We start from the raw sequence: 115,343 nt of genomic DNA on the forward strand, positions 1-115,343 counted from the left end.
GGCCTTCATGCGGCATCCGAACGGTGCGTGCGCGATCGTTGCCGATGCCGATGCCGATGCCGATGCCGATGCCGATGCCGATGCCGATGCCGATGCCGCGGCTGCGGTGGTCCCCTACTTTCGGCTGCGTCAGCGGAGGCGTCGGGAGCCGGGTGCCGTACGGATGCCGACGACGGTGAGGACGGTGACCACCAATACCGTCATCAGCCGCATGAGGTTCCAGGTATCCGGGTCGCCGGGCGGTTCGGCGGCGCGTACGTCCCTTCCGCGTGGGCGGTTCTGCGGGGACGGCGGCCGCTCGGCCAGCGGTGGCGGTGCCTGAAGTTGCGTCCGCGTGGCGCCGGCGGCTGGAGACGGCGCGATCCGCACTTCGGGCGCGGGCGGTTCGAGCTGGAGGGGGTTCATGGGGACCGGCGGAGCGGTGGGGACCAGCAGTAGGCAGGTCAGCAGTGCGCTTCCGGTGAGGGCGCTACCGACGGCGGCGCTGCCGAGGCTCGATCCGCTCGACCCCGGGCCGATGAGGCTGGACCCTGGGCCGATGAGGCTCGATCCCAGGGAGCCGAAGCCGCTACCGGTAGCCAGTCCGAGCACGAGCAACGCGCTCCCCGTCACGGCGCTTCCGGAACAAGCCGCCTGCACGCTGCCGGAATCGAGCTCCAGGGTCTCGGCCGGACTACCCGTCGTTCCGTTCGAGTGAGTCGCCGGATTCGCTGCGAGGGGAGTCGCATCCTCGAGTCCCGCATCCCCCGTGGCGAGAAGGCCCGCGTGCGCGCTGCCGGTGGCGAAATCGCCCGGACCGGCGCTGCCGGACGGTATTCGAACCGGGCCGAGACTGAGAGATCCGCCGGAAGACGCCCCTTCGGGAGCGGGATCGGAGGCACTGCCGGACGACGTGGCGCCGGGACCGAAGCTCGAACCACTGCCTACGACGTCGCCCACTGGCTCGGCGCCGGTCGTTGAACTCGAACTACCGGTTGCCAGGTCGCCGAGGGGCAGCCACGGCGGCACTTCGGCGGAGGCTTCCAGAGGCCGAGCCGCGAGCGTCGCTATGGTCAGCGGGAGAATCGCAGTAGCGAAACCCTTTGCAAAACCTCGTGTTCGGATAACTCCTCGATTGCTTGGCATATGCGGTCGCCTCGTCGTCGTCGAAAGTGGCCGGAAGGTCACGCCGTGTGCTGGTAGCGGGACAAAGCGAGCTCGAAGGCGTCCTTCGGCACCACGTTCCCGCCGGAGAACGGCTCATCGAGGTTGTAGATCGCCCGGATAACCACACCGACGATGGCGCCGAGCAACGCGGTCGTCACCACAGTGCGCTTGCTGACCTGGACGCCGGAAAGGATGACACTGAGAAGCAAGAGGACCGTACAGATCCACATGGCGAGGTAGAGGAAGCCCGGAACCCGGTAACCGGCGTCCAGCGCACGATCGGCTCGTGCCTGCGCGACCGTGTCGAGGCTGGAAAGAGCACTGGTACGGAGCGCATCGACCTCGGAGTCCGCCGAGTTCACCGCGGCCACCGCGTCGCGCAGAGTGTCGAGGGTGTCCTGGGTGGACTGACTGAGATGTCCATGGTCGGCCATGACGGCCCATTCCTCGCTGAGAACCTGGTCGGTGTAATCGCGCACCAAGCCTTGGACACGCGCGTGGTCGGGCTCGGGCATTCCGTGTGCGGCCCAATACGTGTCGATGAGCGCCTTGGCTTCCGCGATCGTGTGATTGCGTGCGTTGTCGTACTGCTGCCAGGCGATCACCACGATGAATGCCACCACCGCCATGAAGATCGTGTTGATCAGGTTGAGCACCAACGCGCCGACTGTGTCGTCGTCGGTCTGCCGCCACGTCTTCGGGTGTAGGCGGTCCCCGGCCAGGAATACGACCACCGCGACCAACGCGGTGAGAGCAGGCACGAGGAATTCGAAGACCATGCGGCGACTCCGTTTCTGTCTGGAATGGTTCTCGCGACCGCGGCGTCGGTGATGTACACAAAGGCTGGTGCACCACGGGGCCGGTGACGGACCGATCGAGCATCGTTCGGTGCGACGTCGCTATCGATCAGTGCGTCGAGCCGCAGTGCTGCTGCGGCCGGCAGGTTTTCGCAAGGTGGTCGTCGCGGATTTCGAGCGGCCTCAGTTCCGCCGACCAGGCGTGGCGAAATTCCGCGAGCCAGTATCCGGTAGCCCTCGCGCGTCGGCGGTCGGCCGCGACGACGAGACTTCCGCGCAGGCCGGTGCCGTTCGGACAAGCATTTCGATGGTCATGCGTGGTCCTCGCCCCCGAGACGGATACCGAGACGATCGATGATGGTGCTGTCGACAGTCTGCGTTTGTTCGGATCTGATCAGTGGTGCACAGCGAATCTATAGGCGACACGCGCCTGAAAGAACCAGGCGCCGTTGAACTGTCCTGGACGGTGGACCGTTCTGGACGACACCGATAGTAGACTGCGAATCCGTCTGGGTGTGGGGGAATTTCGGAGAAAGACCGCCGAAAGCGTAGGCGCGGGCCACGGAGGGGCCGGCTCAGTGCCCGCGATGCGGCTGTGCGCCGAACGATCGAAGTCCTGTGCTCCTGCCGGTCCGGGTGAGTTCCTGCGCGGCGCGTGGCGGGAGTTCGGCTATGTGCATCTGATGCCCAGCGCTGCGTCGGTGAGCTCGGAGGAAGTGCGGAAGATACGCAACGACAATGCCTTCCGTACCATGTTCGTAGCCGTTACCTCGCATGTTGCGTGAGGCTGGCGAAACAGTCGGCAGAACCTTTGCCACCGGGCCGCAGGTGCCTGATGGGGGTGACGGATCCGGCGGTCCGGGTCCGCGACCCGGTCGGCAGCTACCCGGTACGTTCGATTCTCTGCCATGTGAGCTTCTGGCAGACAGCGGTGGACATGCTGCTGTCTCCGGTCGATCATGTCGTGCTGGATGATGAGCAGCGGGCTGTCGAGCTTTCTTTTCAGGGGACGCCCGATGGTACGGCGTGGCTGCCGGATTCGACCGTTGCCGGGGCTTACCATGATCGGGCTGTGCGACGTGGCGGCGCCGCACGGCGAACGGGGAAGCGGCCCGCTCGGTGTGATCGTGACACCGGGCGGGCCGTTGCGTTCGGCCTGGTCTGCCAGTTCCTGCCGTGTTTGTCGCCGAGTGGCCCGGGTAGCCAACGACGAATGGCTTCGTCAGGAGGTGGAGGATGACTGCGAACAAGAGGGTCGGACAATTGCGTAGCGTCGTGCTGGACTGCCCCGAACCGCGCAAACTCGCCAGGTTCTACCAAGAGTTGCTCGGGGGAGACCTGCTCGAGGACGAGGACGACGACTGGGTGGTTCTGGTCGAGACCTCGGATAGGCGCATCGCCTTTCAGACCGCGCCGCAATACAAACCGCCGCGTTTTCCCGATCCCGAGGCGTCCCAGCAGATCCATTTCGACGTGTTGGTGGACGATATCGCGGAGGCCGAGCCTGCCGCGCTCGCTCTGGGCGCGACGCTCGTCCAAGCCGAAACCGGCGGAGCGTTCCGCGTGTACGCCGACCCCGTGGGGCACACTTTCTGCCTGGTCTGGCTCCCGGGCGCCGCAGCCGGCCTAGGGGGTGTCCTCAAAGTTGCTGCGGCGGATCTGCTTTGTGGCCGGTGGTGTTCTGTTTTGATGTCGCGTTGTGGTGCGCAGGCATGAGTTGACTGATGAGCAGTGGCAGGTCGTGGCGGGGTTGCTGCCGGTGTCGGGGGCCAGGGGCCGCCCCAGGGTGGATGACCGGCGGGTGGTCAACGGCATGTTGTACAAGGCCAAGACCGGGATCGCTTGGCGGGACCTGCCGCAGCGGTACGGGCCGTGGAAGACCGTCTACAACCGGTTCTGGCGGTGGTCGCGCAACGGGACCTTGGCGCTGCTGGTGGCGCGGGTTCGGGTGGTCGCCGAAGCGGTCGCCGAGCTGGATCGGGAGGTGTCGGTGGACTCGACGATCGTGCGCGCGCATCAGCACGCCGCCGGTGCCCGCCGCGGTCGGGTGGTCCATACCGGCGGAGACCGGGTTCTACCCCGAGGCAGGCGACGAGCCCGCTGACCACGCGATCGGCCGTTCCCGTGGTGGACCGACGACGAAGATCCACCTGGCCTGTGACGGGCTGGGGCGGCCGTTGTCGGTCGTGCTGACCGGCGGCAACATCAACGACTGCACCGTGTTCACTCGAGTGCTGGCCGGTATCCGTATGCCACGCCCCGGGCGGGGCCGGCCGTGGACACGGCCACGTCGGGTGCTGGCCGACAAGGGCTACTCTTCACGAGCGATCCGGGAGCATCTGCGCAGACGCGGGATCGCTGCGACGATTCCCGAACGTGCCGATCAGCAGGCCCACCGCCGTCGTCGCGGCCCGGCTGGTGGTCGCCCGCCGAGTTTCGACCCGGTCGCTTACCGGCGCCGCAACGTGGTCGGGCGTTGCTTCAACCGGCTCAAGCAATATCGGGCCATCGCCACCCGATACGACAAAACCGCAACCTCTTACCGCGGCATGCTCGACCTGGCCACCCTGCTCATATGGCTTTGAGGACACTTCCTAGGCGAGTCACCCGAGAAGTGATCGCGCAGTGCGGCGATTATCCTGCACAGGTGACGAGCCGGGCCGCCGCGGTGTCAGCGGATCTGCCGGATATCCGGGCAGTCATTCCGGCGGGGAAGGTCGCCGGATGTCGTCGGCCACAGAGCCCCCCGCAACGTCGGCCGAGACGCCTAGTTCTTCCTCGTAGCGGTGGTCTACCGGCACCCCGTCGCTGTCGGCGGTGATGTCTTTGAGCTTCTGGGTGTCCTCGGTCTCCGGCACCGCGCTCGGCTCGACGTCGGGTTCCTCTTCGGCGAGCCGGTCCCCGATCGGTCGAGGATGGGCTTGCTCCCACGGTGTGACGCCGTACTTCGTGACCCCGGTCCAGTGCTCCGGCGGGTCCATCCCGGCCTCGAGCGGGTCGGAACGCAGTCGGTCTTCGTCGAGATCCTCGGCACTGTTGAGGGCCGCCGGATCGGTTTCCACCGAGTCGGGCGCGCCCGTGTCCTGGGGCGGGTCGTAGGTATCGTTCGGTTCGGTCATCGCTGCCTCCTCTCCTGCATTCAGCGACTTCCCGCAACTGTCTGCAGCAAACCCCCGGAAATGAGCACACAGCGGAGACGAGTGGTCGCGATCACGCGCTGAGGCCCCGGACATCGGCGGTAGGGACGGCGGCGAGCGTCACCTCCGGGTGAAGACGCCGAGGTGTTCGGTGTCGTAGTACTCGAGGGTGAGCTTGTCGCCGGCGAAGGTCGCCTTGGAGACCGAGCCGGGGTTGGCGTTCTCGCCAGAAGGGCTGAAGACGAAAGTATCGCCGTCCCAGTGCTTCAAGGGGAAGGTCATGTTGTTCGGGCCCAAGCTGAGGGTCAGGGCATTGTCGGTGGCGCTGATCGTCGCCGGGCCGTAGTAGGTGTTGTCATAGGTGCCCGCGTACGACGCCGGGGGGCGGGCGGGTGTGGGGTCCGCGGGCGGCTGTTCTCCGGCCAGAGCCCCCGCAGGCGCGCTGAGCGGCTCGAACGCCGTGCGATAGAGGGCGCGCCAGTCCTGCTGGATCCGCCCGAACTGGACCAGGTCGGCGAACTCCGCGTTGAGGGTTTCGGGCACACCGATCGGCGCCGCGTTGGTCAGTGTCACGATCCCGACGTCGGCGGAGGGGATCAGTGTGAACGCGGTACCCGCGCCGAGACCGAACGCCCCCGAGTGACCCAGTACGACCCGGCCCGAGGCGGAATCGCTCACGTTGAAACCGAATCCGTAGAACCCGGCACGCGCGTCGGGCGTACTCGGCGGCGCCGACACGGCTTGTGGGGTGATGGCGGGCAGCAGATCCTCGGGCGGCACCACGACCGAGCCGCCCGCGGAGCCGTTCGCGAGCACCATCGTCATCCATTTGGCCATGTCGGCCACCGAGGAACTGACCCCTCCCGCTGGGGACTGCGCGTCCGGTTGGCGCTGCGGGTTCGCCACCTCGTACTTGCCGTCGACCAGAACGTGCCCCTCGGCACGGTTCGCGCGGGAGGCGAAGTCGGCGTAGCGGGAGCTGGTCGACTTCATCCCGAGCGGGCCGTAGATCGTCCCTTCCGACAGCGTCTCCCAGTCGTCTCCCGCCGCCGCGGCAACGGCGACGGCGGCCGCGGTCAGCCCGAAATTGGTGTATTCGTACGAGTCCCGGAAGGAGCCCAGCGGCAACAGCCGGAGCCGGTCGAGAATCTGCTGACGGTCGTAGCCGAGGTCCTCCAGCAGGTCGCCCGCGTGATCGGGCAGTCCGGAGCGATGCGCGTACAGGTCGCCGACCGTGACGTGCTCGGTGACGTAGGGATCGGCGAGCGCGAAAGACGGCAGCAGTCTGCGCACCGGAGTGTCCCATTCGACGCCCCCCGCGGCGATCCGGCGGGCGACGACCGTCGCTCCCACCGGCTTGGACAGCGACGCGAGCTGGAAGACCGTATCCTGGTCGACCTTCTCCTTGGTGACGATATTGCGGACGCCGAAGCCTTTGCTGTACACCAGTTTCCCGCCGTGGACGACGGCGATCGCCATGCCCGGAATGCCGGACGAGCTGAGTAGGCCTTCAGCAAGTCGATCCAACTCGCCAACGGCATCATCGATGCGTCCGTCCGGGATCGGCACACCGGCGACCTGATTGGGCATCGCCGCGGAACTGGACGGTGTACCGGCACCGGTCGTGTCCGCGTCGTCGCCGCCGCAAGCCGTGCAGGCGAGGAGGGCGGCGGTCGCCATCGCCGCGGGACCGAGCAGTGCGCGCCACAGTGTGCTCACAGGTCGCCTCCTGGCTGTCATAGCGACAAAAGACCAGATAAAGGCTAGTTGAGGTGCGATTGCTGCGCGGGTGGTTCAGCCGTTCTCGCCGGGCGATCGCCGACGTCGCCGGACGCGGCTTCCCCGCATCGGGCGAAGCCGTTGGGAGCGCGGCCGGCGAGGTGGTGAGGCGATCGCCAGCTGCGACGTCGCCGACCGGAATCCGAGATGCGCCCGGTCCTAACCGGCGGCGGGTGTCTTCCGGATCTCTACGATCGGAAGTACCAGCGCGGCGGGAGCATCTGCCGGAACCGCCGGCTTGACCGGCGCGACCGGAGCGATGCGCCGGTATCCCGTGCCGACCGGGGGCCGGGTGTCCACTTCGCCCTTGTTCGGCCAGTACGCCGCCGCGCGCTCGGCCTGCGCGGTGATCGTCAGCGAGGGATTGACGCCCAGGTTGGCCGAGACCGCCGCACCGTCGACGACGCTGAGCGTGGGGTAGCCGTACACGCGGTGGTAGGCGTCGATCACGCCCTGCTGAGCGTCGGCTCCGATCACCGCGCCGCCGAGGAAGTGGGCCGTGAGCGGGATATTGAAGATCTCGCCCCAGCTGCCGCCCGCGATGCCGCCGATCTTCGCCGCGACCCGCCTGGTCACGTCGTTGCCGACGGGAATCCACGTCGGATTGGGCTCGCCGTGGCCCTGTTTGCTGGTGAGCTTGCGGCCGAACAAGCCCCGCTTGGTGTAGGTGGTGATCGAATTGTCCAAGTGCTGCATGACCAGCGAGATGATTGTTCGCTCGCTCCAGTTCTTGGTGCTCAGGAAGCTGAGCAGGTCCATCGGATGCCGCAACACCATGCCCAGGAAGCGCAGCCAGCGCGGGATGCGGCCGCCGCCGTCGACCATGAGCGTCTGGAGCAGGCCCATGAAGTTGGAGCCTTTGCCGTAACGGACGGGCTCGATGTGCGTGTCCGGGGTGGGATGGATGGACGAGGTGATCGCGACGCCCTTGGTGAAGTCTTGGCCCGGCTTCACCTTCTTGGTGGCCGCGCCGACGATCGATTCCGAGTTGGTGCGCGTCAGCACGCCGAGTCGATCGGACAGATCGGGCAACACGCCTTTGTCACGCATGGCGAACAGCAACTGCTGGGTTCCGCGTGTGCCCGCGGCGAGCACGACGTGCGCGGCGGTGAACGTGCGCGGCTGCTTGCGTATCCAGGCGCCGGTGCGGGCGGTGGACACGTCCCAGGTGCCGTCGGGGTGTGGACGCAGCTCGGTGACAGTCGTCATGGGAATGACCTCGGCGCCGGCCTTCTCGGCCAGATAGAGGTAGTTCTTCACGAGGGTGTTCTTCGCGCCGTACTTGCAGCCCACCATGCAGTCGCCGCATTCGACGCAACCGGTGCGCTCGGGGCCGGCCCCGCCGAAGTACGGGTCGGGCACGGTCTTTCCCGGTTCGCCGAAGAACACGCCGACGGGGGTCTGCACGAAGGTGTCGCCGACGCCCATGTCGTCGGCCACGGCCTTGAAGACTTCGTCGGCGGGCGTCATGTGCGGATTGCGTACCACGCCGAGCATCTGCTGCGCTCGTTCGTAGTACGGGGTCAGTTCGTCGCGCCAGTCGGTGATGTCACGCCACTGCGCGTCCTGGAAGAACGGCTCCGGCGGCACGTAGAGAGTGTTCGCGTAGTTCAACGACCCGCCGCCGACACCGGCGCCGCCGAGGATCAGCACGTTGCGCAGCGGATGGATGCGCTGGATCCCGTAACAGCCGAGCGCGGGCGCCCAGAGAAACTTCTTCACGTCCCAGCTGGTCTTGGGCAGCTCGTCGTCGGCGAAGCGCCTGCCCGCCTCCAGCACGCCGACTTTGTACCCTTTCTCCACCAGCCGGAGCGCGGTGACGCTGCCGCCGAACCCCGAACCGACGATCAGCACGTCGTAATCCGTCGTCCGCTGGTCCATGTGGAACTCCTCGATCGTGTCGCCAGTGACTCGGATAACACTACTCTCGGGTAAGTAACGGTTCGCAAGTCGGCCGGAACCGGCCCCATCGGTCTGATAATCGGTTCGCCGACGGTCCCTCGTCCCGGTGTAGAGCGGTGCTCTCAACAGTTGACATCGCTCTCTGGAGCGCGCATGGTTTCTGCTATGCCGACCACACCCCGCGCCCGCGCCAGGGCCCAGACCATGGACGACATCATCCGGATCGGGCGAGAACACCTGGCGACAGACGGCGCCGCGGCACTGTCCCTGCGTGCGGTGGCGCGTGATCTCGGCGTGGTTTCCTCGGCCGTCTACCGCTACGTCCGCAGTCGCGACGAGCTGCTCACCATGCTCGTAGTGGACGGTTACAACGCACTCGGTGACGCGGTTGACAACGCGCTGGCCGAGGCAGGGGACGCGCCGATCGATAGGCTGCGGGTCCTCGGGCGCACGGTGCGGGGGTGGGCGCTGGCCGAACCCGCCCGCTATGGGTTGCTGTTCGGCACCCCGGTTCCCGGCTACGACGCGCCCGCGGCCGAGACCGTCGCACCGGGCACCCGGGTGATCGCCACGATGCTGACGCTGTTCGCTCACGCCTACGGAGCGGACGAACTCACGGCCCCTATCAGGGAACCGCGGATATCCGCTTCTCTCGCGGACAATTTCGGGCGGATCCGTGACGAATTCCGGCTCGAATTGCCGGACTGGCTGGTCGTCCGCGGCGTGACCTTCTGGGTCGGCCTGTTCGGTGCGGTGAGCGCGGACGTCTTCGACATGTACGGCCCCGACACCTTCACCGATCGCGACGAGCTGTTCGAACTGCAACTCGACGGACTGCTGGACATGCTGGGGCACCGCGGGTGATCGGCAACCGGGACAACGGGGGAGTCCGCGGCCGAGCACAACGGCGTGTGTTGGGATGGAACGCGTGACGATGCCAGGCGAACCGTCTGCGGTACCCGACCTGAGCGCCGCGACCGCGTGGGCGCGTCGGATGGGTATGCGCATTCCTCTGGTCAACGCGCCGATGGGCGGCGTGGCGGGCGGGCGGCTCGCCGCAGCGGTGACCGCGGCCGGCGGACTCGGCATGATCGGGATGGGCAGCGCCGGGTCGGTTCGCGCGCTGGAACTGGAGTTGCCGCACCTGGGCGGCGTCGAAGGCCCGTTCGGCATCGGGCTGGTCGATTGGGTCGTCGCCAGGGAACCACGACTGCTGGAGGTCGCGATCGAAGCACGTCCCGCGCTGATCTCGGTCAGCTTCGGCGAGAACCTGGATTGGGCCGCCCGGGTCGCGGCCGCGGGGATCGCCTCGGCCACCCAGGTCTACAGCGGGCAGGACGCGCGGCGTGCGCAAGACGCGGGCATCGGCGTCCTCGTGGCCCGTGGCGTGGAGGGCGGCGGGCACGGCGCCGTGAACGCGGCGCTGCTCCCGCTCCTCGACGAGGTGCTGGACGTGGCCTCGGTCCCGGTGCTCGCGGCCGGCGGCATCGGCGCACCGCGGGATCTCGCCGCCGTCCTTCGCGCCGGGGCGAGCGGCGCATGGCTCGGTACCTGCCTGGCGGCCTGCACGGAATCGCTGCTGTCGGATGCGGGCAGGCAGGCACTGCTCGACGCCCGCGGCACGGACACCGTGCTCACCCGCGCCTACGACGTGGGGATGGAACTGCCCTGGCCCGCGCGATTTCCCGCGCGGGTGCTGCGCACCGGATTCACCGATCGGTGGACCGGACGGGAAGAAGAACTCGCGACGGATCGGTCGGCCAAACACACGCTCGCCGCCGCGCTCGCCGTGGACGATCCGAAGACCGCGCCGATCGACGCGGGGGAGGGCGTCGGAATGATCACCTCCGTGGAACCGGCGGCGCGGGTGCTCGAACGGCTGTGGTCGGGTGTGACCGGTCCGGTCGGGAGCTGAGCGGTTCAGTCCTCACTGCTGGTCCGATCGCCGAGGTAGCGGATCAGAGCCGGATCGGCGGACACCACCCGCTCCACTTCCTCGCCGCCGGTGCACTGGTAGAGCGCGACGGTGACCGAACCGGATCGGCGGCCTGTCACCCGCCAGACCCCACCCGAATCGGTCCAGCGCCGCAGGGTCGCGACGGGATCGTCGGTCATCGTCCACCTCCACTCGGTGGTCTACCCGCCTTCGGCTTCCGTGTCACCGCGGCACGGTGACGGGGTCGGAGCAGCTGGCGGGCCCGTCGACGAACGAGCAATCCTTCGGCGTCCGCGTCGGTCGATAGTCCGGCGCGACGCCACCGGCTCGCGTGATAGCCGTGTACGCGGCCACCGCGTCCGTCGGCTTGCGCGTCAGTGCCGGATCGGTGAGAACGTCGACGGTGTAAAGGCCGAAACGTGGTGTGTAGGAACCCCACTCGTAGTTGTCGGTGAGACTCCAGTAGTTATAGCCCATCAAATTCATGCCGTCGGCTTTGGCGCGCTGGAGCCAGTAGACGGTGTCGCGGAGCGAGTCGGCGCGCCCGTAACCGTCCGCACGCGGTAGGCCGTTCTCGGTGGGCATGCCGTTCTCGACGATATAGAGCGGCTTTCCGGGGAACTGGCGCGAATAGTGCTGCAGCGCATAGTAGATGCCTTCTGGCTGCATCGGGTTCTTCCACAGCTCGGTGAAGTTCACGGTGGTGGTGAGAGTGTCGGGGGAGAGGCCGTAGTAGTAATCGATGCCGATGTAGTTGAGCTTGGCGCCGATCTTGTCCACCAGTGGCTTGTTCACCAAGTCCTCGGCGCCCGGGATGTAGGCGACGTTGCTGGTCACCATGGCGTCGGGCTGCACCCGGTGGATGTGGTCGTAGATGCTGTTGTGCGCCAGCGCGATTCGATCCTGCATCGCCGGCGCCGCGGTGGGCGGAAGTCCGCCGTGTCGCAGTTCGTTCACCAAGTAGAAGGTCGGCTCGTTGAAGGTTACCCACAAGGGCCGGTACGGGGCGTAGCGATCGACGACGGCGCGCGCGTTGGCCAGCCAGTCCTCGACGATGCCCGGGTTGTTCCAGCCGCCGCGGTCGACCGCCCAACCCGGGTAGACCCAGTGGTCGATCGTGAGCATGGGACGCATGCCCGCGGCGGTGATCGCCGCGACGAGATCGTCGTAGAACTTCAGTCCGTCGGGGTCCCACTTGCCCGGCTCGGGCTGGAGGCGAGCCCACTCGATGCCCACGCGGTACACCTTGACGCCCAGGCCCGCCGCCAAGGCGATGTCCGAGCGATAGCGCGTGTAGAAGTCGATCGAATCCCGGTAGGGGTCCGTCGTTTTCCCGGACGCGACGTAGCGAGACCAGTTGCTGTCCGGGGCGTGGCCCTCCGATTGGTATCCCGACGCGGCGACGCCCCAGAGAAAGTCCGGGCCCATCGGTGCGACCACAGGGGGTGGCGCGGGCCGGGCGGCCGCCGGAGCGGCTCCTGCGAGAAATACCGCGGTGACAGCCACGACGGCAGCCAAGGCGTGGCGGCGATGTGAACGCATCGAACTCCTGTTGCCGGAGTGGTGACCGGTACGCGTGGACCTCGGGCGCACTGGGCGGAGAGTGGATACCACGGGGGACAGGGTAACTGGTCACTTGTCCGTTTTCCTGAAGTCGGGGAGGGGTTATAGGGAGCGGGCGAGTAGGCGTGCCTGAAGCTGGTCGAGGAAAGTGCGATGTGGCCGTCTCGGGATAGCCGGTCGAGAAGCGCCTGAATTTATATGTCGAAACGTAGATATGCGCATCTAACAATGCCAATCCCACAAACAAACACCACGCTGTGAAACAATCGTTTCAACACCCAAAAAGCCTGGATCGGGCAACTACTTACCGAGCTTGCTGCTCGAGCGTGGATGTCTGTGCGCACCCCATACGATGCAACGAATCGACCGCCGCCGCTGCTATCGGCAGCGCCGGGCGGTCGTGCGGGAAGGACACAGTGGGAACAGACAGGCCCGTGCGCGCATTGGACAGCGGGGTCGCGCTCGAAGTGCTGAGCGATGGTCTGCGCCGAGCCGAGTGGCCACAGGCCGATGCGGTGTTACGGCAGGCCGGTCCGGCGGTGTGGCCGGAGTTGACCGACTTGGTCGTGGGCGGCGCGGACGACAGTGCGCAACGGGCGGGCGCTGTACTCGGATTTCCCCGTGTCACCGACGAAGTCCGGCTGCAAGTAGCGCACCTGCGAGACGAGGATCCGGACGCGCGCCGCCTCAGCGCGGAGGTACTCGGACATCGCGGCGGCGATGCTGCATTGCCTTACGCGCGCGTGCTGGCCACGATGTTCGACGATCCGTATCCGGGTGTGGTGGCCGCAGCCGTGGGCGCCTTCGCGGACATCGGCCGCGCGGCGGTCCCGATCCTGCGGGAAGTCCGGCGCTCGGCTCGCCGCTCGCGTCGTGCGGCACTGGCCGCCCTCGTTGAGATCGGCTGGGATACACTCGATCCCATTGATGCTCGGGTGGCGGCACGTCTGGTTGCCGCCAAGATTCGCGCCGAGATCGCTCAACCGTTCTATCCCAACGGGGAGTGGTACGCGCTGCGCACCGACGACCGCGCCGCGGTGCTGCGCGCATTCGGGCTGTCCGATCCGGTGCCCATCACGATGCGCGCCGGATTCGAACGCTGGCAGTTCCGCCCCACCCCCGGAAGCTGGCTCATCGATGACTTCAGCGGTCACCGCCGGTGCGCCCAGATGTTCGTCTCCCCGGTTCTCGATGGCTGGACCCTGGTCTTCGGCACGCCCAAGAGCATGATCAGAAAACACGACGAGACGTCCATCGAGGACGAGCACGTTGCCCAGCAACGCCGATGTGTGGAGCTGAGCCGGCAGTTCGGCACCGTCTACTGGTACGTCCAGGTCGAGAACGGAGGCTGTGGCGACTGGATGGGCTGGTGTTCGGCCGAGCAGGAGTCGCTGATCCGCTACTACCACCACGATTTTCACGAAGGTGAGGTCGAGGCCGGCGAGCCCTTGGCTGCCGAGGCAGGCTTGCACACCCCCGATGGCAGTGGGCTTCTGGGAAGGATTCAGCAACACCTGCCCCACGAACAGGCGATGTACCTGCTGCTCACCATGCCTGAATACGACCCGGACGCCGAGGGGGAGAATTCGAGTCAGGAAGCGCTGGCGGCGCTGGGCGAATGGCGCGAAGAAGTACGGGCCCACCTTGCGGACGTGGGTGTTGAACTACTGCCGGGTCGAAGCGCCGCCATCATCGCCGAGCGTACGACCGTCGGGCTCGGTCAACTCGGGCCCCACACCTCGGTCCAGGGCCACGGAGTCCTTGGGCTGACCGATTGTGGAAGGCAGTGGGGGCATCGTGGCGCATTCCCGCTATAACTGTGGCCGGACCGGATCGGACCGTTTCCTTCCTCCGGAAGTAGGTGGTATCGGGGAGGCGGCGGTGACAATCGAGATGGGCAGGCGCCCGCGTCAAGTCGAGGAAGAACCGGGCGGGCTGTCGAGGGGGCATCGGGATGGGAAGACGACGTGGTCGCCGCGGATCGGATGCGGCGGCGTTGATGTTCATGGCTGCCATCGCCGCGCTGGTGGTTGCACCCAAGATCGCGGACATCGCCGCACGGCAAGCCGCGGCGCTTGCTTCTGTCGGGGCCTGTGTTCTGGCCATTGCTGCCGTCGCCGCCGTGCTGACGGCGCGGCATCGCCGCCAGGTGCGTGCTCGCGATGACGCGCGGCTGCTGGTGGCGCTGCGGCAGAACTCGCTGAGTCCCTCCGAGTTCGAGGAAGCGCTGGCCGCGTTGTGCCGCCGCGACGGCTGCACCGATGTCCGGGTGGTCGGCGGATCCGGTGATCTAGGCGCCGACGTGATCGCGCGGGCACCGGACGGTCGCCGAATCGTCCTGCAGGCCAAGCGTTACCACAACGGCCGCAGCGTGGGCAGCCAAGACGTCCAGCGCTTCGGTGGGACCGCGCACACCATCCACGGCGCCGACGTGGCGGCCGTGGTGACCACCGCGCATGCGTTCACCCCGCAAGCACGCGCGTACGCGGCCAAGGCCAGGATCTTGCTCATGTCGGCAAAAGAGCTCGCAGCGTGGGAATCGCAGACCGGGCCGAGTCCCTGGAACTGAAACCGAGAAACCAGAGTGCCCGAGAAACGATTGATCTCTGGGACGTTTGCAACCCGCTCAGGTCGAACGCCGCTCAGGTCAGCGACACCAGCCGGTGCGTGTGCGGCCGCGGCATGGCAGAACGTCTGCGGACGGCCCTCGACGGCGCGACCGGTCAAGCGGGGGCGGTGGCACAATCGGGCCGAGCTTCAACGCATGGCGAGAGCTGGCCGCGAACATCATCGTCACCGACGCCGTTCGGATGTGCCGCCCCAGTGACCAAGTTCTGATTCGGGGGCGATCAGCAGGGGGCCTCCGGTGGACTCGACCCAGGTGTGAAGCATGGCGGCTCACACGTTGCTCGTTTGTCGGTCGGTTTCCTGTGCCCGTCATTGTCGACTACGTGAAACCTATACCGGCCCATCGTCATTGAGCGAGGGTAAGTCGTCCATCCAAAGCTCCACGGGGATGGACCTGTGGCAGGGCATGAGTGTCGGCCGCGTTCACCGATCGAAGCCGCGGAAGACACCGTCGTCGTCGACGCTGCCGGCGTAGTCCTCGAAGTCCACGTTGGAGAGGAGGAAGTTGGCCTCGACCTCGGCCATCGCGATCGGTGCGATCCGGAACACCGCGTCGCCGTCCTCTCGAACATCCTCGCCGCTGGTATCGACCACCAGCAGTGGGTGCTCGGGGTCGGTCATCGTGGTGGTGTCGGCGAGGAACACATAGGTCTGGCCATCGATCAGATCACCTAGATCGGCGGGCGTCAGCCCGTCGAAGGTCACGTCGTCGACGGGTGTCAGCTCTGTCATCGTGTCTTCGTCGTAGGACGCGATGACCGCCGCGAGGGTTTGGGCCCACGCCGCGTCGTCGGTGAAGTCCGTACGCACCAGAAGCGATTCGCCCTCGGGCAGAGATCGTGCCATAGGCCCGATTGTGCACCCCTACCGCGAGGGAGGGTCGGGCGACCCACGCCCCACAGGCCGTAACCGGGGCTATCGGGGGGCCGTGATCGTAGATCGGGATGTTCCATCTCTCGCGCGTCCAGTCGCTGGCGATACCGAGATCCAGATCAGGCATTGTTGGGGTGGCGCGTCGCGCTGGCTCGGCGTGCCTCTTGGGTGCGCGCTCATGCCGAGTTCGAGGCGTTCGCAGGAGTGTGTACCGATCTCGGCTGCACCGATGAATTCTCGGATGGCTTCCTCGTCAAATCTACTGGATAGGCCGAAAGACAGGAGCCCGACATGACCGACCTGCCGACGTGGCTGGATCGTTCGTGCGCAGCGGCGAGGCGGGCACCAGTATCTGAGGGCGCTTGTGCGCGGGACCGAAGGATTCCGGCCGCCCGCACATCTACGGCACCGCATTACCCGCGTCGGGTCCAGCGCCCGCCGCTACGACAACCGAGGAGCTCGAACTATGGACCAGCACGCCATCGATGAGGTACTGAGCCGCCCACTCAGCCAGGAACTACTGGCCCGTGACCTGGCCAGGCTGGCCTTCATCGGGCTGGACGGCACCCCGCGGTCGATCCCGATCGGGATTGTCTGGAACGGCACGGAAATCGTCATGTGCACCGCGACGAACGCGCGGAAACTCCCCGCGTTGCGCCGCAATCCCGCGGTCGCGCTGACGATCGACACCGAGTCGCACCCGCCGAAGGTCCTACTCATCCGCGGCCGTGCGGAGCTGGATGTCGTCGACGGCATCCCGGACGAGTACCTCCAGTGGAACGGCACTTATGAGATGACGCCCGAACAACGGACCGAGTGGGAGGAAGGCGTGAGGTCGCTCTACGACGGCATGGTCCGAATCGTGGTCAAGCCGACCTGGGCCAAGCTGATCGACTTCGAGACAACACTGCCCACCGCCATCGAGGAACTAATGCAGCGACAGAAAGAACGTGAGCGCGCCTGAACACGTACACGCGCCGCCGAAGTCGGCGGCGCGCCCCGAAAGGAGATCACCATGAGCGAGACCGACCAGCGTGGCCCCCGACCCGGGCGCGGGACAATCCAGCGGATGGACAACATCGCCATCGTCGTCGACGACCTCGCGGCTGCCACGGCGTTCTTCGTCGCACTCGGACTGGAGCTGGAAGGCGAGGCGACAGTCGAGGGCAGCGCGGTGGATCGCCTCGTCGGGCTCGAGAGAGTCCGATCGGACATCGCGATGATGCGCACCCCGGACGGCCACGGACGGCTCGAACTGACCAAGTACCAGACGCCGCCGGCCCGCGGCGGTGACCCGCGCGCTCCGGCGAACACGCTGGGCATGCATCGCATCATGTTCGCGGTCGAAGACATCGACGGCATCCTCGACCGCTTGCGGCCACACGGAGCCGAGCTCCTCGGCGAGCTGGTGCAGTACGAGAACAGCTACCGGCTCTGCTACCTCCGGGGCCCCGCGGGCATCCTCGTCGCGCTGGCCGAGCAGATCAAGTGACCGGCCGGTCAACGGTCCAGCGCCGCGACGGGGCCATCTCGCGCCCGCAACCTGTGGTTCGTGCTGAAACCTGGGATCGGTAGGTGGCGGGCGTGGCATCTACTTACCCCATGACATCTTCTCAACATCCTACGAACAAACCGCAGTCCGCCGGCTCGGACAAAAGGACCAGCGCGATCCTGTCGTACGCATTGGGGTGGATCACGGGAATCATCTTCCTATTCGTGGGAAAGAATGATCCCGACGTGAAATTCCATGCCGCGCAATCAATCGTTTTCTTCGGGGCGATCTCGGTGGTCAATATTGTTCTGAGCATCGTCGGCTCGCTCCTCGGAGTCGTGGGGATCATCTTCAGCCTCGCCGGGCTCGCAGTCGCGGTCTTCGCGGTCGTCGTCTGGATCATGGCCATGGTCCAGGCGAACAAAATCGGCGGTCTCCGTGCAGAGCTTCCCATCGTCGGAAGATTGACTGCCCCATATGCGGATCGGTTGGCCGACTCCGTCAAGTAGCGGCATTTTCGAAGTCCTCCGCTGGATTTCGTAATCGAGGATGGGTGTCGGCACTCCTGCCGACGGCCGGATACGGCAGTCCGAAGATCAACGGCCCGAGACTATCTCGGGCCGTTGACGTCCTCGCGGAACGTCCGATGATGCCACCGACTCCTCGGCGTCGTAACGCGCGGACTTGACCAAGGATCGCCGGCGTCGGTGAGCGCGGCGGCCATGGTCGGACCTCCCCAGGCAAGATCTGCTTCACGACGACCACCTCTCACCGACTGACCGCAGGCCGATGGTGCAGGGTTGTCGGTACGGGGTGGTAGTTCTGTTGTAGAGCGCCTGCCAGGTTGTGAGTTCGCTACGGAAAGGTGTCCTGACATGGTCTGGAATCCGTTGCCGCGGGTGGCCCGGCGGTTGGCCCAGCAGCGGTGGGTGATGCGCTCGGCGCCGGTCGTGCTGCGGGTGGATCGGTTGGTCCGGCGTGCCAGCGGCGGCCGCATGGGCGTCCTGGATCTGGCGGGTCTGCCCTCGATCCAGATCACCGTGGCGGGGCGGAAGACGGGGATTTCGCGCACCACGTCGTTGCTGTGCGTGCTGCACGATGCCGACTTCGTAGTCCTCGGTTCGAATTGGGGCAGTGCCGAACATCCGGCGTGGTCGGCGAATCTGCGTGCGGCGCAGACCGCTCAGGTTCGTTACAAGGGCGAGCAGTTCCCGGTCGTGGTACGTGAACTCACCGGCGTGGAGCGCGAACGCGTCTGGGAGCGGGCGGTCGCCTTGTGGCCCGGTTACGCCATGGAGCACGAACTGTCCGGCGGGCGGGTGTTCCGCATCTTCGAGCTGCGCCGCGTGTCTGCCTGAAGCGTTGTGAATCGTATGCGAGCGGCGGTCGGGCTCGTGTGCGGCAGCTTACGGTGGGACGGTGACCACGCATCTGACCCACTGGGGCGCATTCGAGGCCGACAGCGACGGCGAACGACTCATGAACGTCCGGCCGTGGCGTGGTGATCCGGAGCCGACGCCGCTGATCGGCAATATCGCTTCGGCACAACACCACCCGACCCGTATCGATCGGCCGTACATCCGCAGGGGTTGGCTGGAGAGCGGTCCCGCTCCCGGCCCGCGCGGTTCGGAGGGTTTCGTCCCGGTGTCGTGGGAGCGGGCGTTGGACCTGCTGGCAGGCGAACTCGGGCGGGTGTACCGGCAGCACGGACCGGAAGCGGTGTACGGCGGTTCGTACGGCTGGGCCAGCGCGGGGCGTTTCCATCACGCGCAGAGTCAGTTGCATCGGTTTCTCAACTGTCTCGGCGGCTACGTCCGGCACGTGAACAGCTACAGCCTCGGCACGTCGACGGTGTTCCTGCCGTATGTCCTCGGCGACATCGGGTGGGTGACGCAACAGGCGACGGCGAAAGCCGTGCTGGCCGAGCATTCGGAGCTGGTGGTGGCTTTCGGTGGGTTGTCGCCGAAGAATGCGGCTGTGTCACCGGGTGGCGTGTCGCGGCACAACGCGCGCGGGTGGATCGCGGCGGCGCGGGCGCGGGGCTGCCGCTTCGTGTCGATCAGCCCGCTGCGCGACGACACTGCGCCCGAGGGTGCGGCCGAGTGGATCGCCCCGCTGCCCGGGACCGACGTGGCGATGATGCTGGCGCTTGCCCAGGTGCTGGACGAGGAAGGATTGGCCGATCAGGAGTTTCTGCGCCGGTATGCGGTCGGCTACGAGCGCTTCGCGGAATACCTGCGTGGCGCGGCGGACGGAGTCGTCAAAGATCCGGCGTGGGCGGCGTCGATCACTGGTGTGCCTGCCGAGCGTGTACGGACGCTGGCGCGCGAGATGGCGACCGCGCGCACGCTCGTGACGGTGAGTTGGTCGCTTCAGCGGGCGCGGCACGGTGAGCAGCCGCTGTGGGCGGGGGTCGTGCTGGCGGCGATGCTGGGGCAGATCGGGCTTCCTGGTGGCGGGTTCGGACACGGTTACGGGTCGGTGGCCGGTGTCGGCGAGCCGGCGCGTATGCCGGTGCCGCGATTTCCGCAGGGGCGCAACGGCATCGATATCTTCATCCCGGTCGCGCGGATCGCGGACATGCTGCTCAACCCGGGTGAACCCTATCGCTACAACGGTCAGGACCTGGTGTATCCGGACGTGCGGTTGGTGTACTGGTGCGGTGGTAATCCGTTCCATCACCACCAGGATCTGGCTCGGTTGCGGGCGGCGTTCACGCGCCCGGACACGGTCGTGGTGCACGATGCGTTCTGGACGGCCACCGCGCGGCACGCCGATATCGTGCTGCCGTCGACCATGTCCATCGAGCGCGACGATTACGGTGCGGGCGAGGGCGGCAGCTCCTTCTTTCCGATGAGGGCGCTCACCCGCCCGCGCGCCGAGGCTCGGGACGATTATTCGATCTTCGCCGAGGCGGCCGATCGGCTCGGAGTCGGCACGGAATTCACCGAGGGGCGCTCCGTCGGCCAATGGCTGCGGCATCTGTACGAACAGTGGCGAGCGGGGCAGTCACGGCTGGGCCACGAGCTGCCGGACTTCGACACGTTCTGGACCGGCGAGTGCCTCGAGCTTCCGGTGCCCGACCCGCGGCAGGTACTGGCTGCGGACTTTCGCGCCGACCCGGACCGGTTTCCGCTCACCACACCGAGCGGGAAGATCGAGATCTTCTCCGCGACCATCGATGGCTTCGGGTACGCCGATTGCCCGGGGCATCCGGTGTGGTTGGAACCCGAGGAGTGGCTGGGCGGTCCGGCGGCGAGGCGATATCCGTTGCAGTTGGTGGCGAATCAACCGCGGACCAAGCTGCACAGCCAGCTCGACATGGGTGCGCACAGCCGGTCTGTGAAGATATCCGGGCGGGAACCGATTCGCATGCATCCCTCCGACGCCGCGGCTCGTGGCCTGCGCGCAGGTGAGGTCGTGCGGGTGTTCAACGAGCGAGGCAGTTGTCTGGCCGGATTGCTGGTCGACGACGGGGTGCGGGCTGGTGTGGCGCAGCTGTCCACCGGGGCTTGGTACGACCCGGATCCGGCCGATCCGACGTTCTGCCGCCACGGTAATCCCAACGTGCTCATCGCCGACCGCCCGTCCTCCACGCTGAGCCAGGGCTGCGCCGGGCAGCTCACGCTGGTGGAGATCGAACGCTATGCGGGTCCTCCAGCGGATGTGGAGGTGCTTCGCCCGCCCCGGATCGGAGTTGCGTCCGAGTCGTAGTCCACCGTTGGTGGTCGTGTCCGTGCGGTGCTCACACCGCCACACAGGTGGGCCTCGACGTTCACGGGACCTATCGCTCGGCGAACATCGTCTGGTTGTAGGTTGTGTTCGCTGATCGCTATTGCTGGTCCATATAAGCAGTGGTGATCGCGGAAGTCGAACAAAAGACACGAAAATATGGACAACGGATGGTTGTTCATGGAGGTGGCGGGTGGACCTGGATCTGGCGGCGCTGCGCGCGTTCGTCGCGGTGGTGGAGCAGGAGCAGTTCGGCCACGCCGCGGCCGTGCTCGGGATCAGTCAGCAGGCGGTGTCCAAGCGCATCGCGAAGCTCGAATCACAGCTCGGTGCGGAGCTTTTCGATCGCGGGCACGGCAGTAGCGTGCCGACCGGCGCCGGTGCGCGATTGCTGCCGTACGCGCGGTCACTGCTGGCGGGCGCCGAGGAGGCGGTGCGGGCCGTTCGTGCGCAGGTGCGGCCGTTGCGGGTGGCGGTGCTGGGGAAACGCGCGGCCGCGACCGAGTTGATGGAGTTCTATCTGGCGCGCCATCCGCGCTGCGACACCGAGATCGTCATCTCGAACGCGATCACGACCTCGCGGGAGGCCTTGCGCAGCGGCCTGGTCGACGCAGCCCTGGCCCGCGCGTACGGCGGACCGGTGACGTTGCCCGGCGACATCGTCGCCGCGCCCGCGTATCTGGAGCCGTTGTATCTGCTGGTGGGTAAGGATCATCCGTTGGCGGGCCGGTCGACGATCGCGTTGCGGGAGATCGCCGGGCATCCGGTGTGGGTGCCGGGGGCGGCCACACCGTCGGAGTGGGCGGATTTCTATCGAGATCTCAGTGCGTTCAGCGGGGTTCCGGTCGACACCAGTGGACCGATGCTGAACTTGGCGCAGCTCGTCGACCGCATCGCGGACTCGTCGTCGCTGACGACCTTCAGCGGAGACGGTGGCCAGACGCCGTGGCATCCCAACCTGCGGCGTCTGATGGTCGTCGATCCCACTCCGGCGTATCCGCTGGCGCTGCTGTGGTCGGCGGGCAACCGGCATCCGGGGCTGCGTCCGTTGATCGAGCACGTCGCGCAGAACTACAACCGGGATATCGCGGCCGCCTGCTGGGTGCCCGAAGCCGATCGGGCGCTGTTCGCCGTGCCGGGCGCCGCGCCCGGCACGGAGTGTCCGCCCCTGCCTCTACCATTCCCCGGGTGACCGGATACGACCCGCTCGACGCCTTCGAGCATCTCGACACCTCGACGTTGCCGCCGCGGCAGCAGCGGATTCTCGCCACAATCCGGGAGTGGGTGCTGCGGCACGGGTATCCGCCGAATACGCGTGAGATCGGTGACGCGGTGGGTCTGCGCTCCACGTCGTCGGTGTCCAAGCATCTGAAGAGCTTGGAGGAGCGGGGTTTTCTGCGGCGCAGCCGGACGGTGTCGCGGCCGATCGATGTGCGGATGTTCCTGCAGGCGGGCGCGCGGCGGGAGACGGCGCAGGATTCGGTGGCGGTGCCGGTGGTCGGCGATATCGCCGCGGGCGCTCCGATTCCGGCCGAGGAGCATGCCGACGAGACGATGACGTTGCCGCGCGAGCTCGTCGGGCGCGGCACGGTGTTCGGCCTGCGGGTGCGTGGTGATTCGATGATCGACGCGGCCATCTGCGACGGTGATCTGGTGGTGGTCCGCCGGCAGCACGAGGCGCATTCCGGGGAGATCGTGGCGGCGATGATCGAGGACGAGGCGACGGTGAAGGTGTACCGGCGGCGCAACGGTCACGTGTACCTGGAGCCGCGCAACCCCGCCTATGAGGTGATCGATGGCGACGAGGCGGTCGTGCTCGGCAAGGTCGTGTCGGTGATGCGGCGGGTCTGACCTCGCCGAACTGTGACGGCGCGATGCCCGGCCCGCGGTGACCGCCGTACCCTGAACGGCATGCTGACATCTTCCGGCGCCGGGCTCGAGCAGCTGGTGCGCTTGCTCGACGGGCGCCGGGTCGTCGCGCTGACCGGTGCCGGGGTCTCGACCGACAGCGGTATCCCCGACTATCGCGGTCCGTCCTCGCCGCCGCGCAACCCGATGACCTACCAGCAGTTCGTCGGCGATCCGGTCTTCAGGCAGCGGTACTGGGCGCGCAACCACGTGGGCTGGCGGCGCATGGACGCCTCGTGCCCCAATTCCGGGCATCGCGCGCTGGCGTGGCTGGAGCGGATGGGCGTGGTCACCGGGCTGATCACCCAGAATGTGGACGTTGTTGTTCCGGCTGGCGTGTGAGTATCTGATCTCGGCGCGGTTGATCCGGCCGGGTCCGGTGACGGTGGTGGAGCGGGTCGCCCACGCCCGCAAGCAGGCTCAGTCCGAGACCTACGACCGGTTGGCGCATGAGTTCACGCCGGAACGGTGTGCCGAGCTGGATGCGTTGCTTGCCACCGACGTGTCGATCGGAATGTCACGGTTGCGGTGGCTGTCGACCGGACCGGTGGAAGCATCGGCGGAAGCGGTGAAGGCCGAAGTCGACAAGCTCGGGTTCTTGCGCGGTCTGGGCGCGGACAGCCTGGACATGTCGGAACAGATGCCGGTGGTGTCAGGCGTTGGCAAAGGCATCGAGTCCAGCACGAAGCTCAACAAGCACAGAAGGGTGATCGAACGGTCGATCGCCTGGCTGTTCGGCTACCACCGCCTGAGCATCCGATACGAGCGCTACGCCAACCACTTCTGCGCCTTCCTCACCCTCGCCGCCGCACTGACCTGCTACAAGAGGCTGGTGCAGGTGAGAGCGACAAAGTGATGTCTAGGGTGTACCCGTGACTGTCACCTGGGACTCTTCGACGCCTGGCCTGCTCGTTCTGCCGTCAGGCCGGATGATACGCGGCCGAGCACTTCGTCGGCCGATGCCGGACGGTCCCGTGCCTGAATTCGGGTTGTACCTGCTCGGAAAACAGCCTCCGGCCGTGGCGTGGTCCAGCAGATGGATTCGGTGGCCCGACTTCTGGTTGCCTTCAGATCGCACCGACGCCCACGGTGCACTGCAGGAGGCGTGGAAGCGAACCGCCGCCGAGCGAGTCGAGGTGGCCTGCAACGGCGGCCACGGCCGAACCGGCACGGCACTCGCATGCATCGCAGTGCTCGACGGCATCCCCGCAAACGAGGCAGTCGCCTACATCCGCACGCACTATTCACCGCGCGCTGTCGAAACACCTTGGCAACGCCGCTTCGTTCAGCGCTTCACGACTTCAGCCGACCACTGACAAACAAGCCTCCACAAACCCGGCCAACTAAATGTCACGACGTGAGACACTCTGAGTCAGTACTGCTCTCCGGTACCGACACCACTGAGTCCGATCCTGTCGACACCTCGCCGGACATCGGGGAGGCCGAGTGTGTGGAGTGGACCCCGCGGTGGCGGCGCAGATCCTGCGGTCCTCGACACCCAGCGGGTACCGGCTGGTGCAGGCCCTGATCGCCGAAGGCGGCAGGATCTCAGAACTGACCGGCGACAGCCTGCTGCGCGTGGCCACACAGTCACTCAACGTCGCGGCCCGGCGGGAAGGCGTCACCCGCGGCCTGCCCGAAGCGGCGGCTGATCCAGGCAATCCGTTACCCGAATCCGCTCACCTCTCCAAGGTGGCCGCCTACTCACTTCCGACCGAGTCGATTCCGGCGTTCACCGCCGCGATCGAGCTCCTGGACGACCTGCACCACCGGCTCCACGAATGACCCGCCGTCATTCCCCGCGAAATGAACGGTGCATGGTGCGGAGGCTCGAGCTGACGCGCGACGACGGATCGACCGAACCGTTGCGCCCGAGGCACTCGATCCTTTCCAGCGCACTGTTGGCGGGTGCCGACCTGCAACGCATGGGCTAGCCAATGGTTCAGCTCCTGCATGAGTCACCGGGTCGGGAAGATGCGGCGGACCGTTGAACCGCACCTCGCCCGCGGAGGGCCGACCCCGCCCCGGATTACCGTGAACCGGTCAGCTCGATCGCGCAGCGGATCGCACTTACTTCGTCGTCATGTCAGGGTGGCCGGAGGTGCAACCTCCTCCGGCCACCCGACACCTGACGACAACCAACAACTGCCGAATGGCGTTTTCCGGTGAGGTGGGGAGGGCGGGTGATCGCCATGCGACGAAGTGGTCGGGACGCACGAGAAACGCTCCGTTTGGTCCGATGCCCGCGATATCAGTGAACGTGGCAATGTCGCCGTCGATGTGGCGAACTCGCAATGCTGGCAGACCATTCGGGTTTTCGTTCGAGGCGACGATGCCACCGGGAAGGGAAAACCTTGTGGCATCGTCGATTGCCGCAACCGCAGGGACGGGGGTCGAGCCGCCGACATCACGGTGGCCGGCATCTGTGGCGGGCTGCTGCGGCATCTGCACCGTCTCGTGCGGTTTTATTTATTGCTGAGCTCGAAGTGGCCGTGGTCCGCGTAAATGTGCCGCGGCATATCTGGTCCGGCCGCAGCGAGTTGCGCCATCTTCTCGCGGAACTCCGGATCTTGATTGTCACCTGCGCTTATGGACATGTCGACATCGGCCAGCCATCGAGGCACCGTCGCGAACCGGTCCACTACCTGGCTGTCGAGGTGCCAGACGAGGGTCACGGTGGTACCGGTCTCCTCGTACCAGCCCAGAAACTCGACGTTGTCTGCCAGTCGACGGTACGTAGGTTTCTGGATGGCGTGACGCCCCTTGTGAGGACCCTCGGTCAGCGTGTAGTCGATAAAACCGGCACCAGTGATCCAGGGATCGAATTCCCAACCGTTGGGCAAGTACAGGTGCAAGCGTTGTCCGACGATAGATTTCAGCATTCGACAGTCCGGGTCGGCCGTGAAGCCAATCCCGATCCCCCTTTCAAGTGAGTTCCTGCGAACGATATTCGATGATCATCATCGCATAGGGCCGGAGACCTTGGTTGTAGATTGAGCGAAGCTTCGGTGTCGGCTGCATTGTGGCACAAAAGATTCCAGGGCATGGCTGCGGTGTTGGCGACTCGCGATTCGCACACGCGGAAGAGGACCTACGGCGGCTTCGATGCTCACTGAGGTGATCTCACCAAGGTAGGCGACAGATTCCGACTCGTCCGGATCACGACAGAAACATCGGGGCCGGCTCCGGCCGCGGTGGCCAACCGGGAGCCAGAATCCGACCACCACTCGCGGCCACCGCCACCGCACCCGGCGTCACCGCGCCAAGTTCGGCGAACCGCTCGGCGACCACGACCACGGCCCACTCAACCGCAGCCAGCGCATCCGCCCACGCCGATCCGGCTGCCTTCGGCACCCTCACATCAACCTCCCGCCGCCACGGCGAACCGGACGAATTCCGCCCGCACTACCTCCAGACGACCAGACACTGGCCGCACAACGCCGAGCACGCGGCACCCCTGCGGCAACCGGGCGCTGACCTGCTGGAAACAGGTGTTGATGCTGTTGGCATGGTTCCGCAAACACGAAGATATCGCGGTGCTCGGCGCGGCATTCGGCATCAGCCGTGCCACCTCCGACCGCTACCACCACCACGACGGCATCACCGCCCTCGCGGCCCAAGCCCCCGACCTGCACGAAGCCCTGTACCGTGCTCACGAGGAAGGTCTCACGCACCTGATCCTTGGACGGGAAGGTCTTCGGCGCCGACCGCTGCGGCGAGAAGACCACCACAGTCAAAGGCGAGCAGATCGACGTGTGGTACTCCGGCAAAGCCCACAGTCCCGGTGGCAACGTCCAAGCCGTCTCGGCGCCAACCGGATTGCCGCTGTGGGTTCCCCGACGTCGGACCCGCCTCGGTGCACGACCTGGTTGCCGCCGCCCGCGACCACGTCCCCCGCGTTGTACTGGGCAGCGGCACATCCTGGACCTGCCGACCCTGGCCGAGCGCGGCTACGAAGGTGCCGGGATCGGCATACACACCCCGATCAAGCAACCCGCCGATGGCCGAGCCCTCGCCCCCAGGGAAACCGCACCTACAACGCGCTGCTCCGTGGGCTGCGCTCCCTGGGCGAGCGCGGCTTCGCCGTGCTCGTCGGCCCGCTGGCGCGCCCTGCGTCTCATTTCACGTGCAGCCCCGAAAGAATCGGCACCGTCGTCGAAGCCGCACTCGTTCTCACCCATTTCGAATACCGGCGCGTCAGCCGAAAGTTGATGAGATCACTTCACTGGGGGACAGGCATCGCTGGCAGTTGCTCGAAAACGACCGGAAGTGCCTCCAGTGCCCGGTGGAAGGGTCCCGGCCGCCAGACCAATTCATCTACGGGCACGGCTGGCGTCATGTCAGGCACCGCGGTGCACAACTGATCGACAGCATGCTGCGCGATCTCGTAGGCCAAGGTTTTTGCTGGGCAGCCGTGTGGTCCGCCGCCAAACGCCACATGTGCCCGGTTGCCGATGTGACTGCCGCCGGGGTCGGCGGCCACGCGGATCGCAGGGTCGTTGTTGCAGGCAGCGAGGCTGACGACGATCGGCTGGTGTGCCTCCAAAAAGATTCCGTCGACCATGACCGGTCGACTCGGATATCTGAAGCAGAAGTTCGCCATCGGCGGGTCGATGAACAAGACCTCGTCGAGGGCGGTCATAGTCGACAAACTCCGACCGTAGTCACCGCCGAACGCCCCGTACCGAGTGTCGGTGAGCATCCGCAACAGTGTGTTAGTGATCAGATTGCGTTCCAGTTCGAAACCGGCACCATAAAAACTCATCAGCTGAGCGAATACCTCAATGTTGTCGAGCGCGCTGGGGTGGGTCACCAGTCGCGAGGTTGCGTCCTTGTCAGGGTCGGGGTTTGCGCGCTTGAGCGCAATCAACTCCATCAGTGCGTCTTTGATCATCGTCATGCCCTGCTGAGCTGTGAGCGTGCTGCGCTGATCGAAACGTGCCGCCATACCGGTTGCGACCCGTTCCCCGATCTCCGCCGGACAACCGCATATCCGGTTGATGACGTCCAAGACCAAATGGAATGCGTAGTCAGCCATCAGATCGGCTGAACCGCGGCCACAGAACTTGTTGATCAGCGGGATAGCGATGTCCTCGACCAGCGCGCTTATGTTGTACAGGTCGACTCCGTCGATGCTCGCTACGGAGGCACCTCGATAGCGGTCGTGTGCGGCACCGCTGTTGTACCGCGCCGCGGGGAACCAGGCCATCATCGCCAGGACGGGTGTGTCCTGCGGAACGGTGGGCTGCCATTGTCGCGGATCTGACGGGAAGTGGTCGGGATCGTTGAGAATTTTCACCGCGGTCGTGTGGCTTATCACCAGCGTGGCCGGTACTTTCGGCGCCAGGTCGACCGGAACTAGCGAAGTATAACGGCGCCGCATCTCAGCATAGGCACGGTGCGGGTCGGCGGCGAAGTCGGGGTCGTACATCCGAAACCGCTCGGGTGCTTGGTGGAGGGGGGCGGTCGGGTGGGCCGGGGACGACTGCGAGGTCAAAACGTGGCTCCAAGTGGATTGAGTTAGGACGTGGATCGCGATGACGGATACAGACTCGAATTACGTTCACCGATTGGAAGTAACAGGCTCCTGTTCGGTGCCGGCATCGGCGACGACTTTTCTCTTCTGCGTTCATGCACGGGTCGATAGGCCGACGGGTAGCATTGAATCGCGCGTTTCATCGTGGACGCAGACCATCGCGGTGAGCGGTGGTGTCCATGAAATCGCCTCAGCGACATACTGATTCATGCGCGCGTGCCTCTCGTCAGGTCGGTCCAGAACTATAGTCCCCGCGATGAAGTTCGCAATCCCTGGTGCCTGCGGGCCGGCCGAGCCGACATAGCCCCGGGAGGGCGCACGCGGTCGCGAGGCGCGTCGAGCCTCGCCGCGATCCCGAGAGCGGGCTCGCGCGTAGGTCGTCGCTTCGCATGAGCAGGTCCGGGAACGAAGTTGTCCAGCAGCCACCCGGCTCCGCGCCCGAATCCATCGATGCAATCTTTGCTCGGCGTTGAGCTCGCTTTCGTCGGTTCCCTCGTACAGCGCCGGATCTTGCAGAGCTGGCAGACACGCCTTCACCGCCGTGAGGCGGCGAGAAAGCTCATCCGGATCCAGAGCCTCTGGGCGACGGGTGCGCGGGAGTAGCGACAGTAGACTGCGGCGGTACCTGTCCCTGTTGGACGGAGGATGTTGCCGTGAGCTGGAAGCCGATTCCGTGGATGTGGCCGGGTTCATGACAGGTTTTTCTCCGGGGGCGCGGATGGGGGTTTGTGAGCGAGAGGGTGTGGCTCCCTGGTCAGGACTGACAGGGCGTAGGCCACCACTTCGATGGTCGCGCGGGTATAGATCAAGGTGACATTGTCGGAGTGGTTGCTGGCGTGTCCGGCATATGCCTTCGCGACGGCGTGGCCGAAATTGCGCTCTACCCATGTCAAGGTGGTGTGGCGCAGCCAGTGGCAGGTGATTCCTTGCTGCTTGACCCACGGCAGCTGCTTGCCGATCTGACTCCAAATGGTGGTGAAGCGCATTGTGCTGATCGGATCGCCGTTTCGGTAGCGCAGGAGTCTTTCGTGGGCGTTAACGGGAATCGGCCTGCCGTTTTGCGCTAGGAGATTGGTGGGATCTCGAGGCTGTACGCGTGAATCGTGATGGTCCACAAGTGCGCGCATGAGTGTCGGCGACACGGGTTGCCACCGCTCGGTATTGCCTTTTTCACGCAGTAGGATCAGGCATTGGTGCTCGTCCAGATCCTGCTTCCTAAGTGCCAGGATGCCGGCCCGCCGACATGCGGTTTCTGTGCACAATCGAAGGATGAGGGTAGTGAGTTCCGGGTAATCGCCATACTCGGCTGCAACCCGGTTGATTTCAGCGAGACGGCCGGTCGGTATCGCTCCACGGCGAGATGGGCGCCGTCTAGGCTGGACCAGTCTGGCCGCGGGATTGCCGGTGGGCCGGATCAAATTGTCATCGACCGCGTGACGGTAGAGGCAGCGCAATGCGTTCGTAGTTGTCTGGGCGACGCCGATTCCACCACGGTCGCTGCGCCTGAGATCGCGTTGCTTCTGGGGTGTCGCAATGAGTTGTTTGAGTTCAGTGGTAGTCGAGTCGGCGACTCGGCCACATCTCGACGATTCGATTCCAATAGCTACTGTATAAATCGCGGGTTCTATTCGGAGGTATGGCCGCATATACGATCGGCACATACTCGGCGAAGGTTGGCATTGGCCGCTTCGACTGGGCGGCGATGAGGTCCTCTAGGGTCACTCCCAGCTTTTCGAGAAGCAGCTGCGCGGTCTGCACTTCGACGTTCGATGCCGACATTGTCATTGGACCACCTCTGAGGAAGTTGTTGCCTGTGCTTGCCGTTCACGCGCAACCATGGCGTCGACAGCGTCGGAGGTGAACATCAGAAGGACGCCTTCGGACGGATCTGCGGCGAGGAGGATCTAAGACGATGTCTCATGTGGCGTATTTCGTCAGCTTCTTGAAGCAGGTCAGCGCCGCGGCAAGGGTGAGGAACGCAGGGAAGTGTGTGGCTTTGCGGTCGTAGCGGATGTTGAGCCGGTGGTAGCCGGTGAGCCAGGAGATGGTGCGTTCGATGACCCAGCGGTGGCGGCCGAGGCGCTGGGAGGATTCGATGCCTTTGCGCGCGATGCGGACGGCGATACCCCGATCACGCACCCATTGCCGCAGCTCGGCGGTGTCGTACGCCTTGTCGGCATGCAGTTCGGCCGGTTTGCGCCGACGCGGACCGCGCCGCGACCGAACCGCGGGGACCGCCTTGACCAGCGGCCGCAATGCCTCGGCATCGTTGGTGTTGGCCGCCGAAACCGCCACCGACAGTGGTATTCCCGCCCGATCGGACAGTAGGTGGATTTTCGAGCCGGACTTGCCGCGGTCAACCGGGCTCGGGCCGGTCAGAGATCCCCCCTTTTCGCCCGGACGCTTGCTGCGTCGATCACCGCACGCGACCAGTCGATCAAGCCCTCGCTGCCGAGCTCATCGAGTATCGCGCGATGTAGCCGCCGCCAGAGACCGGCCTCGGTCCACACCGTGAACCGGCGGTGCGCCGTTGGAACGGTGACCCCGAATGACGGCGGCAGCATCCGCCACGCACACCCGCTGGTCAGCACGAATACCACTGCCGTGAACACCGCCCGCTCGTCGGTCGGAGCAGTACCCCCACCCTGCGGTCGTGACTCGAACTTCGGCAGCAACGGCTCCACCATCGCCCAAAGCTCGTCCGGAACGAGACGCTTCGACAACTTGTCCGACACGGCCGAACATCATGCACCACAACCGATCACAGTCCATCTCGACCCACCGATAACCAGTCACAGCGACATGAGACACGGTCTAAGGCAAATCAACTCAGTGGCAGTGAGACACGCCACGATCTATCGCACCAATGGGGGATGATCGGAGTCATGACCGACAGTGCCGCCCCCTCTGACCAAACAGCCTGATTGCCGAAGGAACTCGGCCCGATCGCATTGCGTCTCGCCCGAGTAGACCTACTGGCCCAGGAACTTGGGGAGTTGGCTGCGGCTTGGTCTCTCAACAGCCCGGTCGGCATAGAGCAGATCGCCCAGGAGTCCGGCGAACTGGCGGCTGTGGTGATCGGCGTTAGACCGATCCCGCCGTTGGCGTCGATGTTGTTCAGCGAGGCAATCCACCACTTGCGTGCCGCGATGGAGAATGTGCCGTTCTATCTCGTGGAGGAAGAACGTTGTTCGGCGATCCCCGAGAAGGACTCGCCGAGGATCAAGGTTCCGGTTCAAGACGATGCTACGAAGTTCTCTTCGTGGCAGGGCTCGGTGAAGAAGCACATCCCCGAGTTGGCGGCAGGAACCACACTCGGCGATCGCCTGATGAAGCTGCAGCCGTATATCGATACGGCGTCGCGCGTCCCGTCGATCAGTGAGCTACTGGGACGCATGATGGGCGTCAATGTCGACTACGAACACCCGATGTTGCTGCTGCAACGCTATTCAAACATCGATAAGCATCGCGTCATCCGCATGGCGGCAGCACGGACAATATTCAAGCGCGGAGACGCGCCGATGGTCAATGTCAGCCTTGAATTTCAGAACCTGGAGCCCGGGACAGTGCTGGCAACCACACGGCCGGGTGAGCCAGTGATGCTGGAGCTCAACTCGGCCGTCATGGTCGAATGTCCGGACAGCCCAACGATGGTCGGTCCGATGGTCGAATTGAGTTACCTGCACCGTCACGTGGCTGAAGTTGTTATCCCGACGCTTGTCACTGGGCGGTCTCTGCCGCAGTCGCTGCCGCCCGCGATCGATCTGGGTAACAGTGGCAAAACCGTGCACGAAAGGATTCAAGCGGGGGAGTGGTCCTATGCTCACAACCGCTGGTCCTCCGCGGCGTTCGCGAACTTCGACGAGTGGTCGAGCATTCCGCCCGAGATTCTTGAAACCGCTCAACCTAATACGGGTGCGGAGGAGTAGACGCCGCTCCGATTACAACTTTTGACGCGCCCGAGACAATCGATTCGCGACGGAAACCCGGCGCGACATCGTCGACGAAATCAGTGAACTCGTTGACGCGCAGCTCGACAACTCCAGCAACCGGTCCGGATATGAATTCAACGCCAACCGAGAACGCTGCCGACACTGCGGCGGCTCAAATCACGCGACGCATGCGCGACATGCGACGCTGCGGCGGTACGACGAAGAATACGGGTACGCCGACGACGGCTCGACGGTATTGTGTCCCGGATCCGCCTACGAAAGCGAACGGACACCGCCCACGGGTTGGGTTCGCGGCCATCCCGAGAGCGACCTCGGTAGACGAACAGATTCGGGTAGCGTTGACGTCGATACCGATGGATCCGCACACAAGACGATGAGGCTCCCGAAGCAGGCGCTCCAGGCGATCTCCGCGCAACGTCCGGTGCCGAGGTGTGGTGGGTGACGTATACCGTGCCGTGGGTGCGGGCCCTTGGTCGGTGTCGGCAACAGCCCGGTCGGTACCAGCGTCCCGGGTTCACGACTTGCGGCCGTTTTCACGGGGCCCGGGGCCTGTTTTCAGTCTGCTGCTGATCCGTATTTTTCTTGCATGGCTTGGCCGTGTTGTTTGGCCATGTGGTGGGCTTGGGTGGCGGTGATGTCGCGGTCGGCGAGCTTTTGGGCTATTTCACGTGCTGTCTGGGTGTGTTCGGCGCGCATCGGGGGGTTGTCGAGGGTCCAGGTGGGCGGGTATTGGTGGCCTTTGACGGGGTCGCGGAAGCCTGCGTCGCCAGCGGCGCGGTTGGCGAAGGCGTCCATGACGGTGCGGTCGGCGACCCGGCCGTCGATCATCGGCCGGTAGTTGGCGTATCCGTCGATGTGGCGGATGCCTTCCTCGGTGAATCGGATGCGCTCATTGTTTTCGATCATGGTGCGGCCGAGGATGCGGTCGGGGGAGTGGCGTGCCGAGGAGAGGTCTTCGGGGGCCAGGTCTAAGGTGCCTTCCAGGGAGTGCGGTTCGGCCAAGGTTTGCAGATCGACCCCGGCGATGGCTTGGACGAGGGGATCGGGGTCGTTTTTGCCGGCTTGGGCTTTGGTTTGTTCGTCGAAGGCGGTGCCCAGGATCATGTCGTGGATGCGGTCGGCGCGCCCGGGGTCGTAGTCCAGGGCCAGGGCGTGGGCGCGGGCCAGCTCGCCGGAGCGTAGTTCGTCGTAGCCGTCGGGGTTGTTCTTTTTGCGGCCGTCGCCGTAGTTGGCGTCGCTATAGGTGTCGGCCACCGCGGCGTCGAGTCGTTCGTGGGGTTGGGCGCCGATGTTGTCCAAGTGTTTTTGCAGCAGGCGCCCATCGTGGTCGAGGTCGAATCCATTGTGGTAGGTGGCCGGGGCTTGATATTCGAAACGTTCGAGCTCGCCGAAGAGCGTGTTGGCTCGTCCGATGTCGGGGTCGCCGTAGAGGGTGGAGGTGATGTGTTTACCGTTGGCGGCCAGCCGGACCGCGGTATCGGCATCGGGGTGGTTGAGGGCTTGCTCCGGCAGGAAGGACCGTACGGCGTCGATTTCGCGTTGCATCACGTGCGCTTCCAGCGGGGGCTGAGTCGGGTCGAGCAGCCGGGCCCGCATCAGCTTGAGGTCCTTGACATCCTTGCTGAGCCTGCGTTCGTCCTTGAGCGCGTAGACGTCGGGAAGGCTGGCGACCCAGATCCCTTCCGGTGTGCGCCACGCACGGCGGGCCAACTCGCCATGCGAGGGCTCGTATTTGCGCTGGTGCATGACCTCGAGGTCGCCGTTTCTCAACGCTGTAATTCCGTCGGAGAATCGGTGTTCCGACCAGCCGGGTTGGTCCCGCATATACCGGTACGCGGCCTCGGACACCTTCACGTCGAGGTGGTGCGAGAAGCGGACCGGAGTTCCGAAGGCGAGGTTCATCGCGGTGCTACCGGTGATGAGGGCCTCTCGTGACACGTTCTCCCCCAATGGGGCGAGCCGGGCCGCCAGCGACGGCTGCTTCGACACCACCCCCGGCACACCGTCGCCCACCTCGGGGGTGGGGCGATCAGTGACCTCCACACGCCCGAACCCGGACGCGGCTCGCTCGAGCGGAACTCGCCCTTCACGGTCCTTGTCGACCACTGTCTCGACAAACTTCTCTACACCCTTTGCGGCCCCCCGAGACGGCTGCTCAGCTGCCGAACCCATGCCCGGCGCAAGAGCCCTGAGCCTGTCACCCATCCTGCGAAGCCAGTCCGCCGACCCCCGTACCACCGCGCGACCCTACCACCCAAAAACAATGGAGTTTCGCCAACCAGCTTGTCCTGCAACATGTTTTATGTTATGGATCGCTGGCCGACAGTGTACCAACGAGCAGCCCACGCCTCCCACACCATCGATCTGTGAGGGGGCGCACTCCATCCGACGGGAAGTCCGATGCGCCGGTGCGCGACTTCGGCGCCCGCAGCACCCCGGCCGCTCCCCTCCGGGCCCGCCCCGATATTTGCCCGCCCGCCGGGCAGCCGCGCTCACGTCGGATGTTTCACGTCGATCGGCCGAGGCAACTGAACGTCGTGTTGGGGTACGCTCCAACACCACGTTCGAAGCGAGGCTAACAGCGTCAAGGCGAGGCCCTTCGCTGAATTTCCTGACGCAAGTCCGCCTGGCTTACAGAGGCCATCCGAGCGCCTGGGTGGTTCTACATGTCATCTACGACACCACTTATAGGTGGGTCTGAACGTCACTGGTGATCCGAAGATGTTGGTACAGACGAATTTCGGCGTCACCGGGCCGTGATGGTGGTAGGTTGCGCTGCAACGTTCTGTGTGCTTCAGCTGAAGGAGACGACCGTGCGACTCGCCCGTATCCTCGCTCTGTCCGCCGGTGCGCTGCTGCTCGGTTCCGGTCTCACGCTCGCCGCCGGGTCCTCGGCCGGCGCGGAGGGCGTTGGACTCGACGTCGCCGCCTTCAGCTGTCCCCAGCCCGACGGCCTCTTCCCGCACCCAGAGGACGTGACGAGGTACGTTGAGTGCTCGAACAACATCGCGACCGTTCAATCGTGTCCGTCCGGCCTGCATTGGAACCGGAATGGCCAGTACTGCGACTGGCCGTCCAGCGCGGGGGCGGTGGCTGACGAATACCAATCCGGCCAAGGCTCGGCCCGGCATCGGTCTTAACCCCGCCACCAGGCCGAAACCATGCGAGCACGCCCCGGCTTGTTCTGATGGCCAGGGAAGTCGAGGCTGAACATCTCGTTCCAGGTATTGCGCCCGGCTTCGCAGGGGGCGGTGCGGCGTGTCGCGCTCTCGTTCAGAAGCTGCGTGGCTCGACCGAGCTGAAGGACTGGGTGGCTCGGTTCCCGACGCTCGAGATCTCCGCTCAGTGGTGAGCAGAACGAACAGTGGGGTAAGCGTTTTGGAGATCAAGGATGCACCCCCGATAACGCGGCGATACGCAGGGCATCGGCCCACTTCACCGCATCCGGCGTGAAGTCCTCCCGGCACTTGCCCAGTCGCTCTGCGCGATTTCCAGCACCGCCGGGTCGGCGGTGCTGATTCCCGGAGTCCGACGCGCGCTCCGGTGATGTGGGCATCGCGGCGGATCGCGGTGAGGAGTTGGCTGCGCAGAGGTACGGGTAGCCCAGTGCTGTAGAGGGATCGCGCCCAGCTGGCGTTGGGTGGCGGGTTGGGTGCCGCTGCGGAGCGGGCGGTATCTGCTTCGCTGGTTGTCCCAGTGGCCGTGGACGTCGATCTGGCCGGGCAGGGTGTGGTAGGCCACCTTGTCGTCCCATGAGCTGGATGTGCGGCGGGTCCAGGTGTGGATCGGTCGCGGATGGTGGTGAGGTCTTCGTCGACCCAGTCGCGGATCATCAGGCGTCCGCTGGAGGGGACGGTGATGGCGTGGGAGCGTCCGTGTGGGTAGTGGGCCGGGTCGCGGTCGAGGTGCGCGGCGACTTGCAATACCGCAGCACGGATACTACTGAACCGAGCCCTCGCACGCGGCACAGCCCGAGCGGCGCCGGTTGAGCGACCCTGGGCCCACGCCCAGCAACCTGACCTTGCCCGTCCCTGCACGTACGGGTGTGAGGGCGATGATCACGGTGCCCGCCCCTTCTCGTCGTTCCGAACTACGCCGATTCGGCGGTCCGGTATGCGATCCTGGGCAGGATGCGAGCGCTCGATCGATTGCTGGAGAACGAAGTTCCGTACGCGAAGAGACTGGATCTCATCATGGAGGGTTCCTCATGCGTGTCGTTTCCGGGCTGGCAACAGCTCTAGGGGCAACAGTGACATGGCTGACGCTGGTGTCGTCACCGGCGATGGCCGAGTTCGCCGCAGCCGTCGACACAGAGACGCTGGTGTCCTTCGAATTCGGCTCGGGCGGAGCCCGCAGTGAATGCCACAGCGGAAAGTTCCTGTGCGAGCCAGAAGAATTCAAATGCGACAACGACAGATGCGTTCAGAAACAATGGCTGTGCGACGGCGACGACGACTGTGGCGACGGATCCGACGAAAGGAACTGTCAGTAGAACCCACGTGATTCGGTGTCCGCTAAGACCGTGTCTCATGTCGCTGTGACTGGTTATCGGTGGGTCGAGATGGACTGTGATCGGTTGTGGTGCATGATGTTCGGCCGTGTCGGACAAGTTGTCGAAGCGTCTCGTTCCGGACGAGCTTTGGGCGATGGTGGAGCCGTTGCTGCCGAAGTTCGAGCCACGACCGCAGGGTGGGGGTACTGCTCCGACCGACGAGCGGGCGGTGTTCACGGCAGTGGTATTCGTGCTGACCAGCGGGTGTGCGTGGCGGATGCTGCCGCCGTCATTCGGGGTCACCGTTCCAACGGCGCACCGCCGGTTCACGGTGTGGACCGAGGCCGGTCTCTGGCGGCGGCTACATCGCGCGATACTCGATGAGCTCGGCAGCGAGGGCTTGATCGACTGGTCGCGTGCGGTGATCGACGCAGCAAGCGTCCGGGCGAAAAGGGGGGATCTCTGACCGGCCCGAGCCCGGTTGACCGCGGCAAAGTCCGGCTCGAAAATCCACCTACTGTCCGATCGGGCGGGAATACCACTGTCGGTGGCGGTTTCGGCGGCCAACACCAACGATGCCGAGGCATTGCGGCCGCTGGTCAAGGCGGTCCCCGCGGTTCGGTCGCGGCGCGGTCCGCGTCGGCGCAAACCGGCCGAACTGCATGCCGACAAGGCGTACGACACCGCCGAGCTGCGGCAATGGGTGCGTGATCGGGGTATCGCCGTCCGCATCGCGCGCAAAGGCATCGAATCCTCCCAGCGCCTCGGCCGCCACCGCTGGGTCATCGAACGCACCATCTCCTGGCTCACCGGCTACCACCGGCTCAACATCCGCTACGACCGCAAAGCCACACACTTCCCTGCGTTCCTCACCCTTGCCGCGGCGCTGACCTGCTTCAAGAAGCTGACGAAATACGCCACATGAGACATCGTCTAAGAGGCGGGACTCGAGGTTCTCAGTTCCGCGGAAGTGTAGGCGCGGATGGTGCAATGGCCGCCGGGCCGCTTTCCTCGACGGAGTCCACGCAGCGCGTTGGCGGTGCGCAGGCCGGCATCGGCCGATCGTGACCGCGTCAGCTCCGCTGCTCGAGGCCCGATCCCGTTGGCTCGGCCGTGGCGAATGCCGGTGATTCTGGAGCGGAAGATGCCGGAGTTTCCGGAGTGGTCGCGGCAGCAGCCATGGGGCATGCGTCTGGAGTCGGGCCTGGCCCGGGGCGATGGCGGTGGGCCCCGGCCGCGCGTGCGTCGTCGTGGTCGACGTCTTGTCGTCACGACGTCGGTGTCGGTCGCGGTCGAAGCCGGGACATACGTGCTGCCCTACCCGTGGCGCGACGGCGAGGCCACGCAGTTCGCGGCGCGGCACGACGCGGCGCTGGCGGTAGGGCGGCGAGCGGTGTCCCAGCGGCAGCCGTGGTCGCTGTCTCCGGCGGCGTTGCGGCGCGCGCCGGTCGCGGCTCGGCTCGTCCTGCCCTCGCCGAATGGTTCGGCCATCTGCGCGGCCGTGACCGGTGTGCCGGTGGTCGCGGCCTGCCTGCGCAACGCGAGCGCCGTCGCCCGCTGGATCGTGGAACGAGGGTGGGGCACCGTGCAGCGGCCGGTGGCCGTGATCGCCGTCGGCGAGCATTGGCCCGGACGCGACGCATTGCGGCCCGCGGTCGAGGATTGGCTGGGCGCGGGAGCGGTCGCCGCGGCGCTGGCCCGCGGCGGAGCGGGGCCGCTGTCCGCGGAGGCTGCTGCGGCCGCGGCGGCACACGAGGGGGTCGCCGACGTCGCGGCGCTGATCCGCGACAGCGCTTCCGGCCGGGAGCTGGCCCGAGGCGGGTTCGCGCAGGATGTCGCGGTGGCCACCGAACTCGACGTCAGCCAGGTGGTGCCGGTGCGCGCCGAGGCAGCCTTCGCCGACGCCGTCCGATGACCGTGGGCGCGCGCCGCGGCCGGTCGGCGCTAGAGGTGCGGGCCGACCAGCGCGATCGCGGATTCGACCGCCACGTCGACGATGCCCGCGATGTCGTCGCCGTCTTCCACGGTGGTGGCGATCAGTTCCCGGAAGCCGCCGAAGAGGATCGTCGCCACCTGGCGGGATGGCGGCCGCAGTCCGGCGGCGGCGAATTCAGGTGTGTCGGCGAGCTTTTGGATCAATGCGACGAACGCGTCGCCGACCTCGCGCTGCAACTGGCGCGTGGCGTCACCGAGGGCCGGCACGACACGGATCCAACTGAGGGTGAGGGAAGGCTCTTCTCGCGCGGTGGCTATCCAGGCTTCGATGGCTTGGCGGATCTGGGTGCGCCATGGCATGCAGGGGTCGACCGCGGCATCGATCCGCTGGATCATCTCCTTGTGGTGCTCGGACAGCAGGGCGATGAAGCAGTCCTGTTTGCTGGTGAAGTGCTCGTAGAAGGTGCGGCGCGAGGTGCGGGCTTGGCGGACCACGTCGGCGACGGTCGAGTCCTGGTAACCGCGTTCGCGCACCGCCACGGCCATGGCGTCGAGCAGGCGGCGGCGAAACCCCGCGTCCGCGCCGTCGTCGGCGGAGGTGCGGGGTACCGGCTCGGCGCGTGTCACGAGATTCAGGTTAGTCAGTCCGTTCGGCTCGTCGCGTTCCGCCCGAGCCTCGCGGGCGGGGATCCGGCCCCGGCCAGAGCACGGTCGAGATGAGGTCGGCGAGCCTGCCCGTCGACGAGGGTGACCCCCGGCCGACTTCGGGGAACCGCTCGCTCATGCCGTCGCCTCGGCGGCGCGGTCGCGCGCTTGCTCGCGCTGTCGGGGACTGCGACGGTGCACCACTGCCCGGCCCTTCTTGGCCGGGACGAGCGCGACACCGCGGAAGTGCGCGCGCTCGTCGCGGGCGTCGGTGGGTTCGAGCGTGAAATCACGCAGCAGCGTGCGCAGCACGACGTTCATTTCCAACGTGGCGAACGCGGCGCCGATGCACCGGCGGCTGCCGCCGCCGAAGGGAATCCAGCTGAAGGTGCCCGGACGGACACCGACGAATCGGTCGGGATCGAAGGCGCGGGCATCGGGGAAGAGTTCCTCGTTGTCGTGCATCAACCGGATGTTGGCCACGATCTTCTGGCCCTTGGGCAGGGTCCACCGGCCCAGCCGCAGAGAATCGGCGCGGACCTGGCGGAACGTGGCATCGACGACCGGCCGCACTCGCTGCACCTCCAGCAGCGTCGCCTCGCGCAGCTGTGAACCTCCCGCATCGGCTTCGGTGAGCAGGCGGCGCAGGATGTCCGGGTGCCTGCGCAACCGTTCGATCGTCCACGCCAGCGTTGTCGCCGTCGTCTCGTGTCCGGCCGTGAGCAGGGTCAGCAATTCGTCGGCGATCTCAGCGTGCGACATGGCCGAGCCGTCGTCGTAGCGCGCTTGCAGCAGCATCGCCAGCACGTCGTCGCGCTCATCGATCCGGTCGGCTGCGGCGCGGTCGACGAGTCGGCCGACGATTTCGTCGTAGCGTCGGCGATAGGCCGCGAACCGGGCCCAGGGACCGAGCCTGCCCAGCGCCCGCTGGGGAACCGGGACGGCCGCGAGGGCCGAGGCCACCAGCACCAGTTTGGGTAGCAGTCGGCGCAGTTCGTCGAACTCCGCGCCCTCGGCGCCGAAGACCGCGCGCAGGATCACGTTGAGCGTGATCCGCATCATCGAGTCCATCGTCGCGAACTCGCGGCCCGACGGCCAGGCCGCCATCTCCCGGACCGCTTCCTCCTCGATGAGCGATTCGTACACCGCCAGCCTGCGGCCGTGGAAGGGCGGGGTGAGCAGTTTGCGCTGCTTGCGGTGTTCGGCGCCGGTCAGCGCGAACAACGAACCCGGCCCGAGGAACTGGCCGAGGTTGACGTCGAGGTTGTCGACGAGGTCGGTGCTCGCGGTGAACAGGGCTTTGATCTCGGCTGGATCGGCGAGCACGACGCATGGGCCGAATCTGGGCATCTGGATGGTAAAAGCCGATCCGTAACGGTCGTGCATCCGTCGCCAAGTCCGGGTTCGCCCGGTGAGTATCTGCAGGTTCTGCACGATCGGCGGGGACGAGGGCCCGTCGGGAATGCGCACAGCGGGCATGCGCCCACCTCCTCGTGTGGTACTTCGATGTACCACCAGTACGGTACGCTTGCGTACCGCGTGTGACAAGGCTTACACCTACCGGTCTCCGCACGCGAGGTCCCACAGCTCGGTGCTGTGGACGGCGATCAGCGACGCGATGCGGCCGAGCGCCTCTGACACGGGCAGCCGATCGAGTCGGTGCCCGTCACGCAGGCGCAGCGCCACATCGTCGGGGGCGGCCTCCTGTGCTCCGATGATCGCTTGATACGGCACGAGACGGTGGTCGCGGATGCGCGATCCGAGACTGCCACGATCCGGCGGGCAGACCACCACGCGCAGCCCGAGGTCACGGCAGCGCCGTTCGAACCGCTCGGCCGCCGCGTGCTGCACATCGCTCACCGGCAGCACGACCACCTGGGTGGGCGCCAGCCATGCGGGGAACCGGCCACCATGGTGTTCGACCAGGTGAGCCACGGCGCGCTCGATGCTGCCGATGATGCTGCGATGCACCATGACCGGCCGGTGCGCGGCGCCGTCGGCGCCGGTGTAGTGTAAATCGAACCGCTCGGGTTGATGGAAATCGACCTGAACGGTGGACAGGGTGGACTCCCGTCCCGCGCTGTCGCGGACCTGCACATCAATCTTCGGGCCGTAGAACGCGGCTTCGCCTTCCACCGCCTCGTAGCGCAGGCCGGAGTCGTCCAGGACGTCGGTGAGCACCGCCATCGAGCGCTCCCACAGTCGCGGCGCGGCAACGTATTTCCCACCGGGTCCGGGCAGGGACAACCGGTAGCGAGCCGCGTCGATGCCCAGCGCGGCATAGGCGGAACCGATCATCGCCAGCGCCGCGGCGACCTCGGCACAGACCTGATCGAGGGTGCAGAAGATATGCGCGTCGTTGAGCTGGATCGCGCGCACCCGGGTCAATCCGCCCAGCACGCCGGAGAGTTCGGAGCGGTACATGCCGCCCAGTTCAGCGATCCGCAGCGGCAGTTCCCGATAGCTGTGCGCGCGGGAGCGGAACAGCAGCGCGTGGTGCGGGCACAGGCTCGGACGCAGCACCACTTGTTCGCCGCCCAGGTCCATCGGCGGGAACATGTCGTCGCGGTAATGCCGCCAGTGCCCGGAGATCTCGTAGAGTTCGCGTTTGCCGAGCACCGGCGAATACACGTGGCGGTAGCCCGCGCGGTGTTCGGCGGTGCGGATGTAGTCCTCCAGGGCCTGGCGCACCGCCGCGCCGTCGGGCAGCCAGAACGGCAGTCCCGCGCCGATCAGCGGGTCGGTGTCGAACAGATCCAGCGCACGGCCGAGGGTGCGATGGTCGGGCATGGTGGTCTCCTCGTCAACAACGGGCGAGTGACCACAAGATGAAGCCCGGGGCACTCGCCCCGGGGCTGGGATGGAACAGGGATCAGCGCGCCGGGACGGATTCCGGCGTCGTCGTCACAGCAGCGCGCTTCACGTCGGCGACGCTAGCAGACGCCACCGTCGCCGCACACCCGAATATCGCGTGCGCCGCCGCGAGAGGCGCGAAGATCTCGAAGCGCCCCCCGGCACGGCGGCTTTCGCGCATAATCGACTTCGATTGGCATGCAATGACATCGGGGGTCGATGGGGACACGCAGAGCGGTGCTGCAAGCGGGGGTGATGCTCCCGCTGGCTGCCGCGTGCGCGCCGGATCTGCTGCTGGGCAGTTCGGACGCGGTGCGTGTCGGGGTGTCCTGGAGCGGGTCGGAACTGGCCGCCTTCCACGCCGTACTCGACGGGCTGAACCTGCCCTTCGACGTCGAAGTCATCCCGCTCGGAGACAACACCGACACCGCCTTCAGCGCAGGCGGCCGATCCGCGCCGGACGTGGTGCTGCTGCCGCAGGCGGGGCGGGTGCGGGAACTGGCCGAGCGAAAGAAACTACGGCCGATCGCCGAGACGGTGTGGACCGACGACCTCGGTCCCCGCTACGCCCAGCACTGGCAATTGTTGCTGCGCTATGGAAGTCGTGCGTTCGGCGTGCCGTTCAAGGCCGCCGACAAGTCACTGGTGTGGTACGACCGGCGGCAGTTCGACACCTACGGGTTGGGTGACCCGGCGGAATGGACGCTACCCGACTGGGTCAACCGGATGGAGGTCCTCGCACAGTCGCCGATCCGCCTGCTCGCGCTGGCCGCCGCCGACGGATGGGTGCTGACCGACTTCTTCGAAAACGCCCTGCTGGCCGAATCACCCAGGATCTACGACGAACTGGCCTCCCGGAGCGGACGAGAGTGGGACAACCCGGCAGTGCGGGCCGCGCTCACCCACCTGGGGGTCCTGTGGGGACACCGGCACGCCTTTCCCGGAGGAGTCGGGGTCGCGTTGACCCGGCAGTTCTCCGACGCCGTCCGCGACGTGTTCCAGCATCGCCACGCCGCAGCCGTGGTCGCCCCCGATTTCGCCGAACCGATCATCCGCAGCGCGGTGCGCGCGTCCGGCCGCGAGGTGCGGGACGTGGTCGGGGTAGCGCCGTTTCCGTCCGTCAACACCGCGTCGGGGCGGCCGAAGATCGTCGGCGGTGACGTGATCGTGGTGACACGCGAAGCGAACCGGCGCGCCGAGGATCTGGTCGAAAAACTGGCCGGTGTCCACGCCCCTCTGCCCTGGATCGAGCGCTACGGCGGTTTCCTCACGCCGAACATGCGCACCGACGCGACGTACTCGCCGCTGCTGGCATCCTCGGCGCGTGAGCTGAACGCCCGCAGCGCCTTCGACCTGTCCGACCGGATCGGCGCGGTGGGCGCACGGGAAGGATTGTGGCGGGTGCTGACCGAATTCCTGATCGCGATCGGCGACGGTGCGCAGACGCGGGTGGCCGAGTCCATCGAACGCGCGATCACCGCGCTGGACGGCTTCGAGCGGCGGCCCCGGTGACGCGGCCCACGGACTTCCGAGCGAACGGGCTTAGCATCGAGCTGGCCACCCGCCGCATGCGCGGGCCGCTGGTCGCCGGCGGCCGGCCGCGGCGCTGGCCGGCCAGGCTGGCCGCACTGCCCGCGACCGTACTCACGGTGGCCCTGCTGGTGCTGCCCGCCGGGTGGAGCGTGGTCATCGCCACCCGCGCGCGCCCGATCACCGTGCTCGCGTGCGCGATCGTCGCGGTGAGCGCGCTGCTGCCTGCCATAGTGCGCAGAAGGCTGGGTGCGCCGCCGATACGGATCGCGGTGTGGCTGTGGGCGATCGCCGGCACGGTCGGTGGTCTGCGGCTGCTGGGCGGCACGATGACCGCCGACGGCAGAGGCGCGTACCTGCGCACGCTGCTGTGGGTGGCCTTCGGAATCGGGCTGCTGGTGTTGGCGTTGGCGATCGCGTGGTGGGGGCGCGCGGCGCGCTGGCTGTGGCTTCCGCTGATCGTGCCGTTCGGGATCTCGGCGTTCGTATCCGGTGTGGCGTTCCGGGTGATCTTCGGTTCCGGTGCGCGGTGGCTGGCCATCGAAGACGTCGGCGCCTACCGGTGGTGGCTGGCGGCGATGCTGGGGTCGGCGTTCCTGTGGACCTGGCTGGGTTTCCTCACCGCGCTGTTCCGGGCGGGCATCCACGCGATCGAGACCGACCCGGCGCGCGCCGGGTACCTGTATCGCGACGACGGCAGGCCGCTGGCGCTGCGGCTGTACGAATTGCTGCGGCCGGTACTGCTGGTCGCCGGGCTCGCGGTGGGAGTCGCGGCCGCGCGCGTGTTCGATGTCGTGCTGATCGGGGTCCCCGGGGCCCTGGAGTACCAGGTGGACAGCGCCACCGTGCACTGGTGGCGACTGACCGCCGACGCCGAGCCCGGCGCCGCGGCCGCCTACGCGCTACCGCTGGCGGTGCTCGTGGGCGCGGTCGCGTGGCTGTTGCAGCTGGACGTGCGCAGACATCGCGCCAGTTGGTCGGCGCTGCAGGCGATCTCGGTGCCGGGACGGCGGCGCATGGGCCCGTTGCGGGTAGCGGGCATCGTGGTGGTCTCGGTGCTGGCGCTGTTCCCGATCGGCGTGCTCGCCTATACGAGTGTGCGCGGACACGACGGATTCGGGTGGTCGGCGGTCGGTCTGGTGTGGGGTGACGACGGGTTGTGGCGCTCGCTGCAGACCACCGCGTGGGTCGCGGGGATCGTGACGGTGGTCGTGGTCACCGCTGCGGTGCCGGTGGCCTACCAGCTGGCCGCCTTGCGCCCCGACGGCACCGCCGCGCGAGTGGCCGTCGTGGCGCTGGTGGTGCTCGCGGTGATCCCGGCGCAGATCTATCTCGGGCCGATCGAAGGTCTCGTCGACACCTACCAACTGTCGGGAACGCGGATACCGCTGATCCTCGTGCACGCAGCCGCGGGCCTGCCGATCGCCATCCTCGTGCTGCGCGGCGCGCTGCTCGCCCCGCCCGGGAGCGCCGCGGCCGACGCCCTGCACGGCCTGGCCGGTCCCGGCACGATCGCGCATCGGGTGCTCGCCTCCTCCGGGCCCGCGCTGGGTGCGGTGGCGGTGCTGGAATTCGTCCAGGTGTGGAACGACTTCTTCATCGGGCTCGTGGTCAGCGGGGCGGGAGCGAGCCCCTGGTCGCTGCTGTTGTGGGGTGAGGCAAGGCAGTTCGGGGAGAACGCCGCCCAACTGGCCGCGGGATCGCTGGTGTCGGCGGTGTTGCCGGTGGCGCTGCTGCTGGCGACCTGGCGGCGCTGGGTGGTGCCGGGACTGACCGGGGGAGTACTGCGATGAGACGGATCGAACAGGCGCGATCGTGCGGCGCGGCGAGCAAGGAACGCCGTTGAGCGCATCGGGCGAACACCGCGAAACCGCCGGGCAGACCACGACGCCGAGGTCATCGATCTGGCTGGGGTTTCTGGGCACCGCGTCGGTGGTGGCCTACACGGTGCTGTTCGAGTTGGTACGCACCCTGGTGGTGAATTCGTTCGGCGAGAACGCCGTCGTGGAATTCCTCAACGGCCCGTTGCGATGGTTCTCGGCGCTGTTCGTCGCCGCGGCGGCCACGTACGCGCTGCACCGGTTCGCCGTCGGGTATCGCACCAAGCTGCGCACCGCCCGCGCCATGGACTCGATGGCCGGGCTGGTCGAGCCGGGGCCCGCGCTGGCCGATCCGAGCCCACGGGTGGTCACGCCCCCGCCGCGGAGGGTCGCCGCCTTGAACGGGCATCTCATCGCCGCGGTCCTGCGGGACCTGCCGGTGCACGACTACGAGACGGTCGCGCTGCTGGCGGTGCTCAACGCCATTCGCGATACCCCGGGACGGTTGCCGGTGGCGAGAGAACCCTCGGCGCGCACCGCGACAATGCTGCTGGAAGGACTGCGCCGACGCGGCGTCCTCGCCCACGACGGTGCCCAGCGCTTCTGTGTGCGGCAGGTGCCCGAACTGCCGGATCGAGCGACGGTCACGGCGGGGCCGCAATGGGGTGCGGCGCTCACCGCGCTGCTGCACCACTACGCCGACCGCGCTGGCCGCTGGGCGATCGCGCTGGAGACGCGGCGCTTCGCGGTAGGCGCGCGCCGATGGTTCGAGGCCGAGGAACCATACCTGCGCGCCTTGGTGGCCGCGTGCGCGAATCCCGGCGTGGAATTTCCCGCGGCGGCGCTGGCGCACCTGCTCGGCATCGGTAGCGCACTGGACGTGTGGTACGCGCGAATCGGTATGGCCGAGAACGAGCGTGGAGTGCCCGACGATCTGTGCTCGCTTCCCGGACTCGACGACCTGAACCGGGATCTGATGTTGCTACGGGCCGGCCGGCTGCCAGAGCGTCCGCGCGGCTACCGGCCGCGGCGATTGTCGACGAGCCTGGCCGCCCGGTGGGAACACCACGCGGCGCTGCGACGGCTCGCCACCGTCCCGCTGGATCTGGACGAAGTCGCCGACCAACTGGAAACCGCCTGGTGGCTGCTGCCGCGTGACGACATCCCCGGCGAGGTGTGCGCGCTGATCAACCTCGCCGTCGTGCACATCCGGCAAGGACGCCTCGACGCCGCGCAGGATCGTCTCGAACTCGCCGAATCCCTCACCCGCACCGGCCTCGATCCCGACGGACGCGCCCAGACCCACGAGACGATGGGCGCCCTGTGGTGGGCTCGCGGCGAACCCCGCCGAGCGCTGCGCTGCTGGCAGCTCGCCCTGAGCGCATACCGGGTACTCGACGACGACCCCGGCATCGGCCGCTGCCTGCAACACCTCGGTTCCGCAGTCGTCATCGCCCCCGATTACGCCACCCTGCTCCTGCCCACCGACCAGCCCCTCACCCGCGTCGAAGCCCTCCGCCAAGCCACCGGGTGGCTCGCCGAAGCCCGCCGCAGGCATCCGGCCGCTCACCACGCCGAACGCTATGCCGCACAGGCTCGCACCGCACTGCGCTCCGGCCGTGGCTTCCGCAACCTCCTCCCGGCCGGCCATCGCACTCCACTGTCGCGCATCGACCAGTGGCCCGCATCCGTCGACGACCACGCCCCTGCACCGGCGCTGTGAGAGACTACGCAACCATGCCGGAGCTTCGCGTCGCGGTGATCGCCTCCCACAACGGGTCCAATCTGCGTGCGATGCACCGAGCTTCCGGCGTCCCGGACGCACGGTTCCGGATCGTGCTGGTCATCAGCAACAACAGCGACTCCGGCGCGCTGCGCTACGCGCGGGATCACCAGATCCCGGTCCGGCACCTGTCCGGACGCACCCACGACGACCCGGACGAAGCCATCCGCGCCGCACTCGTCGAGCACGCGGTCGATCTGGTGGTGACCGCCGGTTACCTCAAGAAGATCGGGCCGCGGACCAGGAGCGAATTCGCCGACCGGATCATCAATGTCCACCCCGCGTTGTTACCCCGCCACGGCGGCCCCGGCATGTACGGCGAGCACGTGCACCGAGCCGTCCTCGACGCCGGAGACCTCCTCACAGGCGCGTCCGTCCATGTCGTCTCCGGCGAATACGACGCCGGTGAGGTCATCGCGCAGGCCACGGTGCCGGTCCATCCGGGAGACACCGCCGAGACGCTCGGTGCGCGCGTCCTGGAAGCCGAACACACCTTGCTTCCCGATGTGGTGCGGCGAATCGCGACGGACAACGCGTTCCCGGCACGCGCAACCACGTGCCCGTGACCGCACGAGCCACTCTCGTTCTGGTTCGTCATGCCGAGCCCTACCGTCCGCGCCCAGGCGGCCCGGCGACTATGAACGTTCTCGGCAGCCACGGCTCTTCGATCTCCCGGGCTCTGGTCGGTTTCGGCGGCCGTGAGGCGACCGGGCATTCAGCCGTGCGATGCCGATGCCCGCGATCTACCGGGTGGATTTCGAGAACGACCGCGTCCGGAACCGGTGGCGGGTAGGTATTCGTTTCGTGCGCTATTCCCCGGGGAGAAGAGGGGGAATTCGAGCCGATATATGTTCGCGCGCTTGCTCACATTCGGTCATGCTGTGCGGGCAGGCGAGAGCATGCTCGATCAGTTCCTTGGCCGCTTGTGCCTGCGCGATGCGCCGCTCGAGCTCGTCGACGTGGTGGCACAGCAGATCCCGGTGTTCCATCGGGTCCGCGGTGGACAGCACCGTTGCCAACTGCCCCAGCGTGAGACCAGCCTCCTTGCCCATCAGGATCAACGCCACGCGTTCGAGGTCCGTCTGCTCGTACAGCCGCTGGCCACCGTTGCGGCGAGCAGGCTCCAGCAGCCCGAGGCTCTCCCAGTACCGCAGCACGTGTGTGCCGAGCCCGAACCGCCGGGCCAGATCGCCGATGGTCAGCATCTCACTTGACTTCATGTGTCCATTAACCGGCACGCTGGCGGCATGAGCAAACCAGTGAATCCGGAAGAGCCCGAGCGCTCCGCGGCGGTGAGGCTGCCGCAACACCGTCCCTACCAACTGATCAGGAATCGCGTATCGAACAACAAGGTGCGAGCCAAAACGGTGCTCACTGCATTCGGTGTCGTGTCACTGCTGGCCACTGCACTCAGCGGTTGCGGAGCCGGCGATGGCGACACACCGCCCCCCGCGGAGAACCAGGTCGAGATTCTCGAACTCGAAGTCGAGAACGATCAGTACGCGGCCCCAGATCTCGATCGCGCGGGAATGAGCATCGGCGATATGGATATTTTCTCCGGAAACGCTATAAAGAACGGGCAGAAGGTCGGACGCGGGGGCGGCACTTGCCAAGCCATACATGTCGACGGAGAAAAGGTCACTTCGCAGTGCTTGCTCACGATGCAGTTCGAGAGCGGCTCGGTCACGTTGCAGGCCGTGTGGGTCAGGGGCGCGAACCCGCTGGACATGGCCATCACCGGCGGCACAGGCTCCTACCTCGATGCCGGGGGCAGTGTTCGCTTCTGGGACATCGGGACACCGAACGAGAGAGTACGCGCCGAAATCATCCGTTGATACGGCCGTCAGAGGCAAGGGTGCCCGCCCGCCCTCGTGATTCGTGAACGCTGCCCTTTGCCGCATGCCGGTGCCGCCGACATTCGTGGACATCTGTCCTCGGATGCAACGGCCCAATCGAGTGGTGCTGTCCGGTGAAAGCGCAGGGAGATAAGCGGACCATTCGGTCTTGGCGAACTGGGCTCACTTGTGTGCCGTCTGCGGGGCAACGCCGAAGAGATCGCTGACCACGAGGGCGTCGAGATCCATGACATCGGCGATCGTCGCCGTTGCAGGATCGCGTTGCCCTCGTGGAAGCCTGTTGGTGCAGGTTACGGATTGTTGTATTGGATGCGATTCCGCCCGATTGCCGCGTGACCGGGCCTGCGACCGTGAACCGCCGGGCACGACCGGCCAATCTCCGAAATCACTGCGACGGAGGCACTTTCGCTTCTCGGGGAGACCTGTCGGGACGCAGGCCGCGCCAGCTGGGGTGGCGCAGGCCCTCGGGGGTGACTTCGCGGTATTCGATGTCGGCGACGAGGACCGGCTCCACCCAGTGAGCGGTAGCGGCGAGGGCTCGCGGCGGGGCGATGTCGAAGGGCGTGTCCGGGCGGGCCAGCTCGTTCAGCCGGGTTTGCAGGGAGCGGCGGGCGTGCATGGTCCATCCGGTGCCGACATTGCCGATGTGCACCAGGTGATCGTGGTCGTCGTATGCGCCTAGCGCGAGCGAACCGAACGTCGTGGAGAAACGGCCCGTGCCGGGCAGCCAGCCCGCGACGACGACCTCGGTCGTTCTACGCAGCGGCGTCTTGATCCACAACGGGGACCGGCGGCCGGGGTAGTAGGCGGAGTCGAGGCGCTTGGCGATGATGCCTTCCAGGCCGTGCTCGCGGGCGACGTCCATCAGGGTGGTGGGATCGATATCCGGGTAATACGGCGGGGTGCGGGCCAGCGGCCGGTCGAGCGCGAGTTCCGCCAAGCGCTCGCGGCGCTCGGTGTAGGGCAGATTCATCAGAAACGAACCGTCGAGGGCAAGCAGATCGAAGGCCAGGTACTGCGCCGGGAAGCCGCGCAGCAACTCCGCACCCGGCGAGATCACATGCATCCGCCGCTGCAGGCGACCGAACGACGGCGCCCCCGTCACCGGATCGGGCGCGACGATCTCACCGTCGAGCAACAGCTCGCCTCCCTCACCCAGATCCGCCAGAACCGCTGTGAGCTCAGGAAACGATCCGCTGAGATCCCGATTGTTGCGACTATAGAACCGGCAGTCCCCGTCCCCGCACCGCGCGATGGCGCGAATGCCGTCCCATTTCATCTCGAACGCCCACCGGCCGCGCTCCTGCGGTGGCCGTCCGGAGACGGCCAGCATCGGCGCCGGCGCTGACAGCACACCAACAGCATATCCTTAGCAAACATCCGTGCCGGATCGGCTCGGCAGACCGGTCTCCATCAGGGGCGGTGCATGAACGCCATCAGGCAGCACTCCTTGGTGCTCGCGCTGTCGATGCTCCGTTCGATCACGCTGACCAGCTCCCAACCCTGGGATTCGAGCAGTTCGATGCCATTGAGCAGGTGGACAACCGGCTCGAAGATCGCGGACCTGTTGTCTCCCAGGGTGCGGAACTCCACACGCGGAGGCGAGCTCAGGACCAGGTTCCGGCGCGGATAGGACCGCAGGTCCACCGCGCCGTTCAGTACGGCGATCACGTCGAAGACGGGTCCGGGTGCAGGAGTATTCACGTCCTCATCATGCATACTCGACACCTCCGGCCAAAGTATCGAGCACCAAGCGCTTTTCGCCGCGCGCGGATGGCAAAGGGCCGCTCGATCACACGGAATTCACCGAGGGATTCTGTGCGCGACGCAGTGCCTGCCTGCATGCGGATCGCTAGGTACGAACTGCTCTCGACCTGCGTCGCAGCCCCTCATCGCGGCAATGCGCGATGTCGCATCGAATGCGGTCATCCTGAGCCCCGCGATCACAATCCGAGCTTGGTGACCGCGTTGTCCTCCAGCGGGTTGGCGGTCCGAATGTAGCCGTGGACGGTGCGCGGGTTGGACCACCGGCCTTGGCGCATGATCTCGCGGTCGCTGGCGCCGCCGAGCGCGGCCTGGGTGGCGAATCCGGCGCGCAGCGAATGACCGGAGAACAGGGCCGGGTCGAGTCCGGCGCGGGCGGCATAGCGCTTGACCAGCTCGGCGACCGCTCGGCCGGACATGGCGCGATCGCCGATCACGCCGTGCCGGGTGATGGTGGGGAACAGCGGAAGATCCGCGTCGGTGAGGGTGGTGCCGGTGAAGCCGTGGCAACGGTGGATCCCCGGCGCTCCCGCGGAAACGTCGGCCAGCCGAGCGCGCACGCCGGATGTCCCGGCGGCGGCGTGAATTTCGCGCAGACGCAGCCAGTCCGCGAGAGCGCAGACCGGACAGGTCGCGGGGCGCCGCCCCCGGGGCAGGGCCACGCGCTGTTCGGCCGAGCCGGTCGGGTCGGTCTTCGTCGCGGGCAGCCGGATCAGCAGGATCGGCTCCCCGGTGGTGTGGTCGAGGCCGACCTCGACGTCGCCGATGCGCAAACCGGCCAATTCGCTGCGGCGCAACGCGCCGGCGAAACCGATGAGCAGAACAAGGGCATCCCGGCGGCGTGCGGGTTCGGTGGGCCAGCCCGCTTCGGGAAGCCCGCCCAGGAGCTGATCGAGAGTGTGCAGCAGGACGGGGCGTTTGCGATTGGGCCGAGTGCGCCGGGTACGGCGGATACCGCGCAGCGTCAGACGAACCACATCCGAACGCGTCGGCGACGGCAGGCCGTTGGCCGCGTGCACCGCCGCGATCGCGGCCGACTTGCGTTCCAACGTCGCCGGACTGAATGCCCACTCGCCGCTGTCACGGCGTGCGTCGGCGGCCGCGGCCAGATAAACGGCGACGTCGAGCGCGTCGGCAGGAAGCGCCTGGCGGCCCTCTGCGGTGCACCACGCCGACCAGGCCACCCAGTCGGCCCGGTAGGCACGCAGAGTGTTCGCCGATTGGGACGCTTCGAGATATCGGCGCAGCGAACCGGCTTGGTCGTCATCGAAGCGATCACGCACCAACCGCAATGCCACGGCATCGACCAGGACGCTGCGCACGCCATGCCGCAACTGCGTGCGCACCGACTCCGGGACCGCGACCACGCTGGATCGATCGTCCATGGCTGGCTCCCGCGTTCCGGTCGGCGACTGACTGTCCGCGCCAGCACATTCGGCGCGAGAATCCAGCCTACGGCACTCCGAGAGCACCCTCACGATCGAAAGCTCGCCGCGCTCCGGCTCCGCTGCCCAGGCACTGCGCCGGACCCGCAGCAGCAATCAGCAAGCGTCACAGTGACAGCGGGCCGGGGAGGTCCAGGGTGTCGAACCGGTGCGTGGCCCAGATCAGCCTCGAGCGTTCCTCGGGATAGGGCTGGGTGATCGACTCGGCGGTGTAGACACGGGTGAGCCGGGTGTCCGAATCGTAGCGAGCCCAGCCGGGGTCGCCTGTGGTCGCGAAATTCACCCAGTCGCTGCGCATCTGCTGGGAGACGCGCACCACCTCATCCGCGGCGTTCGGATGAGCGGAGGGATGGCCGCGCACATCGTCCACGCTGAGCGTGGCGAAGACGAGCATGAAGTCGAGGCTGTGTGAGGCGCCTTGCTCCGAGTTGAAGCTCCAGCACAGTTCGTAGGTCCAGACCGGCCCGCCACCGGCATGGTGGGCGTGTGCGAGATGCAAGCTGGGCATCCGAAACAGCCAGTCGGAGTTGACCAGTTCGTACAACTGCCCGTGCGTGGCATCGGGGTACGCGGCACGGTAAAGGCCAAGGCTGTCGGAGGCGGGCGCGAGACGGTCGAGTACGGCGGTCACCTGATCCTCGGTCACCTCGCTGCCGAGCAAGCCGTTGAACAGCCGGTATTCGTCCCGGGTGTGCCCAACGAGCAGATCGATGCCCTCTGCGGTGCCTGCGGCGAGCGCGCGCCATGGCGCGCTTGGGAGCACGGCACCGTCGACGACGGGTGAGAACGGTGTCGGGGTCAGCGCCATCGGTCCCCACGTTTCGACGAATCCGGGCATCTTCTGGATGACCGCGTCCGTCGCGTTGATCAGCGCGCGCGGCGAGACACCGGCCAGCTCACCCACGGTGGCTCGCACACCGAGTTCCGCGGCGATCCTCGCCGAGATGGCGGCGGCGAGCCGCGGGGTGAAGTACGTTCCCGGGACGCTCTGGGCTATCGCTCGATGAAACAGCCCGGCGGCCATCGGCATCGTGAGCAGCGCCGCAAGACAGCCCGCCCCGGCGGACTGCCCGAACACGGTCACCTTGCCCGGATCGCCGCCGAACGCGGCCACATTGTTCTGCACCCAACGCAACGCGGCGACCTGGTCGAGAATGCCGCGGTTGTCCGGGGCTCCGGCGATATGAGCGAAACCTTCCGCGCCGACGCGATAGTTCATGCTGACCACCACCACACCGGCCCCGGCGAGAGTCGCACCATCGTGATGCGGGTTACCGGAACGGCCACCCAGATACGCACCGCCGTGGATCCACACCATCACCGGCAGCCCGGCGGCGCCGAGGTCAGGTGACCAGACGTTGAGGGTCAAGCAGTCGCCGGAACCGTCATCGGTGTCCCCGGACATCGACGGCACCGCGCTGCCCGCCTGGGGAACCGGTGGACCGAACGCCGACGCGTCGCGCACGCCATCCCACGGCTGTGCCGGGACCGGCGCCGCGAACCGTCGGATACCGAACGGTGGCTGGGCGTAGGGGAGACCCCGGAAGACCGCGACGGCGTCCTCCCACCTGCCACGCACAACTCCGGCAGCAGTGCGTATCTCGGGTTCGATGTTCACGCGGTGCTCGCTTTCCTTCGGTAGGTCATCGGCTGCGGGGGAGCGAAGGTGGTGATGGTCGACGCACGCACGGTCCGAATATTCACAGCCTGCAACGACATTCAACCCTGCAAGTCGTTTCGTCACCTCCGGTTTTCGCGCGCAGACATCCGAGAACTCGTCACGGCCAGGGCAAGTCTCCGACAGATCACTGCTCGAACGGAGGTGTCCCGATGTCTGCTGATCGCCCTCGGAGAGGGTGCTCGACGGGTCTCACCGGCTGGCGGCCAGTTGGAATTCGAGAAGTCGGCGTTGGTCGGTCAGAGCGGTCACAGTGCCGAGGACCAGTCCATGTGAAGCGGCTAGCGTGGTGAACTCGTCGATCCGGCGCTGGCGGCCGCCGTAGTGCACCAGCATGATCAAATCCATCTCGCTGTCGGCGTCGAGCTCTCCGACTGCTTCGATCACCAGGATGCGCCCGTCCGGGTAGGCGGCCTCGACGCACCGGTCCAGGATGTGATGGACGTGCTCGTCGTCCCAGTTGTGGAGGATGTCGAACAGCAAATAGGCATCCGCCCCTGCCGGGAGCGGGTCGAAGAAGCTGCCTGCGGTCACCACGGTGCGATCGTCGAGGTCGTGAGCTCTGAACGCATGCCCGGCGTGGGCCGCAGTTGGTGCGAGATCGATGAGATGGCCGTGTATCCCAGGATGAGCGGCCAGGATCGCGGTGAGCAGGGTGCCGTGGCCACCGCCCACATCGACGATTGGTGGAGAACCGTGACCAATCGAAACCAGCGACGACCTGCGGAATCTGCTCTCGCAACCGCACGGTCATCTGCCGGTCGAACGACTCACGGAGGTGAGGGTGGCCGGTGAGGTCGGCCCAGAAGTCCTGCCCGTAACGACGTGGGTAGGCCGCTTTGCCGGTGGCGATGCTGTGAGCGAGTTCGACAAACGCCAATTCGGGGTGTCGGTAAGAAACGTGTCACCAGGTACATGAAGCCTGCGTGAATCGGGGTTGCGGACCTGTTGGTGCGTGTAGCTTTCGCGCGTGATGAGGGAGCTGGACCAGGACGAGCTGATCGACCGGTGGACGTTGCTGGGCAAGGAACCGGGCGTGGTCGCTACCAAGCGGGGTGCTGCGAAGCTCGGGTTCGGGCTGATGCTGCGGTTCTATACCGAACGAGGCCGGTTTCCGCGTGGGCGTGCCGAGATCCCTGACGCCGCGGTCGATTACGTTGCACGTCAAGTGGGTGTCGAGCGAACCGAGATCGCGTTCTACGACTTCACCGGCCGTACTAGCAAGGCACACCGGACGCAGATCCGCCAGGCGCTGGGATATCGGGAATGCAGCGTGAGCGACGCCGACGAGATCGTCGGATGGCTGGTCGAGCATGTGACCCAGCGTGAGCGTAGTGGCGAACGGGTGCGCGAGCACCTGTTGGCGCGCCTGCGTGAGGTGAAGGTGGAGCCACCCACGGCCGGGCGGATCGAGCGGATGGTGCGCTCGGCGCTGCACCGCGGTGAGGAACTGCTGTTCGCTCAGGTCAGTGCCAGACTGCCGGAGCCGGTCAGAGCGCGGCTGCTGGCGTTGATCGCACCGCCCGGCGGTGGCGAGGAAACCCTGGACCGTGACGCCGAGGATGGGTCGGCGGTGCTGGTGGCGATCCGGTCGGACCCGGGCAACGTCAGCCTGAACACGATGCTCACCGAGATCGCCAAGCTGGAAGCGGTCCGCGCGGTCGGAGTACCAGCAGATGTATTCGCCGATGTCGGGCCGAAGATCGTGGTCGGCTGGCGGGGGCGCGCGGCGGTGGAGGCACCAAGCCATCTGCGGGAGCATCCGCTCGAAACGCAGCTGACGCTGCTGGCGGCGTTGCTGTACTGCCGGTGCCAGGAAATCACCGACACACTGGTGGAGTTGCTGAATTCCACGGTGCACCGGATCAACGCCCGCGCGGAGGTGCGGGTCACCAACGAGCTGATCAAGGAGTTCAAGCGGGTCACCGGCAAGGAGAACCTCCTGTTCAAGGTGGCGGAGGCGACCGTCGACGCGGGCGACAAACTGGTGCGGGACACGGTGTTCCCGGTCGCACCGCCAGGGGTGTTGCGGGATCTGGTGGCCGAGTTCAAATCCTCGGGGCCGACGTATCAGCGCACGGTGAAGGCCACGCTGCGCTCCTCGTACACCAACCACTACCGGGCCGGGCTGATCAAGCTGCTGTCCGTGCTTCAGTTCCGCAGCAACAACACCACGCACCGCCCGGTGCTGGACGCGCTCGAACTGATCGGGAAGTACGCGGGAACGAGCTTGCGGTACTACCCGGCCGGTGACGAGGTGCCGGTGCATCGCGGGGTGTCAGGGGACTGGGCGGAGCTGGTGTACCAGAACGATCAGCACGGAGACCGCCGGGTGGTGCGGATGGTGTTCGAGATCGCCACGTTCCAGGCGTTGCGGGATCAGTTGCGGTGCAAGGAAATCTGGGTTATCGGCGCCGAGAAGTGGCGCAACCCCGCCGAGGATCTGCCGGCCGACTTCGAGGAACGCCGCATCGAGCACTACGAGAAGCTGAGTAAACCCCTCGATGCAGGCGAGTTCATCGAGGGCCTGCAAGCCGAGATGCGCGCCGAGTTCAACGCCCTGCACACCGCCCTGCCGCACTGTCCCTGGCTGGAGATCAAGGAACGGCGCCACGGCGCGATCAAGCTGACACCGCTGCCCAAGGCACCGGAGCCGCGGAACCTGCGCAAGCTGAAATCCCAGGTCGGAACCCGGTGGGGGGTGGTGCCGCTGATCGACATGCTCAAGGAAGCGGTGCTGCGGACCGGGTGCCTGCGGGCGGTCACCTCGGTCGCGGACCGCGGCAATCTGCCCGAAGACATTCTGGCCGAACGGCTTCTGCTTGCGATCTATGCCTACGGCACGAACACCGGGATCAAGTCGGTGGCCGGCGGCACCGACCGCCACACCGAGGACGACATCCGCTACGTGCGTCGCCGCTACTTGAACACCGAGGCGGCGCGGCGGATCGCGATCGAGATCGCCAACGCCACCTTCGCTGCCCGCAAGCCATCCATCTGGGGTGAATCATCGACGGCCATCGCCAGCGACTCAACGCATTTCGGCGCGTACGACCAGAACATCTTCACCGAACACCATTCCCGCTACGGCCGCCGCGGCGTGCTCATCTACTGGAGTGTCGAGCGCAACGGGTCGGTGGTCATCCACTCCCAGCTGCTCAACTGTTCCGCATCCGAGGTTCATGCCATGGTCGACGGGGCTATGCACCACGGCACCGAGATGGACGTGGAATCCTCCTATGTCGATACCCATGGCCAGTCGGAAATCGGATTCGGCGTGACCAGGCTGCTGGGATTCGATCTGCTGCCCCGGATCAAGCGCATCAACAAGTGCCGGCTCTACCGTCCCGCCGCCGGGGAGCCGGACCTGTGGCCGGGACTGAAACCGGCCATGACCAGAACCATCCGGTGGGAGCTGATCTCCCAGCAGTACGACCAGATGATGAAGTACGCCACCGCGATCCGCACCCGCACCGCCTCCACCGAGGCGATCCTGCGCCGGTTCATGAAGGCCAACGCCGCCCACCCCACCTACCAGGCGATGATCGAACTCGGCCGGGTCCAGAAGACCATCTTTCTATGCCGCTACCTGCGCAGTCGCGAATTGCAGAGGGAGATCAACAGCGGCCTGAACGTGGTCGAGTCCTGGAACGGCGCCAACTCGGTCATCTACTACGGCAAGACCTCCGAAATCGCGTCCAACCGGCGCGATGAACAGGAGATGTCGGTGTTGTGCCTGCGGATCTGCCAGGCCGCCCTCGTCTACGTCAACGTCCTGATGATCCAGGACATTCTCGCCGACCCCGAATGGGACGGTGTGCTCACCGCCGAGGACGAACGTGGCCTGACCCCGCTGTTCTGGTCCCACGTGCTGCCGTATGGGGAGGTCAAGCTGAACATGAACAGCCGCCTGGCTTTGGGGGACTGAAGCTTTCACAGTTGCTGATCAAGTCCCAGGGAATGGCCTGGTCGACGGGACTGACCCCGCAGTTATGGAGCAACTCCTGTCCTACGGGATGTCGAGCTGGACCTCACCGGTCAGCCCTGGGAAGCTCGGGCGGAGGGCATACGCTCCGCGCTGTGACCGACACAAGGATGTCCTTTCGCGAGCAGCTGCTGCACCCTGATCCCGAGGTCAGGCACTGCGTTCTGCGCCCGCTGTACCACGACGCTGGTGAAGGCCACCGGCAGTGTCGCGAGCGGCTCACGGCGGTGCTGGACCTTCTCAACGAAAAGGCCGGCGAATACCTCCATGAGTACCAGCGCGTGATCTCCTCGGTCACCCCCGACGATTTCTCGCTTGTCATTGACGCGCTCGCGCGCACCGACACCGAGCGCCTCGCCGAGTCACTCCGCATCACCGTCCACAATGAGCACGGCCTGCGGCCGCGCACGGCGGTGCTCGTCAGCATGTTGGCCAGCGGCTGGGCGAGCCAGGCCGCCAACCAGCTGCTTTCGGGCGGACCGGAGGTCCACGACGCGACACTCGATAGAACCCTCCTGCATCGTCGCGCGCAGGATCTCGACGCCGCTGAGCCGCTCGAATCCACCTTCGTCGACGAGTGCTCCTGGTACGCGGTCCCGACCAGCGACCAGGACGCGGTGCTCGACGCATTTCAGCTCACCGGCGCGGTGCCCGTCGGCTTCCGAGAGGCCGCCGGGCTCTTCGATGCACAAGGTGCCCTGCCGCCCGACAAGGCGGTTGTCGTCACCCCGGCGTTCGACGGCTGGACCCTGCTGGTGCACAGGCAAGCCCTGGACGCCGACCTCGAAGCGCTCAGCGCCCGCTTCGGAGCGGCACACTCTTATGGCCACGGGTACCAGAGCGGCTGCGGCGACTGGTCGGACTGGACCGTCGCGGAGCACGGCAAGGTACTGCAATCGTGCTATTACGATCTGTACGGCAACGACTCCATGGGTCCGGCAAGCCGCGACGAGATGCTCGCGTGGATCAACGAGCGGCGCCGACCGGCGACTCCAAGACTCCTAGCCGCAGACGATCCCGCCTTCGACAACTACAACGACTGGGAATTCGATGCAGAATCCGTCGCACACCGCCTGTCGGTCTCGCTACACAGGGTCGCATCCCACACCACAGTGAACGGAACCTCGCTGCTCGCCACGCCGATCGCGTCATGACGACCAAACGATCTCAGCGCCGGGGACCCACCCATCAGGCGCCCACCCTCGACACGGTCCGCCTTCCGGCCCGGAACTCCTGAAACTGTCATGAACTGCAAAGTGTACGACCGGTGCTGCTGACGTGGTGGTGTTCCGTAAGCCGAACGCTCAACGGAACAGCACGGCTGGAGGATTCCGACCCTGGTCACGGTGTTCCGTAGAGGTGTTCCGCGAACTGTTCCATTGATCCCCCGTCATATGGAACGATTCCGACGTGATCGAGCCCTTCCGCGTCGGATACGTACGCTGCTCCACCGACGAACAAGACATCGAGATCCAAACCGACCAACTGATCGCCCTTGCAGTGCCACGCGAGCGGATCTTCATCGACAAAGGATTCTCCGGCACTACCCGCCGCAACCGCACCGGCCTGGACAACGCGCTCACAGCGGTCACCTCCGCCGCCGCAGCGGTCACGGACCGGCAGGTGGTGCTGACCACGACGAAGTTCGACCGGTTCGCACGCAACATGGCCGAGGCCGGCGAAATCCTCACCAGCCTGCGCGAGCGCAACGTGTTGTTCGGGCTCGGCAGCCAGATCTACGACTGGGCCGACCCGTTCGGCAAGCTCTTTCTGCAAACCCTCGCCATGGTCGCCGAATTCGAAGCCCACCTCAACCACCTGCGCACCCGCGAGGGCATGGCCAAGGCCCGCGCAAAAGGCCGGCTCAAGGGCAAGCAGCCGAAACTACCTTTGGCAGCACGGAAAACGATCCACCGCCGCTACCACGACCCCGACGACAACGCGAGCCTGGCCGACCTCGCCCAGGAATACAGCGTCGGCCGCTCCACCATCCACCGCATTATCAGCGGCACCGCACCACGCGCGTAGCGCTCATGTACCTGGTGACACGTTTCTTACGGTCACCCCAATTCGGCGCGGCCGGCAGCGGAATCCAGGCGCAGGAGGATGTTGGTGAAGCCATCGCCCGCATCGGCGCATAGGTTCGCCCCGAACTCGGTAGTCCGGTAGTCGGTCGATATTCGCTCGACTACCCCGAGGGTGGTGAGGTGGCGCAGCAACAGATCGAGCGCGACAGGTGAAACGTCGAGCTCGGCCGCGAGCTGATCGGCGGCGGCGCCGTCCCCGCGGAGCCGGTCCGGCAGGCCCAGGGTCACTGCGACCCGCAGAGCCATCGGCGTCGCCAGACCAGCCATGCGACGAAGTGTGTCGGTGTCGTTGTGTCTCACGAAGATTCACTGTGGCAGGTATGTCAATCGCAAATCGGTCCTGCTCCGCAACTGGTGTCGAGGGTACCCAGTTTTTCGTGACTTCCGTTGGGATTTAGTTTCGTCACACTTGACGCTACTAAACGAATTGGTTCGACTGAGAGTGGATTCGGACCACCCGCCCTGACCTCCGATAAGGTTCACTTATCGGCGGTCAGAGGAGGAGCGGTCGTTCGTCGGCCATCGAGGCCGTGGAAGATTTCGTTTCGTATAGATACGTCATATTTTACGAAACAAACGCTACGATTTTCTTCGTGTCGAACGTATGCAACTATCCGGGATGTTCCCGACCCATCACGCGAGTAGCAGGGCCCGGTCGCCCGTCGGAGTACTGTGACCGCCCCGATCACACGAGATGGCGGGCATGGCGCGAACGACAACGGCAACAACAGGAGTCGGAAGCGGCGACCGCTGCCGTCACTGTGACGCAACTGGGGCCGGTGACCGCCGCGCGGTTGCGGGCCGATGAGCTGCTCACCCAGTTCCGGGGACTCGCCGAGCAGCTCAACTCCACGCTGAACGCCGCCGTCGCGGAGCTGGCCACGCTGGCCGACCCGGCGACCGCCGAAGCTCAAGTGCAGGCGGTGCAGGTGGACGCGGCACGGCGGATCGCCGAGGCCGAGGGTGCGGCCGTCGCGGCCGAGCAGGCGCGGCGGGAGGCGCAGGAGGCCAGACAACTCGCCGAATCCGCCGCCGACGATGCCGCCGGCGCCGCCGAACAGGCCGAAGCGCTGATCGCCACGGCGAATTCGGCCCGCGACGACGCGCTGCGCGAGCTCGAACGCGTCACCAAGCAGGCCGCCGACGACGTGTTCGCCGCCCGCAGCGACGCCGAAGCAGAGATTCGCGCCGTGCGCCGCGAGTCCGCCGAGCAGATCGAACGCATCGAACAGCAAGCGGCGGACGAAGTGCAGCGCGCGCAGCGCCGCGCCGAGACCGAGATCGCCCAGGCTCAGCGGGAAGCGGCGGCGCGTGTCGCGGCCGCGCACACCGAGCGCGACGTCGCCGCGCAGCGCGCGGCCGACGCCGAGCGCGCCACCGAGCGCGCCGAACAAGCCGCCACCGAACGAGCCGAGGCCGCCGAGGAAGCGCGCGCCGAATGGCGCAGAGTCCGCGCCGAACTCGATGCCGTCCGCGTCGAACTCGCCGAGACCCGTCGCACCGCGGCGGCCGAACTCGCCTCCGCCCGCGCCGAAGCCGCCACGGCCGTCGAAAAGGTGCGCGCCGAAGCCGCCCAGCGACACGAAGCGCTCGATGAGGCCCGCGCTCAAACTCTCGCTCGCGCCGAACGCGCCGAAGCGCAACTGGACGAACTCCTCGCCGAAACTCGGCGCAGATCAGCCGATACCGAAGCCCCTCGGCGCGACGAGGCTTGACCTGTCGACGGTGCGCCCGGACCGGACACCCGGCAAATGATCCGATGGAGAGGAGAGTTCGGCCAGGCGATCAAGCCATGACCGTAGCTGCGGTCATATCATGTAGCTATGCCCGAAACCGAGGTAGAAGGGCGTACGGAACCACTGGCCGGGGCAGCCCGGCAGACGGTACTGGTGGCCGGTGCCTGCTCGATGATCATGGGTGTGGTCCTAGCGGTGTGGCCGCACAAGTCGCTGTCGACAGCGGAACTGCTGTCCGGCGGCTACCTGTTGCTCAACGGCGTTGTCCAGCTGGTCGTGGCGGTCGGCGCGCGCCTGGTCACCCCACTGCGGGTGCTTGTGCTGATCAGCGGCGGATTGTCGGCCCTGCTGGCGATGCTGTGCTTCGCGGGTGGTTCGACGTTGCTGCTGTCGTTCTGGATCGGGCTGGCGTGGACGATTCGCGGGATCTGTCATGCCACCGTGGCGGTTTGGGCCGACGATCTGCCCGGCCGCGCGCGACAAGAGCTGTTCGGCCTGCTCACGCTCGCACTCGGCGTGCTGGTCGGGGTGCTGCCGTTCGACTCGCTGGACGCGCTCGGCTGGGCGACCGGGGCGTGCCTGCTCGCGATCGGGGCGATGGAGGCCCTCTTCGCCGCCGGCCCCCAGGCGCAGCGCGGTGACGGTGCCGGGGCTGACGCCGACCGTGCGCCTGGATGGCTGACCGCGACTGCGCATCCGGTGGCGAGCCGCGTGCTCTCCAGGTTGACTGGGCGACATGGCATCCCAGTATTCCGAGCTCCGATCGCCCGCAGAGCTGATCGTGGTCACCCGAGGCGCCGACGCCGAGATCACGCCGACAGCCTTGAGCGACAGTCGCAGCGTCCAAGCGCGCTTGAACGAATTACTCCCCGACGACGGTGAACTGGTGCGGATCTTCGGGCCCGCGAACCGATTGGAGCGCAGGCTGACCGGAACCCCGCACCTGGGGACCGGCGCGGAATATCTCCATTACTACTTCGTCCGCGGCGTCACCGACGACCTCGACGAGCTGGCCGCGCGGTTGCGGGCCGTCGACGACGTGGCGGCGGCATACGTGAAGCCACCCGCCGAACCGCCCATCGCACCGGAAGGTGCGGTGGTGAGAACCGGCCGCTCGGCTGCCGAGGCGCCGCCGGTGACCCCCGACTTCGCCACGCGGCAGGGATATCTCGACGCCGCCCCCCAAGGCATCGACGCCCGGTGGGCCTGGACGGTGCGGGGTGGCCGCGGGACCGACGTGCGGGTGGTGGACATCGAGGGCGCGTGGCGATTCACCCACGAGGATCTGCAGGTCAATCAAGGCGGTGTGATCGGTGGCAGTCCCTCACCGGATCGTGGCTGGCGCGACCACGGCACCGCCGTCGCTGGGGTGATCAGCGCCGACGTGAACGCCTATGGGATCACCGGCATCGTGCCCGAGGCCTACATCCGCGCGGTGTCGATCTTCGGATCGGGCTCGGCGTCCGCGATCCGCTCGGCCGCGGACGCGCTGAATCCCGGGGATGTGATCCTGCTCGAACTGCACCGTCCCGGACCGCGTTTCGCCTTCGCCAACCGGCCGGATCAGCGCGGTTACATCGCGATAGAATGGTGGCCCGACGACTTGGCGGCGATCCGGTATGCCGTCGGCAAAGGCATCATCGTGGTGGAGGCGGCCGGGAACGGCGGCGAGGACCTCGACGACGCCGTCTACGACACCCGTCCCACGGAGTTCCCGAGCACGTGGCGCAATCCGTTGCGCGGCGGGGAGGTCGACTCCGGGGCGATCATCGTCGGAGCGGGCGCACCCCCACCTGGATTCCACGGCCGCGATCACGGCCCGGCTCGCTCCCGATTGGAATTCTCCAACTACGGAGAGCGAGTCGATGTTCAGGGGTGGGGTCTGGAAGTCGCCACCACCGGGTACGGCGATCTCCAGGGCGGCCCCGACGAGGACATCTGGTACACCGACGTGTTCAGCGGAACCTCGAGCGCGTCCCCGATCGTCGTCGGCGCGGTCACGAGTTACCAAGCGATGAGCGCGGCCGCGGCAGGGCGCAAAACGCCCGCCGAAGTGCGTGCCAGGCTACGCGAAACCGGTTCGCCGCAAACGGACGCGCCGGGACGGCCCGCGACACAGCGCATCGGCAACCTACCGGATCTGAAGTCGATGATCCTGCCGCGGTAGGCGCAGGAACCACGCAGCCGAGGGGCTGACCTACATCGCGCTGCGCCGATTCCGCTGGGTGGAATTGTCTAGAGGCATAGTTTCACCAGATGAAAACGCCATGCCAGGGAGCCGACAAGGGGCGACGTCGGGTCACCGGGCCGCCATCACGGCGTAGTCAGCTCACCCGCGCCGCCAGCAGCCGTTCGAGCAGCACTTGGACGAACTCGGCGGGAGCGTCGGTGAAACCGCTGTGCCCACCCGGGAACTCGGTCAGGGGGATGCCGAGTTGCGCGGCGAGGGTCTCGGCCGGGCGGTAGGGAGTTTGCCCTTGCTCGCGCGGGCATGCGCCCAGCACGAGGCGATCGCTCACCGGCGCGAGGGCCGCCACGTCGGGGAGATGGGAGGTGATCGTGCGTAGTTCGTGCGCCATGTTGCGCGGCGCGTTGGCGTGCAGACGTTCGACCATCGCGGCAGCACGCGGCGACAGTCGGCTGGGATCGGGCATTTCAACCCCTCCGCCGATCCCTTCGAGGAAACGCGCTCCCGCGGCGGCGAGACCGTCGGTGACGAACAGTTCGTATACCTCGTCGACGAACGCTTTGTGCTCGGCGGCGTCGGGCAGCACGCCGAAGGACGGCGGTTCGTGCGCGATCACCAGCCGCAGCCGCTGCGGATGCCGGGCGAGCAGGTCCAGCGCCACCACTGCACCCCCGCTGCCGCCGAACACGTAGACGTCTTCGCCGGCAGGCGCGAGATGTCGCAGGAGCAGGCGGGCGTCCTCGCTTTGCGCCTCTACGGCGATGTCGGCGGGTGGGCCGGGATGGAGCACGCTGCGGGAGTAGCCGCGTGGGTCGAGGGTGACCACGGTGAAGTGTCGTGCGAGAGGATCGAGGATGGGATCGAGACCGCCGCGTCGCCTCCGCTGCCGGGCAGCAACAGCAGCACCGGCCCGGCGCCGCACACCTCGTAATACAGCGTGGCCCCGGGAACATCCAGCGTGCCGGATCTCATTGTTGCTCCTTGTTGTCGGTGGGCCACTGCTCGAGGGTGACGTGCAGGGCCTCGATGATGCGTTCCCACGATTCGGCGGTGGACGGGTGTGCCCGAAACCGCCGGTTTCCTCCAGGACGCTGTATCCGTGGAAGGTGCTGCGCAGCAATCGGACGGCGTCGGTCCGGTCGGGTTCGGCCAGACCGTAGGCGCGCAGCATGCCGTAGGTCAGTTCGATGGCGCGCGGCACGCCGGTCGCGGTGCGCGCCACATCGGGATCGAAGGGAAGCTGGGTCGCGGCGTAGCGACCGGGGTAGCGAAGCGCGTAGTCACGCCAGGCGTGGGCGTAGGCGGCGAGCGCGTCGCGTCCGGCGCGACCGGCGATCGCGGCGGCGACGAGGTCGGTCTTCTCTGTCGTCGCCAGGACGGCCACGCGCGCACGAAGGTCTCGCAGATTCTTGACGTGCGAGTACAAACTCGCGTCTTGGACGCCGAACTTCCTGGCCAGCGCCGACGGTGCACGCCGCCGCCGAATTCCTCAGCGCCCGCGTTCCCCAGCCGCAGGCACGGTCGAGCCGATCGACGACACCACCTGTCTGCTCCACACCGGTGCCGACACCCCGGAAGCGCTGGCGCACAACATCGGGCAGTTGGGCATGCACGGCATCGATTTCACTGTCGGCGGACCGCCGGAGTTGGTGGAGTTGTTGCGTACCTTGGGCAACCGCTACCTGCGTGCGGTCACCGCGGCGACGCGAGACCCAACGGTCGAGGGCGCTCATTCGCCATCAGGCGCGTCCGGATCGCGCAGTGGGCGGTGATCTGTCGAAGTCGAGCAGGTGGAAGCTGTAGTGGCCGTCGATGCCGTTGTGGTCGCGGATGAACGGCGAGAGCCGGGCGGCGTCGGGCTCGGCGACCGGGTACTGCTGGGCGCGCAGTTCGGCTGGAGCGCGGGACATGTAGACGGTGTGCCACAGCACCACGCAGCTCAGCACCAGCGCCCAGCTCGGTCGTCGTCAACAGGTCGAACAACTCGAGCACATCATCCGCGGCGCGGAAGCGCAACCACTGTGAGCCGGCGCAGCTCCAGCTCCCAGATACCCCGGGCGCGGTGGCACCCGCTGGGCGGATCGACGGCGACACCGCAACCATCGTTCAACCAAAACGACGCGGTTCCTCGGCTGGCTCGCCTCACACGTCCGCTGTCTGCCGTCAAGGCGTTGAACACTACTATTTTCTGCTGGCTTTCTCGAGCATCCTCAGTGCACGCTCGTTGGCCTCGTCGGCCGTCTGTTGTGCCTTTGCCACTGCTGCGACCTCGGCGTTCGCCTCGGCTCCGCTGTCCTCGGATACGGCGGCCTGGTCAGTCATGACAGTGCCTCCTTTTGTCGGGCTCCGGTACCAACCGTGTGAATCATCCCATGCAGAAGGCGGGTCGGTACCAAATCATCGGCACACCGCGGGAGGCGGAAACGCGAGTCCTGACCTCCAAAACTTGCGCCACCGTGAACGATCTTGACCGCGAACCCGATCCGGCTCACAAAGTGAATCGGCGTCCCTTCGCGGCCCACTCGCCGCGGCCCCGTGGCGTGATGGCCCAGCGGCCGCGGTGCTGGCAATCCATGATCAGACCACGCGACTGCAGGCGTAACAAAGCGCTGCGCACCGACCATGCGGTCAGCCGCGCCTGCTGAGCCAGTTGCTCGACGGTGAGTAATCCGCCTGGCGCAAGCACACCCAGCACCGCGAAATCGGCGGCAGTCCTGGGTCGTCTCATCATGTCGAACCTCTCCTCGAGTGGAAAAGACAATCGGGGAATCGACAGCGCGCGGGGTCCCGAGTTGCCGAATCGACGGTAGAAGCCACACCCCTTCCACCGCCACGAGTTTGCGCGACTTTGCGAAGTGCGTTGACCGTCACCGTCTCCGGTAGGGACGATTGCACGACATCGTCCGTCAGCTCTCGCAAAGGATCGGCTATGAACCTGCGGCTTCTCGGCTCCGGATCCGACCATGGCGCTTGTCCCGCCGTGTATGCGACCGACACCGGCGTGCTAGTGGTGCAGGGCGATGCCACCGACCGCACGGGGACGGTCCTCGTGCCGCACGAGTTGTTGGACTGGCTGGAGCCGGGCATGTGGCTACGGGTGGAGGCGAGTGGAACCTGTGGTTCCGTGCTGGTGGCCGGTGAACCGGTGACCGACCCCGAACTGCTCGCCCAGCTCACCCTCGACTGTCACGAGACCGCCGTGGTGGTGCGCTGATGTTGCACGTCGTGGGGGCCCGATGTTTCGAGCCGCTCTTCCGGGCGGCTCGATCCCGCGCCTTCCATCTGGAGGTGCGAGACGACTACGTGATGGAGGACGAACAGGAAGCATTGCGGCGCTTCGCCGCCGGAGTAGCGTACGAACGAGACGAACAGCCCGAGTCATGGAAAGCCTGGGATGCTCTGATGGTCGAGTCAGCCACTCGCGGGGTGACCCTCGAACGACTACGAGTCGTGACGGTCCCGCACACCGGCTACACCCGCTGGCTGTTGTCGGCGACCGACGACAACATCGCCACCGGCGAGGCCGTGCGCTGGCTGCCGCGGCACCTGGTCGACCCCGTCGACCTGCCACACGACGACTACTGGCTGTTCGACACGAACACGGTCGCCTTCAACACCTTCGCTGAGAGCGGGGCGTTCATGGGCCTGTCGATCACCACGGACCCGGCGCTTGTCGCCCGCTGTCTACAGGTGCGGGAGCGGCTGTGGCCTAGAGGCATCGACCATCAGCGATACTGCGAGAGTGAGCACGTGGACGAGTGAACGGTGTGTCGGACGCGCGTGAGGTGCTGGGTGCGCGCCTGCGCGAACTGCGTCGCGCCGCCCACCTCACCGGCCTGGAACTGGCCGCGAGGTGCGGCTGGCATTCGAGCAAGGTCTCCCGGATCGAGGGAGGCAAGCAGACGCCCTCGGAAGCGGACCTCGCCGCGTGGTGCGAGGCCTGCGGCAATATCGCCGTGCTGGACGATCTGGTCGCCAACGCGCGCAATCTGCAGTCGATGTACCTGGAGTGGCAACGCACTGTCGCCTCCGGGCACGCCCGCAGGCAACGGCAGTCGATCGACCTGGAGGCGCAGACCACGCAGATCCGCTGGTACGCGCCCGATACGTTGCCGGGACTGTTGCAAACGGAAGCCTATGCGCGCGCGATCCTGACCGCCTGTATCGCCATAACCGGCGGACGCGACGACTTGGAGGACGCGGTGGCCGCGCGCATGGCCCGCAAGCCGGTGCTGTTCCGGGCGAAGCACCGGTTCCACTTCGTAGTCAACCAGGCCGCGCTGTGGCGAACGGTCGGCGACTCCGCGGTCATGGCCGAGCAACTGGCCCACCTGCTCGCGGTGATGGCCAACCCGAGGGTGCGGCTGGGCATCATCCCGATCTGCGCCGACTACCGGGCTCCCGCAACGAATTTCGTCATCTACGACCGTTCGCAGGTGCTGACCGAGACGGTCTCGGCCGAGCTGACCATCACCCGGCCGTCGGAGATCGCCGTGCACGAGAAGACTTTCGCGATCCTCGCCGACCAAGCCGAGTACGGTGATCGCGCCCGGTCGCTGATTGCGAAGGCGTTGGAACGCCGCCGCGGAAGCTAGGTGCGCCGATCGCGGTAACGGCGATGCCGCCGCTGTCGCGCAGCGGCGGCAGCACAGCGGCCGGGAGAGACCTCAGCGGACGAACGTCGCCGCTTTACCGGCCAGGTCGAGCAGCGGCTGGGGGAAGACGCCGAGCGCGAACGTGAACGCCGCGGTGATCGCCACGATCGTCGTCGTCAACGGCGGAGTGACCGCCACCGGAGCGTCGGCGGGCGGGTCGGTGAAGAACATCAGCACGATGACCCGCAGGTAGAAGAACGCCGCGATGGCACTGCAGATCACGCCGACGATGACCAGCGGCGCCGCGCCGCCTGCGGCCGCGGCCTCGAAGACGACGAACTTGCTGACGAAGCCGCTGGTGAGCGGCAACCCCGCGAAGGAAAGCAGGAACAGCGCGAAAACCGCGGCCAATCCCGGGGATCGGCGGCCGAGACCGGCCCACCGCGGCAGACCGGTGGCTTCCTCGCCATCCGGTTCCCGGACCAGACTGACCACGGCGAAGGCGCCGAGGGTGCCGATGCCGTAGGCCGCCAGGTAGAACAACACCGCCGCGACGCCGCGATCGTCCGCGGCGACCGGGCCGGTGAGCAGGAAACCGGCATGGGCCACCGAGGAATACGCGAGCATCCGTTTGACGTCGGTCTGCGTGATCGCCATGACCGCGCCGACGGCCATGGTGGCGATCGCGACGGCCGCGAGGATCGGCCGCCAGTCGTCGCGCAGGCCGGGCACTGCGACCTGCAGCACCCGCACCAGCGCCCCGACGGCGGCGATCTTCGTGGCCGCCGCCATGAAACCGGTGATCGCGGTGGGAGCACCCTGATACACGTCGGGCACCCAAGACTGGAACGGCACCGCGCCGATCTTGAACAGCAGCCCGACCGCGAGCATCGCGACCCCGAGCACCGCCAGGGTCGCGTTGTCCGGATGCTGTGCGATCGCGTCCGCGATGGCGCCGAGCCGCACCGTGCCCGCCTGGCCGTACAGCAGCGCGACGCCGTAGAGGAAGAACGCCGAGGAGAACGCGCCGAGCAAGAAGTACTTCAGCGCGGCCTCTTGAGACAGCAGCCGCTTGCGCCGGGCCAGCCCGCACAGCAGATACAGCGGCAGCGACAGCACTTCGAGGGCGACGAACATGGTCAGCAGGTCGTTGGACGCCGGGAACAGCAACAGTCCGCCGACGGCGAGCAGCGTCAGGGGGAACACCTCGGTGGTCGCGATACCCGCCCGCAACGCCGCGGCCTCGGCCGCACTGCCGGGCACCGCCGAGGCCTGCGGTGTGAACGCGTCCACACCGCGTTCGACGGTGGCGGCGGCCCGGCTCCAGGTTCCCGGCCCGGACCGCCCCGCTCGACGCGGCTCGGCGCCGCGCTCGGCGAGGAAGCCGACGGCGAGAATCGATACGACCAGAATCGTGCCTTGCAGGAACAGCGTGACGCCGTCGATTGCCACGGCTCCGGCGATGGCGGTGGATTCGGTGCCTGCCAGCGCCACCACGGCGACCAGCGCAGCGGCCAACCCGACCACGCTCAGCACCAGGTGGGTGGCGTAGCGGTAGCGCCGCGCGACGAACGCTTCGGCGAGTACGCCGAGCACGGCGGCGCCGAACACGATGAGCATGGGGGACAGGGCGCCGTATTCGATGCTCGGCGCGGGGACGCTCGCGGCGAGTGTCGTGGCGGAGGCGAGGTCGTTCATTTGTGGGCACCTCCGGAATGGTGGGCCGAGCCCGCTTCGGGCAGTGGGGGCGTCGACGGTGCGGGATCGCTGCGGCCGATGGTGGTGAGGGTCTGGTTCACCGCGGGATTGATGAAGTCGGTGAGAACCTTCGGGTAGATGCCGAGGAACAGCAGCGCGGCGATCAGCGGGATCACGACGGCGAGTTCGCGGGGCACGAGGTCGTAGATCCGCTCGCTGCCTTGCTTCACCGGCCCGGTCATCATCCGCTGGTAGAGCCACAACACGTAGAGGGCGGCGAGCACGAGTGCGCCGGTGGCGACCACCGCGGCGAACTGGTAGCGGGCAAAGGTCCCGACCAGCACAAGGAATTCGCTGACGAACGGGGCGAGCCCGGGCAGGGACAACGTCGCCAGACCGGCGATGAAGAACGTGCCCGCCAGCACCGGGGCCACCTTCTGCACGCCGCCGTACTCGGCGATCAGCCGAGTTCCCCGCCGCGACACCAGGAATCCGGCCACCAGGAACAGTGCGGCGGTCGAGATGCCGTGGTTGACCATGTACAACGTCGCGCCGGTCTGGCCCTGGCTGGTCATGGCGAAGACACCGAGGACGATGAAGCCGAAGTGGGAGATCGAGGTGTAGGCGATCAGGCGCATCACGTCGGTCTGCCCGATGGCCAGCAGGGCACCGTACACGATGCCGATCACCGCGAGCGTGATCACCAGCGGCGCATACGTGTCCGACGCGCCGGGAAACAGCGGCAGGCAGTAGCGCAGCATGCCGAAGGTCCCCACCTTGTCGACCACCGCCATCATCAGCACCGCGCTCGACGGTGTGGCCGCGACGGCGGCGTCGGGCAGCCAGGTGTGCAGGGGCCACAGCGGCGCTTTGACCGCGAAGGCAAACATGAATCCGAGGAACAGGGCATTGAGCACCGCGGGTCCGGCGCCGAGTTGCCCGGCGTTGGCGGCGGCGACCACGGTGCGCAGATCGAACGTGCCCGAGGATCCCTCGCCGAGGCCTTCGCGGGCGGTCAGCACGTACAACCCGATGACCGCGGCCAGCATGATCAGCCCGCCGAAAAGGTTGTACAGCAGGAACTTCACCGCCGCGCGTGAGCGCTGCCTGCGCAGTAGCGCGTCCCCGGTGCGCGGCCCGAATCCGCCGATGAGGAAGTACATCGGGATGAGCATCGCCTCGAAGAACACGTAGAACAGCAGGATGTCCAGGGCGAGGAAGGAGACCAGCACCATCGCCTCGACGAGCAGGATGAGCGCGACGTAGGTGTGCGCCACCCGCTTGCCGCCGCCGACTTCGCGTTCGTCGTGCCAGCCCGCCAGGATCAGCAGGGGAACCAGTGCGGTGGTCAGCAGCACCAGCACCAGCGCGATCCCGTCCAGCCCGAGGGTGTAGCCGGCGCCGAATGCCGGGATCCACCGGCGGGATTCGACGAACTGGTACTGCGCGCCGCCGGGATCGAAGCGCACCGCGAGTCCGATGCCGATGACCAGAACGAGCACCGAGAAGCTCAGTGCCACAGCGCGGGCGAGGGTGCGTCGCGCGGCGGGCAGCACGAGCACGATCGCCGCACCGACGACCGGAGCCAGCCACAGCGTCGTCAACCAGGGGAACTCGTTCACCACAACCTCACCGCCAGCAGGGCGGCGGCCACCAGGGCCGCGCCGGTGAACATGGACAGGGCATAGGAGCGCACGAAGCCGGACTGCACTCGCCGTGCCCGTGCCGACAACCCGCCGATCAGCGCCGCCGTGCCGTTGACGACGCCGTCGATGCCGCGGTTGTCGAGGAAGACCAGCGCCCGGGTCAGGTGCTGCCCCGGCCGCATGAACGCGGCCTCGTTGACCGTGTCGCCGTACAGATCCCGCCGCGCGGCGACCGTCAACGCGGACACCGCTCCGGGTGCGGTCTCGGGGACCTCGCGCTGCGCGTACTGCGAGTAGGCGACCGCGACACCGATGGCGACCACCCCGAGCGCCAATACCGTGACCAGCGCCGCGGGTACGGTTTCGGTGCCGTGGTGGGCGCCGACGACCGGTTCGAGCCAGTTCTGCAGGGATGAGCCGAACGCGAACACCGCGCCTGCGCCGACCGAGCCGAGCGCGAGCAGGATCATCGGGCCGGTCATCACCACGGGAGCCTCGTGCGGGTGGGTGTCGGGTTTCCAGCGGCGCTCGCCGAAGAACGTCATCAGCATGACCCGCGTCATGTAGAACGCGGTCAGACCCGCGCCGAACAGCGCCACCAGCCCCAGTGCGATCCCGCCGAGGCCGCCTTGGTTGAACGCCGCCTCGATGATCCGGTCCTTGGAGAAGAACCCGGCGAACGGCGGCACACCGATGATGGCGAGATAGCCGAGACCGAAGGTGACGTAGGTGATCGGCAGCAGCGTGCGCAGTCCGCCGTAGCGGCGCATGTCGGTTTCGTCGTTCATCGCGTGCATCACCGAGCCCGCGCCGAGGAAGAGCCCGGCTTTGAAGAACCCGTGGGTGAGCAGATGCATGATGGCGAAGGCGTATCCGGCGGGACCGAGGCCCGCGGCGAGCACCATGTAACCGATCTGACTCATCGTGGAGGCGGCGAGGGCCTTCTTGATGTCGTCCTTGGCGCAGCCGATGATCGCGCCGAACAGCAGGGTGACCGCGCCGACCAGCACCACCCCGAGCCGTGCGTTCGGCGCGAGGTCGAAGATCGCGTTGGAGCGCGCGATGAGGTACACGCCTGCGGTGACCATGGTGGCCGCGTGGATGAGCGCCGACACGGGGGTGGGGCCCTCCATGGCGTCACCGAGCCAGGATTGCAGCGGCACCTGGGCGGACTTGCCGCAGGCGGCCAGCAGCAGCAACAGCCCGATCGCGGTGAGTGCGCCTTCGCTCGCGGCGGGCGCGGCGCCGAACACGACATCGAAGTCGACCGACCCGAACGTCGCGAACATGACCATCATCGCGATCGCCAGGCCCATGTCGCCGACTCGGTTGACCACGAACGCCTTCTTGGCCGCCGTTGCGGCGGAGGGTTTTTCGTGCCAGAAACCGATCAGCAGGTAGGAGGCCAGGCCCACCCCCTCCCAGCCGAGGTAGAGCACGAGATAGTTGTTCGCCAGCACCAGCAGCAGCATGGCCGCGAGGAACAGGTTGAGGTAGGCGAAGAACCGCCGCCGCGCCGGGTCGTGGCTCATGTAGCCGATCGAGTAGACGTGGATCAGCGAGCCGACGCCGGTGATCAGCAGCGCGAAGCACACCGAGAGCTGGTCCAGTTGCAGCGAGAAGTCGACCTGCAGGCCGGCCACCTCGACCCAGCTGAACAGATCCTGGTGCACCGCGCGTTCGGCGGTGTCGCGTCCGAGCATGGCGACGAAGGCGAGGGCGGCGACGGCGAACGAAGCCAGCGCCATCGCGGCGCCGAGCAGATGACCCCACTTGTCGGCATAACGTCCGGTCAGTAGCAGGACGATCGCGCCCGCCAGGGGGAGTGCGGGCAGCAGCCACAACGTTGCGGTGTCCACGTCAGAACTTCAGCAGGTTGGCGTCGTCGACCGAGGTCGAGCGGCGGGCGCGGAAGATGGTCATGATGATGGCCAGGCCGACGACCACCTCGGCCGCGGCGACCACCATCGTGAAGAACGCGAAGACCTGTCCGTCGAGGTCGGCGTGCATCCGGGCGAAGGTGACGAACGCGAGGTTCACCGCGTTGAGCATCAACTCGATGCACATGAACACGACGATGGCGTTGCGCCGCAGCAGCACTCCTGCCGCGCCGATCGTGAACAGCAGGGCGGACAGGAACAGGTAGTTCTCGGGGTTCACCGGTTGCCTTCCTCGTCGCTGGGGTTGTCGGTCTCCTCCGGTGTGGGCGTGGTGCCTACCGAGATGACGGCCGCTTCGGTGAGCGCCCTGGTGCGGCGGTGGCGCAGGATGGTGCTGACCGACAGTTCCTCGAACGACCCGTCGGGCAGTCGCGCGGGGACGTCGACCGCGTTGTGCCTGGCGTAGACGCCGGGGGTGGGCAGCGGTGTCGCGCGGTGTCCCTTCTCTCGGAACCGGCGGCGCGACAGTTCCCGCTGGCCGGTGCGGGATCCGAACTGCTCGCGATGGGCCAGCACCATGGCTCCGATGGTGGCGGTGATCAGCAGGGCTCCGGTGAGTTCGAAGGCCCAGACGTAGCGCAGGAAGATCAGCTCGGCCAGCTCGCCGATCACGTCACGGCCCGCGAAACCGGAGGCGGGGAAGACGATGCCGGACTCGCGGACGCCGTGGGCGATGCCGCCGCTGAGCAGCAGCCCGAAGCCGAGGCCGACCGCGGCGGCGGCGAGCCGCTGCCCGCGGATGGTCTCCTTCAGTGATTCGGCGGAGTCGACGCCGACGAGCATCAGCACGAACAGGAACAGCATCATCACCGCGCCGGTGTAGACCACGATCTGCACGACACCGAGGAACAGCGCGTCCTCGGCGATGTAGAACGCGGCCAGCGCGATCATCGTGGCGGCCAGGCACAGCGCGGAATGCACCGCCTTGGAGGCGAACACCATGCCGAGCGCGCCCAGCACGGCCAGCGGGGCCAGGATCCAGAACTGGACGGTCTCGCCGGTGGAGGCGTTGGTCAACGGCTCCGCGGCCAGGATCAGATCGGTCACCGTGGTGCTCCTTCCGTGCCCGCGGTGGCAGGTTGCCGGGCCGCGTCGGCCGGGATCGTTGCCGTGGCACCACTGGTGGGTGTGAGGTTGCCGGGCACCCGGCCGAGGTAGTAGTCCGCCTCGTCGGAGCCGGGGTGCATGGCGTGCGGCGGCGCGGTCATCCCGGGCTGCAGGGGGGCCAGCAGACGGTCCTTCTCGTAGATCAGGTCGGCCCGGTTGTCGTCGGCCATCTCGTAGTCGTTGGTCATCGTGAGCGCCCGGGTGGGGCAGGCCTCGATGCACAATCCGCAGCCGATGCAGCGCAGGTAGTTGATCTGGTAGACCTGCCCGTACCGTTCACCGGGCGAATACCGTTCGGTCTCGGTGTTGTCCGCGCCTTCGACGTAGATCGCGTCGGCGGGGCATGCCCACGCGCACAGCTCGCAGCCGATGCACTTCTCCAAGCCGTCGGGATGACGGTTGAGCTGGTGCCTGCCGTGGTAGCGGGGCGCGGTGGGGATCTTCTGCTCGGGATAGAACTCGGTGTTCGGCTTCTTGAACATGGTCGCGGCGGTGACCGCGAACCCCGACAGCGGTTCGAACAGACCGGCCTTGGCGCGGGTGGCGTCGCGGGCGTGCGCGTCGGCGGGCAACGGCGGCACCGGGAAACCGAGGAAGACCGTCGAATCGGCGGAATCCGCGGTCACAGGCTCCTCGGCCGGTAGCGGTGTTCCCGGCGCCCGGCCCGCCCGCAGGAACTGCAGCACCAGCAGCCCGGTGACCGCCAAGCCGCCGATCACCAGAACGGGAGTCTGCACGGGGTAGCCCTCGGCCTGCAACACCCGCGCTGTGGCCACGACCATGACCCAGGCCAGGGAGGTCGGAATCAGCAGTTTCCAGCCGAGATTCATGAACTGGTCGTAGCGCAGCCGGGGCAGGGTGCCGCGCAGCCAGATGAACACGAACAGGAATGTCCAGACTTTGGCGGTGAACCACAGCACCGGCCACCATCCGGTATTCGCGCCGTCCCAGATGTTCAGCGGCCACGGCGCCCGCCAGCCACCCAGGAACAGCGTGGTGGCCAGGGCGGAAACCGTTGCCATGTTGACGTATTCGGCGAGCATGAACATGGCGAACTTGAGCGAGGAGTACTCGGTGTGGAAGCCGCCGACCAGTTCGCCTTCGGCTTCGGGCAGGTCGAACGGCGCCCGGTTGGTCTCGCCGACCATCGAGACGCAGTAGATCAGGAACGACGGCAGCAGCAGGAACACATACCAGGTGCCTTCCTGTGCGGACACGATGCCGGAAGTGGCCATGGTGCCGCCGAGCAGGAACACGGTGGCGAAGCACAGCGCCATCGCGATCTCGTAGGAGATGACCTGCGCGGTCGAGCGCAAGCCGCCCAGCAGCGGATAGGTGGAGCCCGACGACCATCCGGCCAGCACGATGCCGTAGACGCCGATGGAGGTGATCGCCAGGATGTACAGCACCGCCACCGGAAGATCGGTGAGCTGCAGGGCGGTGGTCACGCCGAAGACGGACACCTCCGGTCCGAACGGGATCACCGCGAAGGCCATGAACGCGGGCACCACCGAGATGACCGGCGCCAGAATATAGATCGGCTTGTCCACGATCGCCGGGACGATGTCCTCCTTGAGGGCCATCTTCACGCCGTCGGCGATGCTCTGCAGCGAGCCGAACGGGCCGGTGCGGTTGGGGCCGATCCGCATCTGCATGCGGGCGACGATCTTCCGCTCCGCGAGCACCGCGACCAGTGGTATGAGCATCAGGTAGACGAACACGGCGACGGCCTTGGCGATCACGAGCCACAGCGGGTCGTGTCCGAAGCCGGTGAGGGTGTAGGGCTCGGCGGCGTGGTTGATCGCGGACGCCATGACGAGCGCGGCGGAATCACTCATGACGGTGCTCCTTCATCCTCTCGTCGGCGTGCCGCAGGTGCACGATCGCGCCGGGCTGGACGGCGAGCTGCTCGGTGATGGAGCAGCCGGGCGAGTGCTGCGGCAGCCACACCACGCGGTCGGGCAGGTCACTGATCATCAGGGGGAGCGTGACGGCGCCGCGGCTGCTGGCGACGGTGACGGGATCGTCGGGTTGGACGCCGAGTTCGGCGGCGGTGGCGGCCGACAGGCGCACCACCGGCGGGCGGGCGATGCCGGCCAGATTCGGTTCGCCGTCCTGCATACGTCCCGCGTCCAGCAGCATGCGCCAGCCGGCCAGCACCGCGGTGCCGGGTTCGGGCCGCGGCAGCGGATTCGGCGGGTGGGTGGGCGCGGTGACGGGCGCGCCGTCCCATGCGCCGAGTTCGGCGAGTTCGGCGCGGGCGGACTCGGTGTCGGGCAGCCCCAAGCGCACCGACATCTCGTCGGCGATGGCGTGCAGCACTCGCTGATCCGACAGCGGCGCGGTCTGGCGGCGCACCATGTCGTCGCCGAGCGCGGCGGCGAACGGACGCGGCCTGCCCTCCCAGGTGCGGAAGGTGCCCGCTTTCTCCATGGCCGCGGCTACCGGAAAGACCACGTCGGCGCGCTCGGTGACCGGGCTGCGGCGCAGTTCCAGGCTCACCACGAATCTGGCCGCGTCGATGGCGGCCAGCGCGGCCGCCGGGTCGGGCAGGTCGGCGACGTCGACGCCGCCGATGACCAGCGCGGCGAGGCCGGAGGCGGCCTCCAGGATGGCCGTCGTGTCACGGCCGGCGCCGACGGGCAGCTCGGGCACGTTCCATACTGCCCGAACCTGTTGGCGGGCACGAGGATCGGCGACCGGGCGGCCGCCGGGAAGCAGGCACGGCAGCGCGCCCGCTTCGACCGCGCCGCGTTCGCCCGCCCGGCGCGGAACCCAGGCCAGGGCGGCTCCGGTTTCGTCGGCGAGCCGCACTGCGGCCGACAGGGCGCCCGCGATGCCCGCCATCCGTTCGCCGACCATGATCACCGCACCGGGTTCCCGCAGCAGCCGGGCCAGATCGGCCAGGCGGGCGGGATCCGCGCCGGGTGTGGTGATCTCGCCGGTGCGGATGGCGTCGAGCAGATGCGGTTCGGCGCCCGGCACGGCGCGCATCAGGCGCCCGGACATGCGTTCGAGGCCGCGCGAGGTGTACGGCGCGAGCGAGTAGACCGGCAGGCCGCGTTTGCGGGCGGCCTTGCGCAGCCGCAGGTAGACGATCGGCGACTCTTCCTCGGGTTCGAATCCGACGAGCAGGACGACCGGCGCGGCCTCCATGCTGTCGTAGGTCACCGTGCTGTCCTGGCCGGCGACCCTGGCGGCGAGGAAGTCGGCTTCCTCCGCCGAATGCGCGCGGGTGCGGAAGTCGATGTCGTTGGTGCCGAGGGCGACTCGCGCGAACTTGGCGTAGGCGTAGGCATCCTCCTCGGTGACCCGGCCGCCGACGAGCACGCCCGCGTTGCCGAAGGCCGCGGCCAGCCCCTCCGCGGCCGCGGCCAGCGCCTCCGACCAGGAGGCCGGGGCGAGCTCGCCGTCCCAGCCGCGCACGAGCGGGGTGGTGAGCCGGTCGGGTTCGGTGGCGTAGGTGAAGGCCCACCGGCCCTTGTCGCAGTTCCACTCCTCGTTGACCTGTGGGTCGTCACCGGCCAGCCTGCGCAGCACTTTTCCGCGCCGGTGGTCGGTGCGCTGTGCGCAGCCGGACGCGCAATGCTCGCAGACGTTCGGGCTGGACACCAGGTCGAACGGACGCGCGCGGAAACGATAGGCGGTGCCGGTGAGCGCGCCGACCGGGCAGATCTGCACGGTGTTGCCGGAGAAGTAGGAGTCCAGCGGTTCGGCCTGCGCGGTGCCGACTTGTTGCAGCGCGCCGCGGTCCATCAGCTCGATGAACGGATCGCCTGCGATCTGCTGGGAGAAGCGGGTGCAGCGGGCGCAGAGCACGCAGCGTTCCCGGTCCAGCAGGACGGCCGTCGACAGCGGAATCGGTTTCGGGTAGGTGCGTTTGTGTCCGTCGAACCGGGACTCGGCGCGGCCGGTGGACATCGCCTGGTTCTGCAGCGGGCACTCGCCGCCCTTGTCGCACACCGGGCAGTCGAGCGGATGATTGATCAGCAGCAGTTCCATCACGCCCTCCTGCGCCTTGTCCGCGGCGGGGGAGGTGAGCTGGGTGCGGACCACCATGCCGTCGGCGACGGCCATGGTGCAGGACGCGACGGGTTTGCGTTGCCCCTCGACCTCGACCAGGCATTGGCGGCAGGCGCCGACCGGGTCGAGCAGCGGATGGTCGCAGAAGCGGGGGATCTGGATGCCGATCAGCTCGGCGGCCCGGATCAGCAGGGTGCCTGCCGGCACGCTGACGGCGTTGTCGTCGATCGTCACGGTCACCAGGTCGGCGGGAGCGGGCGCGCCGGTGCGACCGCTCACGGTGGCCGACCTACCCCTCGCCCGAGCGCCGCCGGAGATCGAATCGCTGCGCGATGCCGGTTTCATCGGACCTCTTCTCCTGACTCCGCCCATGCGGTAGAGCACGCCGGGTCGAACGGGCATCCGCCGAGCCGCAGGTGTTCGGTGTACTCCTCGCGGAAGTACTTCAGCGAGGAGACGATCGGGCTGGCCGCGCCGTCGCCGAGGGCGCAGAACGACTTGCCGTTGATGGTGTCGCTGATGTCGAGCAGCTTGTCCAGGTCGGATGCGGCGCCGGTGCCCGCTTCGATCCGTTGCAGCAGTTGCACCAGCCAGTAGGTGCCCTCCCGGCACGGGGTGCACTTGCCGCAGGACTCGTGCGCGTAGAACTCCGTCCAGCGCAGCACGGCTCGCACCACGCAGGTGGTGTCGTCGAAGATCTGCAGCGCCTTGGTGCCGAGCATGGATCCCGCACCCGCGACGCCCTCGTAGTCGAGTGGCACGTCGAGGTGCTCCTCGGTGAACAGCGGCGTGGACGAGCCGCCCGGGGTCCAGAACTTCACCCGGTGTCCGGCGCGCACGCCACCGGCGTAGCCGAGCAGTTCGCGCAGCGTGACCCCCAGCGGCGCCTCGTACTGGCCGGGTCGGGCCACGTGACCCGACAGCGAGTAGAGGGTGAAGCCTGGGGATCTCTCGCTGCCCATCGAGCGGAACCACGCGATGCCGTTGCGGATGATCGGCGGCACGCTGGCGATGGATTCCACGTTGTTCACCACGGTCGGGCAGGCGTAGAGGCCGGCGACGGCGGGGAACGGCGGGCGCAGGCGGGGTTGGCCGCGACGGCCTTCCAGCGAGTCCAGCAGCGCGGTCTCCTCGCCGCAGATGTAGGCGCCCGCGCCCGCGTGCACGATCAGCTCGAGGTCGTAGCCGGAGCCGAGGATGTCGTGGCCGAGGAAGCCCGCTTCGTAGGCCTGCGCCACCGCGGCCTGTAGCCGCCGCAGGACCGGAACCACCTCGCCGCGCACGTAGATGAACGCGTGCGCCGCGCGGATGGCGTAGGAGGCGATGACGACGCCTTCGATCAGAGCGTGCGGTGAGGCGAGCATGAGCGGAATGTCTTTGCAGGTACCCGGTTCGGACTCGTCGGCGTTCACCACCAGGTAGTGCGGTTTGGTGATCCCGTCGGGCCCGGGCCCTTGCGGGATGAAGCTCCACTTCATGCCGGTGGGGAATCCCGCGCCGCCGCGCCCGCGCAGTCCCGCGTCCTTGATGGTCTGGATGATCTGGTCCGGTTCCATCCGCAGGGCGGTGCGCAGCGCCTGGTAGCCGTCGTGGCGCAGGTAGGTGTCCATCGTCCAGGACTGCGGATCGTCCCAGTAGGTGGTCAGCACCGGGGTGAGGGTCATCGCAGGCCCTCCGGATCCTCTTGCGCGGCAGGAGCTTGCATGCCCTGTTCGTGGGCGACCCGCAGACCGGCGAGCGTCGCCGCACCCGCGGCGCCGTCGAGCACGCCGGGCCGTTCGTCCGGGAATCCGGCCAGGATGCGCGCGGTCTGCTTGAACGTGCACAGCGGTGCCCCGCGAGTCGGGGTGACCTGCTGACCGGCACGAAGCGCGTCGACCAGGGCACGCGCGGATTCCGGGGTCTGGTTGTCGAAGAACTCCCAGTTGACCATGACCACGGGGGCGAAGTCGCAGGCTGCGTTGCACTCGATGTGTTCGAGCGTGATCGATCCGTCCGGGGTGGTCTCGCCGTGCCCGATGCCGAGGTGCCGTTCGAGCGCGGCGAGGATGGCGTCACCGCCCATGACCGCGCACAGTGTGTTCGTGCAGACACCGACGTGGTAGTCGCCGGTCGGGGTGCGCCGGAACATGGAGTAGAAGGTGGCCACCGCGGTGACTTCGGCGCCGGTCAGGCCGAGTTGCTCGGCGCAGAACTCGATGCCGGTGCCGGTGACGTAGCCCTCTTCGGACTGCACCAGGTGCAGCAGGGGCAGCAGCGCCGAGCGTGGATGCGGGTAGCGCCCGATGATCTCCTTGGCGTCGGTTTCGAGCCGCTCGCGCACGAAAGGCTGGTAGGGCTCGGGCCGGGTGCCGAGCTTCAGCAGGATTGCCGTGCCGCCGGTCGCGGGACTACCGCCGCCGGTGGAATCGTTCTGCGATGTCGTGTTCATCGGTCCACTCCGCCCATGACCGGGTCGATACTGGCGACCGAGGCGATGACGTCGGCGACCATGCCGCCCTCGCACATCGCCGCGACCGCTTGCAGATTGGTGAACGAGGGGTCGCGGTAGTGCACCCGGTAGGGCCGGGTGCCGCCGTCGCTGACCATATGGACGCCCAGCTCGCCGCGCGGCGATTCCACGGCCACGTACACCTGGCCCGCCGGGACGCGGATGCCCTCGGTGACGAGCTTGAAGTGGTGGATGAGCCCCTCCATGGACCTGCCCATGATCTTGCCGATGTGCTCGGGGGAGTTGCCGAGTCCGTCCTCGCCGAGCCGGAGGTCGGCGGGCCAGGCGATCTTCTTGTCGTCGACCATGACCGGGCCGGGCCGCAGCCGGTCCAGGCATTGCTCGACGATCTTCAGCGACTCCTTCATCTCCTCCACGCGGATGACGTAGCGGCCGTAGCAGTCGCATCCGGTGGTGGTGGGAACGTCGAATTCGTAGTTCTCGTAGCCGCAGTAGGGCTGTGCTCTGCGCATGTCGTGCGGCAGCCCGGTGGCGCGCAGGACCGGGCCGGTGATGCCGAGCGCCATGCAGCCCTGCAGGTCGAGGTAGCCGATGTCCTGGGTGCGGGCCTTCCAGATCGGGTTGGCGGTGAGCAGGTGTTCCATGTCGCGCAGGCGCTTGGGCAGCAGCGCGAGCAGTTCGCGCACCTTGGTGACGCCGTCGTCGGGCAGGTCCTGGGCGAGGCCGCCGGGGCGGATGAACGCGTGGTTCATGCGCAGTCCGGTGATCGTCTCGAACACGTCGAGGATCAGCTCGCGTTCGCGGAAGCCGAACAGCATCGGCGTCAGCGCGCCGAGTTCCATGCCGCCGGTGGCCAGGGCGACCAGGTGCGAGGAGATGCGGTTGAGTTCCATCAGCAGCACGCGGATGACCGTGGCGCGCTCAGGGATCTGCTCGGTGATGTCGAGCAGTTTCTCCACGCCCAGGCAGTACGCCGTCTCGTTGAAGAACGGCGACAGGTAGTCCATGCGGGTGACGAAGGTGACGCCCTGGGTCCAGTTGCGGAATTCGAGATTCTTCTCGATCCCGGTGTGCAGGTAGCCGATTCCGCAGCGGGCCTCGGTGACCGTTTCGCCCTCGATCTCCAGGATCAACCGCAGCACGCCGTGGGTGGACGGGTGCTGCGGACCCATGTTGACGACGATGCGTTCCTCGCCCGCGCCGGCCAATGTCTCGGCCACCTGGTCCCAGTCCTGGCCCGCGACGGTGACCGTGGTGGGCTCCGGCCCGGAGTCGTGGGTGACGCCGGGCTCGGTGTCGATGTCGTTCATCAGCTGTATGCCCTCCGCTCGTCGGGCGGCGGGATACGCGCGCCCTTGTATTCGACCGGGATCCCGCCGAGCGGGTAGTCCTTGCGCTGGGGATGGCCGCGCCAGTCGTCCGGCATGGTGATCCGGGTCAGTGATGGGTGCCCGTCGAACCGGATGCCGAAGAAGTCGTAGGTCTCGCGTTCGTGCCAGTCGGTGGTCGGGTACACCTCGTAGAGCGAAGGGATGTGCGGGTCCGCGTCCGGCGCGGCGACCTCCACCCGCAGGCGCCGGTTGTGCGTGATCGACATGAGGTGGTAGACGGCGTGTAGTTCGCGGCCGGAGTCCTCCGGGTAGTGCACGCCGTTGACGCCGAGGCAGAGCTCGAAACGCAGTGCGGGATCGTCACGCAAGGCGCGGGCGACCGACAGCAGATGCTCCCGGCGCACGTGCAGTGTGAGCTCGCCGCGGAAGACGATCACTTTCTCCAGCGCCGCGTCCAGGCGTACGTCGCTGCCGGTGAGTGCGCCGTGCAGCACCGTGACGACCTCGTCGAAGTATCCGCCGTACGGGGCGGGCGTGCCGCCCGGCAGGGTGACCGAGCGGACCAGGCCGCCGTAGCCGGAGGTGTCGCCGGTGCCGGTGACGCCGAACATGCCGCGGCGCACACCGATCACGTCGGCGCCGGTCTCGACGGCATCCTCTTCGGGCAGTGTGCCTTCGGGGCCCGCGGTGGCCGCGGCATCGATGGCATCGTGCGCGGCCGGGATGTCGGTGTTGTCGGGGGTGTCGAAGGTCATCGCAGCAGACCCTCCATCCGGATGGTCGGCGTCGAGGCGAGCGCGGCTTGTTCGGCGGCCCGGATGGCCTCCTCGCGGTTGACGCCGAGCGGCATCTCCTGAATCTTCGCGTGCAGTGCCAGAATCGCGTTCAGCAGCATCTCCGGCCGGGGCGGGCAGCCGGGCAGGTAGATGTCGACCGGTACTACGTGGTCGACGCCCTGCACGATCGCGTAGTTGTTGAACATCCCGCCGGAGGACGCGCAGACGCCCATCGCCAGCACCCATTTGGGTTCGGTCATCTGGTCGTAGACCTGGCGGAGCACGGGGGCCATCTTCTGGCTCACCCGGCCCGCGACGATCATCAGATCGGCCTGCCGCGGCGAGGCGCGGAAAGCCTCCATGCCGAAGCGGGCGATGTCGAATCGCCCCCCGCCGGTGGCCATCATCTCGATGGCGCAGCACGCCAGCCCGAAGGTGGCAGGCCACAGAGAGCCTTTGCGCAGGAATCCGGCGAAATCCTCGACCGTGCTCAGCAAGAAGCCGCTGGGCAGTTTTTCCTCGAGACCCATGTTCTACTGACTCGCTTCCACTTGTCGGCTACGACCTCGGCTGCGCGGCGCTCAGTCCCAGCTGAGCCCGCCGCGCCGCCATTCGTAGGCGTAGGCCACCGAGACGTTGAAGATGAACAACGCCATCGCGGTGAGACCGAAGAGACCGAGCGCATCGAAGTGGACAGCCCACGGGTAGAGGAACACGATCTCGATGTCGAAGATGATGAACAGCATCGCGGTGAGGTAGTACTTCACCGGGAAGCGTTGTCCCGTAACATTTCCCGGTCCGCCGGCCACGGAATGCGGCGTGGGTTCGATACCGCATTCGTAGGGTTCCAGCTTCGCCCGGTTGTGCCGCTTCGGGCCGACCAGGGCCGATAGGACGATGGAGAACAGCGCGAACGCCGCCGCGATCGCGCCGAGTACGAGCGTCGGCACCTCGATGTTCACGACTGCACTTCCCCTCCTTGCGAGCTGCGGCTGACGACAGCGTCCGAGGCGGGCTGACGTCGTTGTCCGCCTCGGCCGGACTCGCCCCTCGGCTTCACCGGGACCGGTCATTACCTGATCCGCTCCCATGTGAGGTAGGGCACAGCCTACAACCGAACGGGCGGCCCGCAGCGCGTTTGGCGACGGTGTTTGATCGAATTCAGTACAAGGATTTATGACCGAAACGGTGGTAATCCGTGCGGGCCGCGCAAGAGGTTGGGTGAACGGTCAGTTGGATAGCCCGAAGTGTCGGGTATCGCGACGTCACATGTGGTCCCGAGCGGGCTCAAAGTCGGAATCGGCGACAGCTGGGCGAGGATCGACAAGTCGATGGGTCGGAAACTCCGGGCTCGTTCCTTGCCGGTCGAACCGCGGTCGCAGGCCGGGTCGTACTAATTCATGATCGCTATGAATAGCGTGGTCGATGGTGGTCGGCGGTGATCAAGCCGCAGAGCGGCTGCGCAGCAGCGCGACGACGGCCTCGGTGAGCCGGAGCGGATCGATGGGATGAGCCACCGCGGCCTCCGCTCGGGACCAGCTGGCCAACCATGCGTCGTCCGGCCGGCCCGTGAGCACCAGAAGCGGCGGGCACGGATCGACTTCGTCCTTCAACTGCTTGGCGATGCCGAGTCCACCGGCCGGGGTCGCCTCGCCGTCGAGCACGGCGAGGTCTATACCGCCGGCATCCATCTGCGCGATCACCACGGGGGCGGTGGCCACCTCGAGGTACTCGAACGGCGGTAGCTCCGGGTGCGGACGCTTGCCCAAGGCCTGGATCACCTGGCGCCTGGTGTCGGCGTCGTTGCTGTACACGAGAACCCGCAGCGGGGTGGAACGAGTGGAATCGGCCACGAACGGCATGGTACGTCCACGAGGGTGGGCCGCGTGGCAGGTTCGGCGCAGATCGTCCCCGCGCGTCGTGCGGTGCGTGTCACCGGCGCGGCCGTGCGGGCAAAGCCGACGACAAGCAGTTGGTAAGAATCTGCCGGTAGAGTCCGGCCAATGCGGGGAGACATCACGCAGGCCCTCGTCGATACCGACGTGTGGACCGATGAAATGCTTGGCAACACCGGGATTCCGGTGATCGACGTACCGTTCGTGACCATCGGCAGCGGCATCGGGTCGTTCGTCACCTACGACACGCTCCGGATCTTCGGCGTGCCCGCGGAGGCGATGGCCGTGCTCGGTCCGCAGGAGCACCCGTGGGCCTCCTACGAATACCTGACCAGGGTCTCGCAGATTCCGCGCGGCGAGCGCCTGCGCAGCGACTCGGCCTCGACGCCGGACAACATCTGGGGCTTCCCCTCCTACGCCGTGCGGGAGGCCGTCGCGGACAAGTCGATCAAGCCGCTGTGGAACGTCTTCGTCGAGCCGATCTTCGCCAATTACTACACGCCGCGGGCGGGTCAGGCGTTCGCCGCCATGGAGCGGGAGTTCCATCGCATCGGCTACGCTCGCTCGCTGCACCGCGGTCACGTTCGCATGGTGCGCAGACGCCACGGCGGCGGATACTTCACCATCCTCACCCCGCCAACGGGCTCGACACCGACCAAGCGCGTCGCCTTCCGCAGCACGTATGTCCATGTGGCCGTGGGTTACCCGGGGCTGAAGCTGTTGCCGGACTTGCAGGAATACCGGGAAACCCATCGTGACCCGACCCGCGTGGTCAACGCCTACGAGCCGCACGAGCACGTCTACCAGGCGCTGCAGCGGCGGCCGGGCACCGTGCTGATCCGCGGCAGCGGGATCGTGGCCAGCCGCGTCCTGCAACGGCTGATCGACGACCGGGACAAGTACCGCCTCGACACCCGGATCCTGCACCTGTTCCGCACGTATATCTCCGGCTCACACGGCAAGAACATCTTCAGCAGGCGCAAGGGCGGTGACGGATGGGCCTACCAGGGTTTCAACTATCCGAAGTCGGTGTGGGGCGGTCAGCTCAAGCAGAAAGTGCGCCGCCTGCAAGGCGAAGATCGCGCGCGGGCGTACAAGGAGATCTCGGGCACCAACACCCCGATCAGGGACAACTGGCAGGAACAGTTGCGCCGTGGCCGCCGGGAGGGGTGGTACCAGGTGATGGCGGGAACGATGCGAGCTCCGCGTCCCGCCGGCGGGCGGCAAGGCGTTGTCGCGACGATCCTTCCGGACACCAGTGCGCCGCTGCCGTTTCCGCCGCCGACGCAACCGTTCGACACGACCGTCGACTACATCATCGACTGCACAGGGCTGGAAGCCGACATCCGCGAGCACCGGCTGCTGGCCGACCTGCTCGACCACACCGGCGCAGGACGCAATCCGCTCGGCAGGCTGGACGTGGACACGACATTCGAGCTGATCGGCACCCGCAGCGGCGCCGGACGGATGTACGCCTCCGGCAGCGCGACGCTCGGCGGGCCGTTCGTCGGGGTGGACACCTTTCTCGGCTTGCAGATCGCGGCGCAGGAGATCGCCGACGATCTCGCCGCGGTCGGGCTCTGCCGGAGAATGGGGCCGCTGCGCTCGACGCGGCAATGGTGGCTGTGGGTTACGAACAAGAAGATCTGAGCGATGCTTCCTACCCTGAACGGGCGAATCCAGACCCGTCTTCTCGCGCTGAGCGTGATCGGCTTCTTCGTCGCGCTGATCATCACACCCGCGCTGCCGACCGGCTCGTTGAGCATCGGCCAGGCTTACCGGGTGACGTTGTCGGTGCTCCTGGCGACCGTTCTGGTCGGTGTGCTCTGGGAATTGCTCTACCATTTCCTGCAGCAGTTCCGCTGGGAAAAGGACTGGCCGACCTTGTTCGGTTTCGTCACCATCCTCAACGAGGGGGCGCTGATGTGGGTCCTCGTGCGCTACACCACCGTGGTGCTGCCCGAGCATCTGCGTCCGTCGCTCACCGCGTTCGGAATCCAGTTCGTCCTCACGTGGATCGTCTTCTGGCTCATCGTGAACGGGCCGATGCGGGTGGTATTCCACCGGTGGCGTTTCCAAGGTGGCAGGTTCCTGTGAGCGCGCAGATCGAGGTGGTGCCGGGCGCCCATCTGGTGGCGAGTGTGGGTGGCGTCGTCATGGTCGTCGCGCATCGGGGCGACGGCGCCGTCACCGTGGACACGGTGGCTGCCCGCACGATGTCGGCGTTGCTGGACATCGTGCGAGAAGCCGTCGCGCGCGAGCGGCGCCACAGCGGGCGCGCGGTGGCGCGGCTGGCCACGACCTGGCTTATGAGCCTGTCCAACGGCGAGGAGGACGAGGTCGAATTCGGGGTGATCACGCCCCTGGACAACGGCCTGGCGGTGTTCCTGCACGGCGGGGTCACCGCCGTCCTGGCAGGTCCCGGCCGCACCGAGGTACTGCGCGGCCGGGACGCCGGATTCACCGTCGACCGCATGGTGACGCCCGCGCCCGGCAGCGGTGCGGGTTTGTTCGTGGATGAGGCGGGGTGGACCGCGGAGGCCCTGCCGGGCCGCGGAATCTGCGCGCTCGGTGAGGGGACCGCACCGGGGTCGGGCGCGGTGCTGTGGCCAGGAGCCATCGCGGAGGCAATCGGTGGCCGACCGGTGAGCGACAGTGTCACCGCGTCGGTGCGACAACCTGATGCCGGATCCGCACAAGCCGAGCCTCGGGTGCGATCGGCACGGGAGGGGGCACCCGAACCGCGACGGCCGGCGCAGCACGTCGAGGCACGGCCTGCGTCCGGACCCCCTCCCGGCGCGGAGCCACCTCCGCTCTCGGAACCGGCGCCGCCACCGCATCGGGTCCCCGGACCGCAGGCAACGCCGGATCCGCAGCGTCCCGGTGCGCGGCCGGGTTCCGAGCAGGAGCCGGTACCGCAGCCGCCACGGGTGCCGAGCCTGCGCAAGGGCGAGGAATCCGGCGACGCCGCAACGGAAGTCGATCTCCAGGCGTCGGCGCGGCGTGTGACGCCACGCGAAGGCGGGACACCGGTGGCGCCACCGGGACCGAACCAGGGTCCGGCGCGACCGGCGCACCGCACCGATCGGGATTACGCGATCGCCAACGACGCGAACCTCGCCGAGACGGTGGTACCGAACGCCGATGTCGTCGCGGACGCGCTCGGGTCCACCGGTTCCAACGCACTGGGGCACCGCGTGATCGTGCCGGGCTTCCAATGCGCCCGCCACCATCACAACGACCCGCGGGTGTCGTTCTGCGCGGTCTGCGGCATCCGAATGGATCAGCTCACCTGCGTGCTGAGCCCGGGGGTGCGCCCGCCGCTGGGGGTGCTGCTGCTGGACGACGGCACATCGTTCGTCCTGGACAGCGACTGCGTACTCGGTCGCGAGCCGGAGCATTCCGAGGCGGTCGCCCGCGGTGCGCGCCCGGTGCGGCTGGAGGACAGCTCGGGCGGGATGTCGCGAGCGCACGCGGAGATCCGCCTCGTCGACTGGGACGTCACGGTCGTCGACGGCGGTTCCACCAACGGCACCCACATCCGCCACCCCGGCCGCCAGGACTGGGTCCGTGCGGTTCCCGGCCATCCGGTCACCCTCGCACCGGGCACCCAGGTCCAGCTGGGCGGGCGGGTCCTGACCTTCGACTCCCAGCACGGTCAGCTGTAGCCGTATCGCCCAGCGGCGCGTCCGATGCCGGGGGGCCACCGGAACGAAAGTCGAGGCAGAGACCGACCTCGTCCGCGACGTGGCGCCGGCCCGCCCCTTCAGGACTCCGGCGGGAGGATCGGCGAGGAGAACACTTCCTCCAGCGGAGTCGGGCCGGTGTATCGGCGGCAGTGGCAACCGACCCACTCCCGCAAGCCGTGCGTGCCCTTTCGAGAGATCTCGGCGTGACAAGTTCCTGTGGCACGGTCGTGCAGCGCCAGATCGTGACCGCAGCCGCAACGCGCGGGAAGTTTCTCCCCCGACCGGACTCGCCGACGCCCGAACCGACCACAAACCCAGCCGACACCGACAAGGCCGGCACCGACTACGAGGCTGAGGGGATCAAACATAAGCGCAGTATACGTATACGCATAGCGATGGTCATGCGAATTGTGAACTCCGGTATCTTGTTCTGCTGGGTGCGTCGGTGGGCTGCTTCTGCCCCCCGTCCGGCGCGCCGGCCGATCGAGTCGACCCCCGGTACGTGGGTGCGGACGACCTGATTGCTGACCGTGCGCCAGCCCCGCCGCCACCATGAGGGGCTGTCGGAACCTGCTCGGTGAACGGTCGCGACGTATCAGTTCGATAACCTCGACGGAGAGCTTTCCTCTCGGGGTGAGGACGACATCCGCTATGCACTCAGTGCGTTTGCCGAGGTAGCGGGCGAATGTGCGCAGAAGGTAACGGTTTGGTCTCGCTCGCGCTCTGGCGTTCGTGTAATGCAGTCACTCTTTCCTCCAACCTGCATAACCGCCACGATATTGATGGCTGATAGATAGCCTTGTGCCAGCTGCTATACCGAATCGCTACCTCGGTCGACCGAAACGTCGGCCTGGAGACCGCTATGGCCACACCCGCGTATGCACCAAACCTGTTCGGCACAGTTGACGGCGGTGTCGCCGCCACGCCCCGGCCCAAATATGCCGCGGACCCGACGCGGTCTGTGCGTGGCCTCGATGAGCAACTCGCTCCGCTGCGGATCCCGGCGCTGGTGCTGGGCACACTCCTGATCTGCCTCGGCGTCGCGGCGCTGGTGCCATTGCGGGCATGGCTGCACGACTACGGCGGATGGCTGGTCGTCGCCGCCTACCTGCAATACATGGGCATAGCGGTAACCCTAGGAGTATGGGGACTGCGAACGACCAGGAGGGGTGAGCCCTCCGCGGAGGGCTCAGCCCAGCATGTTCTCGATGAGGTCGACGGCTCGCATGGTGCCGCCGTCGGCTCGTCCGTCGTGCCCACGGCGGCACCGAGCGGCGGGCAACCTCCGCGTCGGTGACAAGGCCGTTCGAAGCCGTCCGTGAATTCTGGGCGGTGTCGATGCGGCGGGCCCGGGCGGCGTCGATGAACTGCCGCGGCTTGTGACCAGGCGATCTTTGCGACTCCACGAGGACGCCCGGGGCGGGAGGCGGGGTCCGCGCGGATGTTCGGCCCTGGCATGGGGCGCCAGGTCGGCGCGAACGTGCTCTCGGCATGGTCGAACTGCAATCCGTAGGCGCCTCGCCAGTAACTGGCGATTTCCTTTGTGGCGGCTTTGCCGCCCACTCGGGCCAACGCTGACGCGGTCCGACGCTCGGCGTCGCTCTTCCTGTGAAGCTCGGCGACGCCGGTCAGAGATTGACGTCACCTGCCGTCAGTTCTAATGTGATGGCAATTGCCATCACATTGGAAGGCGGCGTCGCCATGGCCCTGTTCAACCCCAGAACCGAGACGTTCGACGAGTTCGATCCAGCCACCAGGGCTCGGTTACGGTCGGTGGTCGAGTTCTTCGAAGCGAAGGGCAAGCAGGCGCTCACCGGCGACGCTCACCGGGCGGAGTGGTACGAGGACTGGATGGAGTTCCTGGCCGAGAGCCGGATCATCGCCTACATGGCAACACCGCGGGCAAGTGCCGGCGCGGATCCGGACAAACGCTGGGACACGGCGTTCATTTCCCGGTTCAACGAGATCACCGGCTTTTACGGATCCCAGTATTGGTACGCGTGGGGTGTTTCCACACTTGGTCTCGCCACCATTTGGCAGAGCGCCAACGTCAAGGCGCACCTTCGTGCCGCCGAGGAGCTCGACCGCGGCGGGGTCATCGGATTCGGGCTGTCGGAGAAGGATCACGGCGCCGACATCTATGCCACCGATATGCTGCTCACTCCCGATGGCGCGGGCGGGTTCACGGCGACCGGGAGCAAGTACTACATCGGCAATGGGAACGTGGCCAGGATCGTGCCGACCATCGGCAGACGTACCGACTCGGCGGGTCCCGACGCGTACGTCTGGTTCATCGTCGACAGTCAGCACCCGAACTACCGGCTGGTCAAGAACGTCATCCACGGCCAGAACTTCGTCAGTGCCTATGATCTGGTGGACTATCCCGTGTCGGCCGACGACGTATTGCACACGGGCCGCACGGCATTCGACTCCGCACTCGCCGCTGTCAACTGCGGAAAGTTCAACATCGGCATGGTCGCGCTTGGGATCGTGCAGCACTGTTTCTACGAGACGATCAACCACGCCAGCGCCAAGATTCTGTTCGGCCACCCGGTCACCGACTTCGGGCAGGTGCGCCAGATCCTCTGCGACAGCTACGTTCGAATGAATGCCATGCGGCTCTACCATGAACGAGCGATCGACTACATGCGATGCTCCACCCCGGAAGATCGCCGTTTCGTGATGTTCAATTCCATCGGCAAGATGAAAGTCACCCGCGAAGCGGAGCGTGTATTCCGGGAACTCTCGGATGTCATCTCGGCCAGGGGGTTCGAGAAGGACAGCTACTTCGCGACGGCGCGCGGCACCATCGACTCCATGCCGAGGCTGGAGGGCACTGCCCATGTCAATATGGCGCTCACTCTGAAATTCATGCCGAACTTTCTCTTCAATCCGGCGGAACTGCCTGCTGTGCCCGTGCGACGTGATCCCGGCGACGACGAATCCCTGTTCCGGCAACCGGGCGCCGCCGGGTTGAGCAAAGTTCGCTTCGCCGACTGGCGAGCGGCGTACGCGAGCTACCGTCATCTCCCGAATGTGGCGCTGTTCATCGAGCAGGCCGAGCAGTTCACCCAGTTCCCGGTGCAGGCGCCGCCCACCTCGGCTCAGCTCGAGGATCTCGACTATCAGCTGGCAGTAGGGGAGTTGTTCACGCTGCTGCCTTACGGACAGCTCATCCTCGAACAAGCCGCCATCATCGGAACGTCGGAGGACATCATCGATTCGATCTTCGAGGTGTTCGTTCGCGACTTCTCCGCGTACGCGCTGGGAGTGTTCTCGAAGGCATCGTCGACCCCTGCCCAGCAGGATTGGGCACTGAGTGTGCTGCGCAAACCGATCATCGATGAGCAGCGGACAGCACGCCTCTACGACGAGGTGACCAGCCACGCCGGCGTCTTCGAGATGAATCCATAGCTCGCTGCACCCTCCCGGCGTGGCCCGGATGACGCCCCGGCAAGAGATGGCGAGATCGACGCGGCAGCCCTATCCGTCGGTCTCCTCGAGTTTGCGACGCATCAGCTTGCCGGTGGCGTTCCGTGGCAGCTCGTCGACGAACACCACCTCGCGTGGCACTTTATGGCGGGCCAGGTTCGCCTTGACGTAGTCCTTGATCTCTTGCTCGTCGCGCTCGGCGCCCTCGGCCGGGACGACGAAAGCGCGCAGTCGTTTGCCGAAGTCGCGATCCTCGACGCCCACCACCGCGGCGTCGAGGATGTCGGCGCGCTCGACGAGCAGATTCTCCACCTCCAGCGGAAAGACGTTCTCGCCTCCGGAGACGATCATGTCGTCGTCGCGGCCGTCGATGAACAATCGGCCGTCGGCGTCGAAATGGCCGACGTCGCCGCTGGAGAGCAGTCCGTCGACGATTTCCTTGTGCCGGCCGTCGGTGTAGCCGGAAAAGCTGAGCCCGCTGGAGACGAAGATGGTTCCGACCTCGCCGGGCGTGGTGATCCTCTTTCGCTGCGCGTCGTAGATCGCCACCCGGCATCCCACGGGAGGTTTGCCGACGGTCCCCGGCGCCACTCGCATGTCCTGCGGGGTGGCTACGGCGGCTACGGCGACCTCGGTCGAGGCGTAGAGGTTGTACAGCACGTCACCGAAGGCTTCGGCGGTGCGTCTGCTCAGGTCCGGGGAGACCGGCGATCCCGCGGCGAAGATCACCTTCAGCGAGCGCGTGTCGTGCTGCTCGAGCACCCCGGCTCCTAGATCGAGGATGCGCTGCAGCATCGTGGGCACGACGACCAGCGTCGCCGCGCGGTGCTCGGCGACGTTCGCGAGTGTTCGCCTGGGATCGAACTTGCGCTGCTGGAAGACCACCTTGTTGCCCAATGCCCAGCCGAGACCGAGCTGCGACAGGCCGGTGCCGTGGAAGATCGGCGCCGCCATCACGATCGTGTTGTCGCGCGGCATCGGCACCCTGTGCAGGAACTGCGCCGATTGCAGCGGTGAGACCTTCTCCCGCGGTGCGCCTTTCGGCGTACCGGTAGTGCCGCTGGTCAGGAGTACGACGCCGCCCGGCCGTGGGGGAGGCGGGAGTGCGGCAGTCGAATTCGCGGAGATGAGCGCGTCGATCGTCGGCGTATCCGCCGCCATGGCGTCGGCGTCGTCCACCCAGGTCGCCACTCGCGGAACCCGCGGAGGAATCGCATCGAGCAAGTCCATGAACTCACTGTCGAGCAGGATCGCGCCGACGTTCTCTCGCTCGGCGACGTCGGCGAGCTGCGGTCCGGCGAACCCGGTGTTCAGCAGCACCACACGAGCGCCCAGCTTTCCGGCTGCCAGCAGTGTCAGCACCATCCCACGGTGGTCGCGGCACAATGCGGCGAGCACGGTGTCGGGGCCGATGCCGGCGGCGGACAGTCCGCGGGAGAGTGCGTTCGACTGCTTGTCCAGTTGATCGAAGGTGAGCGCTCCACGTTCGTCGACGATCGCGGGCGCGGCCCCGTTGCGACGTGCGGCATGTGCCAGCACGGTGACGAACGGGCCGTATACCGAGGCCTCGCGCATCACACGAATCGTCTCGCCGGGGCGCGCCGGATCGAACATCCCGCGCTTGGCGAGCACGACGGCCGCCGATACCGAGTCGGCCACCGACCGGATCGCCCTGACCGGCGATCGCAACGTCATTGTCATCGGACACCTCCAGTTGCGCCGCTCGATGATCGCGGCCCAGTCCCGGCTGCCGCGCGGCGGGTCAGCAGCTCGATAGAGCCTACCGCACCACAAGAATAGTCATTCACATATTCACGACAGATAGGTTACTTGATCTGGTGATTCAGGGTTGCCCACCGCCCCGGAGGATGAGAGAATAACGTGTAATTTATATCAGCCCCTCGTTGGAGATCGGCATGCCCCGTCCTGAACCGTCGGCACCCTCGCCGACCCCTTCCGCTCCGGATCTCGGGCGCCGACGCCGCTATATGGCAGGCCCGGCCGCGCTGCTGGGCGGCCCTGCCAACGTCATCATGCAGCTGAGTTCGCCCCCGGTCGGCCGCGGCGTGGTGGAGAGCACGGTCGACAGCGGGCGCTACACCCTGCATCCGCGCAAACGCGGCCGCACGACCCTGACCTATCTGGCGGTGGCGATGCTGGGTTCCGAGGACGACCGCGCCGCGTATCGGGCGGCGGTCGACACGTCGCATCGTCATGTGCGCTCCGCTCCCGGCAGTCCGGTGAAGTACAACGCCTTCGATCCGGAACTGCAACTGTGGGTCGCCGCGTGCCTCTACCGGGGCACCATCGATTCCTTGACCTACCTCTACGGCCGCGTGGACGACGACCTGGCCGACGAGTTGTACTGCGAGGCCAGCCGATTCGGGACGACATTACAGATGCGACCGGAATTGTGGCCGCGCGATCGCGCGGCGTTCGCCGAGTATTGGGAATCGAAGCTGGCCGGCATCGCGATAGACGACGAGGTGCGAGCCTATCTGCTCGACCAAGTTGTCGATCTGGGGCCTTATCGGCGAATCGAGCGGATGGCTTTCCGGCGGATCAACCGGTTTTTCACCACGGGGTTTCTTCCCCGGCGATTCCGCGAGGAACTGGGACTGGACTGGAGCCCTCGCCGACAGCGCGTCTTCGAACTCACGATGCGTTCGATCGGACTGGTGCTACGGCTGGTTCCCGAGCGCTGGCGGTTGTATCCGTTCGAAACCTATCTCTACGACATGCGCAGGCGGCGCTCGCTGGGGAAACCGCTGGTGTGAGGTCTGTTGTCAGTGGTGACAGACAACAACTCGCCACGCTGCGGCAGCGCCCTCGACCGGACGCCTCCGGCCACCCGAACCGACACCGAACCAATGCGGTAGCGCATCAGCGCTCAGTTTCCTCCGCCGTCGCGCGGGTACCACGTCGACGTCTGAAACGGGAACGAGCAAGGAATCGACCATGAGCAAGAAATCGTTCAGCAAAGGTGACAAAGTCGAATGGAATAGTCACGGCAGTACCACCGCGGGCGAAGTGGAAGAAGTGATCACCTCCGACACCGAGGCGGCCGGACGTACCGTCCGGGCATCCGAGGAGGACCCGCAGTATCGCGTGCGCAGTGCGAAAAGCGGCCGTGATGCGGTGCACAAACCCGACGCTCTACGTCGGCACGGTGAATGAAATCGAACCGGAGCCGCTATGGCGACAGACGACGAAGAGACACGCAAACAATTCGACAAGGTCGTCAACATGACGGCGAAAGAACTACGTCGGTGGCTCGATACCGACGAGTCCAATTCGGTGGGGCAGAAACCGAAGGGCGGCGGCGAGTCCACCGGGCACGTCAGCGGACGCCGCATCGTGGAAATTCTCGAGAAATCCGACCCGACCGACGACGACTACGCGCACATGCGCAAAGTCGTCGGCTATGCGCACCGCCATCTCGAACAACGACCGTCCGGAGAAATCGCGCACAGTAACTGGCGATACTCGCTGATGAACTGGGGTCACGATCCGATGAAAAGCTGACGGCAGAACCAACCTGACGGTTCGCTTTCCGTCAGTTCAGCGGCGAGTTGCATGGGCAGCAGCTTCCATGTCATCCACGGCAGGGGCCGTGGGTAGCGAGAGTCGTCCTCGATCAGGTGTTGCCGTTCGTCGGGGTCCCTGAGTCCAGTGTTCGACCCGGTTCGACGACCGCGAGCAACGGCGCCAACCCCGCGACGGCGCCGAAGACCTGCAGGACGACAACGGCGGCGAAACCGCGCAGGAACGGGCGCAGCAACCCCGCCAGCACTTTTTTCGCAGCGGAATCGGCAACGACGCTTGTCATCGCCGTCCCGTCTCCGTTGCTCCCGTCGCGGCACTGCCCGCCTGCTCGAGCAGGTGGCAGCGTAGATGAGCGAGGATCTCAGCGCGTGCGGGCCGGGCCGCGGGGACCAGTCCGGGCATACTCATGAAGGCGTGCACCGCTTCCGGATAACGGGTCAGCGTCACCTCGACTCCCGCTCGCCGCAGCCGATCGGCATAGGCCGGTGCCTGATCTTCCAGCGGATCCGTACCCACGGCTTGGATGAGTGCCGGGGCGAGGCCAACGAGGTTGTCGGTGTGCAATGGCGAAATGGTGTGCGGGTCGAGGGATTCGGGCAGAGCGAGGCGTTGCACCGCGCGGCAATTGGCCGGTGTCGCGGTTGGGCTGTCCGCGTTCTCGGTGAACGACGGGTACTCGAAGACTTGCTCGGTCCAATCCAGTTGCGGGTTGATCAGTACCTGGGCACGCACCGGCAGCCCGAGGTCATCGGCTTTGATCGCGGTGAGAGCCGCGAGAGTAGCTCCCGCGCTGGCGCCCAGCACGGCGAGCCGCGTGGGGTCTGCCCCCCATACGGCGGCCTCTTCGACGATGCGGGGGACGGCGTCGTAGGCGTCCTCGATGGGAGCGGGAACGGGCTGCTCGGGTGCCAGCCGATAGTCGACCGAGACGACAACGGCCGGACAGCCGACCGCCAGATGGCTGAGGAGCCAGTCGTCCTGGTCCGGTGCGCCGAGAATGAATCCGCCGCCGTGGAACGCGGCGATCAGCGGCAGCGCCGAGTCTTCCCGCACGGGCCGGTACACGCGGGCACTCAGCCGACGCCCCGGCAGATGAAGTGTATGTGTGGTGATCAGCGCGCGACGGTCGGGCTTGCCGGTGGCGAAGCTGCCGAGGGCGGACCTGCGCCTGCGGTTCTGCGCTTCGCGCAAATTGATGACCTGGGCCGGGGTGATGGAATCCCAGTCCGGTTCGGTCGAGAGTGCGGCTAGAATCCGCACACCAAGGGGAACTTTGCCTCGCATGACTGCTCTCCAGACTCCTTGTCGACCGCCGTGGTCCGGCGGCGTACCGATACCCTGGCAAGCGTGACCATCGACGCGCTTTCGGAAATCTGCGGTTCGGCGCGGACGCCGGTGGCGTGGGTACGGCAGGGTCACGTCGGCTATATCGGGCCGGATCTCGGCGTCGACCCGCATTCCCCCTCGGTCGCGATGCTCAGTGTCGGCCTGGACGCGCCGCTCGTCCTGCATACCGCGAACGGGCCGATTCGCACCGGTAGTTCATTCGCTCCCGCTCGTACGATGCAGCGCATCGTCGCAACTCGCGGATGGATTCTGGCGCTGTTCGTCGACCCCACGGGTGCGCCCGCCACTGCCATCGCCGACGAGATGACCGCTGCCGCAGGTCCTTTCGGCCTGTCACACCGGCGGCAGCGGGAACTCATCGAGCTGTGCCGTGGCCCCATCGTGGATCCGGACCGCATCTACGCCCGAGCCGTCGCCGGTCCCGCAACCGCCCCCGATCCACGCATCGAGCGGGTCGCCGCCACCATCCGCAGCGACCCGGCCCACGCCTTCCGTGCCGACCACATCGCCGCGAACCTGGGCCTGTCCACCACCCACTTCCTCCGCCTGTTCACCCAGCAGTGCGGTACCACATTCCGCGGCTATCAGCGATGGAACCGCATGATCCACACTGTCCGCGGCGCTGTGGCAGGCCACGATCTCACCCGATCCGCCCTCGACGCCGGCTTTGCCACCCCGTCCCACTTCAGTGAGACCTTCCGCGACATGATCGGGCTTTCCGCCACCAGGGTGCTGCGTTCCGGTATCAGCTTCGATCTCGGAACCGCTCCTGCGTCCTGATGTTCGGGTGTCTCCGAGCATTCGGTTGCCCGACAACGGGCTCGGACCAGTGGACCGGCATCGTCCAGCCCGGCATCGGGCAGGCAGCCGGACCGGATCCTCGCTGTCCGGATTCTCCGCAGGGGTGTCACACCGGTTCGACAGGTAGCCACAGTTCGCAGGTCGCGGTGCTGAAGTCGTCCGCGCGCTTCAGGACCGCGACCATCGAGGGACCTGGCCGCAGACGCCACGGGTTGGAGGGGAACCACTCTGTGGCGGTCGCGGCCCAGGTCTCCTGCAAGGCCTGCGGATGGGGTCCGGCAGTGTGGAAGACCGCCCATTTGCCGTTCGGCACCTCGATGACATCGAGGTCTTCGGGGGCTGGGGTGTCCCACGAGACAGCAATGCCGTGCAGATAGGTCAGTTCGCTGCCCTCGGTGCCGTCGGGATCCAGGTCGTCGCAGACTTGCAGCAGGCCCCGGGGTTCGGTGTCGCCAAAAGCCTTCAGCCGCAGATGCTCCTCCTGCGGCAGTGCGGTGATGTGCTGCTGGATGTGGGGGTTGATGCCCTGGTGAATGAGCGGAACCCTGGCTGCGTGTCCGACGAGCCGGAACGCGGGTCGGTCGATGATGCGGGTGTCCATGGGGGTGCTCCCTTCAACGGTCAGGCGGAACCTGAGCTGCGGTTGTGCGCGAAGGGGGCCTCCATCGCGGCGAACGTCACCGGGGCCGGCGCCGTGGACAGCCCGGAACGCTCGGCCGAATGCTTCGGTCGAGCCGTAACCGTGTCGGACGGCGATGCTCAGCAAATCGTCCTCGCCCCGGACGACATCGCCGGCGGCAATGGTCATGCGGCGACGGCGCACGTACTCCGACAGCGGCATCGCGGCCAGGGACGAGAACATCCGGCGCAGGTGGTACTCGGTCGTGCCGAGCGTTCTGGCCAGCTCGTGGACGTCGAACTCCTCGGTGAGGTGCTCCTCGACGAGGTCGACAAGCCGGTTGAGTGCCGAGATCAAGAGGCCTCCTTCCGACATCAACCCTGGCCGAAAGTACCCCGGCCGCGCCCGATCGCCGCGAACCGATTCGATCATTTGCGTCGATGGGTGATCCACACCACCGCCGTAGGAGCCGCGGTGTTCTGACCTTGTCCCGAACCAGGAGGTAAGTTACCGGGACCCGAAGTGCGGTCTTCCCGACGTGGACGGCGGCAGTCACTATCGAGTCCGGTGCCGACACGATCTGCGAAACCGTATTCGAAGGAAACAAATGATGTCCAAGTCAGCTGGTTCGGTGACGGTTATCGGTCTGGGGCCGATGGGGCAGGCGATGGTTCGGTCGTTGTGTGCCTCCGGCACGAAAGTGACCGTGTGGAACCGCAGCCCCGAGAAGGCCGACGAGGTAGTCGAATTCGGCGCCGTGCGAGCCGAAACTGTGGGACAAGCTTTGAGCGCCGGCGAGGTGATCGTCCTCAGCTTGACCGACTATCCCGCAATGTACGACGTGCTCGAGCCTGTGGCAGAGCATCTGCCGGGCAAGATAATCGTCAACCTCTCGTCGGACGCGCCGGAAAGTACACGGACAGCGGGGGAATGGATCCGTGCGCGTGGAGGTCGATTCCTCGCTGGTGGAGTGATGGCCGACAGCGATGGCGTAGGGAGTTCCGCCGCCTATATCTTCTACAGCGGCCCCCGCGATGTCTTCGCTGCATGTGCCGACGTGCTCCGGCCGCTGGGCAGGCCGGAGTACCTCGGTGCGGACGAGGGGATCGCACAGCTGTACTACCAGGCGATCCTGGCAATGTTCCTACCCGGGCTGCTCGCCTTCGAGCAGGCACTGGCCATGATCGATCGATCAGGCGAATCGATCGAACGCTTCCTGCCGTACGCACAACGGTCGATGGGCGACATGGCGGATCTGTATGCCGCGGTGGCGGCCATGACAACCACCGGCGGGCGGCGCGATATGGCCTATCTGCGCATGATGGCGGCCGGCGCGCAGCATGTCGTCCGAACCGCCACGGCCGCCGGAGTAGACAAGGAGTTGGCGCACGCAGTGCGGACCTACTGGATTCGGGCACTGGCTGCAAGCGAGCGAGCGGGTGTACCGATATCGACCTTCCAACTGCTCCGAGGTGACCCGAAATAGTGGTGTTGTCGGCGTTCGCGATGACATCGGCACCGAAACCGAGCGGCATCACTCCTGACCAGGAAAGGTTTGAGGGACAACATGATCGGCTATTGCCGGGGGGAACGAGTGAAGGAGGCTGCTCATGCCCATCAGATACCGTCAGCGCAAATCCTTCGGGCCGCTGAAACTCAATTTCACCCAGTCGGGTCTGTCCTCGTGGAGTATCAAGATCGGCCCGTGGTCGTGGAACTCCCGCAGCAAGAAGAACAATGTCGACCTGCCGGGACCGCTCAGCTGGCGCCAGCGCTGAGCGATCCCGCGCTCGATCACCGAACTCGCGGAGTTTGTTCACCTCCGCCTTGCTGCCGGATCAGCTGGATATCCGCTTTTTCGGGGATGTCGCCTTCGCGCGCATCATGCACGCAACCGGCGACGTCGCCACTCTGTTCTTCCGGCACGAAGCCGGAAGGTGGACGTTGTGCGCGGACGCTGACGAGGAGCTGTCGTTGGAACAGCTCGAGGACAACGTGTGGCCTGCGATGCCGCCGGAGGCGACCCGTCTGATGCGCACTGTGCATGCGCTGTGGCGCAAGCCGATCGGCCGACTGACTATCGAGGATGTTCGTTGCCTGCTGCAGCAGAACGAAGGTGTCGATGTCTTGTTGCCGCGCGCGTTGATCCAGCTGCAATGGAATCCACTTGCCGAGGGCGACCTTTTTCCTGGCGACCTGCTGGTCGCGACCCTCCGAGTCGGCCACGAGCACTGGACACAGGATCCTGTCGCGGTCACTCGCATTCGGATCATCATCGACAAGCTCAATGACCTGGGTGATTGACCGAAAACGGTGCACCGCACGAGGAGATCTGGAACTGCGCAATAGATTTCCTCGCCGAGCTGCGTGGGCGTTGACCACCGACGTCCGGTACGAGCGGAGTTGACGGTGGCCGACGGGGTGGCGGTGGCCCACCCCGGATGCGGGAAGGCACAGGCGGTGCGGGTGCGAAGTTCTGGATGAGTGTGCTCACCCACCTTCGCACCCGCGGCGTCGGGACCTGTTCTCCTGGCCTTGAAAGTCCGCCCGGCTTCTCCTTTACGTCCGGGCGGGTTGGTCGGCCAGGTGTGCTTCGATGGCCTCGATGATGCGGGGGCGGAGTTCGGAGGGGTTGATGATGGCGTCGACCGAACCGACCTCGACAGCGCGCTGAATATTGTGCACGCGGTCGAATTCCGCGGCTACCTCGCCGAGCTTCTCCGCGCGGACCGACGACCGGATCTCATCGAGCTCCGCGGTCAGGGCCGCGCGCTCGGTGCCGGTCGCGCTCGCGACGCGTTCCTCCAGTTCCCGCACTCGCGCGTCGGCAGCGGTCCGCGCGTTGACCTCGCTGGAGAACACCACCGCGGCGGCCGGGGCGCCACCGAGTACCGAGGCGAACGAGCCTTCCAACGCGAGCACGGTCATGTTCGGGTTCAGCGCCTTCGAGAACACCACGAACGCGCCGCCGTGGTATCGGGAGATCACGCAGAACACGATGGGACCGCGGAAGTTCACGATGGCGCGGCCGATCTCGGCACCGTACTCCAACTGCAGCTTCCGCATCGACTCCGGCGAGCCGTCGAATCCGGACAGGTTCGCCAGCACTACCAGCGGCCGGTTGCCGCTGGCCGCGTTGATCGCCCGAGCGGCCTTCTTCGACGACAATGGGAACAGCGTGCCCGCGGTGTAGGTGTCGGGGCCGTCGGTGGACGGGAAGCCGCGCCGCGGCACATTCCGCGATTCGATGCCCAGCAGGCACACCGGGATGCCGCCGAGCCGTGCGTCCTGCACCACGGCGGTATCGGCGTCGGCCATGCCCGCCCACCGCTCCAGCACCGGATGGTCCTGATCGGAGAGTGCCCGCATCACGGCCCGGATGTCGAAAGGCTTCTTCCGATCCGGGTTGGCGGTGGCGGAGAAGATCTCTCCGACGGTGGTGAAGTCGCTGTCCGCCGACACATGCGGGAAATCGGAGACATCGCGATCGACCGGGTCACTGGTCTGCGACCGTCGCGGCGCCTGCTCACCGGGCGCGACGTAGGTGTGCTCGTAGTGCGACATCAGCACGTTCCGCGCGGCGGTCAGGTTCGGCGCCCAGTACTGCGCCTGCCCGTTCGGACCCATCACCCGGTCGTAGCCGCCGATACCGAAGTTGTCCTCGGCGGAGACGCCGCCGGAGAAGTCCAGCGACTGCTTGCCGGTGAGCACCATCGCCGAGTCCGGAGTCATCACCAGGATGCCCTTGGTATGCATGAGCATTGTCGCTTCGGCATTCCAGTACGGCTGCGCGCCGACGTTGATGCCCGCGACGACGATGTTGATCTCGCCCCCATCCTGGGTGAACTCGACGATCCGCTTGAGCGCGGCGGCCACCCAGTCCATGTTCTCGGTGCCCGATCGCATCGAGATGCGGGCGCCGGAGGACAGCGCATACCACTCCAGCGGGATCCGCATCTTCTCCGCCAGGTCCAGTGCGGCGATGACGCGGCGGCATTCCGGTTCCGACAGCGCGCCCAGCGATTTGGTCGGATCGCCGAGCAGCACCACCCGAGTGACGCCCTCCGGGTGCTGCGCGGTCGGCGTGGTGACCACACCGGCGACGATCGCCGCCGTGTTGCGACCCTTGGGCCGGTCGACCGGCACCAGAGTGTGATCGGCGTCGAGGTCGTATTCGGTGAACTCGCCGAGCAGGCCGGTCAGTTCGTAGGGGTAGACGGTGTTGCGGCTCGCCGCCCGCAGCACTTTCTGCCGGTACTCGTCGAGAGGCTCGACCGGGTCGTCGGTGCGCTCACCGATCGTGACCTTCGTGCCGGTGGCGTCGAAGGAGATATGCACAGCGACCTTGACCAGCTCGCCGGTCTCCGGGGTGCGGTGCCGGGCGATGAGCAGGATCTCTTCCAGTCCGGCGCCCACGGTGGTCGGCTGGATGCGCTCGACGACGGTGTCCAGCTCGGCACGGGTGATGTCGAGCGGCGGCCAGATGTACATGACGATGCGGTTGGTGTGGGAGCGGGCGGACGACGCTCGCAGCGACCGAGCCCGGCGGATCGAGTCCAGGCAGGCGGCGACGGTGTTCTCCGCCGTCGGCAGCGCGAGCAACCGGCCGTCGTGGTCGCGCAGCGCGGTCAGGTCACGCACCTGCGTGAACGCGACGAGACGCTCGTCGGCCGGGTTCTCCTTCGCCACGCAGCGGAAGAGGTAGACCTCCTCGTCCGAGGACGGCTGCCTGGTGAGATCGAAATTGCGCAGCCGTGTCATCTGCATCCGCTGCGCGATGTAGGGGTGCAGGCCGCGGATCAGCCGCTCCTCGGCCATGCCGGTGTCCGACGGGCGGAACGTGAAGTGATGGTGCATGATCGCGCCGTTGCTCCCGGCCACGGTGGCGGTGATCCGGTGCACCCGCTCCGGCAGGGACCGCGCGGCGAGCACCTCATGCAGTGCGGCGGCCATCGCGTCGAAGCCCTCGGGCTGCTTCTCCCAGCTCAGGTAGATGTCGGCCTCGATGGACGCGGTGCCATCGGCCAGCTCGGCGAGACCACGCAGCACGGTGTCGAGAGCGTCGAACCGCACCGCGGCCGAGACCAGACTCGTGCCTTTACGTTCGGCGATCACGAAGGTGCATCCGCCCGCCTGCTCGGTACGGACGCTGGTGAGGCCCTTGTTGCCGTAGTAGCGGCGGGTGAGCACCTCGAGCATGACGGTGTTGTCCGCCCCGCCGCGCACCAGGCGCTGGCCGAGCAACCGCACCAGCGGCTCGGTGCTGCGCACCATCTCGGCGATGCGGTCGGCTCGATCGGGGGTGTCCGGGTGCGCGTCCAGATGACTCAGGTGCCTGCGGACCGTGGCGTACACCTCGGCCCGGTTGCGCCGCAGCAGCGGCTGGCCGAACCAGGCGTACACCAGGCCGCGGGCGAGGTCGGCGATCACCGGGAAGCGCACCTGTGTCGCGCCGACCAGCCGCTCCAGCGCCGCGCTCACGGGCTCGCTCAAAGCCCGCTCCGGCACCGGCTCCCGCAGCCACTCGCGCAGCAGCGCGGTGATGACCTCGACGGTGTCGGACGGCCGTTGCTGGGCGAGGAAGATCCGGAACACCGCGGACTCGAGTTCGGGGGTGCGTTCCAGGTCGGTGACGCCGTAGTGCCCCAACGCCTTGGCCAGCTTGGCCCGGTACGACTCCGGCAGACCGGCCCGCTCCACGTCGAGGCTTCGCATGTAGGTGTGGAAGTACTCCCGCGCGCTGTGCACGTGGCTCTGACCGCCGCCGTCCTCGTCCCACGAGCGGTTGAGGCTCAGCTCGGCGAGGTCGGCGAAGACCTGTACGAGTTCGACCTCCTCGGCCAGCGGCCTGCGGTTGTCCGCCACGGCCGCTCGGCGCGCGGTGAGGTAGTCGCCGAGGACACGGCGGTCGTCGTGCGGGTCGACGTCGAAGCCGAGCAGCAGGCTGCGCAGGTCCTGCAGCGTGCGGGCCACCCGCTCGTGCGGCTGGGCGGGCGCGGGCGCGACCGGCAGATCCAGTTCGACCGTCGCGACGGCCGCGCCGTCGGCCTCCTCGCCGTCCTCGGCGATGGGCTCCAGCCGCAGCAGCGGCGCGCCCGTCTCCACCTGGGTGCCGACGGAAACCGCGCACTCCTTCAACCGGGCCCGGAACGGCGCGCGCAGCACCGTCTCCATCTTCATGCTCTCCAGCACCAGAACGGGCGCGCCCGCCTCGACCTCGGCGCCGACCTCCAGCGGAGTGGCGACGACCAGCGCGGGCGCGGGGGAGCGGACGACACCGCCCTCATCCCGGCTGATCCGGTGGGTCACGCCGTCGACATCGACCAGGTGGATCGGTCCGTGCGTGCCCGTGGTGAGGCGGTACCGGGTGCCGTTGACCACGATCTGCCCGGTGTGGTGGTCGAAGCGTTCCAGATCGACGTCGGCGATGCGGAGATCCCCGCCCGCTTCGACACCGACCCGGAACCGATGAGCACCGACGCGCGCGACGCGCACCCGGTAGCCGACGCCGCGCAGCTTCAGGTCGTGCGGCCGCCCGCTCTGGTGCTGCACCTGCGGGCGTCCGCCTGCGGCGGTGGACAGCAGCCGGTCCCGCTCGACCCGCTCTTCCTCCTCGTAGGCGTCGATGGCGGCCGCGGCCACCGCGACGGTGGAGTGGCGGTGCGACACGAGACGGCCCTCGCCGCGCACGCGGTCGATCCAGCCGGTGTCGGCGACCGCGTCGATCACCTCGGGCTGGGCGAGCAGGTCGAGTACGAAACTCTTGTTGGTGGCGCCGCCCTCGATGACCACTCGGGTCTGCGAGACCGCCCGGCGCAGCCTGCCCAGCGCCTCGTCGCGGTTGCGGCCGTAAGCGATGATCTTGGCGATCATGGAGTCGAAGTCGGCCGGGATGGTGTCGCCCTCGCTGACACCGGTGTCCACGCGGATGCCGGGGCCGGCGGGCAGGTCCAGGCGAGCGATACGGCCCGGGGCAGGCGCGAAGTCGCGATCCGGATCCTCGGCGTTGAGCCGCGCTTCGATGGCGTGGCCGCGCTCAGCCGGGGGCTCGCCCTCGAGCTTGCCGCCGGAGGCCACGTGCAGCTGCGCCCGGACCAGGTCGAAACCGGTGGTCGATTCGGTGATCGGGTGTTCGACTTGCAGCCGGGTGTTGACCTCGAGGAAGGCGAACAGCTGGTCACCGGGGTGGTACAGGAACTCGACGGTCGCCGCGCCGCGGTATCCGACCGCGATCGCCAGCCGCTCGGCCGACGCCTTGAGATCGGCGGTCTGCTCGGGGCTCAGCACCGGCGACGCGGACTCCTCGATGATCTTCTGGTTGCGTCGTTGCACCGAGCAGTCGCGCACACCGAGTGCCCAGGCGGTGCCCTGACCGTCCGCGATGACCTGCACCTCGACGTGGCGGGCCCCGGTGACGAGCCGCTCCAGGAAGACGACGCCGCTGCCGAAGGCCCGCGCGGCTTCCTGGCGGGTGCGTTCGTAGGCGTCGACGAGTTCGGCCTCGTTGGTGATCACCCGGATACCGCGACCACCGCCACCGGCGGTGGCCTTGAGCATCAGCGGGTAGCCGATCTCGGCCGCGGCGGCCAGGGCGGCGTCCACGGACTCGACCGCACCCCGGCTCCACGGCGCGACCGGCACGCCGACCTCCTCGGCGATCAGCTTGGCGCCGATCTTGTCGCCGAGCTTGCGCATCGCGTCCGGGCTCGGGCCGATGAAGGTGATGCCGATCTGCTCGCACAACTCCGCGAACGCCGGGTCCTCCGCGACGAAACCCCAGCCGACCCAGGCGGCATCGGATCCAGTCGCCACCAGCGCACGCTCGAGCGCCTTCAGGTCGAGGTAGGGGCGTGCGGATGCGGGACCGAGATCGTAGGCGATGTCGGCCTCTCGCACGAACGTCGCGTTCCGGTCCACATCGGTATAGAGAGCGACGGTTTCGATCGGTCTCGCGGTCTCGGCCGCCAGATCCCGGACAGCGTGGATAAGGCGCATCGCCGCCTCTCCCCGGTTGACGATGGCGATGCGATTGAACACTCGCCTGGCTCCTTCCTATCCCATGCTCCGGCCCCGTCGACGGGCGAGCCGATCGCGGCTGTGCGTAGTGTGCACCTCGAGCCTGGAATTATGCACGGCATATGGGCCCTACTCGCGCGTATACGTTCGGCGAGCCGTCCGCTGCCGAGGTCGATCACGTGTGGCGGTAGGCGAGCGCCTGGGCGCCCTTCGATGCTTACCGGGTCAGTGGCATGCCGAACGCGGCGAACAGGGTTGGTTGAAGAAAGACGGTGATGGCGGCAACCCCGCCGTGGTCTGTGGTGATGACGTGTATCGAGTGGGCTTCGAGGATGCCGTCGGCGCCACGACGGTATTCGGCTACAGCGGGTTGTCCGTTCGCGGCCGTCGGGATCAGCAGGAGATCGCCGGGCTTGGCGAAAGCCCGCTTGGCAAGGAACCGGGTCACGGCGTCGCGGCCGGTGAACCATACCGGCACCGGCGGCATTTCCAGCCTGACGTCGGCGGCCAGCAGTTCGGTGAGGGCGGCGAGGTCGGCGTTCTCGAACGCCGCGCAGTAGCGGTCGAGTAGCGCACGGCCTCGGGCGTCCTCCGGTTCGGTCACGCTTTCGTCGGTGGGGGCGACCTCGGCGAGCCGGGCGCGTGCCCGTTGAAGTGCGCTGTTGACCGCGGATGGCGACGTTTCGAGCAGTTCGGCGACTTCGGCGGCGCTGAACTGGACGACGTCGCGCAGGATCAACACGGCTCGCTGGCGTGCAGGTAACTCTTGCATGGCCGTCATCACCGCCAGCCGGACGCTTTCCCTGGCGACGAGGGCGCTCTCCGGGGTGAAAGCGTCTGGCAGCGGCTCCAACCATTGGTGAGTACCGGCGTCGCCGTCGAGACCCACATCTGGATCGACCGAGCCGGCGCCCAGGCCGGCCGGCAACACCCGGCGGGCGCGGTTCTCCAGTGCGCGCAGGCACGCGGTGGTCGCGATGCGGTACAGCCAGGTCCGCAGCGCCGCGCGCTCCTCGAACGCCGGATAGCCGCGCCAACCGCGCAGGTAGGTCTCCTGGACGAGATCCTCGGCGTCGTGCACCGAACCGAGCATGCGGTAGCAGTGGGCGATCAATTCGGCGCGGAACGGCGCCGCCTGCTCGATGAAATCCTCCTGGACCGGCACAGTCGTACTCCCATTCTCGAGGTGGTGGGGACGCGAGCCCCATACCGGTACAGATTCGTCCGGCGACCGGAATTCATCGGTCGGCCCGCCACGAACGACCAGCGGAGCCGCAACCGATGAATCGTGGCGGCGAGACGTATCTCAATCAGTACGGACTCGAAGCACCTCCCCAGCGAAAGCGAATACGACCGTGAATGTGACAAACAAACCCGGCGCCCTCGACGGCACGACGTCGATCGTGACCGGAGCCAGCCGTGGATTCGGCCTCGGCATCGCCCGGGCGCTGTCGGCGGCAGGCGCCCACGTCGTCGGCGTCGCCCGGGGCGGCCCGCATCTCGACGCGGTGCGCGACGGACTCGGCGCTACCTTCACCGCGGTCAGCGCCGACGCCGCCGATCCCGTGACGGCCGCCCGTCTCCTCGACGAGCATCGACCGCGCACCGTGGTTTTGTGCGCGGGAGCCACTCCCCGGATGAGTCCCTTACAGGATCAGACGTGGGAAACCTTCAGCCAGAATTGGAGTGTCGACGTCGCGCAGGCGTTCTATTGGATCCGCGAAGCGCTGCGCCGCCCGCTCGCGCCGGGTAGCTCGGTGATCGCGATCTCCAGCGGCGCGGCGATCCACGGGTCGCCGCTCAGCGGTGGTTACGCGGGGGCGAAGGCCACCGTCAAGTTCATCACGAGCTATGCCGCCGTGGAGTCCGAACGGGCCGAGCTGGGGATCAGGTTCGTATCCGTTCTTCCACAGTTGACGCCCGCCACCGATCTCGGGGCAGCGGCAGTGGCCGGCTACGCCGAGCGGCAAGGGGTCGATGTCGACACCTTCGTGCGGGCCTTGGGACCTTCCCTCACCCCGGAACAGGTGGGCAAGTCGGTTCTCGAGATCGCGACTGCCGAGCACCCGATCCACCCCGCGAACACGCTCACCGCCGCGGGCATGTCACCGCTGGCCTGACTCGCCGGAACCGTAGGAAGGAAGGACATCCGCAATGAACAAACCGCCTATCGTCGCGCCGCAGGAGTGGGAGGCAGCGTGGCAGCAACTGCTCGTGAAGGAAAAGGAGGTGAGTCGCGCTCGTGACGCGCTCGCCGCCTTGCGACGACGGATGCCATGGCAGGCCGTGGACAAGAAGTACGCGTTCGAAGGACCTGAGGGCAGTGCGACTCTGCTCGACTTGTTCCACGGTCGACGGCAGCTGATCGTCTACCGCGCCTTCTTCGAGCCCGGCGTGGGCGGCTGGCCCCACCACGCCTGCCGCGGCTGCTCCATGATGGCCGATCATGTCGCCGACCTCGCCCACCTGAACGCCCGCGACACCACGCTGGTGTTCGCCTCCCGTGCGCCGCAGCCGGACATCGAGCGCGTGAAGGCGCGGATGGGCTGGAAGATGCCGTGGTACACCATCACCGACGATTTCGACGCCGACTTCGGCGTGGACGAATGGCACGGCACGAACGCGTTCATTCACGACGGTGACAGCGTGTTCCGCACCTACTTCATCAACAACCGCGGCGACGAGGCGCTGGGGACCACGTGGAGCTTCCTCGACATGACCGCGCTGGGGCGCCAGGAGCAATGGGAGGACTCGCCGGAGGGCTACCCACAGACCCCACCCTACGAGTGGTGGGACTGGCATGACACCTACGGCGAGCACAAGCCCTCTCGGTGGTTCGGTGACCCCGACCCGGACAACCCGAACGACCAACGGCCGCCGCGTGCCGGCTCGAAGGACTGCGGCTGCGCATGATCGGTGATTCCACGCGTGGGTGTTTCGCGCTCTGATACCGAGTTCCTCGATGCGAGCCGAGCCGAGCGTAGATGGGAGACGACTCGGCTCGGCTCCGCAAGGCCTACTCGATGAGCTCCTCGCTCTTCAGCCAGTCGTAGGCGACGTCGGCGGGATCTTCTCCATCGATGTCGACGCGACCGTTGAGGTCCTGCATCAGTTCGTCGGTGAGGCGCTCGGAGATGGTCCCGAGCAGGGGTCGCAACTGCGGGTAGCGGTCGATGATCATCCCGCGCACGACCGCCGCGCCGCTGTAGGGCAGGAAGAACTTCTTGTCGTCGTCGAGGACGACGAGGTTCAGGTTCTTGACCCGGCCGTCGGTGGTGTAGATCATGCCGAAATTGCACGGGACGCCTCTGGCCGTCGCCGTGTAGACCACACCCGCGTCCATCCGCGTGACGTTGCCCGGTGGAACACCGTTCGGGTCGTTGTAGGGGATCCCGTACTTCTGCAGCATCGGAATGAAACCGTCGGAGCGGCTGAAGAATTCGTCATCGACGCAGAAAGTCCGATCGGGGACCGGGAGCGCGGCAACGTCGGACAGGGACCGAACCTTCAGGCGTTCGGCGTTCGGCGTCGAGGTGCCGAACGCGTACGTGTCGTTGAAGTTGGCCGGTGGGAGCCACTCCAGGTCGTGCTCGCGCTTCTCGATGTCGTGGACACGCTGCCACAGTTCTTTCGGATCCGAGATGGTCTCGGTCTGGTTGTGGTAGTTCACCCACCCGGTGCCGGTGTACTCCCAGAGCACGTCGGCGTCATCGTTGAGCTGGGCTTGCCGCGACGAGGCCGAACCCGGCGCGCCGGTCAGGTCCGTGACCTCCGCGCCCGCCGCGGCCAGATAAGTCGCGGTGATCTTGCCCAGCAGCACGCCCTCGGTGAAGCTCTTCGAGGTGACGACCAGTTTCGCGCCGTCCAGCGGGCGCGCGCCGTCCGGCAGGCGCGCGTCGTGGAACGTTCCGGACGAACTCACCAAACCGCACCCTGCGAGCATCGAGGTCGTCGCGACGAGCGCCGCCAGCAGGGTGACCATGCGGTCTCGTGGCGATCTCATGAGACACCTCGGGGAGTCGCGGCCAGTTCGACGAGTCTGCCGAGCCAGTCGATGATCAACGCCAGGAGCCCGACCAGGACCGCGCCGGACAGGAGCAGCTTGGGCAGGAAGAGGGTGACACCCGTGGTGATCAGCGTGCCGAGGCTGGTCGCGCCGATGAACGTGCTCAGCGTCGCGGTGCCGACCAGGATGACCAGCGCGGTGCGCACACCATTGAGGATCACCGGCACCGCGAGCGGTAACTCGACCTGCAACAGCGTCCGCGCGCTCGAATAGCCGATACCGCGTGACGCCTCGATCGTGCGCTGATCCACCTGCCGGAGACCGACGATCGTGTTCTGCAGGATCGGCAGGACGGCGTACACGACGAGACCGACGATCGCCGTGCGGAATCCGGTGCCCAACCAGAAGGTGAACAACACGAGCAGGCCGACCGCGGGCGCGGCCTGGCCGATGTTGGCGATGTTGACGGCGATCGGCTCGAGCCGCCGCACCCCGGGACGGGTCAGCGTGATGCCCAGCGGGATTGCGACGACGATCACGATCACCGTGGCGACCACCGTCAACTCGATGTGCGCGAGGATCGTGGTCTGGAGGTTGGCCCAGTCGAGGGACGCCTTCTCGGTCGGGGTGAACGTCGTCGATCGGTACCAGAGGACGTATCCGATACCGATGACCAGGATGATGATCGGTTCGAACCATACGTCGATCGGAACGCGGCGCAGACGACTCATGACTGCCCGGCCGATCCGTTTTCGTCGTCGGCGGCGACCACCGGAGTGGGCGCCGGATCTGTTCCCTCGACATAGGTTTCGTACGACACCTCCTCGTCGGCACGTCCTTCGGCGAGCTTGCTCCTGATCACCTCCGTCACCGAGCCGATGCCGAGCGAACCGATGACCGCGCCGCGTCCATCGGTGACGAGGGCGGCGCCTTGGCTGGTGGCGAGCATGGCGTCGAGCGCGTCGTTGAGGGTCGAGGATCGCGCGACCACGGGCAACCGCCGGTCGAGGTAGTCGGAGACCTCCGGTTTGGTCGCCACCTCCGCGAGCGAGGGCCACGACCGCGGCCGGCCGGCCTGGTCGACGACGACGACCCAGGTGTGTCCCGCGGCTTTCGCGCGTTCGATCACCCCTTGCGCCGACTCGCCGACCCGAGCGGTGATCACCTCGTCGTAGGCGACGTCACGCACCCGCGTCACGGTCAGGTACGCCAGTTTCGCGCCGGACCCGACGAACTCCTCCACGAACGGCGTTGCCGGTTCGGTCAGGATCTCCTCCGGGCGCGCGTACTGTTCGACATGACCTCCTTCGGACAGGATGAGCACCTTGTCGCCGAGCTTGGTGGCCTCCTCGAAATCGTGCGTGACGATCACGATGGTCTTGCCGAGCTCCTGCTGGATCGCGATCAGGCTGTCCTGCAGGCGGACCCGGGTGATCGGGTCGACGGCGCCGAAGGGCTCGTCCATGAGCAGAACCGGCGGGTCCGCCGCGAGCGCTCGGGCGACCCCGACCCGCTGTTGTTGGCCGCCGGACATGTCCTTCGGCAGCCGTCCGGCGAAGGTGCCGGGGTCGAGACCGACCAGATCGAGCAGGTACTCGGTGCGTTCGGCGATCCGCTTCTTGTCCCATCCGAGCACCCGCGGGACGGCGCCGATGTTCTTGGCGACCGTCCAGTGCGGGAACAGGCCGCCGGACTGGATGACATACCCGATCGACTGCCGCAGCTTGTCCGGGTCCTCCCCGGTGACGTCGCGATCGCCGATGAAGATCCGGCCTTCGGTCGGCTCGATCAGCCGGTTGATCATCTTGAGCGTGGTCGTCTTGCCGCAGCCGGAGGGACCGACGAACGCGACGATATCGCCTGCTTCGATCTCGAGGTCCAGGCGGTCGACCGCAGGCTTGTGCTGACCCTTGTAGCGCTTGACGACCGAGTCCAGCCTGATGGAAGCGCCGGTCACGTTGCGCTCCGGCGTTGCCGGGCCGGGCCCGCTGGTCACGTCGTCGGTCATGACAGTCCCTTTGCGATGGTGAGCCGTCCGAGCAGGACGAGCAGCGCGTCGAACACCAGCGCGATGACGACGATGAGGATGGTGCCCGTGAGAGCCATCTCGAGGGCGTTGGCGCCGCCGAGACGGGAGAGGCCGTTGAAGATCAGCGATCCCAGGCCCGGCCCGAGCACATAGGCGACGATGGCGGCCACGCCCACGATCATCTGGGTGGACACCCTGATGCCGGTGAGGATGACCGGCCAGGCGATCGGCAATTCGACCGTCAGCAGAATGCGCCATCGCGAAAAGCCGATGCCACGCGCGGATTCGACCACCGAGGGGGGCACCGACCGCAAACCTACGATCGCGTTGCCGATTACCGGCAGCGCGGCGAAGAACGTCAGCATGACGAACGAAGGGACCACGCCCAGCCCGAAAGGGACCAAGAGGATCGCCAGCAGCGCCAGCGAAGGAATCGTCAACGCGACCCGGCTCGAGGTCAGCGACAGCGCCGACAGCAGCGGCAACCGATAAACCGCCACCGCGATGAGGACGGCGACGATCGTTCCGACCAAGACGGTTTGAAACGCCAGGGAGGAATGCTGATAGGTGAGAAACGCCAGAACTTCTCCCCGTCCTCGGATGTAGCTCCATAAATTCACGGGATTCCCCTCGTCAGCCGAAGACCAGTTGGTACCTGTCTACGTGTAGTCACCGGATACTCGAGCCGTCAAAGACTAGACGATTCCGCGTGTTCGAATCCGGACGCCGCGTGCCGGGCGATTCGCCAGCTTGCCGCATTCGCGGTATTTCGATCGACACCGGCAAGGACGCATTCGTGCCCACAGACGACTTCGATTACGCCCTGTTTCGACGTTCCGAGCCGACCATGGGCGGTCGGCGTAATTCGGACGGCTCAGCGACCACGTCCGTGGCGAGAAGCTGCGAAGAGCGAGTGGCGGATTCCGCCGAACCATCTGTGTGCGAGTCATGTTCGTGACGGCATCCACCCTGGTGACGGGCTATGCCGCCCGCGTGAGAGCGCCGACGGCCGAGTAGTTTTCGGCGGTGCCCGCGATCACCGTGCTCGGCGTGCCGTCGACACCGACAGGAACCGGTCCGGCGAGCGTGATACGAGTCAGCCTGCGGTGCTCATTGCTGTCGTAGTCGTCGACCGCGTAGTGCTGTGTGGCGCGGTTGTCCCACATGGCGACGTCTCCGAGGGACCAGTCCCAGCGGGTGGTGTGCTCCAGGCGGGTCACCCGGTCCTGGAACAATCGGAACAGCGCGTGCGACTCCTGGCTGGACAGGCCGACGATCTGCTTCACGAAGCAGCCCAGCAACAGGGCGCGTTCACCCGTCTCCGGGTGCACCTCCACCACGGGGTGCTCGGTCTCGAAGTAGGTGGACTCGAACTCCCGGCGGTAGGCCCTGGTGTTCTCGTCCGGATCGTCCTCGACGGCGGCGGCGTAGTCGTACTGATTGCTGTGCCGCGCGCGCAGACTCTCCGCCAGCCGCTTCAAAGGTTCCGGAAGCGCGTTGTACGCGGCGACGGTCGAGGCCCAGGTGGTCGAACCGCCGTAGCTGGGCAGCGACACCGCACGCAGGATCGATGCCCTCGGGACGCGGTCGACGAACGTGACATCGGTATGCCAGGTGTTGGAGCGCCCGTGGCGGGAATCGATGGCCAGGCTCTTCACACCCGCCGAGGTGATGGTCGGGTGCGGGGTGGTCGGTTGTCCCAGCAGTTGCGCGAACTCGTACTGGCCGTATTCCGTCAGGTGATGCTGGCCACGGAAGAAGATCACCTTGTGCTCGCTCAGTGCGGCGCGGATGGCGGCGACGGTCCGCGCGTCCAGGTCACCACCGAGCCGGACCCCGTCGATCTGTGCGCCGATGTGGGCGCCGAGTTCGACCACTGCCAGGTCGGTCTCGGTCTCGGCTGTATGGTCGGCGGACATACCGGGGGCCTTTCGCTCGAACCTGATGATCCGGCTCAGAGGAAACCAGCCCTGGTACGGCGCGGCCAGCATTACAGTCATCGAGATCGCAACGGGTGACCACGCAGGCGGTGGTCGGCCGCAGCTGCGAGTTCGTCGTATTCCGATCAGCTCTGGTCTGCGGCGGCCGGGTGGGATTCCGAGGCTCAGCGGGCGGCGGCGAGCGCTGCGAGGGTTTCGGCGGAGGTATGCGTCGGTTTCCAGCCGAGTTGCCGCTTCGCGCGGCTGGTGTCCATGACGACGGGCGTGCGGACGATG

General features: G+C 67.0%; 101 protein-coding genes and 5 pseudogenes (1 of these 106 cut by a window edge). 51 read left to right on the forward strand and 55 right to left on the reverse strand.

The window, feature by feature from the left end; all coding sequences use genetic code 11:
- Positions 1 to 129: 129 nt before the first annotated feature.
- Together K8O92_23820 and K8O92_23825 are read right to left on the reverse strand one after the other, a co-directional pair.
- Positions 130 to 612, reverse strand: a complete 483-nt coding sequence (locus tag K8O92_23820; GenBank protein ID UAK30890.1) for a hypothetical protein — start codon at positions 610 to 612, stop codon at positions 130 to 132.
- A gap of 551 nt (positions 613 to 1,163) precedes the next feature.
- Positions 1,164 to 1,925: a DUF4239 domain-containing protein gene (locus K8O92_23825; GenBank protein UAK30891.1), complete on the reverse strand. Its 762-nt coding sequence runs from the start codon at positions 1,923 to 1,925 to the stop codon at positions 1,164 to 1,166.
- 1,254 nt (positions 1,926 to 3,179) lie between these two features.
- Here K8O92_23825 and K8O92_23830 point away from each other — a divergent pair.
- Positions 3,180 to 3,659 carry a VOC family protein gene (locus K8O92_23830; protein UAK30892.1) on the forward strand — a complete coding sequence of 160 codons (480 nt, stop codon included), beginning with the start codon at positions 3,180 to 3,182 and terminating at the stop codon, positions 3,657 to 3,659.
- Positions 3,646 to 4,528, forward strand: a pseudogene (locus tag K8O92_23835) (IS5 family transposase). Before K8O92_23830 ends, K8O92_23835 begins: the two are co-directional and overlap by 14 nt.
- 114 nt (positions 4,529 to 4,642) lie before the next feature.
- Here the strand turns inward: K8O92_23835 and K8O92_23840 are convergent.
- From K8O92_23840 to K8O92_23850, 3 genes are all read right to left on the reverse strand, one after another.
- Complete coding sequence (locus K8O92_23840; protein UAK30893.1) at positions 4,643 to 5,062, reverse strand: hypothetical protein; 420 nt, start codon at positions 5,060 to 5,062, stop codon at positions 4,643 to 4,645.
- Between the two features lie 138 nt (positions 5,063 to 5,200).
- The gene (locus K8O92_23845) at positions 5,201 to 6,760 is read right to left on the reverse strand and encodes a serine hydrolase (GenBank protein ID UAK35907.1); all 1,560 of its coding nucleotides are present in this window, start codon (positions 6,758 to 6,760) and stop codon (positions 5,201 to 5,203) included.
- Positions 6,761 to 7,018: 258 nt separating this feature from the next.
- Complete coding sequence (locus K8O92_23850) at positions 7,019 to 8,740, reverse strand: GMC family oxidoreductase (GenBank protein ID UAK30894.1); 1,722 nt, start codon at positions 8,738 to 8,740, stop codon at positions 7,019 to 7,021.
- Positions 8,741 to 8,926: 186 nt separating this feature from the next.
- Between K8O92_23850 and K8O92_23855 the strand changes: the two genes are divergently transcribed.
- Entirely contained in the window at positions 8,927 to 9,625 is a 699-nt protein-coding gene (locus tag K8O92_23855) for a TetR/AcrR family transcriptional regulator (GenBank protein UAK30895.1), read from the forward strand.
- A gap of 70 nt (positions 9,626 to 9,695) precedes the next feature.
- Positions 9,696 to 10,676, forward strand: a complete 981-nt coding sequence (locus tag K8O92_23860; GenBank protein UAK35908.1) for a nitronate monooxygenase — start codon at positions 9,696 to 9,698, stop codon at positions 10,674 to 10,676.
- 5 nt (positions 10,677 to 10,681) lie between these two features.
- Here the strand turns inward: K8O92_23860 and K8O92_23865 are convergent, their stop codons facing one another.
- The 3 genes from K8O92_23865 to K8O92_23875 form a co-directional block, all read right to left on the reverse strand.
- Positions 10,682 to 10,876: a hypothetical protein gene (locus K8O92_23865; protein ID UAK30896.1), complete on the reverse strand. Its 195-nt coding sequence runs from the start codon at positions 10,874 to 10,876 to the stop codon at positions 10,682 to 10,684.
- Between the two features lie 43 nt (positions 10,877 to 10,919).
- A complete protein-coding gene (locus K8O92_23870) occupies positions 10,920 to 12,239 on the reverse strand; it encodes a family 1 glycosylhydrolase (GenBank protein UAK30897.1) in 1,320 nt (439 codons plus the stop codon).
- Between the two features lie 539 nt (positions 12,240 to 12,778).
- Positions 12,779 to 12,970 (reverse strand): hypothetical protein, encoded by a 192-nt coding sequence (locus tag K8O92_23875; GenBank protein UAK30898.1) that lies wholly within the window; start codon positions 12,968 to 12,970, stop codon positions 12,779 to 12,781.
- 45 nt (positions 12,971 to 13,015) lie between these two features.
- Here K8O92_23875 and K8O92_23880 point away from each other — a divergent pair, with 45 nt between their 5' ends.
- Both K8O92_23880 and K8O92_23885 read left to right on the forward strand, forming a co-directional pair.
- On the forward strand, positions 13,016 to 14,077 hold the full coding sequence (locus tag K8O92_23880; protein UAK30899.1) for a hypothetical protein: 1,062 nt from the start codon (positions 13,016 to 13,018) through the stop codon (positions 14,075 to 14,077).
- A gap of 137 nt (positions 14,078 to 14,214) precedes the next feature.
- Positions 14,215 to 14,829: a restriction endonuclease gene (locus K8O92_23885; protein ID UAK30900.1), complete on the forward strand. Its 615-nt coding sequence runs from the start codon at positions 14,215 to 14,217 to the stop codon at positions 14,827 to 14,829.
- Between the two features lie 482 nt (positions 14,830 to 15,311).
- On the opposite strand, the gene K8O92_23890 is transcribed toward K8O92_23885, so the two are convergent.
- A complete protein-coding gene (locus K8O92_23890; GenBank protein UAK30901.1) occupies positions 15,312 to 15,734 on the reverse strand; it encodes a hypothetical protein in 423 nt (140 codons plus the stop codon).
- A 493-nt stretch (positions 15,735 to 16,227) separates the two neighbouring features.
- Here K8O92_23890 and K8O92_23895 point away from each other — a divergent pair, with 493 nt between their 5' ends.
- From K8O92_23895 to K8O92_23945, 11 genes and pseudogenes are all read left to right on the forward strand, one after another.
- Entirely contained in the window at positions 16,228 to 16,725 is a 498-nt protein-coding gene (locus K8O92_23895; GenBank protein UAK30902.1) for a pyridoxamine 5'-phosphate oxidase family protein, read from the forward strand.
- Positions 16,726 to 16,830: 105 nt separating this feature from the next.
- A complete protein-coding gene (locus tag K8O92_23900; GenBank protein UAK35909.1) occupies positions 16,831 to 17,253 on the forward strand; it encodes a VOC family protein in 423 nt (140 codons plus the stop codon).
- 110 nt (positions 17,254 to 17,363) lie between these two features.
- Positions 17,364 to 17,762 carry a DUF4870 domain-containing protein gene (locus tag K8O92_23905; GenBank protein ID UAK30903.1) on the forward strand — a complete coding sequence of 133 codons (399 nt, stop codon included), beginning with the start codon at positions 17,364 to 17,366 and terminating at the stop codon, positions 17,760 to 17,762.
- Between the two features lie 366 nt (positions 17,763 to 18,128).
- Positions 18,129 to 18,611 carry a nitroreductase family deazaflavin-dependent oxidoreductase gene (locus K8O92_23910; protein ID UAK30904.1) on the forward strand — a complete coding sequence of 161 codons (483 nt, stop codon included), beginning with the start codon at positions 18,129 to 18,131 and terminating at the stop codon, positions 18,609 to 18,611.
- A gap of 73 nt (positions 18,612 to 18,684) precedes the next feature.
- The gene (locus K8O92_23915; GenBank protein ID UAK35910.1) at positions 18,685 to 20,967 is read left to right on the forward strand and encodes a molybdopterin-dependent oxidoreductase; all 2,283 of its coding nucleotides are present in this window, start codon (positions 18,685 to 18,687) and stop codon (positions 20,965 to 20,967) included.
- A 175-nt stretch (positions 20,968 to 21,142) separates the two neighbouring features.
- Entirely contained in the window at positions 21,143 to 22,177 is a 1,035-nt protein-coding gene (locus tag K8O92_23920) for a LysR family transcriptional regulator (GenBank protein UAK35911.1), read from the forward strand.
- Entirely contained in the window at positions 22,174 to 22,836 is a 663-nt protein-coding gene (gene lexA / locus K8O92_23925) for a transcriptional repressor LexA (GenBank protein ID UAK30905.1), read from the forward strand. The genes K8O92_23920 and lexA overlap by 4 nt, the downstream gene beginning before the upstream one ends.
- 60 nt (positions 22,837 to 22,896) lie before the next feature.
- A pseudogene (locus tag K8O92_23930) lies at positions 22,897 to 23,217 on the forward strand (NAD-dependent deacetylase).
- Positions 23,210 to 23,527: pseudogene (locus tag K8O92_23935) on the forward strand (Tn3 family transposase). Before K8O92_23930 ends, K8O92_23935 begins: the two co-directional pseudogenes overlap by 8 nt.
- A 6-nt stretch (positions 23,528 to 23,533) precedes the next feature.
- A complete protein-coding gene (locus tag K8O92_23940; GenBank protein UAK35912.1) occupies positions 23,534 to 23,749 on the forward strand; it encodes a transposase in 216 nt (71 codons plus the stop codon).
- Between the two features lie 590 nt (positions 23,750 to 24,339).
- The gene (locus K8O92_23945; GenBank protein ID UAK30906.1) at positions 24,340 to 24,678 is read left to right on the forward strand and encodes a hypothetical protein; all 339 of its coding nucleotides are present in this window, start codon (positions 24,340 to 24,342) and stop codon (positions 24,676 to 24,678) included.
- A gap of 285 nt (positions 24,679 to 24,963) precedes the next feature.
- Here the strand turns inward: K8O92_23945 and K8O92_23950 are convergent, their stop codons facing one another.
- The 5 genes from K8O92_23950 to K8O92_23970 all read right to left on the reverse strand — a co-directional run bounded on the left by K8O92_23950 (position 24,964) and on the right by K8O92_23970 (position 31,152).
- Entirely contained in the window at positions 24,964 to 25,338 is a 375-nt protein-coding gene (locus K8O92_23950; protein UAK30907.1) for a hypothetical protein, read from the reverse strand.
- A 20-nt stretch (positions 25,339 to 25,358) separates the two neighbouring features.
- Complete coding sequence (locus K8O92_23955) at positions 25,359 to 25,775, reverse strand: phenolic acid decarboxylase (GenBank protein ID UAK30908.1); 417 nt, start codon at positions 25,773 to 25,775, stop codon at positions 25,359 to 25,361.
- Between the two features lie 1,340 nt (positions 25,776 to 27,115).
- Complete coding sequence (locus K8O92_23960; GenBank protein UAK30909.1) at positions 27,116 to 28,390, reverse strand: cytochrome P450; 1,275 nt, start codon at positions 28,388 to 28,390, stop codon at positions 27,116 to 27,118.
- A gap of 728 nt (positions 28,391 to 29,118) precedes the next feature.
- Positions 29,119 to 29,691, reverse strand: a complete 573-nt coding sequence (locus K8O92_23965; GenBank protein ID UAK30910.1) for a site-specific integrase — start codon at positions 29,689 to 29,691, stop codon at positions 29,119 to 29,121.
- A gap of 655 nt (positions 29,692 to 30,346) precedes the next feature.
- Positions 30,347 to 31,152 (reverse strand): IS5 family transposase gene (locus tag K8O92_23970; GenBank protein UAK35913.1). Its coding sequence is split into 2 segments (ribosomal slippage): positions 30,347 to 30,816 and positions 30,816 to 31,152, totalling 807 coding nucleotides; the frame shifts between segments, so codons are not numbered across the junction.
- Between the two features lie 201 nt (positions 31,153 to 31,353).
- Between K8O92_23970 and K8O92_23975 the strand changes: the two genes are divergently transcribed.
- Complete coding sequence (locus K8O92_23975; GenBank protein ID UAK30911.1) at positions 31,354 to 32,358, forward strand: hypothetical protein; 1,005 nt, start codon at positions 31,354 to 31,356, stop codon at positions 32,356 to 32,358.
- Between the two features lie 579 nt (positions 32,359 to 32,937).
- Here the strand turns inward: K8O92_23975 and K8O92_23980 are convergent.
- Positions 32,938 to 34,425 (reverse strand): hypothetical protein, encoded by a 1,488-nt coding sequence (locus K8O92_23980; GenBank protein ID UAK30912.1) that lies wholly within the window; start codon positions 34,423 to 34,425, stop codon positions 32,938 to 32,940.
- Positions 34,426 to 35,195: 770 nt separating this feature from the next.
- Between K8O92_23980 and K8O92_23985 the strand changes: the two genes are divergently transcribed.
- The 4 genes and pseudogenes from K8O92_23985 to K8O92_24000 all read left to right on the forward strand — a co-directional run bounded on the left by K8O92_23985 (position 35,196) and on the right by K8O92_24000 (position 38,789).
- Entirely contained in the window at positions 35,196 to 35,522 is a 327-nt protein-coding gene (locus tag K8O92_23985) for a carbohydrate-binding module family 14 protein (protein ID UAK30913.1), read from the forward strand.
- 1,067 nt (positions 35,523 to 36,589) lie between these two features.
- Positions 36,590 to 36,874, forward strand: coding sequence for a hypothetical protein (locus K8O92_23990; GenBank protein UAK30914.1), 285 nt, complete (start codon positions 36,590 to 36,592; stop codon positions 36,872 to 36,874).
- A gap of 154 nt (positions 36,875 to 37,028) precedes the next feature.
- Positions 37,029 to 37,799: pseudogene (locus K8O92_23995) on the forward strand (IS5 family transposase).
- A 292-nt stretch (positions 37,800 to 38,091) separates the two neighbouring features.
- Positions 38,092 to 38,789 (forward strand): annotated as a pseudogene (locus K8O92_24000) (2-phosphosulfolactate phosphatase).
- A 29-nt stretch (positions 38,790 to 38,818) separates the two neighbouring features.
- On the opposite strand, the gene K8O92_24005 reads toward K8O92_24000, so the two are convergent.
- The 3 genes from K8O92_24005 to thrS all read right to left on the reverse strand — a co-directional run bounded on the left by K8O92_24005 (position 38,819) and on the right by thrS (position 42,244).
- Positions 38,819 to 39,355 (reverse strand): TetR/AcrR family transcriptional regulator, encoded by a 537-nt coding sequence (locus tag K8O92_24005; GenBank protein UAK35914.1) that lies wholly within the window; start codon positions 39,353 to 39,355, stop codon positions 38,819 to 38,821.
- A 234-nt stretch (positions 39,356 to 39,589) separates the two neighbouring features.
- On the reverse strand, positions 39,590 to 40,933 hold the full coding sequence (locus K8O92_24010; GenBank protein ID UAK30915.1) for a cytochrome P450: 1,344 nt from the start codon (positions 40,931 to 40,933) through the stop codon (positions 39,590 to 39,592).
- Positions 40,934 to 41,011: 78 nt separating this feature from the next.
- A complete protein-coding gene (gene thrS / locus K8O92_24015) occupies positions 41,012 to 42,244 on the reverse strand; it encodes a threonine--tRNA ligase (protein UAK30916.1) in 1,233 nt (410 codons plus the stop codon).
- 282 nt (positions 42,245 to 42,526) lie between these two features.
- On the opposite strand from thrS, the gene K8O92_24020 reads away from it, so the two are divergent.
- From K8O92_24020 to purN, 4 genes are read left to right on the forward strand one after another with little or no spacing between them, the layout of a single operon-like run.
- Entirely contained in the window at positions 42,527 to 43,819 is a 1,293-nt protein-coding gene (locus tag K8O92_24020) for an extracellular solute-binding protein (GenBank protein UAK30917.1), read from the forward strand.
- Positions 43,816 to 45,630, forward strand: coding sequence for a hypothetical protein (locus K8O92_24025; GenBank protein ID UAK30918.1), 1,815 nt, complete (start codon positions 43,816 to 43,818; stop codon positions 45,628 to 45,630). The genes K8O92_24020 and K8O92_24025 overlap by 4 nt, the downstream gene beginning before the upstream one ends.
- A 49-nt stretch (positions 45,631 to 45,679) precedes the next feature.
- Positions 45,680 to 47,380: a tetratricopeptide repeat protein gene (locus K8O92_24030; GenBank protein UAK30919.1), complete on the forward strand. Its 1,701-nt coding sequence runs from the start codon at positions 45,680 to 45,682 to the stop codon at positions 47,378 to 47,380.
- Between the two features lie 14 nt (positions 47,381 to 47,394).
- Positions 47,395 to 48,006 carry a phosphoribosylglycinamide formyltransferase gene (gene purN / locus K8O92_24035; protein ID UAK30920.1) on the forward strand — a complete coding sequence of 204 codons (612 nt, stop codon included), beginning with the start codon at positions 47,395 to 47,397 and terminating at the stop codon, positions 48,004 to 48,006.
- Between the two features lie 243 nt (positions 48,007 to 48,249).
- Here the strand turns inward: purN and K8O92_24040 are convergent, their stop codons facing one another.
- A complete protein-coding gene (locus tag K8O92_24040; GenBank protein UAK30921.1) occupies positions 48,250 to 48,660 on the reverse strand; it encodes a MerR family transcriptional regulator in 411 nt (136 codons plus the stop codon).
- A gap of 132 nt (positions 48,661 to 48,792) precedes the next feature.
- Between K8O92_24040 and K8O92_24045 the strand changes: the two genes are divergently transcribed.
- Entirely contained in the window at positions 48,793 to 49,275 is a 483-nt protein-coding gene (locus K8O92_24045) for a hypothetical protein (GenBank protein ID UAK35915.1), read from the forward strand.
- 406 nt (positions 49,276 to 49,681) lie between these two features.
- Here the strand turns inward: K8O92_24045 and ligD are convergent, their stop codons facing one another.
- The 5 genes from ligD to K8O92_24070 form a co-directional block, all read right to left on the reverse strand.
- On the reverse strand, positions 49,682 to 50,629 hold the full coding sequence (ligD, locus tag K8O92_24050; protein UAK35916.1) for a non-homologous end-joining DNA ligase: 948 nt from the start codon (positions 50,627 to 50,629) through the stop codon (positions 49,682 to 49,684).
- Between the two features lie 80 nt (positions 50,630 to 50,709).
- Positions 50,710 to 51,000, reverse strand: coding sequence for a hypothetical protein (locus K8O92_24055; protein UAK30922.1), 291 nt, complete (start codon positions 50,998 to 51,000; stop codon positions 50,710 to 50,712).
- A gap of 239 nt (positions 51,001 to 51,239) precedes the next feature.
- Positions 51,240 to 52,445, reverse strand: a complete 1,206-nt coding sequence (locus K8O92_24060; GenBank protein UAK30923.1) for a site-specific integrase — start codon at positions 52,443 to 52,445, stop codon at positions 51,240 to 51,242.
- A gap of 166 nt (positions 52,446 to 52,611) precedes the next feature.
- Positions 52,612 to 54,123, reverse strand: coding sequence for a carboxylesterase family protein (locus tag K8O92_24065; GenBank protein UAK30924.1), 1,512 nt, complete (start codon positions 54,121 to 54,123; stop codon positions 52,612 to 52,614).
- A 252-nt stretch (positions 54,124 to 54,375) separates the two neighbouring features.
- The gene (locus tag K8O92_24070; protein ID UAK30925.1) at positions 54,376 to 54,858 is read right to left on the reverse strand and encodes a hypothetical protein; all 483 of its coding nucleotides are present in this window, start codon (positions 54,856 to 54,858) and stop codon (positions 54,376 to 54,378) included.
- Positions 54,859 to 55,153: 295 nt separating this feature from the next.
- Here K8O92_24070 and K8O92_24075 point away from each other — a divergent pair, with 295 nt between their 5' ends.
- The 3 genes from K8O92_24075 (at position 55,154) to K8O92_24085 (ending at position 60,196) form a co-directional block, all read left to right on the forward strand.
- Positions 55,154 to 58,111, forward strand: a complete 2,958-nt coding sequence (locus tag K8O92_24075) for a Tn3 family transposase (protein ID UAK30926.1) — start codon at positions 55,154 to 55,156, stop codon at positions 58,109 to 58,111.
- Positions 58,112 to 58,263: 152 nt separating this feature from the next.
- Positions 58,264 to 59,322 carry a hypothetical protein gene (locus tag K8O92_24080; GenBank protein ID UAK30927.1) on the forward strand — a complete coding sequence of 353 codons (1,059 nt, stop codon included), beginning with the start codon at positions 58,264 to 58,266 and terminating at the stop codon, positions 59,320 to 59,322.
- 256 nt (positions 59,323 to 59,578) lie between these two features.
- Entirely contained in the window at positions 59,579 to 60,196 is a 618-nt protein-coding gene (locus K8O92_24085) for a recombinase family protein (protein UAK30928.1), read from the forward strand.
- Positions 60,197 to 60,228: 32 nt separating this feature from the next.
- Here the strand turns inward: K8O92_24085 and K8O92_24090 are convergent, their stop codons facing one another.
- Complete coding sequence (locus tag K8O92_24090) at positions 60,229 to 60,522, reverse strand: hypothetical protein (GenBank protein ID UAK30929.1); 294 nt, start codon at positions 60,520 to 60,522, stop codon at positions 60,229 to 60,231.
- A gap of 494 nt (positions 60,523 to 61,016) precedes the next feature.
- Here K8O92_24090 and K8O92_24095 point away from each other — a divergent pair, with 494 nt between their 5' ends.
- The 3 genes from K8O92_24095 to K8O92_24105 all read left to right on the forward strand — a co-directional run bounded on the left by K8O92_24095 (position 61,017) and on the right by K8O92_24105 (position 64,158).
- Positions 61,017 to 61,970 carry a hypothetical protein gene (locus K8O92_24095; GenBank protein UAK30930.1) on the forward strand — a complete coding sequence of 318 codons (954 nt, stop codon included), beginning with the start codon at positions 61,017 to 61,019 and terminating at the stop codon, positions 61,968 to 61,970.
- A 108-nt stretch (positions 61,971 to 62,078) separates the two neighbouring features.
- Positions 62,079 to 62,873 carry a DUF308 domain-containing protein gene (locus K8O92_24100; protein ID UAK30931.1) on the forward strand — a complete coding sequence of 265 codons (795 nt, stop codon included), beginning with the start codon at positions 62,079 to 62,081 and terminating at the stop codon, positions 62,871 to 62,873.
- The gene (locus K8O92_24105) at positions 62,815 to 64,158 is read left to right on the forward strand and encodes a S8 family serine peptidase (protein UAK36102.1); all 1,344 of its coding nucleotides are present in this window, start codon (positions 62,815 to 62,817) and stop codon (positions 64,156 to 64,158) included. The genes K8O92_24100 and K8O92_24105 overlap by 59 nt, the downstream gene beginning before the upstream one ends.
- Positions 64,159 to 64,315: 157 nt before the next feature.
- Here K8O92_24105 and K8O92_24110 read toward each other — a convergent pair whose 3' ends face one another.
- On the reverse strand, positions 64,316 to 65,563 hold the full coding sequence (locus tag K8O92_24110) for an alpha/beta fold hydrolase (protein ID UAK30932.1): 1,248 nt from the start codon (positions 65,561 to 65,563) through the stop codon (positions 64,316 to 64,318).
- 25 nt (positions 65,564 to 65,588) lie between these two features.
- On the opposite strand from K8O92_24110, the gene K8O92_24115 reads away from it, so the two are divergent.
- Positions 65,589 to 65,951: a hypothetical protein gene (locus tag K8O92_24115; protein UAK30933.1), complete on the forward strand. Its 363-nt coding sequence runs from the start codon at positions 65,589 to 65,591 to the stop codon at positions 65,949 to 65,951.
- Here K8O92_24115 and K8O92_24120 read toward each other — a convergent pair.
- The 3 genes from K8O92_24120 to K8O92_24130 all read right to left on the reverse strand — a co-directional run bounded on the left by K8O92_24120 (position 65,919) and on the right by K8O92_24130 (position 66,910).
- A complete protein-coding gene (locus tag K8O92_24120; GenBank protein UAK30934.1) occupies positions 65,919 to 66,125 on the reverse strand; it encodes a transposase in 207 nt (68 codons plus the stop codon). The two genes, K8O92_24115 and K8O92_24120, sit on opposite strands and share 33 nt — an antisense overlap.
- 235 nt (positions 66,126 to 66,360) lie before the next feature.
- A complete protein-coding gene (locus K8O92_24125) occupies positions 66,361 to 66,501 on the reverse strand; it encodes a hypothetical protein (GenBank protein UAK30935.1) in 141 nt (46 codons plus the stop codon).
- A gap of 166 nt (positions 66,502 to 66,667) precedes the next feature.
- Complete coding sequence (locus tag K8O92_24130) at positions 66,668 to 66,910, reverse strand: GntR family transcriptional regulator (protein UAK30936.1); 243 nt, start codon at positions 66,908 to 66,910, stop codon at positions 66,668 to 66,670.
- A gap of 198 nt (positions 66,911 to 67,108) precedes the next feature.
- Here K8O92_24130 and K8O92_24135 point away from each other — a divergent pair, with 198 nt between their 5' ends.
- The 3 genes from K8O92_24135 to K8O92_24145 are packed head-to-tail and all read left to right on the forward strand — an operon-like array spanning position 67,109 to position 68,774.
- Positions 67,109 to 67,393 carry a hypothetical protein gene (locus K8O92_24135; protein ID UAK30937.1) on the forward strand — a complete coding sequence of 95 codons (285 nt, stop codon included), beginning with the start codon at positions 67,109 to 67,111 and terminating at the stop codon, positions 67,391 to 67,393.
- Positions 67,393 to 67,941, forward strand: a complete 549-nt coding sequence (locus K8O92_24140; GenBank protein UAK30938.1) for a hypothetical protein — start codon at positions 67,393 to 67,395, stop codon at positions 67,939 to 67,941. The genes K8O92_24135 and K8O92_24140 overlap by 1 nt, the downstream gene beginning before the upstream one ends.
- On the forward strand, positions 67,938 to 68,774 hold the full coding sequence (locus K8O92_24145) for a helix-turn-helix transcriptional regulator (protein UAK30939.1): 837 nt from the start codon (positions 67,938 to 67,940) through the stop codon (positions 68,772 to 68,774). Before K8O92_24140 ends, K8O92_24145 begins: the two co-directional genes overlap by 4 nt.
- A 72-nt stretch (positions 68,775 to 68,846) precedes the next feature.
- Here the strand turns inward: K8O92_24145 and nuoN are convergent, their stop codons facing one another.
- The 14 genes from nuoN to K8O92_24215 all read right to left on the reverse strand — a co-directional run bounded on the left by nuoN (position 68,847) and on the right by K8O92_24215 (position 85,609).
- Positions 68,847 to 70,472 (reverse strand): NADH-quinone oxidoreductase subunit NuoN, encoded by a 1,626-nt coding sequence (nuoN, locus tag K8O92_24150; GenBank protein ID UAK30940.1) that lies wholly within the window; start codon positions 70,470 to 70,472, stop codon positions 68,847 to 68,849.
- Positions 70,469 to 72,094 (reverse strand): NADH-quinone oxidoreductase subunit M, encoded by a 1,626-nt coding sequence (locus K8O92_24155; GenBank protein UAK30941.1) that lies wholly within the window; start codon positions 72,092 to 72,094, stop codon positions 70,469 to 70,471. The genes nuoN and K8O92_24155 overlap by 4 nt, the downstream gene beginning before the upstream one ends.
- Positions 72,091 to 73,977, reverse strand: a complete 1,887-nt coding sequence (gene nuoL / locus K8O92_24160; GenBank protein ID UAK30942.1) for an NADH-quinone oxidoreductase subunit L — start codon at positions 73,975 to 73,977, stop codon at positions 72,091 to 72,093. The genes K8O92_24155 and nuoL overlap by 4 nt, the downstream gene beginning before the upstream one ends.
- Position 73,978: 1 nt before the next feature.
- Positions 73,979 to 74,278 (reverse strand): NADH-quinone oxidoreductase subunit NuoK, encoded by a 300-nt coding sequence (gene nuoK, locus K8O92_24165; protein UAK30943.1) that lies wholly within the window; start codon positions 74,276 to 74,278, stop codon positions 73,979 to 73,981.
- Complete coding sequence (locus K8O92_24170) at positions 74,275 to 75,105, reverse strand: NADH-quinone oxidoreductase subunit J (GenBank protein UAK30944.1); 831 nt, start codon at positions 75,103 to 75,105, stop codon at positions 74,275 to 74,277. The genes nuoK and K8O92_24170 overlap by 4 nt, the downstream gene beginning before the upstream one ends.
- Positions 75,102 to 76,979 (reverse strand): NADH-quinone oxidoreductase subunit NuoH, encoded by a 1,878-nt coding sequence (gene nuoH, locus K8O92_24175; protein UAK35917.1) that lies wholly within the window; start codon positions 76,977 to 76,979, stop codon positions 75,102 to 75,104. Before nuoH ends, K8O92_24170 begins: the two co-directional genes overlap by 4 nt.
- Before the next feature lie 16 nt (positions 76,980 to 76,995).
- Positions 76,996 to 79,533 carry an NADH-quinone oxidoreductase subunit G gene (locus tag K8O92_24180; protein UAK30945.1) on the reverse strand — a complete coding sequence of 846 codons (2,538 nt, stop codon included), beginning with the start codon at positions 79,531 to 79,533 and terminating at the stop codon, positions 76,996 to 76,998.
- A complete protein-coding gene (gene nuoF, locus K8O92_24185) occupies positions 79,530 to 80,852 on the reverse strand; it encodes an NADH-quinone oxidoreductase subunit NuoF (protein UAK30946.1) in 1,323 nt (440 codons plus the stop codon). Before nuoF ends, K8O92_24180 begins: the two co-directional genes overlap by 4 nt.
- A complete protein-coding gene (gene nuoE, locus K8O92_24190) occupies positions 80,849 to 81,619 on the reverse strand; it encodes an NADH-quinone oxidoreductase subunit NuoE (GenBank protein ID UAK30947.1) in 771 nt (256 codons plus the stop codon). Before nuoE ends, nuoF begins: the two co-directional genes overlap by 4 nt.
- Complete coding sequence (locus K8O92_24195) at positions 81,616 to 82,941, reverse strand: NADH-quinone oxidoreductase subunit D (protein ID UAK35918.1); 1,326 nt, start codon at positions 82,939 to 82,941, stop codon at positions 81,616 to 81,618. Before K8O92_24195 ends, nuoE begins: the two co-directional genes overlap by 4 nt.
- An 8-nt stretch (positions 82,942 to 82,949) precedes the next feature.
- Positions 82,950 to 83,726, reverse strand: a complete 777-nt coding sequence (locus K8O92_24200; protein UAK30948.1) for an NADH-quinone oxidoreductase subunit C — start codon at positions 83,724 to 83,726, stop codon at positions 82,950 to 82,952.
- Complete coding sequence (locus K8O92_24205) at positions 83,723 to 84,277, reverse strand: NADH-quinone oxidoreductase subunit B (GenBank protein UAK30949.1); 555 nt, start codon at positions 84,275 to 84,277, stop codon at positions 83,723 to 83,725. The genes K8O92_24200 and K8O92_24205 overlap by 4 nt, the downstream gene beginning before the upstream one ends.
- A 51-nt stretch (positions 84,278 to 84,328) precedes the next feature.
- Positions 84,329 to 84,709, reverse strand: a complete 381-nt coding sequence (locus tag K8O92_24210; protein ID UAK30950.1) for an NADH-quinone oxidoreductase subunit A — start codon at positions 84,707 to 84,709, stop codon at positions 84,329 to 84,331.
- A gap of 480 nt (positions 84,710 to 85,189) precedes the next feature.
- The gene (locus K8O92_24215; GenBank protein UAK30951.1) at positions 85,190 to 85,609 is read right to left on the reverse strand and encodes a hypothetical protein; all 420 of its coding nucleotides are present in this window, start codon (positions 85,607 to 85,609) and stop codon (positions 85,190 to 85,192) included.
- A 141-nt stretch (positions 85,610 to 85,750) separates the two neighbouring features.
- Between K8O92_24215 and K8O92_24220 the strand changes: the two genes are divergently transcribed.
- The 5 genes from K8O92_24220 (at position 85,751) to K8O92_24240 (ending at position 92,745) form a co-directional block, all read left to right on the forward strand.
- On the forward strand, positions 85,751 to 87,292 hold the full coding sequence (locus K8O92_24220) for a hypothetical protein (protein UAK30952.1): 1,542 nt from the start codon (positions 85,751 to 85,753) through the stop codon (positions 87,290 to 87,292).
- 3 nt (positions 87,293 to 87,295) lie between these two features.
- Positions 87,296 to 87,739 carry a hypothetical protein gene (locus K8O92_24225; GenBank protein ID UAK30953.1) on the forward strand — a complete coding sequence of 148 codons (444 nt, stop codon included), beginning with the start codon at positions 87,296 to 87,298 and terminating at the stop codon, positions 87,737 to 87,739.
- A 212-nt stretch (positions 87,740 to 87,951) separates the two neighbouring features.
- Positions 87,952 to 89,310, forward strand: a complete 1,359-nt coding sequence (locus K8O92_24230; protein ID UAK35919.1) for an FHA domain-containing protein — start codon at positions 87,952 to 87,954, stop codon at positions 89,308 to 89,310.
- Between the two features lie 883 nt (positions 89,311 to 90,193).
- Positions 90,194 to 90,628, forward strand: coding sequence for a hypothetical protein (locus K8O92_24235; protein ID UAK30954.1), 435 nt, complete (start codon positions 90,194 to 90,196; stop codon positions 90,626 to 90,628).
- Positions 90,629 to 91,032: 404 nt separating this feature from the next.
- Entirely contained in the window at positions 91,033 to 92,745 is a 1,713-nt protein-coding gene (locus K8O92_24240) for an acyl-CoA/acyl-ACP dehydrogenase (protein UAK35920.1), read from the forward strand.
- Positions 92,746 to 92,814: 69 nt separating this feature from the next.
- Here the strand turns inward: K8O92_24240 and K8O92_24245 are convergent, their stop codons facing one another.
- On the reverse strand, positions 92,815 to 94,464 hold the full coding sequence (locus K8O92_24245; protein ID UAK30955.1) for an acyl-CoA synthetase: 1,650 nt from the start codon (positions 94,462 to 94,464) through the stop codon (positions 92,815 to 92,817).
- A gap of 215 nt (positions 94,465 to 94,679) precedes the next feature.
- Here K8O92_24245 and K8O92_24250 point away from each other — a divergent pair, with 215 nt between their 5' ends.
- The 3 genes from K8O92_24250 (at position 94,680) to K8O92_24260 (ending at position 96,288) form a co-directional block, all read left to right on the forward strand.
- Positions 94,680 to 95,540, forward strand: coding sequence for an oxygenase MpaB family protein (locus K8O92_24250; GenBank protein UAK30956.1), 861 nt, complete (start codon positions 94,680 to 94,682; stop codon positions 95,538 to 95,540).
- Positions 95,541 to 95,721: 181 nt separating this feature from the next.
- Positions 95,722 to 95,940 (forward strand): DUF2945 domain-containing protein, encoded by a 219-nt coding sequence (locus K8O92_24255; protein UAK30957.1) that lies wholly within the window; start codon positions 95,722 to 95,724, stop codon positions 95,938 to 95,940.
- Between the two features lie 18 nt (positions 95,941 to 95,958).
- The gene (locus K8O92_24260) at positions 95,959 to 96,288 is read left to right on the forward strand and encodes a DUF3140 domain-containing protein (GenBank protein ID UAK30958.1); all 330 of its coding nucleotides are present in this window, start codon (positions 95,959 to 95,961) and stop codon (positions 96,286 to 96,288) included.
- 112 nt (positions 96,289 to 96,400) lie between these two features.
- Here the strand turns inward: K8O92_24260 and K8O92_24265 are convergent, their stop codons facing one another.
- Complete coding sequence (locus K8O92_24265) at positions 96,401 to 96,592, reverse strand: hypothetical protein (GenBank protein ID UAK30959.1); 192 nt, start codon at positions 96,590 to 96,592, stop codon at positions 96,401 to 96,403.
- A complete protein-coding gene (locus K8O92_24270) occupies positions 96,589 to 97,569 on the reverse strand; it encodes an alpha/beta hydrolase (GenBank protein UAK30960.1) in 981 nt (326 codons plus the stop codon). Before K8O92_24270 ends, K8O92_24265 begins: the two co-directional genes overlap by 4 nt.
- An 87-nt stretch (positions 97,570 to 97,656) precedes the next feature.
- Here K8O92_24270 and K8O92_24275 point away from each other — a divergent pair, with 87 nt between their 5' ends.
- Complete coding sequence (locus K8O92_24275; GenBank protein UAK30961.1) at positions 97,657 to 98,436, forward strand: AraC family transcriptional regulator; 780 nt, start codon at positions 97,657 to 97,659, stop codon at positions 98,434 to 98,436.
- A gap of 127 nt (positions 98,437 to 98,563) precedes the next feature.
- Here K8O92_24275 and K8O92_24280 read toward each other — a convergent pair whose 3' ends face one another.
- Positions 98,564 to 99,433: an AraC family transcriptional regulator gene (locus K8O92_24280; GenBank protein UAK30962.1), complete on the reverse strand. Its 870-nt coding sequence runs from the start codon at positions 99,431 to 99,433 to the stop codon at positions 98,564 to 98,566.
- Between the two features lie 250 nt (positions 99,434 to 99,683).
- On the opposite strand from K8O92_24280, the gene K8O92_24285 reads away from it, so the two are divergent.
- The 3 genes from K8O92_24285 to K8O92_24295 all read left to right on the forward strand — a co-directional run bounded on the left by K8O92_24285 (position 99,684) and on the right by K8O92_24295 (position 101,380).
- On the forward strand, positions 99,684 to 100,562 hold the full coding sequence (locus K8O92_24285; protein UAK35921.1) for an NAD(P)-binding domain-containing protein: 879 nt from the start codon (positions 99,684 to 99,686) through the stop codon (positions 100,560 to 100,562).
- Positions 100,563 to 100,686: 124 nt separating this feature from the next.
- Positions 100,687 to 100,854: a DUF4236 domain-containing protein gene (locus tag K8O92_24290; GenBank protein ID UAK30963.1), complete on the forward strand. Its 168-nt coding sequence runs from the start codon at positions 100,687 to 100,689 to the stop codon at positions 100,852 to 100,854.
- A 34-nt stretch (positions 100,855 to 100,888) separates the two neighbouring features.
- On the forward strand, positions 100,889 to 101,380 hold the full coding sequence (locus K8O92_24295; GenBank protein ID UAK30964.1) for a hypothetical protein: 492 nt from the start codon (positions 100,889 to 100,891) through the stop codon (positions 101,378 to 101,380).
- A 255-nt stretch (positions 101,381 to 101,635) separates the two neighbouring features.
- Here the strand turns inward: K8O92_24295 and K8O92_24300 are convergent, their stop codons facing one another.
- Both K8O92_24300 and K8O92_24305 read right to left on the reverse strand, forming a co-directional pair.
- On the reverse strand, positions 101,636 to 107,113 hold the full coding sequence (locus tag K8O92_24300) for an ATP-grasp domain-containing protein (GenBank protein UAK30965.1): 5,478 nt from the start codon (positions 107,111 to 107,113) through the stop codon (positions 101,636 to 101,638).
- Positions 107,114 to 107,309: 196 nt separating this feature from the next.
- Complete coding sequence (locus tag K8O92_24305) at positions 107,310 to 108,257, reverse strand: RNA polymerase subunit sigma-70 (protein ID UAK30966.1); 948 nt, start codon at positions 108,255 to 108,257, stop codon at positions 107,310 to 107,312.
- Between K8O92_24305 and K8O92_24310 the strand changes: the two genes are divergently transcribed.
- Positions 108,235 to 109,212, forward strand: coding sequence for an SDR family oxidoreductase (locus K8O92_24310; GenBank protein ID UAK30967.1), 978 nt, complete (start codon positions 108,235 to 108,237; stop codon positions 109,210 to 109,212). The genes K8O92_24305 and K8O92_24310 overlap by 23 nt on opposite strands.
- Positions 109,213 to 109,246: 34 nt before the next feature.
- Positions 109,247 to 110,005: a DUF899 domain-containing protein gene (locus tag K8O92_24315; protein ID UAK30968.1), complete on the forward strand. Its 759-nt coding sequence runs from the start codon at positions 109,247 to 109,249 to the stop codon at positions 110,003 to 110,005.
- 103 nt (positions 110,006 to 110,108) lie between these two features.
- On the opposite strand, the gene K8O92_24320 is transcribed toward K8O92_24315, so the two are convergent.
- The 6 genes from K8O92_24320 to K8O92_24345 all read right to left on the reverse strand — a co-directional run.
- Positions 110,109 to 111,095 carry a glycine betaine ABC transporter substrate-binding protein gene (locus K8O92_24320; protein ID UAK30969.1) on the reverse strand — a complete coding sequence of 329 codons (987 nt, stop codon included), beginning with the start codon at positions 111,093 to 111,095 and terminating at the stop codon, positions 110,109 to 110,111.
- A complete protein-coding gene (locus tag K8O92_24325; protein ID UAK30970.1) occupies positions 111,092 to 111,829 on the reverse strand; it encodes an ABC transporter permease in 738 nt (245 codons plus the stop codon). The genes K8O92_24320 and K8O92_24325 overlap by 4 nt, the downstream gene beginning before the upstream one ends.
- Complete coding sequence (locus tag K8O92_24330) at positions 111,826 to 113,106, reverse strand: ATP-binding cassette domain-containing protein (GenBank protein ID UAK30971.1); 1,281 nt, start codon at positions 113,104 to 113,106, stop codon at positions 111,826 to 111,828. Before K8O92_24330 ends, K8O92_24325 begins: the two co-directional genes overlap by 4 nt.
- Complete coding sequence (locus K8O92_24335; GenBank protein ID UAK30972.1) at positions 113,103 to 113,747, reverse strand: ABC transporter permease; 645 nt, start codon at positions 113,745 to 113,747, stop codon at positions 113,103 to 113,105. The genes K8O92_24330 and K8O92_24335 overlap by 4 nt, the downstream gene beginning before the upstream one ends.
- A 360-nt stretch (positions 113,748 to 114,107) precedes the next feature.
- Complete coding sequence (locus tag K8O92_24340) at positions 114,108 to 115,046, reverse strand: TauD/TfdA family dioxygenase (GenBank protein ID UAK30973.1); 939 nt, start codon at positions 115,044 to 115,046, stop codon at positions 114,108 to 114,110.
- A gap of 185 nt (positions 115,047 to 115,231) precedes the next feature.
- On the reverse strand, positions 115,232 to 115,343 hold the 3' portion of the coding sequence (locus tag K8O92_24345; GenBank protein UAK30974.1) for an NAD-dependent epimerase/dehydratase family protein. Its footprint extends 866 nt past the window's final position; the window shows 112 of its 978 coding nt (coding positions 867–978); its start codon lies beyond the right edge, outside the window; the stop codon is at positions 115,232 to 115,234.

Origin of the sequence: Nocardia asteroides (assembly GCA_019930625.1) — a bacterium.
GTDB classification, from domain to species: Bacteria; Actinomycetota; Actinomycetes; order Mycobacteriales; family Mycobacteriaceae; genus Nocardia; species Nocardia sputi.

Excerpts from the sequence above, each read along its gene's own strand:
- K8O92_23825 (UAK30891.1), bottom strand. The coding sequence starts at position 1,925 with ATGGTCTTCGAATTCCTCGTGCCTGCTCTCACCGCGTTGGTCGCGGTG.
- K8O92_23830 (UAK30892.1), top strand. The coding sequence starts at position 3,180 with ATGACTGCGAACAAGAGGGTCGGACAATTGCGTAGCGTCGTGCTGGAC.
- K8O92_23840 (UAK30893.1), bottom strand. The coding sequence starts at position 5,062 with ATGACCGAACCGAACGATACCTACGACCCGCCCCAGGACACGGGCGCG.
- K8O92_23845 (UAK35907.1), bottom strand. The coding sequence starts at position 6,760 with ATGGCGACCGCCGCCCTCCTCGCCTGCACGGCTTGCGGCGGCGACGAC.
- K8O92_23850 (UAK30894.1), bottom strand. The coding sequence starts at position 8,740 with ATGGACCAGCGGACGACGGATTACGACGTGCTGATCGTCGGTTCGGGG.
- K8O92_23855 (UAK30895.1), top strand. The coding sequence starts at position 8,927 with ATGCCGACCACACCCCGCGCCCGCGCCAGGGCCCAGACCATGGACGAC.
- K8O92_23860 (UAK35908.1), top strand. The coding sequence starts at position 9,696 with ATGCCAGGCGAACCGTCTGCGGTACCCGACCTGAGCGCCGCGACCGCG.
- K8O92_23865 (UAK30896.1), bottom strand. The coding sequence starts at position 10,876 with ATGACCGACGATCCCGTCGCGACCCTGCGGCGCTGGACCGATTCGGGT.
- K8O92_23870 (UAK30897.1), bottom strand. The coding sequence starts at position 12,239 with ATGCGTTCACATCGCCGCCACGCCTTGGCTGCCGTCGTGGCTGTCACC.
- K8O92_23875 (UAK30898.1), bottom strand. The coding sequence starts at position 12,970 with ATGTCCGAGTACCTCCGCGCTGAGGCGGCGCGCGTCCGGATCCTCGTC.
- K8O92_23880 (UAK30899.1), top strand. The coding sequence starts at position 13,016 with ATGTTCGACGATCCGTATCCGGGTGTGGTGGCCGCAGCCGTGGGCGCC.
- K8O92_23885 (UAK30900.1), top strand. The coding sequence starts at position 14,215 with ATGGGAAGACGACGTGGTCGCCGCGGATCGGATGCGGCGGCGTTGATG.
- K8O92_23890 (UAK30901.1), bottom strand. The coding sequence starts at position 15,734 with ATGGCACGATCTCTGCCCGAGGGCGAATCGCTTCTGGTGCGTACGGAC.
- K8O92_23895 (UAK30902.1), top strand. The coding sequence starts at position 16,228 with ATGGACCAGCACGCCATCGATGAGGTACTGAGCCGCCCACTCAGCCAG.
- K8O92_23900 (UAK35909.1), top strand. The coding sequence starts at position 16,831 with ATGGACAACATCGCCATCGTCGTCGACGACCTCGCGGCTGCCACGGCG.
- K8O92_23905 (UAK30903.1), top strand. The coding sequence starts at position 17,364 with ATGACATCTTCTCAACATCCTACGAACAAACCGCAGTCCGCCGGCTCG.
- K8O92_23910 (UAK30904.1), top strand. The coding sequence starts at position 18,129 with ATGGTCTGGAATCCGTTGCCGCGGGTGGCCCGGCGGTTGGCCCAGCAG.
- K8O92_23940 (UAK35912.1), top strand. The coding sequence starts at position 23,534 with ATGCCGGTGGTGTCAGGCGTTGGCAAAGGCATCGAGTCCAGCACGAAG.
- K8O92_23950 (UAK30907.1), bottom strand. The coding sequence starts at position 25,338 with ATGCCGCAGCAGCCCGCCACAGATGCCGGCCACCGTGATGTCGGCGGC.
- K8O92_23955 (UAK30908.1), bottom strand. The coding sequence starts at position 25,775 with ATGCTGAAATCTATCGTCGGACAACGCTTGCACCTGTACTTGCCCAAC.
- K8O92_23990 (UAK30914.1), top strand. The coding sequence starts at position 36,590 with ATGCGTGTCGTTTCCGGGCTGGCAACAGCTCTAGGGGCAACAGTGACA.
- K8O92_24005 (UAK35914.1), bottom strand. The coding sequence starts at position 39,355 with ATGGCCGTGGCGGTGCGCGAACGCGGTTACCAGGACTCGACCGTCGCC.
- K8O92_24010 (UAK30915.1), bottom strand. The coding sequence starts at position 40,933 with ATGCCCGCTGTGCGCATTCCCGACGGGCCCTCGTCCCCGCCGATCGTG.
- thrS (UAK30916.1), bottom strand. The coding sequence starts at position 42,244 with ATGCCCGACCATCGCACCCTCGGCCGTGCGCTGGATCTGTTCGACACC.
- K8O92_24020 (UAK30917.1), top strand. The coding sequence starts at position 42,527 with ATGGGGACACGCAGAGCGGTGCTGCAAGCGGGGGTGATGCTCCCGCTG.
- purN (UAK30920.1), top strand. The coding sequence starts at position 47,395 with ATGCCGGAGCTTCGCGTCGCGGTGATCGCCTCCCACAACGGGTCCAAT.
- K8O92_24040 (UAK30921.1), bottom strand. The coding sequence starts at position 48,660 with ATGAAGTCAAGTGAGATGCTGACCATCGGCGATCTGGCCCGGCGGTTC.
- ligD (UAK35916.1), bottom strand. The coding sequence starts at position 50,629 with ATGCTGGCCGTCTCCGGACGGCCACCGCAGGAGCGCGGCCGGTGGGCG.
- K8O92_24060 (UAK30923.1), bottom strand. The coding sequence starts at position 52,445 with ATGGACGATCGATCCAGCGTGGTCGCGGTCCCGGAGTCGGTGCGCACG.
- K8O92_24090 (UAK30929.1), bottom strand. The coding sequence starts at position 60,522 with ATGGCTGGTCTGGCGACGCCGATGGCTCTGCGGGTCGCAGTGACCCTG.
- K8O92_24100 (UAK30931.1), top strand. The coding sequence starts at position 62,079 with ATGCCCGAAACCGAGGTAGAAGGGCGTACGGAACCACTGGCCGGGGCA.
- K8O92_24125 (UAK30935.1), bottom strand. The coding sequence starts at position 66,501 with ATGACTGACCAGGCCGCCGTATCCGAGGACAGCGGAGCCGAGGCGAAC.
- K8O92_24130 (UAK30936.1), bottom strand. The coding sequence starts at position 66,910 with ATGATGAGACGACCCAGGACTGCCGCCGATTTCGCGGTGCTGGGTGTG.
- K8O92_24135 (UAK30937.1), top strand. The coding sequence starts at position 67,109 with ATGAACCTGCGGCTTCTCGGCTCCGGATCCGACCATGGCGCTTGTCCC.
- K8O92_24140 (UAK30938.1), top strand. The coding sequence starts at position 67,393 with ATGTTGCACGTCGTGGGGGCCCGATGTTTCGAGCCGCTCTTCCGGGCG.
- nuoN (UAK30940.1), bottom strand. The coding sequence starts at position 70,472 with ATGAACGACCTCGCCTCCGCCACGACACTCGCCGCGAGCGTCCCCGCG.
- nuoH (UAK35917.1), bottom strand. The coding sequence starts at position 76,979 with ATGGCGTCCGCGATCAACCACGCCGCCGAGCCCTACACCCTCACCGGC.
- K8O92_24180 (UAK30945.1), bottom strand. The coding sequence starts at position 79,533 with ATGAAACCGGCATCGCGCAGCGATTCGATCTCCGGCGGCGCTCGGGCG.
- nuoF (UAK30946.1), bottom strand. The coding sequence starts at position 80,852 with ATGACCCTCACCCCGGTGCTGACCACCTACTGGGACGATCCGCAGTCC.
- nuoE (UAK30947.1), bottom strand. The coding sequence starts at position 81,619 with ATGAACACGACATCGCAGAACGATTCCACCGGCGGCGGTAGTCCCGCG.
- K8O92_24200 (UAK30948.1), bottom strand. The coding sequence starts at position 83,726 with ATGACCTTCGACACCCCCGACAACACCGACATCCCGGCCGCGCACGAT.
- K8O92_24205 (UAK30949.1), bottom strand. The coding sequence starts at position 84,277 with ATGGGTCTCGAGGAAAAACTGCCCAGCGGCTTCTTGCTGAGCACGGTC.
- K8O92_24215 (UAK30951.1), bottom strand. The coding sequence starts at position 85,609 with ATGCCGTTCGTGGCCGATTCCACTCGTTCCACCCCGCTGCGGGTTCTC.
- K8O92_24220 (UAK30952.1), top strand. The coding sequence starts at position 85,751 with ATGCGGGGAGACATCACGCAGGCCCTCGTCGATACCGACGTGTGGACC.
- K8O92_24225 (UAK30953.1), top strand. The coding sequence starts at position 87,296 with ATGCTTCCTACCCTGAACGGGCGAATCCAGACCCGTCTTCTCGCGCTG.
- K8O92_24230 (UAK35919.1), top strand. The coding sequence starts at position 87,952 with ATGAGCCTGTCCAACGGCGAGGAGGACGAGGTCGAATTCGGGGTGATC.
- K8O92_24235 (UAK30954.1), top strand. The coding sequence starts at position 90,194 with ATGGCCACACCCGCGTATGCACCAAACCTGTTCGGCACAGTTGACGGC.
- K8O92_24240 (UAK35920.1), top strand. The coding sequence starts at position 91,033 with ATGGCCCTGTTCAACCCCAGAACCGAGACGTTCGACGAGTTCGATCCA.
- K8O92_24245 (UAK30955.1), bottom strand. The coding sequence starts at position 94,464 with ATGACAATGACGTTGCGATCGCCGGTCAGGGCGATCCGGTCGGTGGCC.
- K8O92_24250 (UAK30956.1), top strand. The coding sequence starts at position 94,680 with ATGCCCCGTCCTGAACCGTCGGCACCCTCGCCGACCCCTTCCGCTCCG.
- K8O92_24255 (UAK30957.1), top strand. The coding sequence starts at position 95,722 with ATGAGCAAGAAATCGTTCAGCAAAGGTGACAAAGTCGAATGGAATAGT.
- K8O92_24260 (UAK30958.1), top strand. The coding sequence starts at position 95,959 with ATGGCGACAGACGACGAAGAGACACGCAAACAATTCGACAAGGTCGTC.
- K8O92_24265 (UAK30959.1), bottom strand. The coding sequence starts at position 96,592 with ATGACAAGCGTCGTTGCCGATTCCGCTGCGAAAAAAGTGCTGGCGGGG.
- K8O92_24285 (UAK35921.1), top strand. The coding sequence starts at position 99,684 with ATGATGTCCAAGTCAGCTGGTTCGGTGACGGTTATCGGTCTGGGGCCG.
- K8O92_24290 (UAK30963.1), top strand. The coding sequence starts at position 100,687 with ATGCCCATCAGATACCGTCAGCGCAAATCCTTCGGGCCGCTGAAACTC.
- K8O92_24310 (UAK30967.1), top strand. The coding sequence starts at position 108,235 with ATGAAATCCTCCTGGACCGGCACAGTCGTACTCCCATTCTCGAGGTGG.
- K8O92_24315 (UAK30968.1), top strand. The coding sequence starts at position 109,247 with ATGAACAAACCGCCTATCGTCGCGCCGCAGGAGTGGGAGGCAGCGTGG.
- K8O92_24320 (UAK30969.1), bottom strand. The coding sequence starts at position 111,095 with ATGAGATCGCCACGAGACCGCATGGTCACCCTGCTGGCGGCGCTCGTC.
- K8O92_24325 (UAK30970.1), bottom strand. The coding sequence starts at position 111,829 with ATGAGTCGTCTGCGCCGCGTTCCGATCGACGTATGGTTCGAACCGATC.
- K8O92_24330 (UAK30971.1), bottom strand. The coding sequence starts at position 113,106 with ATGACCGACGACGTGACCAGCGGGCCCGGCCCGGCAACGCCGGAGCGC.
- K8O92_24340 (UAK30973.1), bottom strand. The coding sequence starts at position 115,046 with ATGTCCGCCGACCATACAGCCGAGACCGAGACCGACCTGGCAGTGGTC.